Here is a 115,343-nt window from a genome sequence, read left to right as displayed (position 1 = left end):
CGGCAGCGAATAGCCGGTGGTCGGGTGGAACAGGCCGGCGCGCAGGCCGCTGGTGGGCTGGCCGGCCAGGTCGTCCCAGAACCCGTCGAAGTCGCCGGCCAGCACGATCGGCAGCGAGCCCTGCTCTTCGCGCAGCACGTCGGCCACCTGCCAGCCGCGCGCATGCGCATACGCCGCGATGTTGGCGCGCAGGCGTTCCGGCTCCCATGCGGCGCTGTCGACGTAATGCGTGTCCTCGACCAGCACCCGGTCCGGCCCGAAGGGCAGCAGGTAGACGAAACGGTAGCCGCCCTGTTGTTCGACGGTGGCGTCCATGATCACCGGGCCCGCCAGTCCGTGCGGACTGGCCAGGCGCAGTTCCTGTCCGAGGAAGGTCTGGTAGCCGAGCGAAAGCCGCCCGGTGGGCCGCATGCCGCGCCCGTCGATCACGGCGCGGGCGCGGATGGTGCGCCCGCCGGCCAGGCGTACCGTGGTCGGGGTGAGCTCCTCGATGCGCACGCAGGTGAGCAGCGAGGCGCCCAGCGCCGGCTCGATCACGCGCGCGAAGTCGTTCGAGGCGATGCTGGCATAGCCGCCTTCGAGGGTGCGGGCCAGGTCGGGAAAGGCCACGTCGTAGCGCGGCCAGCGCTGCGAGACGAGCGGCGCGATCCATGCCCCCTGTGCCGGGGTGAGGTCGGAGTCATGGAAGGACCAGGTGTGGTTGCCGCCGATGCGGCCGCCTGCCTCCAGCAGCAGGATGCGCAGCTCGGGGCGCAGGCTGCGCAGGCGCCAGGCCAGCAGGCCGTTGGCGAGCCCGCCGCCGGCCAGCACCAGGTCGTACTCGGACGCGGGTTTATCCAAGGGAAGCCACGCTTTCCGGCGCGCGCCGCAGCTGCAGCGCGGTTTCGACGATGTCGGCCGCGCGCAGCGTGCCGCCGGCATCGGCCACGCTGGCGGACAGCGCTTCCAGGCGCGCGGCGAAGCCGCTTTCGCCGATCAGGCGCCGCAGCAGGCCGGCCATGTGCGCGCTGCCGGAGACGCGGGCGGACGCCTGCAGGCCGATGCCGGCGTGAACCACGCGCGCCGCGGTGCCGGGCTGGTCGAAAGCGATCGGCAGGGCCAGGATCGGCGTGCGTGCGGCGATCGCGTCCATGACCGTGTTCGAGCCCGCGTGCGTCACCACCGCATCGGCGCGTTCCAGCACCGCCTGCTGGTGGGCGAATGCGCAGACCCAGGTCGCGCCGGCCTGTTCCAGCTGGCGCTCCTGGCGGGCATCGAGGGCGCCGCAGTGGGCCACCAGCAGCTGCACGTCGAGCGCGCGGCAGGCGCGGGCAATGCGCTTGAACAGGGCGATGCGCCCGCCCTGCATGGTGCCCAGCGAGGCGAATACGAAGGGCCGGCCGGCGGCGACCGCGGGCATGCTGCGCTTGTCCGCCGCACCCGCCTGGCGGGACGTGGGCGAGGTGGAGCGCAGTGGACCCACATGATGGAAATGGGGCGGCAGCGCGCGGCGCGGGAAGTCGAAGGCGGCCACGGTCTGGCTGAGCTGGGCCAGCGGCGACAGGCATTCGTGCAGGCCGTCGCGCACGGGCAGGCCCAGGCGCCGCGCATTGGCCGCGATGCTGCGCCGGTGCGGCCCCATCATCCAGTCGTAGACGCGGGTGCTGCCTTCGACCATGCGGCGCGTACGCTCGTCGTCGGCCCAGGCGAAGGGCATCACCGGCAGTGGAATGCCGGGCTCGCGGTTCACCGGCAGCGCACAGGCCACCGAGACGAAGGGCAGGCCGAGTCCCTCGGCGACCAGGCCGCCGGCCGCTTCCATCTGGTCGGCGACGATGACGTCGATGCCGAGGGTGTCGATGGCGCGCGGCAGCTCGCGGCACAGCATGTCGGTGCCGGCCGCCATGTCGAGGATCACGCGGCGCAGTCCGAAGGGGCTGCCCGGGCTGGCGGCGCGCCGGAGCACGGCGTCGAGCGAACCAGGAGGATGGCTGTCTGCACCGAGGGCGTGGAAGCCCACGCGCGGATCGCTCACGAAGGCGGAGGCATCCGCCTGGTGCAGGAAGGTGACGCGGTGCCCGCGCGTGACCAGTTCGCCCGCGAGCGCGCCCAGTGCGCTGAAGTGGCTGTAGAACGCGGGTGCGACCACCCCGAAGTGCGCCATGCGATGCTTTCTACCGATCAGTTCACCAACGCTTCGCGCCCGCGCGCGGCATCGGTCGCCGGCACGCCGGCGTCGGCGCCGAAACGCAGCCGTGCGCGGCCCTGCGGGAACATGCCGAGCAGGTACTGGCGGGTGCGCGCCCGCGGGCCGAGCGCCGCATCGAGGTGCTGCTGCGCTTCCTGCAGGTGCCTGGCCAGGCGGCGCTGGGCCTCGTCGAGGCCGATGGAGGCCAGCAGGGTGGCCTTGCCGATGTCCTTGCCGGTGTCCTTGCCGCTCTCGAGCCCGGTCAGGGCGATGTCCTTGCCCGGCAGGTCGAGGAAATCGTCGCGGATCTGGAAAGCGTGGCCGGCCGCCAGCGCGAAGGCGCGCAGCGACTGCGCCACGGCCTCGTCGCTCTGGGCGATGATGGCCGCCATGTCGACGGCCAGGCCGAGCAGCACGCCGGTCTTGAGTTCGTTGGTGGTGGCGATGGCGTCGGGCGTATTCGCCGCGCCATGCAGGTCGCGGTACTGGCCGCGCACCAGTCCCTGGACGCCGACGGTTTCGCTGAGGCGCGCGACCAGGCGGGCGCGCGTCACCGGCGGGATGTCGCCGGCCGCGGCCAGCACGCCGAACGCACGGCTCAGCAGCGCCACCGAGGCCAGGATGGTGACGTCCTCGCCATACTGGACGTGGATGGCCGGCTTGCCGCGCCGCAGCTGGGCATTGTCCATGCAGGGCATGTCGTCCAGCATGAGCGAGGCGGCATGCACCATCTCGACCGCGCAGGCCACGTCCGCCAGGGCGGGTGAGGTGCAGCCGAGGTCGCGTGCGACCAGCATCACGAGCAGCGGACGCATGCGCTTGCCGGCGCTGAGCGCCCCCGCGTACATGGCCGCGCACAGCGGGTCGGCGCTGTCGCCGCAATCGGCCAGCAGCTGGACCATGCGGGCTTCGATGGCTGTGCGCAGGGTCTCCAGTTCGGCGCGGTGGGCGTCGCCGCCCCCTGCCAGGTCGATGCTGTTGATGGTCCCGCTACGGGCCCCGTCGAGCCGTGCCGTCGTCGTCATGCGCCACCTCTTGTCGTCAAAAAGCGAATAACAGGAATTGCCAAATTTGCCGACGATCATACCGGAAGCAATATTGAGCAATCGTTAATTAGTTCAATCGTGCGCGCCTTGGAAGGTACGAACGCGGCTCAGCCTGCCGGTGACTGCGGCTGTAGCAAGAGTATTAAACTTGAAAAATTGCCTATGTTCAGTATTTTTCCGATCGTGCGCGGGTCAAGCCTGGGACGATAGGTAGTGGAAGCATGCACCGATCACGGCGGCAGTGGCGCAGCCTTGGTGGGTTTGCCGGGAACGACAATGCCGGCGGAGCCGGCATTGAAAGAAACGCGGCTTGCGCCGCGTCGGGCGTTGAAGCTTTAGAACGAGTGACGGACACCGACGTTGAACACGCGCGGATCGGCGCCCAGTGCGGTTGCCGGCGGAGCGAAGGAGACCGAGGACGAAGTGAGGCCGAACACGCCGCGGCCGTTGTTGCGTACTTGGGCGTAGGTGGTGTAGATGTTGGTACGCTTCGACAGCGCGTAGGTGTAGGCCAGGGTCACGGTGTTGCCCTTGGCGCCGCTCTCGAGCTTCTGCTGCTGGAAGCTGAGGAAGAACTTGTTGGCGCCGGCGGTGTAGGCGCCGCCGAAGGTGGTGTTCTTGTACTCGTTGTTCGGGCCGGTCAGGTCGGCGACCAGGTAGCTGCCCTTCAGTTCGAACGCACCCATGGTGTAGCCGGCGCCGAAGGCGTATTCCTTGTCGTCGCCGGTCGCCAGGCGTTCGATCTGGTGATAACCCGCGCCCAGGTACAGGGCGCCGGCCTTGTACTCCAGCGACACGCCCATCAGGTCGCCCGACGGCTCGACGGCGCGCTCGCCGGTCGAGTAGGCGGCGTTGACGGTGAAACCGCCCGCTGCGTTGCTCTTGTAGTTGACCGAGTTGGCCAGGCGGCGGGTCAGGCGGCCGGTGGTGAAGGCCGACAGGTTGCTGCCGTACAGGCCCTGGCCCAGCGCGTCGCTGGCGGCCGCGACAGCGGCGATCGGGCTGTATTCGCGACCCACGGTCAGGGTGCCGAAGGCGCCCTGCAGGCCGACCACGGCGCGGCGGCCGAACAGCGAGGAATCGGCATTGCCGGTGTCGAGGGCAACGCCGGCTTCAATATTGAACAGCGCCTTCAGGCCATTGCCCAGGTCTTCGGTGCCACGGAAGCCGAGACGGCTGCTCGACTGGTTACCCGAGTTGACCACGGTGCGGCTGTCTTCACCCGGTGCGTCGGTGTCTTCCACGCCGATCGATGCGTCCATCACGCCGTAGATCTGGACGTTGGTCTGGGCGTTGGCGAACAGTGGCAGGGAAGACAGCAGCGCGGCTGCCAGGTACTTGGACTTCATGTAGAGCTCCTTTGGTTTGGACAGGATGTCGAGTTCTCAATAAACTCAGATCGATGCGGATCTTAACTAGCGAATATGTCCAGTTAATGACATGTTGCTATTTGACATCCTGATATGCCCAACACGCGGGAGCTGCTTACATGTCCTGGGCGGCGCCGTCCTCCTGGATGAGCTGACTATGCAGCGGCAGCGCGATGTCGATGCGGGTGCCGGGCGCGTCGTCGTTGCCGATCGTGATTGCTCCGCCCATCCCCCAGACCCGCTCGCGCATGCCGACCAGACCGAGCGACTCCTTCTTTTCCATGTCTTCGGTACGGATGCCGCGGCCGTCGTCGCGGATGGTGAGCAGCAGGTGGCCGTCGACGCGGTCGAGCCTGAGCACGACCTGGGTGGCGCCAGCATGGCGCGCGATGTTGGTCAGGGCTTCCTGCACGATGCGGAAGATGGCGGTGCTGGCGCCGTCGTCCAGGCGCAGCTCGGCTTCCTCGGCCAGCAGCGTGCAGGCGATGCCGTGGCGCTCGACGAAGTCCTCGCGCAGCCCCTGCAGCGCAAAGTACAGGCCGCCTTCATCGAGCGCGCGCGGGCGCAGGTTGGTGGCGATCCGGCGCAGTGAGGTAATCGCCGTCAAGAGGTTGGTTTCCATGCCTTCGATCAGGCGGCGGCTCGGCGCGGGCAACTGCAGGTTGCCCTGCAGCAGGGTGAGGTCCATGCGCAGCGAGGCCAGCAATTGGCCGAGGTCGTCGTGCAGCTCGCGCGCGATGTGGGTGCGCTCTTCTTCGCGGATGGTCTGCAGCGCCGCCGACAGCTGGCGCAGCTGGTCGTGCGAGCGCGCCAGCTTCTGCTGCACCAGGTGGCGTTCGGAGACGTCGCGCAGGATCACGGTGCAGACTTCGCGCCCTTCCTGTTCGACGGTGGAGATCGAGCCTTCGATCGGGAACAACTGGCCATTGGCGCGGATGCCAGTGACGGCGTAGTCGGTCGCCCGGCGCCCGGCGCGGCCGCCCCCGGCGGGGAAGTAGTCGCGCGGCGTGTGCGCATCGCGGACCGGCGCCCGGATGAAGCGCGCCAGCGAGCTGCCCTGCATGCTGGCGACGCTGCTGGCGAACATCTGGGCTGCGGCAGGGTTGGCGAACAGGATGACGGCATCCTCGTCGATCGACAGGATGGCGTCGCTGGCATTGTGGACGATGCGCCGGCTGTCGATGCGGCGCCCCTCGGATGCGCGCCCGCTGCGGCGCACGCTGCGGGCGCGACGCAAGGCAGCGGCGGCCTGGCCGGCGCAATAGCCGCCAAGGAAAGAGAACACGAGAACCGCCGGGCCCGAACTGCGCCGGCGTGGGCGTCGCTGTGGTGTCATGCGGGAATGCTGCAAGCGAAGGCCTGCGGAGGCCGGGAGCTCTACATTACGGCGAGGGTGCGGAACGGGGCTTGATGCGAGACAAGGGAGGGCGGGGCTGGCAGTGCCCCGCAGGATGGTGCGTCCACCGGCGCCGCCCTCGGAGGAGGGCGGAACCGCTCACATCTGCTTGAACAGATGCAGGAAGCTGCGGCTCACCTCGAGCTTTTCCGGCCTTCCCTTGACCAGCACCAGGTGGCGGCCACGGATGTCGCGGGTCACGCCTTCGATGGCGTTGACGTTGACCAGGGTGGCGCGGTGGATCTGCCAGAACAGCGAAGGGTCGAGCTCCTCGGCCAGGTCGCGCACCGGCTTGCGGATCAGCGCCTCGAAGCTGGCCGTCTGCACGCAGGTGTACTTCTCGTCCGAGCGGAAGAACAGGATGTCTTCCACCGGGATCATGCGCAGGTCCTGGCCGATGCTGGCCTGGATCCACTGCAGGTGCTTCGGCTTGGGCGCGGCGATCTTCTCGGCCAGCTGCGACAGCATCGCCTGCACGCTGTCGTTGACCTTTTCGGTGGGGCGCTCCAGGCGTCCCTTCAGGCGGTCCACCGTGACCTTCAGGCGCTCCGGCTCGGTCGGCTTGAGCACATAATCGATCGCGCCGCGTTCGAAGGCTTCCACCGCGTACTGGTCGTAGGCGGTGACGAACACGATCTGGCTGCGGTCGCCGATGTCGCGCGCCGCTTCCATGCCGGTCTTGCCGGGCATGCGGATGTCGAGGAAGGTCAGGTCCGGCTTGAGCTGCTCCACCAGTTCCACCGCTTCCTCGCCGTTCTTCGCTTCGCCCAGGATGTCGAGCTCCGGCCAGACCTCGGACAGTCGCAGGCGCAACTGGTCGCGCATCAGTCTTTCGTCGTCGGCAATGATTGCGGTAGGCATGGTCGTCTCGCGGCAGGAAGGAGGTAATAATTATTCAACGAAACAGCGCGGGAGGCAAGTTGCCAGGCATATCCGTTTCCTTGGAAGCGCGCTTATTTGGAAATGCAGTACGGCACTTCGATCATGGCGATCACGCCGCTGGGGCTGTTGGCCGCGATATGCAGGCCGGCGGCGTCGCCGTGCAGCAGCTTGAGGCGGTCGCGGATCGTCTGCAGGCCCAGGCCCGTGCCGTCGCTCGGCACCACGCCGAAGCCCACGCCGTCGTCGGTGACGGTGACGCGCAGCCGGTTGTCGACCACATCGGCCTGGATCTTGAGGGTGCCGCCTTCCGGCTTGCATTCGAGGCCGTGCTTGATCGCGTTCTCGACCATCGACTGCAGCATCATCGGCGGGAAGGCCGCACTGCGCAGGCCTTCGGGCACGTCCATCACCACCCTCAGGCGTTCTTCCATGCGCATCTTGAGCAGGTTCAGGTAGGCCGTGACCATGTCCACTTCACGCCCCAGGCCGGTGACGACGGCATTGTCGCGCATCTGGGGCAGCACGGCGCGCAGGTACTGGATCAGGCTGCGCTGCATGGCGGAGGCGCGCGGCGGGTCGACCTGGATCAGGTGCTCGACCGAGGCGAGGGTATTGAACAGGAAGTGCGGCTCCACCTGGGCCTGCATCATCTGCATCCTGGTTTCCGACAGCTGGCGCTGCATCGCCTCGCGCTCGGCGGCCGCGTTCGCCATCTGGGACTGGGCTTCGGCGCGCTTCTTGCCGCCGACCAGGGCCTTGGTGCCGAACAGGGCCAGCACGAACAGCAACACGAAATTCATGAACCAGGTCGAGGCCTGCTTGTGGTAGCGCGACACCTTCTGCTCGGCCGCGTCTTCCACCGCCGCCTCGATGGCGTTCGACAGTTCTTCGCCGATCTGCGGCGGCAGTTCGATGTGGACCGATTCGCCGCTGGCGCCCACGTCCGGCACGGCGGGGGTCGTCGGAGGTGCCGGTACGCCCGGAGCCGCCGGCGCGTCGGGCGCCTCCGGCACGCCGCCCGTGTCCGGCGGCAGCGGCGGTTCCGGCGGCGTGGCGCCGGCGTGGCTGCGGGCGCGGTTGCGCGGATGGAAACGGATGCCGCTCTCGTCGATCAGGATGGCGGCGTCGCTGCGCCGTCCGGCGTCACGCTCGGCGCGCGAAATCTCTTCTTCGACCGGGCCCGAAAACAGCTCTTCCTGCAGGATCGCGCCAGCCGTCAGCGTCAGGATCGCAAACAGGAAAAACTTCCACCACGACAGCTGGGTGACCCAGGTCGCGACGGCGTCGAAGCCGCGGTAGAGCCACGACAGGACGCTGGAAAAATAATGCGGGCTTGAGTTCCTTGCTTGCATGTCGGTTCGTTCGTTCTCGGTGCAGGGGGCGAGTGTACCGCGTCGTCGCCCCCGGGTGCCGGAAATACAACATCTCCGGCATCTACAACTGTTGGGATGATGCAACTTTACCCCCGTCGCCTCCATGGAGCCAGCGCCATGCGACAGCCTGCACGATACGGGGAATGGACTGCTCCCTGCCTTGCCAGGATGCGCCACCGCAAAATCTGACAGGCGGAAACATTGCAAGGTATGATCTTTCGGGACCGGTCCAGGCTGTTCCAGCCGGCCGTCCCCGTCCCGCGTCCCGACTCCTGAAAGGAAGTGCAGATGTCAGCCGATCACGACAAATTCCGACTCGTTACCCGCAGCGACTTCGACGGCCTGGTGTGCGCCGTGCTGCTGAAGCACCTCGACCTGATCGACGACATCCTGTTCGTGCACCCGAAAGACATGCAGGACGGCAAAATCGCCATTACCCAGCGCGACATCACCACCAACCTGCCTTACGTGGCGGCGGCCCACCTGGCCTTCGACCACCACCTGTCGGAAACCATCCGCAACACCGGCCAGCGCGAGAATCACATCATCCACCCCGACGCGCCATCGGCGGCGCGCGTGGTGTACGACCACTATGGCGGCGCGCGCAGCTTTCCTGCGGCCTGGAGCGACATGATGGCGGCGGTCGACAAGGGCGATTCGGCCCGCTTCACCCGCGACGAGGTGCTGTTCCCGCAGGGCTGGAATTTGCTGAATTTCTTGATGGACGCGCGCACCGGCCTGGGCCGCTTCCATGATTTCCGCATCTCGAACTACCAGCTGATGATGGCCCTGATCGACTACTGCGCCCGGCACCCGATCGAGCGCATCATGGAGTTGCCGGACGTGCGCGAGCGTACCGCCCTGTACTTCGAGCATAGCGAGCGGTGCAAGGAGCAGATCCGGCGCTGCGCCCGGGTGCATGGCAACCTGGTGGTGCTCGACCTGCGCGGGGAAGAGGTGATCTACGCCGGCAACCGCTTCATCATCTATGCGCTGTTTCCAGAGACTAACATCTCGATCCATGTGCTGTGGGGCGTGAAGCAGCAGAACACGGTGTTCGCCACCGGCAAGTCGATCCTGAACCGCACTTCGCGCACCAATATCGGCGCCCTGATGCTGGAATACGGCGGGGGCGGACACGAGAATGCCGGCACCTGCCAGGTGGACAACGAACTGGCCGAGGACGTGCTGGGGGCGCTCATCAACCGCATCAACAAGGACGGTTGAGCCTCTGTAGGGTGGTCGGCTTGCCGACCGCGCGTTCAACTCACGGCCGCGTTGTGGTAGCGCCTATTCTGATTGGACGCGCGGTCGGCGAAGCCGACCACCCTACAAATGCTGGCGCTGGTCGAGCATCCGGCGCGCCGCGTCGGGCGCCAGCGGCTCGCTGAACCACTGTCCCTGCAGCTGGTCGCAGCCATGCGAGCGCAGGAATTCCACCTGCGCTTCGGTCTCGACCGCTTCGCCCACCACGGCCAGTTCGAGGTTGTGGCCGATGTCGATCAGGGTCTTGGCCAGCGCACTGCCATTGCCCTCGCGGGCAATGTCGTGCACCGCGGCTTTCGACAGCTTCACCTGGCGCACCGACAGCTGGCGCAGGAAGGACAGGTCCGAGATCCCTTTGCCGAACTCGTCGAGCGACAGTCCCACGCCGACCTCGCGCAACTGCGCGGACAGGTCGCGCCCGAGACCGGGGTTGCGGATCAGGTCGGCTTCGGGAATCTCGATTTCCAGGCTGCCCGGCGGCAGGCCGTAGTGCGCCATGCGGGTGGCGACGCCGGATATGAAGCCATGCTGGCTGTACTCGCGGTGCGAGACGTTCACCGAGACCGGCAGCCCCGTGTAGCCGAGCCGGTGCAACTCCTGCAGGAAGGCGCAGGCCTGGTCCAGCACCCAGTTGCCGATCTCGATCATCTTGCCGGACTCTTCGGCCTCGGCCAGGAAGCTTGCGGGGAGCATGATGCCGTGCTTCGGATGGCGCCAGCGCAGCAGGGCTTCGAAGCCGCGCACCTTGCCGCTGCGCGCATCCATGCGCGGCTGGAACAGCAGGAACAGCTCGTCGTGCTCGAGGGCGCTGCGGATGCTGTCGGCGAGCGCGGCGCGCTTTTCGCTGGCCAGGCGCATCTCGGGCGAGAAGAAGTGCACGCCGCCGCCATTGCCCTTGGCGTGGTACATCGCCATGTCGGCCGCGCGCACCAGTTCGGGCGCCGTACCGCCATCCTGCGGGAAAGTCGCTACCCCGAGGCTGGCCCCGACCGGGATCTCGTTGCCGCCGAAGGCCACCGGCATCGTCATGGCGCGGCGCAGGCGCTCGGCCATGCGCAGCGTGAAGCGCACCGAGGGCTGGTCCACCAGCACCAGCACGAACTCGTCGCCCGACATGCGCGCCACCGTGTCGCTGTCGCGTACCACCGCCTGCAGCCGGCGCGCCACGACCTTGAGCACCACGTCACCGGCCTCGTGGCCGAAGCCGTCATTGATGTTCTTGAAGTTGTCCAGGTCGACCAGCACCACCGCGACCATCGAGCCGTGGCGCTGCGCGAGGTGCACGGCATGGTCGAGCCGGTCCCACATGAGGGTGCGGTTGGCCAGGCCGGTGAGGGCGTCGTGATTGACTTCGTGCTCGAGGTGGTCGGTACGCTGCTTGGTGGCGGTGACGTCCTGCAGGATGCCGATGAAATGGGTCACTTCGCCGTAGTCGTCGCGCACCGGGGTGATGCTCAGGTCGTTCCAGAAGATCTCGCCGCTCTTGCGCCGGTTGCGGAACACCACGTTCACCGCGCGCCGCTCGGCGATGGCGATGCGCACCTGGCTGCGTTCGTGGGCATCGAAACCGGGTGCGGCCATGAAGCGCGGGTCGCGGCCGATCACGTCGCTCGCCGGGTAGCCGGCAATGTGCTCGAAGGCCGGATTCACGTACTCGATGACATTGTCGGGCCCGGTGCAGTGGGTGATGACGACGCCGTTGCTGGCCGCATGCAGCGCCCGTTCGCTCAGCAGCAGCCGGCGCTCCTTGTCGCGCCGATTGGCGATGTTGATGCCCATGCCGAACAGGTAGTGGTCGCCGTCGCAGCCCACGCGAGCCCCGCCGACCAGCATCGGTGTCTCGCGCCCGCTGCGCGATACGTAGTTCATTTCCATCGAGACCTCGGCGCCTTCCTCGAACACGCGCCGGATGTTCTCCAGCGCCTCGGCGCGCTCGCGCGGCTCGAACATGTCGATCACCCGGGCGCAGGCGAGTTCGTCCGGCGTCATCTCGGTAAGGCGTTCGAGGTTGTGGTTCCACAGGAGCAGCCGGCCTTCGCGGTTGAGCGCGTAGAAGGTGCCGGGCAACAGGTCCACCACCTCGGCCAGCGGGGTATTGCCGACGCGCTCGGCTTCGGACAGGGAGTCTTCAGGGGCGATGGCGACGCTGGCGCTCCAGCCATGCGGATCGCCGCGGGCGTCGACCTGGCGCAGCAGGGACAGCGAGGCGCGGCCTTCGCGTCCGGCGGCAAAGCGCATGCGCACCCGCGCCCCGCCGGCGGCGGCCAGGGAAGGCCAGGCGGCATCGCCGGCGACGAGATCGGTCAGCATGCGGCCCGGCGCCTGTTCCGGCGTCCAGCCGAACAGCGCGGCGCAGGCCGGATTCCAGGTGACGACCTTGCCCTCGTCATCGGTCAGGAAGCAGACCTGTGCAGACGGTTCAATCGTGGACGACATGCCGGCAGCCTTTATGAGAAGCGCACGTTGAGACGCTCACTTTACACACGTTCGCAGCAGGACGGCGCAAGACAAAAGGGCCACGATGATTCGTGGCCCCCAGGATACTGAACGGCTGTTCCAGCGTTTATGCGGCGACGATTTCCTGTTTCGGCGGCAGCGCGACCCCATTGTCGACGCTGAACTGGTAGTCCTCGAACACGTGCTGGGCCGACAGGATCTGGTAGCTGCCGTCGGCCAGGCGGTGCGTGGTGTCCTTCAGGCGGTAGGTAAAGTGGCCGCAGGTCCAGCAATTGAAGTTGCGCATGTGCGTGCACAGGCAGGTCTTGTCCAGCACCGAGATGTTCTTGCCGTCCGGGCTGGCCTGCACTTCGCGGTTGTACGAGTTGATGTAGGCGCAGTTGCCGGTGGCGTCCAGCAGGTAGCCGTAGGATTCGCAGCCCGGGCGGATGCCGGAACCGATCGCCGGCGTGCTTTTCAGCATGCGCATCGGGTAGCCGGTGGGCGATACGCCGTTGACGATGATGTCTTCCTCGCTGGCTCGGAAATATTCCTGCTTGACGTGGTCCGGCATGCCGCACTCGTGGGTGACGGTGAAGCGGGTTGCCACCTGCACGCCGGCGGCGCCTTTTTCCAGGAAGCCGACCGCGTCCGAGCCGGTGAAGATGCCGCCCGCGGCGATCACCGGGATGTCGAGGTCCTGCGCGCGCATGAAGGCATGGATCTCGTCCATGATGGTGTGCAGGTCGTACTGCTTCCAGTCGTCGATGCCGAAGCCCAGGTGGCCGCCGGCCAGCGGGCCTTCGACGATGATGTAGTCGGGCAGGCGGTCCAGGCGCGATACTTTCTTGAGGAACAGCTGCAGCGCGCGCACCGACGAGACGATGATGCCCAGGAAGGTCGTGCGAAAGCGCGGGTGGTCCTTGATCAGCTCGAAGGAACCCAGGTGCAGGCCGGCCGACATGGTGATGCCGTCGATGCCCGCGTCCATCGCCGCCGACAGGCGGGTGCGCAGGGTTTCCTTGGGCGCGTTCATGGTCAGCTTTTCCATGCAGTTCACGAAGATCAGGCCATCGCCCTTCTTCGCTTCCATGGTCGAGCCCACGTGCAGGCGGGTTGCCTCGGCCAGGCGGTCGAGGTCGAACTGGACCACCGCCTTGTTCATGTTGTTGATGTTGAACTTGTAGAGCTTGGTCTTGTCCTTGACGAAGGTGGTGTCGAACTTGCGGTCCGACACGTCCTGCACCATTGCATCGGAAATGTGGCCGATGCCGCCGAGGCGGGCGGCTTCGAGGGCCAGTTCCGAGGTCGAGATGTCCACGCCCATCCCGCCGATCATGATGGGCACGAATTCCCTGTTGCCCAGTCGCAGGCGGAAATCATCAACACGTTTCATTGCAATCCTTAAACCGCCGTAGTTCCCTACGCGTACATATGCATCGACGACCGCGCAGGCGCACGGCCGTCATTCTACCCCAAGGCGGGGCAGGGTTTGCGCGACAATTGGCCGCGCCAGCCCGGCGACGGGTCAGTCGCGGAAGTTGTTGAAAGCCAGCGGCAGTTCCTGCACGTCCTTGCGCAGCATGGCCATGGCGGCCTGCAGGTCGTCGCGCTTGGCGCCGGTGACGCGCACCGATTCGCCCTGGATGCTGGCCTGCACCTTCATCTTGCTTTCCTTGATGAGCTTGGTGATCTTCTTGGCGTCCTCGGTCTCGATGCCGTTGCGCACCTTGATGACCTGCTTGACCTTGTCGCCGCCGATCTTCTCGACCTTGCCTTCGTCGAGGAAGCGCACGTCGACCTTGCGCTTGGCCATCTTGTTGATCAGGACGTCCTTGACCTGGCCGAGCTGGAAATCGGAATCGGCGAGCAGGGTCAGTTCCTTTTCCTTTTGCTCGACGTTGGCCGAGCTGCCCTTGAAGTCGAAGCGGGTGGTGATTTCCTTGTTCGACTGTTCGACGGCATTCTTCACTTCGACCATGTCTGCTTCGCAGACGACATCAAACGATGGCATGGCGTTTTTCCTTTTTCTTGGTAATGCTAACTAGATGAATCCCTCTATTTTAACGGACAACACCCCTCGCAGGCCACTGGATTCACCGGCCTGGAAACGGACCGACCCGGGCTTGCCACTATAATGGCCAAAAAACACCGCCACCCTATGCTCGCCGACCTGCCCATCCTCCACGACTATTCCCTTGCCGCCCTGAACACCTTCCGCATCCCGGCGCGGGCCCGGCACTTCCTGCGGGTGGACGGCGCGGCGCAACTGGACGCGCTGCGCCGCGACCCGGCGCTGAGCAGGCTGCCGCGCCTGGTGCTGGGCGGCGGCAGCAACATGCTGTTCACCCGCGACTTCGAGGGCATCGTGCTGCATATGAGCGGCCAGGGCAAGGAAGTGCTGGGCGAGCGCGACGGCCGCATCCTGGTGCGGGCGCAGGCAGGCGAGAACTGGCACGCGTTTGTCCAGTGGACGCTGGCCCAGGGGCTGGGCGGCATGGAAAACCTGTCCCTGATACCGGGTACGGTGGGGGCGGCGCCGATCCAGAACGTGGGCGCCTACGGCACCGAAACCAGGGATGTGTTCCATTCGCTGACGGCCTACGACATGGCAACGGGCGAGGTGCGCACGCTGGACGCCGCCGCCTGCCGCTTCGCCTATCGCGACAGCATCTTCAAGCATCCGGAAGGGCGCGAGCTGGTGGTGCTGGATGTCACCTTCGCGCTGCCGGCCGCCTGGACCCCGAACCTGCGCTATGCCGAGCTGGCCAAGGCGGTGGACGAGGCCGGTTTTGCCTCGCCCACGCCTGCGGACATCGGGCGCACGGTGGAGGCGATCCGGCGCCGCAAGCTGCCCGATCCGGCCGAGATCGGCAACGCGGGCAGCTTCTTCAAGAACCCGGTGGTGTCGCGCGAGCATTGCGCGCGCTTGCTGGCGCAGCATCCCGAGCTGGTGCACCACGCCCAGCCGGACGGCAGCGAGAAGCTGGCCGCCGGCTGGCTGATCGACCGCTGCGGCTGGAAGGGGCGGGCGCTGGGCGCGGCCGGCGTGTATCCGAAGCAGGCGCTGGTGCTGGTCAACCTGGGCGGCGCGCAGGGAGCTGACGTGGTGCGCCTGGCGCGCGCGATCCAGGCGGACGTGGCGGCGAAATATGGCGTGGAACTGGAGCCGGAACCGGTGTTCATCTAAGGAACGGAGGCGTGCGATGATCAAGGCAGTCGTGACCGGCCACTCGCGTGGCCTGGGCGCCGCAATCGCGGCGGAACTGGTGGCGCGCGGCATCCCGGTGCTGGGGCTGGCGCGCGGGCATGCGGAAATCGGCGAGGGCATGGAGCAGGCCGTGGTCGACCTGGGGGATGCCCCGGCGCTGGCGGCCTGGCTCGAGGGCCATGCCTTGAGCAGTTTCCTGGCTGGCGCCGACACGGTGCTGCTGGTGAACAATGCAGGCGTGGTCTCGCCCGTGGGGGCCCTGGCCGAGCAGGAGCCGGCGGCGGCGCTGCGCGCGGCCGTCATCAACGTGGCGGCGCCGCTGGCCCTCTCCAGCGCCTTCGTGCGGGCCGCGCCGCAGGCCGAACGGCGCATCCTGCATGTGTCGAGCGGGGCCGGACGCAGCGCCTATCCGGGCTGGAGCGTGTACTGCGCCACCAAGGCAGCGCTCGACCAGCACGCACGGGCGGTGGCGCTCGACGGCGATGCGCGGGTGCGCTGCGTCAGCCTGGCGCCTGGGGTGATCGATACCGACATGCAGGCCGAGATCCGGGCGACGCCGGACGCGCGCTTTCCGCTCAGGCAGCGATTCGTCGACATGAAAGACGGCGGGGTGCTGGTGGCGCCCGATGCCTGCGCGGGGCGGCTGGTGGATTACCTGCTGGCAAAGGGCTTCGGGAAGGAGCCAGTGGACGACTTGCGCGATGGCGCGGCTTAGCCGGTGAGGTGGGGTAGAGGTCGTGCCGGGCGCGCTTGCTGGAATGGATGCGCCTGATTTTCCAATCCCGTGGCGACACTGCCGCGCCAGTGAAGAAAAGCCGCGCGAAGGCGGCTTTCGATGTGGCTGAAGCCCGTTTACTGCATCCGGCGCGCGCGCTTGCGGCGGCTGGCGGCAAGTCCGGCCAGGGCGACGCCCATCAGTGCGATCGAAGCGGGTTCCGGCACGTCGCCAGCGCCGGTCTCGTCGCCGAACACCTGCAGGCCCAGGCTGCCCGGCCAGCTGTGCCAGACATGGTTTTCGTCGGCGAACCAGCGCTGGGTGTTGAGCGGCACTTCGGCAGCACCCATCGAGCCAACGAAACCCCCTGGCGTGGTGAAGGTCATGGCATAGCTGCCAGCATTCAAGTTCCAGGCAAGTCCAGAAACACCGGCCCATGCCTGGTCCATGCCGGCGGCGACGGCGATGTTGCCAGAGTACAGGGTGTTTGCAGGTTTGCCGTCGGCAAGACTGGCGATGTTCACCTGCACTTGGCCGCCTTGCGGCGAACTCATCCAGCCGTTGATACCGGTGATCGTGTAATCCTTATCCAGCGAAAATTCAATACCCAGCCATTGCCAGCTGATTAGACTCGGGTTGCCATAGTAAGAACCGGGTGCTCCGCCGGTATCGATGATGGTGCCTGCCTGGCTGGCGGACATGAAGGCGCATGAAGCGAGCAGCGAAAGGGCGAGGCGGGAAAGGGTGAGCATGATGTCTCCTGGTTGAGTTTCTTTTCACTAAGCAATATTTGTACCAAGAATCATTTATTGAAATTTATCAATGGCTTAACTCATGGCATTATTTTTAGCCCGATCCATATGTAAGGATTTCCGACACAAAAAAACCGCCCGAAGGCGGTTTTTATAAAGAATCGAGAGCTTACTGGCCGCGCTTGGCGCGCGCCTTGGCCGCAATACGCATGCGCAATGCGTTGAGCTTGATGAAGCCACCCGCATCGGCCTGGTTGTAGGCGCCGCCGTCCTCGTCGAAGGTCGCGATGTTCATGTCGAACAGCGAATCGGTCTTCGAATCGCGCGACACCACGATTACGTTGCCCTTGTAGAGCTTCACGCGCACCCAGCCGTTGACGGTCTTCTGGGTGTGGTCGATCAGGGTCTGCAGCGCGACGCGCTCCGGCGCCCACCAGTAGCCGTTATAGATCAGGCTGGCGTAGCGCGGCATCAGGTCGTCCTTCAGGTGCGCCACTTCGCGGTCCAGGGTGATCGATTCGATCGCGCGGTGGGCCTTGAGCATGATGGCGCCACCCGGGGTCTCGTAGCAGCCGCGCGACTTCATGCCGACGTAGCGGTTCTCCACCAGGTCGAGGCGGCCGATGCCATGTTTGCCGCCCAGGCGGTTGAGTTCCGTCAACACTTCGGCCGCGCTCATGCGCTTGCCGTTCAGGGCCACGATGTCGCCCCCTTCGTATTCGATGTCGAGATACTCGGCTTCGTTCGGCGCCTGCTCCGGCGACACGGTCCAGCGCCACATCGATTCCTCGGCTTCCGCACTCGGATTCTCCAGGTGGCGGCCTTCGAAGGAGATGTGCAGCAGGTTGGCGTCCATCGAGTAGGGCGCGCCGCCGTTCTTGTGCTTCATGTCGATCTCGATGCCCGCGTCTTCCGCGTACTTGAGCAGCTTCTCGCGCGACAGCAGGTCCCACTCGCGCCACGGCGCGATGATCTTGACGTCGGGTTTCAGCGCATAGGCGCCCAGCTCGAAGCGCACCTGGTCGTTGCCCTTGCCGGTGGCGCCGTGCGAGATCGCGTCGGCGCCGGTCTGGTTGGCGATCTCGATCAGGCGCTTGGCGATCAGCGGACGGGCGATCGAGGTGCCCAGCAGGTATTCGCCTTCATACACGGTATTGGCGCGGAACATCGGGAACACGAAGTCGCGCACGAATTCCTCGCGCACGTCGTCGATGTAGATGTTCTCCGGCTTGATGCCGAACTTGATCGCCTTGGCGCGCGCCGGCTCCAGCTCTTCGCCCTGGCCGAGGTCGGCGGTGAAGGTGACGATCTCGCAGTTGTAGTGGTCTTGCAGCCACTTCAGGATGACGGAGGTGTCGAGGCCGCCGGAGTAGGCGAGGACTACTTTTTTAATGTCGCTCATGGAAGATTCCAGTGTGGAGGGGAGGTGGGGTCGGGATGGTCAGCCGGCCCGCTGTGAAACACAACGGGGCCGACGATCAAACTAATGGTTGTGGTGGGTGAAAAAATCGTAATGCGGCTTGGTGACTTCGATTATTTGTCTTCGATCCGGCCGAGCAGCAGGTATTCGATCAGGGCCTTCTGCACGTGCAGGCGGTTTTCCGCCTCGTCCCAGACGACCGACTGCGGTCCGTCGATGACCTCGGCGGCGACTTCTTCGCCGCGGTGAGCGGGCAGGCAGTGCATGAACAGGGCATCAGGCGTGGCGCGCGCCATCTTGGCGGCGTCCACGATGAAGCCGTCGAAGGCCTTCAGGCGCTCGGCGTTTTCCTTCTCGTAGCCCATGCTGGTCCAGACGTCGGTGCTGACCAGGTGCGCGCCTTCGCAGGCGTCCGAAGGGTTCTCGAACAGGGTGTAGCGCCCGGTGCTCACCAGTTTCGGATCGATCTCGTAACCCTTCGGGGTGGACACGTTCAGGTGGAAGCCGAACACCTCGGCCGCCTGCAGCCACGAGTACAGCATGTTGTTGGCGTCGCCGATCCATGCCACCGTCTTGCCGGCGATCGGGCCGCGGTGCTCGTAGAAGGTGAAGATGTCGGCCAGCACCTGGCAGGGGTGGTGTTCATTGGTCAGGCCGTTAATCACGGGCACGCGCGAATGCGCGGCGAAACGTTCGATGATCTCCTGGCCGAAGGTGCGCACCATGATGATGTCGCACATGCGCGACATCACCTGGCCGGCGTCTTCCACCGGCTCGCCGCGGCCCAGCTGGCTGTCGCGCGTGTTCAGGTAGATCGCGGCGCCGCCCAGCTGGTGCATGCCGGCCTCGAAACTCAGGCGGGTGCGGGTCGAGCTCTTTTCGAACACCATCACCAGGGTACGGTCGACCAGCGGGTGGTAGACCTCGTAGGCCTTGAACTTGCGCTTGATGACCTTGGCGCGCTCGATGACGTATTCGAATTCGTCCGCCGTGAAATCGGAGAACTGCAGAAAATGCTTGATGGGCTTTGCGACTGGCATATCGTCTGTGCGTGTTTGCTGAACTGTTATCCCTTGAATTATAAGGGGTTTTGCTTGACGGTAGGGTGGTCGTCATTCAGTCCACTGGACTGAATGACCGCCGACCGCGCGTTCAACTGTCGGATGCGTCGCCACGGCACACGCCGGAGTTGAACGCGCGGTCGGCAGAGCCGACCACCCTACGTCAATATAGTGTTTGCGACGACTCGTGCAGCAGCTGCGCATACAGCGCGTGCCGCATCTTCGCGATCCTGCCTTCCCCGACCGCGCCCAGCACCGCGCATTGCGGCTCGGCCAGGTGGCGGCAGTTGTAGTACTTGCAGCCGCCGAGATAGGGCTTGAACTCGACGAAAGCGCGCTCCAGCATCCCTTCCGTCAGGTGGTACAGGCCGAACTCCTGGAAGCCGGGCGAGTCGATGATCGATGACCTGGTCGACGAAACACCGGGCAAGGTGTACAGGCGCGTGAAGGTGGTGGTGTGCTTGCCGGTGTCGAGCGCCTCCGAGATCTCGCGCACGGCGATGTCGGCATCCGGCACCAGCAGGTTGATCAGGGACGACTTGCCCATGCCCGACTGGCCGATGAAGATCGAGGATTGCCCGGCCAGCAGCGGCGTCAGGGTTTCCACCGCGTGCTCGGGCCGGGTGCGCGCCGACAGCTCGTGCACCGGAAAGCCGAGCGAAGCGTACAGGCCGGCGCGCTCGCGCGCCCGCGCCAGCGGTTCCTCGACATCGACCTTGTTCAGGATGATGTGGGCCTCGATGCCGGCCGCCTCGGCCGCCACCAGCGAACGCGAAACCAGGTCGTCGGCGAAGCCCGGCTCGGTGGCCACGACGATGAACAGGCGCGAGATGTTCGCCGCCAGCAGTTTCGACTTGTACTGGTCCGAGCGGTAGAGCAGGGTGCTGCGTTCGGCGATCTTCTCGATCACGGCCTGGTCGTTCGAGGTGCGCTTGAGGAACACGACGTCGCCGACGGCCACGTTGGTCTTCTTGCCGCGCGTGACGCACTGCAGCTTTTCGCCGTCCACATCGGCCAGGTAGTGGCGGCCGTGGGCCGCGATGATGATGCCGGCGAAGTTGTCCATGCGGTCGCTCATGCGCCTTCCTGCTGGGTGTAGATCGCGTCGGCCCGGGCCGCGCAAATGAAATCGTTGTCACTCAGGGCGTTGCCGGCCGAGTGGGTAGTATAGGTGAGCGTGCAGCGGCGGTAGGCGACCAGCATGTCCGGATGGTGGTCCTGCTCCTCGGCCATGGCGGCGACGGCATTCACGAAAGCGATGGTCGCGCGGTAGTCGGCAAAGGCGAACGCCCGGGCGATGCCGCCGCCGGTGGCCTGCCACCCGGGCGCCTCGGCCAGGCGGGCCTGGATCGTGGATGGATCCAGCGCCGGCGCGCCGTGGATGCAGTGCCGGTCGCCCGGTTTCAAGGGAATGCTCATGCCGCCGCCAACAGGTGCTTCACCCGCACCGACGCCGGCGGATGCGAATCGTGGAAGGCCGAATGCAGCGGGTCAGGGGTAAGGGTCGAGGCGTTGTCCTCGTACATCTTGACCAGGGCCGACACCAGGTGGCTGCTATCGGTATGTTTCGCTGCGAAGGCGTCGGCCTCGAATTCGTGCTTGCGCGAAGTAATCGCATTGAGCGGCGCCAGCACGAAGGTAAACACCGGCAGCACCAGCGCGAACAGGATCAGGGCCATGCCGTCGTTGGGCGTGCCCATCATCGGCAGCACGCCCAGGCCGGTATAGAACCAGGCCTGGTTCTTCAGGTAGCCGAGCAGGGCCAGGAAGGCGAGCGACAGCGCGAACAGCACGACGATGCGCTTGATGATGTGGCGCAGCTTGAAGTGGCCCAGTTCATGGGCCAGCACGGCTTCGATCTCGTGCGGATCGAGGCGCGCCAGCAGGGTGTCGAAGAACACGATGCGCTTGTTGGCCCCGAAGCCCGAGAAGTAGGCGTTGCCGTGGGCGCTGCGCTTGCTGCCGTCCATCACGAACAGGCCCTTGGAGGCGAAGCCGACGCGCGCCATCAGGCCTTCGATACGTTCGCGCAAAGCTGCGTCCTCGAGGGGCGTGAATTTGTTGAACAGCGGCGCGATCACGGTCGGGTAGAGCACCATCATCAGGAGCTGGAAGCCGCTCCAGACGCACCAGGCCCACAGCCACCACAAGTCGCCGCTGCTGGCCATCAGGGTCAGGATCACCCACAGCAGCGGCAGGCCGATCGCGGCGCCCACCAGCGCGCCCTTGAGCATGTCGGCGACCCACAGGCCAGGCGTCATCTTGTTGAAGCCGAAGCGCTCTTCCAGCACGAACTGGCGGTACCACTCGAAGGGCAGGTCGAGCAGGCTGGACGCGACCGCGAACGCGACCACGAGCAGCATCTGGTGTAGCATGCCCGGGCCGGTCAGGCCGAGCAGCGAAAAGGACAGCGCCTGCAGGCCGCCCAGCAGGGTGAAGCCGATCAGCACCACGGCGCCCCACAGCAGCGCCACGATGCCGTAGCGGCTCCTGGCCACCGTGTAGTCGGCCGCCTTCTGGTGCGCGGCGAGCGGCACCTTCGGTGCAAACTCGGCGGGCACGCTGGCGCGATGGCGCAGCACGTGGCGGATCTGGCGGTTGGCCAGCCAGAAGCGCACGCCCAGCGAAAGCGCGAGGAAAACCACGAACAAGACCGAAAACCCGAGTGAAGACATGCTGTGCCTGTGAGAAAATGCAGGATTACCAAAAACGAATGCGCTACTGAGAAGGCGAAGAGAGAATTATGTCACAAGCTACACAAACCGAAGGCGCGGGCGCGGCCGTGCGCCCGAATGAATTCAACCTGGTCTGGGTGGACATGGAAATGACCGGCCTGGATCCCGACAACGACCGCATCATCGAAATCGCCGTGATCGTGACCGATCCGGAGCTGAATGTGATCGCCGAAGGCCCGGTGTTCGCCATCCACCAGTCGGACCAGACCCTGGACAAGATGGACAACTGGAACAAGGGCACCCATGGCAAGTCGGGCCTGATCGACCGCGTCAAGGCCTCCACCGTGACCGAAGCCCAGGCCGAGCAGGAATTGATCGCTTTCCTAAAGAAATATGTGCCGGCGAACAAGTCGCCCATGTGCGGCAATTCGATCTGCCAGGACCGCCGCTTCATGGCGCGCGGCATGCCGAAGCTGGAAGCCTTCTTCCACTACCGTAACCTGGACGTGTCGACCCTGAAGGAGTTGTGCCGCCGCTGGAAGCCCGAGCTGGCCTCCGGTTTCAAGAAGCACCAGAAGCATACGGCGCTGGCCGACATCGTCGAGTCGATCGAAGAGCTGCGCTACTACCGGGAACACTTCATCAAGTTGTGATGCGCGCGTGGTAAACCGTTTAACTTTGTTGCTTGCGTGCTAAAACATGGCTTGCAAGCAACAAGGTATGCGACAATCGGCGCCATGGCCCAACTACCGCACATCGGCAGCGATGACACATCGATGCGCGCGCGCATCCGCCGCCACGACTGGAACCGCACGCCCCTCGGTCCGCCCGAGCGCTGGCCGCCAGCCCTGCGCACCGCGGTGGACATGATGCTGCATTCGGCCTTCCCCATGTTCATGGCCTGGGGACCCGACCTGACTTTCCTCTACAACGACGCCTACGTGCCCCTGCTCGGGCAGAAGCACGGCCGCGCCCTCGGCGAGCGCTTCCGCGACCTGTGGTCCGAGGTGTGGACGGACATGGTGCCGCTGATCGACCGCGCCCTGTCGGGCAAGCCGGTCTACTTCGAGGACATGCCGATGACGGTGGCGCGGCGCGGCTATCCGGAGCGCGCCACCTTCACCTTCTCGCATGCCCCCCTGATCGGCGACGATGGCCAGGTGGCGGGCCTGTTCTGCACCGTGATGGAAACCACGCGCCGGGTCGCGGCCGAGCGCCGGGCGGCTTTCGAGCTGACCGTGTCGGACGCGCTGCGCCCGCTCGCTTCGAGCGAAGAGGTGATCGCCACCGCCAGTGCGCTGCTGGGCGGCGAGCTGCATGCGGGCCGGGTCGTGTATGCCGAAATGGACGCCGCGAGCGGGCGCTTTTCGGTGCCGCGCTGGTGGGCGCGCGGCGGCAAGGCCCTGTCGCGGCCCCTGTTCGACCTCGACGATTTTGGTCCGGCCCTGGGTGCGGCGCTGCGGGCGGGCGATGTGGTGCGCATCCACGATGCCGCGCACGACCTGCGGTCCGTGGGCTATCGCGCTGCCTATGCGGCCGAATCGATCGGCGCGCTGCTGGTGGTGCCGCTGGTGAAGTCGAACCAGCTCACGGCCTGCCTCGGCATCGACTGCCCGGAAGCGCGTCACTGGAGCGACGACGATGTGCAGTTGGCGCGCGATGTGGCCGAACGCACCTGGGCCGCGGTCGAAACCGCGCGTGCCCAGGCCGCGCTGCGCGCGGAGCGCGACCGCAGCCGCAGCATCTTCGACACCATCGCCGAAGGCTTCGCCGTGTTCGACGCCGACTGGAACATCGTCGAGATGAATGCCGAAGGCCTGCGCCTGTGCCGGGCCGCCGCCGCCGATGTCATCGGCCGCAATCATTGGGAAGTGTTCCCGCACACGATGGATATGGATTCCGGGCGCATGTACCGCGAAGTGATGCGCACCCGGGTCGCCTCGGCCGCCATCTATGCGCACACCTTCCCGGACGGCCAGCGCATCTGGACCGAAGTGCGCGCCTATCCCATGCAGGACGGCAGCATCGCTTCCTTCTTCCGGGATGTCACCGACCGCAAGCTGGCCGAGGAAAAGCTGGTCGAGGCCGACCGCCGCAAGGACGAGTTCCTGGCCATGCTGGCGCACGAGCTGCGCAATCCGCTGGCGCCGATCAGCGCCGCCGCCGAGCTGCTGCGCATCGGCACCCCCGACGAAGCGCGGGTGCGCCAGAGCAGCAACATCATCGGCCGCCAGGTGCGCCACATGACGCGCCTGGTGGACGACCTGCTGGACGTGTCGCGCGTCACGCGCGGGCTGATCACCCTGGCGCGGGCCGCTGTGGACGCGCGCGTCGTGGTGCAGGAAGCGGTCGAGCAGGTGCGCCCGGCGATCGAAGCGCGCCGCCAGCGCCTGGCGGTGCACCTGCCGCCTTCGTGGGCCACGGTGGAGGGCGACAAGGCGCGCCTGGTGCAGGTGGTGGCCAACGTGCTGGGCAACGCAAGCAAGTACACGCCTGACGCGCGCGGCATCGACCTGCGCGCCGAAGTGCGTGGCGAAGCGCTGGTGGTCAGCGTGCGCGACGAAGGCATCGGCATGGACCGTGAGCTGACCGGCCGCGTGTTCGACCTGTTCACCCAGGCCGAGCGTTCGGTCGACCGCTCGCAGGGCGGCCTCGGACTGGGCCTGGCCCTGGTGCGCAACCTGGTCGAGCTGCACGGCGGCAGCGTGAGCTGTTCGAGCCCGGGGCCGGGCAAGGGCAGTACCTTCGTCATCATGCTGCCGCTGCTGCGCGCGGCCGAGCCTGCGGGCGCCGAAGCGGCACCCCCGGACACCGCGCCGGCGCCGGGAAGGGCGCTGAAGGTGCTGGTGGTGGACGACAATGTGGACGCGGCCGAGACCCTCGGCCTGCTGCTGGCCGCCCATGGCCACGAGGTGGTGATCGAGCACGGGTCGCTGCGCGCGCTGGAGCGGGCGCGCAGCGTGGCGCCGGACGTCTGCCTGCTCGACATCGGCCTGCCCGAGATCGACGGCCGCGAACTGGCGCGCCGCCTGCGCGCCCAGCCGGAAACGGCGGGCACGGTGCTGGTGGCGGTGACCGGCTACGGCCAGCAGCAGGACCGCGACCAGGCCTTTGCGGCCGGTTTCCAGCACCACCTGGTCAAGCCGGTCGACTTCGACGCCCTGGCGCGCCTGCTCGAGGGCTTGCGGGCGGCGCCGCAGGACGCCGCCTGAGCCCTGCCGACCGCCGCCCGCGTCCTTACTTCACACGGTACAAGGCGCACAGCTTGTTGCCGTCCGGGTCGCGCACGTAGGCAAGGTGCATCGGTCCCAGGCTGCCGTTGCGCAGGCCCGGCGGCTCCTCGATCGAGGCGCCGCCGTTCGCCACCGCGACGTCGTGGAAGGCCTGCACCTGCTCGGGCGAGGTGCACTTGAAGCCGATGGTGGCGCCGTTCGCCGGCGTGGCCGCTTCACCGTTGATCGGTTCGCTGATGCAGAAGGTGCTGCCGTCGTGCCGGTAGAACAGGCGCACATGGCCGGTGGGCGCCAGGTTGCGGATGGGCTCGCCCGCACCCAGCACCGCGAGCAAGGCATCGTAGAAGCGCTTGGACCGTTCGATATCGTTCGAGCCGATCATGATGTGGTTGAACATGTGGCGGTCCTTTCTCAGCGCATCTGGGTGTAGTTGACAGGGATGTAGCGGTAGCCCTTGCCCTCCGGCTTCAGGTAGCCCATGCCCGGGAATTGCAGGTGGGCGCCGCCGATCAGGTAACCGCCCTTGGCCGCGGCGTCGAATTCCTTCTTGCGCGCGGCGGCGGCGGCCTTCTGGTCGCTGTCGAACTGGATAGTCACGCCCGGGTTCTCCATCTGGACGGCCGCCACGTGGATCAGGTCGCCGATCACGAGCAGCTTCTGGCCGCCGCTTTCGACCAGGTAAGTAGTGTGGCCCGGGGTGTGAGCGCCGGTCGGGTTGGCGCGGATGCCCGGCGCCAGCTCGACGCTGCCTTCGAAGGGCTTGAAGCGGCCCGCCTTCAGGTAGGGGCCGAGCGCGGCCTGGGCGCCCTGGAACGGGCCCTTGTCCTGGGCCTTGTCCATGTTCGCCTGGCTCAGCCAGTAGTCCGATTCCGCCTTGTTGGCGCGCACGACGGCGTTCGGGAACACGGCTTTCGAGTTGTTGACCAGGCCGCCGATGTGGTCGCCGTGGAAGTGGGTGATGTAGATCTCGTCGACCTGTTCCGGCTTGTAGCCGGCGGCCTTCATGTTGGCGACCAGCTTGCCGAGGGTCGGGCCGAAGAAGCTGCCGGCGCCGCTGTCGATCAGCACCAGCTTGCTGCCGGTGTTGACCAGGTAGGCATTGTCCGAGGTTTCCAGCGGGGTCTTGAGGTGGGCCGCAGCCAGGGCCGCCGCCGTCTTCTTCGCATCCTGGGCCAGCAGCTGGTCGACCGGCAGGTCCACCGTGCCGTCGGACAGCGGGGTGATCTCGAACTGGCCGAGCATGATGCGGCTGTAGCCGGGGGCGGGGGTCTTCGCCATCGGTGCGGCGGACCAGGCGGGGCCGGCCAGGCACACGGCGAGGGCGGCGGCGAGGGCGGACATGCTGCGTCGTGGTAGGGTGTTCATCGCTGTTCCTTGTTGTTGGTTTCCTGCGCGTTGGCGCGCAGTGCATTGCATATGCTACATGATTGCATGGTGGAATTCTCCCCACCGTCGTGGTGTGTTCCAAAATGGTGCAGGCTGTGGTGTAATGGCGGGCACTATTGGTGCAAACGGTTTCCATGTTATCCATGCTGCTTCAAGGCCTGGGGCGTCTGCGCCTGGCCGGACCAACCTCGGGCCCGCACGCGTTTCGCCGCCAGCTTCCCGCCGCACTGGGCGCGCTGCTGGCGCTGCTCTCGACTGCGCTGCTCAGCCGCGTCGCGCTCGGCGCCGCCGCCAGCCATGCGCTGCCCTACCTGATCGCCCCAATGGCGGCCTCGGCCGTGCTCCTGTTCTGCCTGCCTGCTGCGCCGCTGGCCCAGCCCTGGCCTGTGATCGGCGGCAATCTCGTGTCGGCGCTGGTGGGCATGGCCTGCGCCCAGCTTGCCGATCCGCTCATGGCGGCGCCGCTGGCGGGCGCCCTGGCGATCGCCGCGATGGCTGCGCTGCGCTGCCTGCATCCGCCCGGCGGCGCGGTGGCCATGACCGCCGTGCTGGGCGGGGTGGCGCTGCACGAGGCAGGCTTCTGGTTCATGGCGCCGGTGGCGCTCAATTCGGTGCTGATGGTGCTGGTGGCGGTCGCCTGGAACAATCTGACCGGACACCGCTATCCGCACGTGCAGCCGGCAGCGCATCCCCCTGAAGAAAAAGCCGGCTTCGCCAGCCAAGACCTGGACGCGGCGCTGGACAGCTACGGCGAGACGCTCGACGTCAGCCGCGACGACCTGGCCTCGCTCTTCGCCGATACCGAACAGCGCGCCGCGGCCCGGCGCGCCCATGCAAGCAGCTGCGGCGCGCTGGCGCGTCCGGCGCCGGCCACGCTCGGCCCCGGGATGCCGCTGGCGGCGGCGCGGGCCCTGCTGCTGCGCCACGCGCTGCCGGCCCTGCCGGTGGTGGACGCGGACGGGCGCCTGGTGGGGGTGCTCGGGATGAAGTCGCTGGTGGCGGCCGGCGGCAATGCGAGCCGCCCGCTGCCGGCGCGCGCCAGGCGCGCGACCGCGCTGCTGTTCGGGCGCGATGCGGCGCCCACCGTGGCCGGGCTGGCCGAGCCGGTGGCCGCACTCGGACGCGAGGCGCCGGTCACGGCCTTGCTGGCGCGTTTCCGCGACGGGGCGCAACAGGTGTTCGTGGTGGATGCGGCAGGCCGGCTGGCCGGGATGGTGCGGCCGGCGGACCTGCTGGCCGTGCTGGATGGGAAAACGTGGGGCGCGGCCGCCTGAACGGCCGCACCCGGCTCGGGCAGGCGCTATTGCGCAGGATCAGCCGGCCTCGGCGCCGCAGCACTTCTTGTACTTCTTGCCGCTGCCGCAAGGGCAGTCGTCGTTGCGGCCGACCTTCGGTTCCTCGCGCTTGATGGTCTCGACGGCGCCCTTGCGGCGCGGCGCCCAGAAGCGGTAGATGGCCGGGATGTTGGCTTCGATCTGCAGCGCCAGCCCGTGCGCCTTGCGCGGGTCTTCGACCTCGGGCAGTTCCGACTCGTCGATCTCGTCGGCGCCGAGCAGGTAGATCGGACGCATCAGCTCGGCCACTTCGGAATCCCAGACCGGTTCCCAGGAGCCGGGGCGCAGTTCCATCCCCTCCCAGAATCCCCAGCACCAGGCTTCGGCGTCGATCAGGGTCTCGCCCGCGATCTCGTGCTCGCAGAACAGCGGCTCGAATTCCTTGGGCGCGGCCTCGAAGGTGATCAGGACTTCGTTCATGAAGCGCATGATCAGGTTGATGATGCGCTGCTCTTCCTTCGGGTTCTTCCAGTTCGGCGCCTGCTTGCCGTCTTCGCCCCAGACGCGCGGCAGCCACTCGGCCGGCATGATGGTTTCCGGGCCTATCGCGATCGCGGTCAGGTAGCCGTGCAGGGTGTCCATCGTCATCGCGTCCTCGGGGGAGCGGTCGGACAGCAGGAACTGGTCGAGGTCGTCGAATTCTTTATCGGTCAGGGGCTCGTCGAGATGCATGGGTGCTCTTGGTGCGTGTTGAAGGCGCCAGTGTAACGCCTGCGGGCGTCCGGGGCACGGAAAACCTGCGATCGCCACCCCGGCCGGCATGGCGCTTCGATAATGCCTGGCAGGGCAAGCCCCCAGCCGCTTACAATGGGCAGATGCAGAATCCAACCATTGAAGAGGCGGCGCCGGCCCATCCGTTCGCACGGCTCGACCCGCAGGCGGTGCTGGAGGCGCTCGAGAGCGTCGGCCTGTACGGCGACGGCCGCCTGCTCGCGCTGAACAGCTACGAGAACCGCGTCTACCAGGTCGGCATGGAAGAGGGCGCGCCCGTGGTCGTCAAGTTCTACCGGCCGCAGCGCTGGAGCGATGCCGCCATCCTCGAGGAACACGCGTTTGTTTCCGAACTGGTGGAACGGGAAATCCCCGTGGTGCCGGCCAGCGTCATCGACGGGCGCACCCTGCATGCATTCGCGGGCTACCGTTTCGCCGTGTTCCCGCGCCGTGGCGGGCGGGCGCCGGAACTGGGCGATTCCGCCACCCTCGAATGGATCGGCCGTTTCATCGGCCGCATCCACGCGGTCGGCGCCCTGCGGCCCTACGCGGAGCGTCCCGCACTCGATGCGCAGACCTTCGGGCGCGATCCTTACGACTACCTGCGCAGCCACGATTTCGTGCCGCCGGAGCTGGCCGCGACCTGGGCCAGCGTGGTCGAGCAGGCATTGAGCGGCGTGGCGCGCTGCTACGAGCGCGCCGGCGAGCTGGCGCCCTTGCGCCTGCACGGCGATTGTCACGGCGGCAACGTGCTGTGGACCCCGGACGGCCCGCACTTCGTCGACTTCGACGACAGCCGCATGGGCCCGGCGGTGCAGGACCTGTGGATGCTGCTCTCGGGCGAACGCCAGGAGATGGTGGGGCAGATGGCCGATGTGCTGGCCGGCTACGAAGATTTCTGCGAGTTCCACCCGCGCCAGCTCTACCTGGTGGAGGCGCTGCGCACCCTGCGCCTGATCCATTATTCCGCCTGGCTGGCGATGCGCTGGGACGATCCGGCCTTTCCTGCGGCTTTCCCGTGGTTCAACACCCAGCGCTACTGGCAGGACCGCATCCTCGAGCTGCGCGAACAGGTGGCGCTGATGGACGAGCCGCCCCTGTGGCCGGTATAAGCCCGAATTGCCGCCTTTTTGCCGCCCAGTTCGGCGTGACAGGCGCGCGCGAATTCCCGGATAATCGGCAGGACGCACACTGCGTCCGCCACTGAGAGCATCATGGAACCCATCAAGCCCGAGCACGACCAGCACGACCAGAGCGACTTCGCGATCGACCTGTCCCATGCGCCTGGCGCCGCGCCGCCGGCCGCCGGCGGCCGCGCGCCGATGGAGATGCGCGACATCCAGGAAGCCATCGCACGGGTCGAAGCCGAAGCCAAGGCGGGCGTGGCCGCCGAAAGCCGGGCGCACGCCGAGTCGCGCGCCCGCTCGCTGGCCGAGGAGCGCGCGGCGATGGACACCGCCGTCACCGCCGCGGCCCTGGCCAACGCCCAGGCCTCGGAAGAAGCGATTGCCGCCAACCGCGAGCGCCTGGAGTCGCTACGCGCCGCCGCCCAGGCGTCCAGCGCGCGCCTGGAAGCGATCCGTCAGGAGACCGCCGAGCTGCGCGCCCGCGTGCAGCAGGACGCCGAAACCCGCGTGGCGCTCGACACGCGCGCGCGCGTGGAAGAAGAAGCGCGCCGCCGCGCCAGCGCCCAGGTGGAAGCCCAGGCCGAGATGGCGGCCCAGGCCGCGCGCGCGGCCGAGGAGCTGCTGCTGCAGACCGAGCAGGCCCGCCTGCAGGCGGCCGAGCGCATGGCGGCGGTGGAAGCGGCCAAGGAGGAAGTGCTGCACAACGCCAGCGCCGACGCGCGCGTGGCGATCCTGGCGCGCGAGCGCGAGCGGGCCGAGCGCGCCGCCCGCCAGACCGCCGAGAAGCTGGTCGAGGCCGAGGCCGAGGCGCTCGAATTGACCCAGCAGCGCGAGCGTGCCGACCAGGTGGCGCTGGCGGCCGCCTTTGCCCGCGCCGGTGCCGAGGCGCGCGCGCTGGAAGAAGCACGCGCGCTGGCCCACATTGAACAGGAGCGCGAGGCGATCGCGCTGGCCCAGGCCGAATCCGAGCGCGTCGCCGCCCAGTCGCTGCGCATGCGCCTGCAGACCGAGAAGGAATTGCGCGACGCGGCCATCCACCGCGAGCGCCTGGAAGCCATGGCCGCCGCCGGCGTGGAGGCGCGGCGCGAAGCCGAGACCCGCATCCTGGCCGCGACCGAGGCGCGCATCGAGTCCGACCGCAAGCTGCGCGACGTGGCCGGGGAACGCGCGCGCGCCGAAGAGGAAGCCGGCGCGCAGGCGGAGGCCCGGCTCGAGGCCGAGGCCGTCGCCGCCAGGGAAGCACGCGAACGGGCCGCGGCCGACGAGGCGGCAGCTCGGGCGGCCGAGCGCGAAGCGGAAGAGCACGCGCGCGAGCGCGCGTTGCAGGAGGAGCGCGCCGCCTTGCAGCACGCAGCGGCCGAGGCCCAGGCCCGCGAGAACGCGCTCGAGGAAGCAGCGATGGCGGCCGGGCGCGAGCAGGCCGAAGCCGCGCGCCAGGCATTGGCGGCGGCGCGCCTGCGCGCCGACGGGGCCGAACGCCTGCTGCAGGCCGAGCGCGACCGCGTTGCGGCCGAGGGGGCGGCGCTGGCGGAGCAGAAGCAGCGCCTGCAGGCCGAACTGGAACTGGCCGAGGCCGCCGAGGCGCGCGCCCGGGCCGAGGCGCAGGCTGCCGCGCAGCTGCGCGAACAGGCCGAGGCCGAACGCCGTGTCGAGGCGGCCCATCAGGCTGCCGCGGCCGCGCAGCGCGAAGCGGCGCGCGCCGCCGTCGAAGAAGCGCAGCATGCCGAAGCGGCGGCGCGGGCCCAGGAAGCGCAGGCGCGCCGCGCCCTCGATCTGGCCGCGGCCCAGGCCGAGCGTGCCGAGCTGGCGCTGCGCCAGCAGGCGCTGGCGGAAGCCGCGATCGCGGAAGAACGGGCCGCCACCGAGGCCGCGCGCGAATCGCTGGCCCTGGTCGAGCGCAAGCTGGCCGCCCAGCGCCAGCAGGCGGCGGCGGATGCGCGCGCCAACGAAGCGGCCGCGGCGCGCCTGGCCTCGGAGCAGGCGGCCGCGCAGGCCGCGGGCGCACGGGCCGTAGCCGAGGAGGAACAGGTGCGGCTGGCGCGCGAGCGTGAGCTGGTGGAAGCGGCTGCCCTGCAGGCGGCGGTCGAGAAGCGCGACGCGCAGCGCGCCTTGCTCGAACACGCCCAGCGCCACGCCGGGATGCAGCGCAAGGCGGCCGAGGCTACCCGGCGCATGGCCGAGTCGCGCAAGATTCTTGCGGACCTGGAAGCACAGCGCTACGACGAGGGGGCGAGCGAACTGGCCGCCACCGAGGCCGCCATCGGCGAGCGCAAGGCGGAAGCCGAGCACCGGGTAACGTCGGTGAACATCACGCGCGAGGTGCTGGGTCGCTTCAAGAGCGCACCGCCTGCCTCGGCGGCGCAGGCGGCAACCAGGCTGGCGGATGTGATTTTGAATCAGCGCAAGAGTGGGGAGTAAGCGTGCTTGGTGTGTAGGGTGGTCGGCTATGCCGACCGCGCGTTCAACTCCCGGATGCCCAGTGGCGAATTCTCCGTTAGCTGAACAACTCCCGGATGCCCAGTGGCGAATTCTTCGTTAGCTGAACGCGCGGTCGGCCGAGCCGACCACCCTACGGGTGATATGCCGGAAATATCACTGATGCAGTATTAATACGCGCCGCGTATCACTGTGCGACGGGCGCCACGTCGCTCGGCGCCACCGGATTCACCGGCCCCAGCGAGGCCCTGGTCGCAAAGTACTCCGTCTCGCCGAAGCACGAGGTCGGGATCCCCACGTGCTGTTCATAGGTGATCTGCACCCGGCGCCCCATCGCGTTCTGCAGCTGCCGCACCACCGCCTCGTCGCGCACGGTAAACGCGAAGCGCTCCGGAATCGCTCCCGGCATGCTCGACAGCAGCAGCTCGCCTTCCCAGGTCTTGCACAGCCAGCCTTTCTTGGAGAACTTTTGCAGGTAGCCGGCGCGTTCGCCTTCCGAATACGACCAGGTCAGGGTGAACCAGGTGTACAGCGCGAACAGCACGACCAGGGCGGCAAGGGAGGACAGAAGGAGGGCGGTGGCGCGTTTCGGCATCGGCATGGTGGTTGGCAAGCGTAGGTTGGGTTGTCAGGATGGCAGCATTGCAGCCGCGCCCATTCTGCCACGGCTGGACAGAATCGCAAAGTTCAAGGCAGGCCGTGTTGCGCGCGCCCGCCGTGCCCGGCCGCTTCCATGCGGCGCCGGTAGCGCACCGAGGACCACAGCGACACCAGGATGAAGGCCAGCCCCGACAGGCCGGTGAACCATTCCGGGATGTGGTAGTGCACGCTGAGGAACATGATCAGGGCCAGGATGCCGATCGCATAGTGCGCCCCATGTTCCAGGTAGACGAATTCGTCCAGGGTGCCCTTGTAGACCAGGAACACCGTCATCGACCGCACGAACATGGCGCCGATCGCCAGGCCCAGCATGATGATGACGACGTCGTTGGTGATCGCAAAGGCGCCGATCACGCCGTCGAAGCTGAACGAGGCGTCCAGCACCTCCAGGTAGAGGAAGCCGCCGATGCTGCCCTGGGCGATCATCTTGCCGACCGCCGGATCCTGCTCTTCCCGCTCGAGCAGGCCGCTGAGCCATTTCACGCCGATATAGATCAGCACGCCCGTGACGCCGGCGATCAGCACCGGCAGCTTGCGCGCCGGCTCGATCAGGTACATGGCGCCGCACACGGCGGAGAGGGTGAAGAAGATGGCCAGGCCCTCGGTGCCGTACTTGCCGACCTTTTCCTCGATCCAGCCGAGCCAGTGCAGTTGCTTCTGTTCGTCGAACAGGAAATTGAGGAAGACCAGCATCAGGAAGGCGCCACCGAAAGCGGCGACTTCGGCATGCTTCTCGGTGAGATGGCGCGAATATTCCTTCGGGTTGTCGATCGCCATGTGCCACACCTCGACCAGGCCGAGCCCGGTCGCGGCCGAGACGATCACGAGCGGGAAGATCAGGCGCATGCCGAACACGGCCACCAGGATGCCGACCGTGAGGAACAGCTTGCGCCAGAACTCGTTCCAGCCGCGCAGGACGGAGGCATTCACGACCGCGTTGTCGAAAGAAAGCGACACTTCGAGCACGCCGAGGATGGCGGTGATCCAGAGCGCATGCAGCATGCCCCCTATCCCGCCATGCTCGTAGCCCCACCAGCCCGCCAGGGCCATCAGGGCCACCGTGACCGCGATCGACAACCGGAAATGCCGCATGCTGACTCCTTGCCTGTCTCGTCTACTTGGGACAATATTAGCCTTCCAGGTGGTGCGGCGGCGCTACGGATGTCCTTGTTTCACCACGATATTTTTCCCGAGGTATGTCGAGCCATGCTTGCATCTGAGATAATTCCGCCCGGCATTACTTCGTTTGCAACCGCACCTGGATTTCGACATGGATATCCCTTATCTCGTAACACCCGTGCTGACCTGGATGGTGGTCGGTCCGATCAAGTTCCTGATCACCAGCGTGCGCCAGCGCCGCCTGGCCTTCAATCTGGTGGGCAACGGCGGCTTCCCAAGCAACCACAGCGCCGTCGTCACCAGCATGGCGACCCTGATCGCGCTGCGCGAGGGGATGGATCACCCGGCCTTCGGGGTGGCGGTGACGCTGGCCTTCATCGTCATGATCGACGCGAACAGCCTGCGCCAGCACGTCGGCCGCCAGGCGGCCGCCATCAACCGGCTTGCCTGCGAGACGGTGGGCCACGTCGTTCTGCGCGAGCGCATGGGCCATACCATGGTGGAAATTGCCGGTGGCACCCTGACCGGCATCGGCATGGGCTTCCTGATCCACGCGCTGTCCGGCGCCGGCGCCTGAGCCCATCGATACGGCAGGGCGGACAGCCGGACGTCCGGCTGTCCGCAAAATTGCTGCATTTCAGTCCGGCTGGAATGCAGCTCGTCGCGAAATACCGCATTTCATCCCTCGATTTCCGCAATATGCAGCGTCCTCGCTTGAAGTCGGCAGTGCACTGCCCGATACTGCGCGCTGGCTGTTCATATCTGCATTTTTACAAGAATACATACTGAGTCCTTCTCTGGAGAACCACAATGCTGCGCAAAACACTACTCGTCCTTGCCCTGGCCTCGGCGCTCGCCGCCTGCAGCAAGGAGTCCAAGGAGCCGGCCAAGCCGGGCGCCGAAACCGCCCAGGCAGGCGCCAAGGGAGACCCCAAGGACAAGCGTCCTTCGCAGCTGAAGGTGGCGTCGGAAGACGTGCTGACCATCCAGAGCGACACCCTGTCGAGCGGCCCGGTGGTCACCGGTTCGATCCAGCCGGAGCGCAAGGCCGACCTGCGCGCCGAAGTCTCGTCCGTGGTGCTGCAGGTCCTCAAAGAAAACGGCGAGCCGGTCCGGCGCGGCGACGTGCTGGTGCGCCTGGATGAGACCGCGATCCGCGACACCGTCGCCTCGAGCGACGAGGCCGTGCGCGCCGCCAGCCAGGCGCTCGACCAGGCCAACCGCCAGCTCGAGCGCATGAAAACCCTGCGCGCCTCGGGCATGACCTCGGCCGTCGGCCTGGACGAAGCCGAAGTGCGCCGCAACAGCGCCCAGAGCGAACTGTCGGCCGCAAGGAGTCGCGCCGCCACCGCGCGCCAGCAGCTCAACCGCACCGTGGTGCGCGCTCCTTTTGATGGCATCGTCTCCGAGCGCAAGGTCTCGGCCGGCGACACCGCGACCATCGGCAAGGAGCTGGTCAAGGTCATCGACCCGAACAGCATGCGCTTCCAGGCGCGCGTCTCGGCCGACGAGATCGCCAACGTGAAGCTTGGCCAGAAGGTCAACTTCCGCGTCAACGGCTATGGCGAGCAGCAGTTCGCCGGCGTCGTCAAGCGCATCGACCCGGCCGCCAACGCCATTACCCGCCAGGTCGAGGTGGTGGTGGAGTTCGCCGACAAGGCCCAGCCGAAGGTGGCCGGCCTGTACGCCGAAGGCCGCATCGACGCCCAGAGCACCAGCGCCCTGATGCTGCCGGAAGGCGCGATGGTCAAGGCCGGCGACAGCGCCTATACCTGGCGCATCCGGGACAAGACCCTGAACAAGGTCTCGCTGGTGGTCGGCGCGCGCGATCCGCGCACCGGCAACGTCGAAGTCAAGCAGGGCCTGGTGGCCGGCGACATCGTGCTGCGCTCCCCGAGCTCGAACCTGAAGGATGGCCAGAAGGTCGAGATGCCGGCTGCGCTGGTGGCCAGCGCCGCGAGCGCGGCCAACCAGGTCGCGGTGCAGGGCAAGTAACAAGGGAAATAAGGATAATTACAAATGTTCCTCTCCAATTTTAGTGTCAAGAGACCGGTCGCGACCGTCGTCATGATCGTGGCGATGATGTTGATCGGCCTGCTTGCCCTGTCCAAACTGAAGGTCAACCAGAACCCCGACGTCGAGCAGCCGGGCCTCTCGGTCAACATCCCGTATCCGGGTGCCTCGCCCGAGACGGTCGAGCGCGAGATTACCAACCGCCTGGAGAAGCAGCTGCTGGCGATCCAGGGCGTCACCGAGATCAATTCCAACTCGTACGAAGGCGGCGTGTCGATCTGGATGGAATTCGACTTCGGCCGCAACGTCATCGAAGCGTCGGACGACGTGCGCAACGCGATCGCCGCGGTGCGCTACAAGCTGCCGGTCGAGATGCGCGAGCCAGTGCTGCGCCGCTTCGACATGAGCGCCCAGCCGGTGATGCAGCTGGCGCTGTCGTCGAACACGCAGTCGCACGCGGACATCTCGCGCTATGCCGAAGACGTGCTGGCCGACAAGTTCCGCGCCATCGAGGGCGTCTCGACCGTGAACGTGAACGGCGCCCTGCGCCGCGAGCTGTCGGTCTTGCTCCGCGCGGAGAAACTGCGTGAGTTTAATGTCTCGGTGTCGGAAGTCACCAACGCCCTGCGCACCCAGAATACCAATGCCCCGGTGGGCAAGCTGCGCAGCGAATTGGACGAGAAAGGCATCCGCCTGGTCGGCCGCATCGAGCGTCCGGAAGACTTCTCGCAGATCGTCGTCAAGCGCAACGGCGACCAGATCGTGCGCCTGAACCAGGTGGCCGAGATCAAGGACGGCTTCGCCGAGATCAACAGCCTGTCGGTTCGCAGCGGCAAGCCGAACGTCGGCCTGCACATCGCCCGTTCGCCCGATGCCTCGACCGTGTCGCTGGCCAAGAAGGTGCACCAGGTGGTCGAAGAGGCCAACAAGGAAATGCCGCAGGGTACCAAGCTCGACGTGGTCCAGGACGGCGGCGAACAGGCCCAGACCAGCCTCAACAATGTGATCGAATCCCTGGTGCTGGGCGCGATCCTCACCATTTTCGTAGTGTACGTCTTCCTGAATTCCTGGCGCTCGACCCTGATCACAGCGCTGGCGCTGCCGACCTCGGTGCTGGCTGCCTTCATCGCCGTGTGGCTGTGCGGTTTCACGCTGAACTTCATGACCCTGCTGGGCCTGTCGCTGGCGATCGGCGTGCTGATCGACGACGCGATCGTGGTGCGGGAAAACATCGTACGTCACATGGAAATGGGCTCGGACCGCCGTACCGCCGCGCTCGAAGGGACGGCCGAGATCGGCCTGGCCGTGGCCGCGACCACCTTTTCGATCATGGCGGTGTTCGTGCCGGTGGCCTTCATGCCAGGCGTGTCCGGAGAATGGTTCCGTCCGTTCGCACTGACCGTGACCTGCTCGGTGATCGTGTCGCTGCTGATCTCGTTTACGCTCGACCCGATGCTGTCGGCCTACTGGGGCGACCCGCCAGACCACGCCCATGCCCCGAAGAAGGGACTGAGCCGCGTGCTGCAACGCTTCAATACCTGGTTCGACCACCAGGCCGACCGCTACGGCCGCGTGATCGAATGGGCGCTGCACCATCGCAAGTGGATGGGCGCCATCGCCGTCCTCAGCTTCGCCGGCGCCATCGGCCTGCACATGGCCTTCGGCGGCTCGAGCTTCCTGCCGAAGTCCGACCACGGCGCCATCATGGTCGAGATCCGCACGCCGGCCTCGTCGAGCCTGGAATACGCACGCCGCAAGGTGGAAGCCGCTGCCGAAGCGGCCCGTACGATCAAGGAAACCGAAGACACCAACAGCTATGTCAACCTGGACGGCGGCCGCGTCTACGTCGACATCGGCAAGCGCAGCAAGCGCGAGCGCACCAGCGCCGAGATCGGCATGGAACTGCGCGCCAAGATCGCGCCGCTGGTCGGCGCCGAGTACACCGTCATCGACGACCTGGGCGGCAACGGCAAGCCGGTCCAGATCGAGTTCACCGGTCCGGATTCGCGCAAGCTGATGGAACTGACCTCCGCCTACATGGAGAAGTTGCGTGCGGTGCCGGGCGCCGTCGACGTGACCCTGTCGGAACAGGACCCGAAGAATGAGCTGCAGATCGTGCTCGACCGCGGCCTGGCCAACGCCATGGGCATTTCGGTGAACGACGCCGCCCAGGCCCTGCGCGTGGCCTTCGCCGGCATCGAAGTGGGCGACTGGGTCGACCCGACCAGCGAGACCCGCGACGTCGCCGTGCGCCTGCACCCGGACGATCGCGTCAATACCGACAGCATCGAGCGCCTGCCGATCGCGGTGCAGGGCACCGGCATGATGGTGCCGCTCGAGCAGATCGCCACCATCACCATGGGCAAGGGCCCGTCGGGCATCCGGCACAAGGACGGCGAGCGCCTGATCACCGTGTCGGCCAATGCCCAGGGCCGTTCGGCCGGCGAAGTGACCGCCGACGCCATGAAACTGGCCAAGAGCTTCGACTTCCCGCCGGGCTACGGCCTGGCGCTGGGCGGCCAGGGTGAAGACCAGCAGGAACTGTTTACCGAGATGATCATCGCGCTGTTCTCGGGCATCCTGCTGATGTACCTGATCCTGGTGATGCAGTTCGGCTCCTTCACGGCACCGGTGGGCGTGATGCTGTCGCTGCCGTTGTCGCTGATCGGCGTGGTGCTGGCCCTGATCCTCACCAAGAACACGCTCAACCTGATGAGCATGATCGGCGTCCTGATGCTGATGGGCCTGGTGGCGAAGAATGCGATCCTGCTGATCGACGCCGCCCGCGCCCTCGAAAAAGAAGGCATGGACCGTGAGGAAGCGCTGATGCAGGCTGGCCGCAAGCGCCTGCGTCCGATCCTGATGACGACCTTTGCGCTGATCGCAGGTATGTTCCCCGTGGCGATGGCTTTCGGCGATGCCGGCCAGTTCTACCAGCCGCTGGCTATCGCGATCATCGGCGGCGTGATTACGTCGACGCTACTGACCCTGCTGGTCGTCCCCACCTTCTACGACAGCATCGAGATCGCCCGCGACCGCATGGCCGCCAAGTTCAGTCGCCGCGCCAAGCGCCACAACGCGGCGCTGGCCTTCCTGATGACCTTCATCGAGGCGATCCTGACCCTGGTCCTGGTGCGCTTCGTGTTCCGCGTCATCATGATCGTCGGCCGTTTCGTGAGCGGCCGCGGCCGCGGCACGCCACAGCCGGTATAAGCCTCGAGAGCGGGTTCCCCCCCCTGCAAGAGCCAGCCTACGGGCTGGCTTTTTTCTGGGCGCCGACATTGCAGGCGGCCACACCGCGCGACGCGTGGGCCGACGATGCCCGGGACGAGGCGGCGTGGAAGCGGAAGCTCAACAGAAGGAAGCGGAAGCAGAACAGGAGGGCGGAGCGCGGACGCAGACCTGCGGCGCTGGCGCTACGACGACAGGCCAGGGACGGCAAGACGGCTGCCGGGAATGACAAAGCCAGCCCTGCCGGGCTGGCGATCGCTGCTGCAAGTACGGCATGACACCACGCTTCCGGCCGGGCCGGAAGTCACGGAGCCCGCACTGCGGGCTCCGTTCATTGCCTGGCGGATGACGGAGATCAGCCGCCGGTGGTCGGCGGCGTCGTGCCGGTGCCGGTAGTGCCGGTGCCGGTGGTGCCGGTTCCCGTGGTGCCGGTTGCGCCGGTGCCGGTGGTGCCGGTACCCATGGTGCCGGTCGCATCCGTGCCAGTGGTGCCGGTGGTGCCGGTGCCCATGTCGCCGGTGGTCCCGGTTGCGCCGGTACCGGTGCCCATGTCGCCGGTGGTGCCGGTGGTGCCGGTGCCGGTTGCGCCGGTGCCGGTGTCACCGGTGGTGCCAGTGGCGCCCGAGGTGGTGCTCGGGGCGGTGGCCGAGGTGTCCGGCGTGGTGGTCATGGTGTCGGTCGCCGGCTCGTTCTTGCGGCAAGCGCCCAGCAGGGAGGCCAACACGGCAGCAGTCAGCAGGATTTTTGGTGCTTTGGTCAGTGCGTTCATTGTTTAAACTCCTCGTTCACGTCTATCTTGTGCCGCAGCGTCCAGGTGAGAGCCAGGAACGCAGGCGGCGCCATGTCAGGCCCTCTGAGGGTTCGGGAACCCAGCAGAGGAACCATCAGGGAACCGACGCAATACGCGGCCCCGGTCGGTGCACGGGTCCGGTTGCAACGAATGGCAACGCGTTGCCTTCGCCTGGACCGTACACCGTCGTACTCGTTTCCGCGCTAGATTGCGGATGCTGCCGGGGAAAGGATGCCAGGCATCATTCCCCGATCCACCGGCGTCTGCCGGATGGGTCCTGTGTCGCCGGCCTTGCCGGCGATCTGTTCCAACAGCGCGGGTATTTCAAGCGATATTTCCCGCGCCAGATAGCCAAGTGTGCCCATGCGTTCGGCAAGGCGCTCGCCGGCGCGCGCATGCAGCGCCACGCCCCAGCAGGCGGCCTGGTCCAGCGACGCACCGCGCGCCGCCAGTCCGGCGATGATCCCGGCCAGTACGTCGCCGGAACCGGAGATGGCCAGGCCCACATTGCCGCCCTCATGCTGGTACAACGTTCCATCGGGCGTTGCGATGACAGTGCGCGCACCTTTTAATGCGAGCACCGCGTTCCACGCCCGCGCCGCGTCGATGGCGCGCGGATCGGGCGCGGCGGTGATCTCGTCCTTGGCGATGCCGGTCAGGTGCGCCATCTCGCCCGCATGCGGCGTGAGGATCGGCGGGCGTTCGAATCGCCATGGCTTGCCGGCCGGCCAGTGGGCCGGCGGATGCAGCAGCGCTCCCATCGCGCAGGCGTCCAGCACCACCCTGGTGTCGGCAGCATCGAGGCGCGGCAGCAAGGCATGCACCAGGGCGGCGGTGGCCCGCTCGTCGCGCATGCCCGGGCCGATCAGCACGGCGTCCACGCGCTCGGCCAGCGGGTCGAGCTCGGCGACGGCGTCGATGCTGAAGCCGGCGCTTGCTTCCTCGCGCAGGCCGATCACGCGCGCCTCGGGCATGGCCAGCGCGACCAGCTGGGCCACGCTCTGGCCGGTGGCGATGGTGAGCTTGCCGGCGCCCGCGCGCAAGGCCGCGGTGGCCGCGAGGATGATGGCGCCCGGCATCTCGATCGAGCCGCCCAGCACCAGCACGTGGCCGCGCACTTCCTTGTCGCCTTCGACGGCCGGCATCGGCACCGGCCAGCCGCGCAGCAGGGCTGTGTCGATCGCGTGCACGGCGGATGTGCGAACGGAGGTTTCCATGGGATGGGCTCAGGCCTTCGGTGCTGCAGGCAGGTCCTTGCTGGCGGTGACAGGGGTGCCGGTCGCTTCGAGCGGCGCAACGAAATTCAGCAGGCGCAATGCGGGATGCCCGCCCTTGCCGAGGGCAGGATCGAATTCGTAGGAGGTGACGGAGCAGTTGGGCACGTCGCCGGCGCGGTCGAATTCGAGGATGGTCTTCTCGTCAAGGCGTTCAAACAGGTAGCGGAAGCAATTGACGGTGACCTGGTGCGCGACGATCAGCACACGTTCCTTGCAGAACTCGCGGTTCAGGGTGTCGACCACGCTGCGCAGGCGCAGGATGACGTCGCACCAGCTCTCGCCGCCCGGCGGACGGAAGTAGAACTTGCCGACGTGCTGGCGCTGTTCGTACAGTGCGGGGTGGTGGTGCGCGATACCGTAGGTGGTGAGGCGGTCGAGGATGCCGAATTCCTTCTCGCGCAGGCGCTCGTCGGATTCGACCACCAGGCGGGATCGGCGCCCCGGGTCGAGCTGCTGCATCAGGATGTTGGCGGTTTCAAAGGCGCGCACGTAGGGCGAGTGCAGCATCACGGTGGGCTGCTGCTCGGGCGGAAGGGAGGCGAACCAGGAACCGAGCGCCTGCGACTGGCGTTCGCCCAGCTCGGACAGGGGCACGTCGACGTCGCGGTGGGCGATGTCGATGTGATGGCCGGCGGCCGCTTCCGCGAGATCACGCGCGACGTTGCCGGCGCTCTGTCCGTGCCTGACCAGCCAGATTTCCTGCGGCCACTTCTGTTCCATTACCAGCCCGTCCTTGATATTGACATGAGATCATCATAGACGGATTCTACGGGCGCAAAGCGCACGATTGCAGGGCTTCCGGCGTGGCTCGCCGTAGCGTCGGAAGGGTCTTACACAAGCCTCGTGCATCCCCTCGAAGCGGTATTCAGACGGCTTGCGCCTCGCTGTCGAGATTGATTTCCGCATTGCTATTAAACACCCGCATGTCGGTCTGCCCGAGGATGCGGCTGGTGAGCGTGCCGGCCGTGATGGAACCGCTCACGTTGAGGGCGGTGCGGCCCATGTCGATCAGCGGTTCCACCGAAATCAGCAGGCCCGCCAGCGCCACCGGCAGGTCCATCGCCGACAGCACGATCAGGGCGGCAAAGGTGGCGCCGCCGCCGACCCCGGCCACGCCGATCGACCCGAACGCGACGATGGCCAGCAGCGGCAGCAGGAAGCCGGCCGTGAACGGGTCGATGCCCACGGTGGGCGCGATCATCACCGCCAGCATGGCCGGGTAGATGCCGGCGCAGCCGTTCTGGCCGATGGTGGCGCCGAAGGAGGCGGCGAAGTTGGCGATGCCTTCCGGCGTGCCCAGGCGCACCGTCTGGGTCGCCACGTTCATCGGGATGCTGCCTGCGCTGGTGCGCGAGCTGAAGGCGAACGCCAGCACCGGGAAGATCTTCGCCACGTAGCGCACCGGATTCACGCCGCTGCCCGCGACCATCAGCAGGTGCACGCAGAACATCAGCGCCAGCGCGCAATAGGAGGCAGCGACGAAGCTGGCCAGGCTCAGGATGTCCTGCAGGCTCGAGCTTGCAACCATCTTGGTCATCAGGGCGAGTACGCCGAACGGGGTCAGGCGCAGCACCAGGGTGACCATGCGCATCACGATCACGTGGACCACGTGCACGAAGCCGCTGAAGGATTGGAATACCTCGGGTTTCTTGCCGGCGATGCCGGTCGCGGAGATGCCGATGAAGATCGCGAACACCACTACCGCGATGGTCGAGGTCTTGCGCGCCCCGGTCATGTCGAGGAAGGGATTGGCGGGAATGAAGGAGAGGAGCATGCTCGGCAGCGAGATTTCCTGGGCCGCCGCCAGGTTGCCCTGCAAATATTCGCCGCGCGCCACTTCGGCGGTGGAGCTTGTCAAGCCGACGGCGCTCAGCCCGAAGAGCTTGGCCATCAGGATGCCGATGATCGCCGCCACGATCGTGGTGGCGATCAGGATGCCGATTGTCAAGGTACTGATGGCGCCGAGCGACGCGGCATTGCGCAGCTTGAGGATGGCCTGCACGATCGACACCATGATCAGGGGAATGACGATCATCTGCAGCAGCTTCACGTAGCCGCTGCCGACCACGTCGATCCACGCATTGGTGGCGCCGATCTCGGGCGCGCTTGCGCCGTACACGGCCTGCAGCGCCGCACCCAGCACGATGCCCAGGCCAAGGCCGGTGAACACGCGCCTGGTGAAGGAAACGTGCATCGCCTGCAGGCGGTAGAGCAGCACGCACACGGCCAGCGCCACGGTCAGGTTGATCAGGACAGGAATGTTCATCGAAGCCTTTGCAGTGCAGCTAGTTCGCTACGGAAATCAATCGCAGCATTCTATAGGCAAACCGGCATTGACGCCTGGGCTGGTGCTCCCCCGGAGGCCATGCCATCACGCCGCCGAGGGCGATTCGGTGCTTCGCAGCCGTCAGTTCACGGGAATGCAACTCATAGCAACTGCTTATTGTCTCCCCCACATTCGGTATGGGTATCTAGATATTTCCATAATACAATTGTAATTACATCAATCCACATTGTTAACCTCTCCTTTTATGTTCCAACACATCAGTATCAAGGCCCGCCTGGTCTTTGTTATCGCATTCCTGGCCGCGGAACTCGTCGCCGGCGCCGTCGTGGGCCTCTATAGCTTGAGCGTGGCGAACGCCGAGCTGAAGAGCATGCACGACGACCGGGTCGTCGCCCTCGGCCAGCTGGGCCACGTGATGCAGCTGACCACGCTGAACCAGCTGCTGGTCGCCAAGGCGGCGCCGCTCGAAGACAGCGGCAAGCGCGAGGCCATGATGGCCGAGGTCGACGCGAACGTCGCGGCCATGTCGGCCACCTGGAAAGCCTACGAGCAGACCAAGCTGACGGACGAGGAAGCCGTGCTGGTCGCCAGGTTCGTCGAGGCCCGCAAGGCCTTCCTGGCGCAGGCTTTGCAGCCGGCGGTCGCGGCCGTGCGCGCGGGCGACGGCGCACTGGCCACCCAGATCCTGTCGGGTGACATGGCGCGCCTGTTCCAGCCGATGCGCGCGGTCGGCAGCCAGCTGATCGAACTGCAGCAGCGCGTGGCGAAGGCCGAGTACGAGCAGTCGCAGCAGAATTACGCGATGGTGCGCCTGGTATGCCTGTCGGGCCTCGGCTTCGGCCTCTTGATGGCAGCGGTGATCGGCGCGCTGCTGGTGCGCGCTATCGTGCGTCCGATCGAGCAGGCGGTGCGCATTGCCGGCGCCGTGGCCGCCGGCGACCTGACCCAGAAGATCGAGGTGAGCTCGCACGACGAGACCGGCCGCCTGCTGCTGGCGCTGAAGGACATGAATGCGTCGCTGGTGCAGATCGTCACCCGCGTGCGGGGCGGCACCGACACCATCGCCACTGCGTCCGGCCAGATCGCCGCCGGCAACCTCGACCTGTCGAGCCGCACCGAGCAGCAGGCGGGCTCGCTGGAGGAAACCGCCTCGTCGATGGAAGAGCTGACCTCGACCGTGCGCCAGAACGCCGACAACGCGCGCCAGGCCAATGCATTGGCGGCCTCGGCCCAGCAGGTGGCGGGCAAGGGCGGCGAAGTGGTGGAGCAGGTGGTGCGCACCATGGGCGCGATCAATAGTTCGGCGACGCGCATCGTCGACATCATCACCGTCATCGACGGCATCGCCTTCCAGACCAACATCCTGGCGCTGAACGCGGCGGTGGAAGCGGCGCGCGCAGGCGAGCAGGGCCGCGGTTTCGCGGTGGTCGCGGGCGAGGTGCGCAACCTGGCGCAGCGCAGCGCGGCGGCGGCCAAGGAAATCAAGGCCCTGATCGACGATTCGGTGGAGAAGGTGCAGCACGGCTCCGAGCTGGTCGACCAGGCCGGCGCGACCATGGCGGAGATCGTGCAGAGCGTGGGCCGCGTGACCGACATCATGTCGGAAATCACGGCCGCCAGCCAGGAGCAGACCGCCGGCATCGAGCAGATCAACAGCGCGGTGACGCAGATGGACCAGGTGACGCAGCAGAACGCTGCATTGGTGGAGCAGGCTTCGGCCGCCGCCCAGTCGCTGCAGGAAGAAGCGGCGGCGCTGGCGCAGGCGGTCGGGACCTTCAGGCTGGATGCACAGGCTGTCCAGGCGGCGGCGCCCGCCAGGCGTGTCGCGCTGCCGGCAGTGCAGCCGGTGCGGGCGCTGGCACGGGCAACTGCGAAAGCCGGTGCATCGAAGCCGGCCCGCAAGCAGGCCGCGGAGGCTACCGAAGGCTGGGAAGCGTTCTAGGCGTCATGTCGGCGCCGCGTGTCCTGGACAGTGCGCCTGGAGCAGAAGGCCTCGCCGCCGGCGCCACGGAAGTATTATTCTGCAGCAATGACGATCGCAGCCAGGCCCAGGCACAGGCCGATGGCCACGCCCATGCGCTGGCGCACGCGGCGGCTGTTCGATACGACGCTCTTGGCGAAGGTGCGTTTCGGTGCACGTGGATTGCTGCGATCGACCGTTCCCGGATGGACGTGTGCGTGGGTGCGTTCGGTGTTCATGCTGGATTCCTTTCGCCGTCTCCGCCGGAGACTGGCATGAATGTTGTCATGGCGCTCGGGTACGGCGCCGGGGAGAAAACGTGGCTCGGCTGAAGTCGCGATGACCGCGCTCGCCGAGCTCAGGCAAGCCGGGCGGCATTAAGGCCGGACCCGGCAAGGGACGGGGTCCCGATCGGCTGCCTGGCAGAGAGCAGGGCTGACCGGCAGGCAGAACCGGCACGCAGCTCGCGCGCGTCCGGAGTGTGTAGGTAAAGCCTGATCGACATGCTATGCCAGTAACGCTTCATCAGGGATCCGATCCGCAATGCGTGCCCAAAAGTGGCCGCATCGGATGTTGTTGATTTTACATGCACGCCCCGGGAATGCAAGGGTGCACACGATTCCTTCGGATTTCAAGGAGTTTCCCTAAGCCAACACCCTGTATGTCACAATATCCCGCTGCCGCGGCTTAATGTCAAGCAATTGCGGCATGGCGTAGGCCGGAACCAACACTTACTGTCCAGCGCTGCAGAAGCATATGACCGGCGAGGTCGGTGCAAGTTCAGCGCTCGATACAAAAACAGGAGGGTGTGCCTTGTTTTTGCATCATGTCGACGCGGGCGCCGATGGGGCTTGGGAAGTTGCCAAGCCCGATGTGTCGTCTTGGCGTGTGAGGAAGCTGACGCGGCTCGCTGCGCCGCAAGCCGGAATGCGAAAAGCCCATGAACGCAGTTCGTGGGCTTCCTGTGTATTCGTGGTAGGCCGTGCGGGATTCGAACCTGCGACCAACGGATTAAAAGTCGCCGGGTCGAAATGAACATTCTTTATTAATCAATGACTTGCAACGCTTTCCAATTGCGATAACCATTCCTGCGCAAGGGGAGGAATGGTAGCTTATCGGGAGTCACGTTACAAGTACGTCACATGGCGATTCGGCCTCAACTGACCGTCGCAGGAACGTTGCCGATCAGCTTGCACCCGCATTCCGTCGTGCATCCTTCGACCGCAACGGGCACCCCGTCAACTGTCAGTGTGTTGTGGGCGGTGATGATCTTGTTTACGCCATGTGGTTTGCCACCAGGGTAGGGCAGCGGACAATCAACTTTATCACCCAGTCGGGCGATCGCTCTTCCCCTGATGTCGTGGTTGGGCGAACCGCTAATAACTGTGCCGCCATGATCGGTTTCGTCTCCGACTGTAATAATCTTCAATGACATTTGGCTCTCCAGTAAAATCGGTGACATTAGTAGACCGGTGGGCCGTCCAAGGGCGAATGGCTGTGCATTTATACCAAACCTCGATACCGCACCATGTCGACTTCAGATCGGCTCTCGAAACTACTCCACCCCAAGGGAACTCGAACACATCGGCGCCGAGTGATGTCGATGAAGGCATGCATGCCAGATGCTTCGAGAGCATCGTTGTGAGTGTTTTCTTCTCGACCAGTAGGTCGTTCTCCGTGGCGTCATAACCCAGGGCAGCCACCCGGCTCTTTGTAAGCGTCAGCGTGACCCCGTGTACGACGTCTTTGAAGAATCTGATGCCTGCCAAGAACCCCTGCCCCCACAACAGAACTGAATCCGGGCCATACACGACATAATCCGGCGCGGATTTTCCGGCATTCATGTGCTGGCCAAGGCCACGGTCGAATTCCGAGCGTGCAAGTCCGGGAAAGACCAGTACCTGATCAGCGGTGCATAAGACACCGTTGTCTGAAGAAAAGCAGATGTTCAATGTTGTCATTTTTGGGGCAGGTATAGGGGCGCCCACCAGCGCTACCGCGATGCCGTCTACGGTAAAATGTGGCGCGCCGCTGGTGAGCACCTTGCCGCTGTGGCTGGTGAGGTCACTGACGCGGATAACTCGTTTGCTCATGAAGCCCTATGTGCTTCTTCGCTGGCCCAGCGGGTTGTAGCTGAACCAGCTTGGACTCTCCACGGTGATGGGTGTAAGCATGCGTTTGAATCAGTCTGCATGAACGATCTGCAACACTCGAAGCAACTGCTCGTCCGTAGCGCCAGCCCTTCCGGTATCAACATCAACGGAAGCATTTCAGCAGACGCAGTAGTCGTTTTCCGAAGGGTTTGATCGGAGAATGCTCCAGCAGTTAATGCACTGGTAGAACGTCAATCCGAGACTGGTAGCGTCGCTCCGACGGCATGGTTTAAATCTACGATGACCAAGTTGTTCTTCGACATAAATCATCTATCAGTCGTTATGTAGCATGAGCCGTCCGGCTAGTAATACCGATTCCAGTTGTATAGAGCCCTGTCTCCTCATCCTCATGCTGCCCTTTGAACTATCAAATGGATTGCACTTGCTTCTTGGTTGACCTACCAAGTTTTTCAAGTCTTCCCCACCAATCTTTTTGCAATAAATGAGGCAAGTAAAAATCGCCAAGCCACTTCACGTGGCAGCGCATCTCTATCTGCTTCAAAGCATCTTTGCGAGTATCTGCCAACAGAGTTTGGTCTAACGCCAAATTAGCTAGGTGCTGCAACTCATCAGCATCTTTAATAAATCCTCCTCGATGTAAATCGGCGACGATGCTGGTAATTAATTCTGAAAAGGTCGTCATCGTTTAATTGCTCCTGTGTATTTGCCTCCTGCGGTTACGACTTGCCACCCCCCTCCGGTTTTGTCAGGTCCCCACTGTAGCTGAGGAGCCACTTTTCCTTCAAGTAACATTTGATTCCAAGTTAGGGCAACAGGACTTTCAAATTCTGCAGAATTGTTTGGTGGAAGCGCAAGTTTTTGGCGTCTTTCCGCAGGTGTTGTTCCAGCCGAGCATCGTGTCACAAATACCCCTGACGCTGCACCTGCGTCGGATTCAGTAATTGTGAATTGCTCCCCGGCGCGTCCATGAGAAGCATAAATTTGACCATCAAAGCTGCTTACTACCTCCTGCCGCTGCTGTTTTGAAAGTCCTCGTGCTTTCAAAAGGTTTCTCGCAGTGTTATTTTTGATTGGAACTCCTGTGCATGTGGTAAGCCCCAACGGGTCTATCCATCCAGTTGGATTTGGCGCGTACCCATAGAGATTCTCACCACCATTGAGCCCGACCGGGTCTTGGGTGAGGTACCTCGCCGTATCGGGATCGTAATATCGATACCGGTTGTAATGCAGTCCGGTCTCATCATCAAGGTACTGCCCCTGAAACCGTATAGGATTCCGTATCCCCGCCTTGCGCGCCGCTTCGCTGATCGCCTCCTTGGCCTGCCCCCATGCCTTGTACTGCGCCGACCAGGCGACTTGGCCCTCGCAATCCGTCAATTCCTGCGGAGTACCCAGATGATCGCATTGATAGAAGGCGATCTCATCCTTACCGAACGGCTCGGCTTCCTGCTCGTACTCACCATTCCACAGCGGATCAAGCGCAATATCGTACTTGCCGTCGTTGCCCGCCATCAGCGCCTTGACATCGGTGGTCGGCGCCAGCCGAAGTGCCTGGCTTCGGGTGGCCTGCACCAGCGGCACGAAGCTGTTGTGCTCGTACACATAATGCACTGTCCGTTCGCCTGCGGCATGGCCCCGGTGCACGCTGCTTTCCAGCGCCAGCGTGTCGCCGTCCCAGCCGTACATGGTCCGGGCAATCTCCCGGACTGCAGTGCCATCTATCGCCCCGCTGTGCTTGGCAATGCGCCGCCCCAGCGGATCGTAAGCAAAGGTGGTGACGCCATGCCAGGTCGTGGCCCGGGTCATCCGGTTGAACGCATCCCATTCATACTTGGACCGAAGGCCGTCCTGGGTACGTTCAACGACGTTGCCGCGTTCGTCGTAGCGGTAGCTGACGCCGGCATATTCCTTGAGCAGATTGTCCAGAAGCTTTGGCAGCGGGGCGCGGAGGGCAACGGGTTTTTGCTGTGCGGTATCGGCTGCCTGGATGTTGCCGGCCGGGTCGAAGGCGAAGGTTTCGTGGCCCAATGCGCTGTTTGCCGCCAGCAGCCGTCCGACCGGGTCGTAGCGGTATTCGACGCGGCCGCGCCGGTTGTCTTCGACGCTCTTCAGTTGGCCAGACGGGTCGTAGCGGTAGCGTCGTAGGATCGCGGCTTGCATGCCGGCCTGGACGTCGGGGCGGTACGGGGTGGGTTGGAAATTCCGATCTGTCCGGCTGGCCTGCGCGATGGCGCCGATCTGCTGCTCGACCAGGCGACCAAGCGGGTCGTACTTCATCGTTTGCAGCAGGCCGTTGGCTTGGGTGCGGCCGGTTTCCTGGTACAGCGCGTCGCGTTCGAAGGAGAAGAGGTCCTGCCCGTCGAGCAGCAGACCGTGCACGTGGCCGGCGCCGAAGGTCAGCCATTCGATGCGGTGGCCGTCGGGGCGGACCGTGCCGGTGCGCTGGTTGAGTTCGTCGTAGTGGTGGTGCCAGACCGCGGTGCGCCTGTCGGGGTGGAACGGACCCTGGTAGTGCTGGTGCTCGCGCACCAGATTACCGACAGGGTCGTAGAACCATTGCAGCCTGGCGTGCTCGTTCTTCGCTTCTGCTAGTTGTCCGTTGGCGTTGTAGGCGAAGGTTTCGATCTGCTCCGTCTGACCGAGGAGTGCGGCCCGGCGTTGCACGAGTCGGCCCATGGGGTCGAAGTCGAGCCGCGTGGTGACGCCGGCTTCGACGGTTTCCGCCAGCACGCCTCTGGCTTCGTCGTAGCGGTACTCGGTGGACTTGCCGTCGAAGCCCTGTTCCTGCAGTAGGCGCCCAACGGGGTCGTACTGGAAACGGTAGACGCTGTCGTTTTCGTTTTCCAGCGCCGACAGGCGTCCGAGCGCATCCCACTCATAGCGCAGGCTGTGTCCTAGCGCGTCGGTGCGCTTCGCGATCAAGCCTGCCGCGGTGTAGCGGTAGGCGGTGGTGCGCTGCAATGCGTCGGTGTGCGCCAGCAGCCGGCCTTCGGCGTCGTGGCGAAACTGCTCCTGGCTGCCGTCGGGGTGGATGACGGCTTCCAGCTGGCCGGGATGATTGCCGTTCCCCTCGTTGTGTGCTTGCGCCAGCGTTTCGCTACTTAACGGCGTATAGCGGTAGCGGGTCACGTTACCTGCGGCGTCGATGCTCTTGAGCAGGCGCTTGCGCTCGTCGTATTCCCACTGGCTGCTATGCCCGGAACAGTCGGTGTAGCCGGCGAGTTGGCCGTCCCGGGAGTACGCGAGTTTCTTGACGCCGCCCTTGGCGTCAAGGACTTCGATCGGCCGGCCGTCCTTGTCGTATGCGTACTGGGTCTTGTTGCCGAGCGGGTCGGTTTCCTCGATCAGCCGGCCCTGGGCATTGTAGTCGCGCCGCCAGATGCCGCCCTCGGCGTCGCGGATACCGGTGATGCGGTGCTGGCTGTCATACTCGAAGTGGACCTGGCTGCCGTCGGCGCGGGTGTGGGTGAGCAGGTTACCGTGCTCGTCGTAACGGTGATGCTCGCTGCTACCGTCGGTGTGGATGTGACGGACGATGTTCTTGGCGTCGTCGCGGAACAACCATTCCTCGCCCCCGTCCGGATACACGATGCGGTAGGTGTAGCCGGCGATGTCGTAGTAGTAGCGGGTCTCCTGGCCGAGCGCATCAAGGACGTAGGTCAGGCGGATGTTCTTGTCCCACTCGAGCCGGGTGTCGAAGCTGCCGTCATCAAGCCACTCGCGGATTGCCTTGGCGTGAAGCCCGCTGTCGATGCTGGTGTCATAGGCGAGGTTCATGCCGCGCCCGGTGCGGTCGGTGTACCGGGTGACGAGGTGATGGTCGTACCGGTACTGCCAGGCGGCGGCGTTTTCGTCCTGGGCGCCGATCAGGTCGCCGTGCTCGTCGTAGTCGTAGGCAGCGAGCTGGCGCACCAGCTTGGCGTCCCGGATTTCCCAGAGCGCGCGGATGCAGCCAGTATGGAGGTCGACTTGGGTGCCGGCATGGGCGACGATGGTATCGCCCTGCTTGCTGATGATGTCGCTGAGTACTTCCTCGCCGGCGTATGGGCCATCGACGACGACGTGGTCGTAGCGCAGGCCAAGGGCGGCGCCGTCGCGCGCATGCAGCGCGATCAGCCGGAAATGCTCCTTGCCCAGGTCGCCTACCTTGGCGCGCACCGTGTCGACCAGCTCGTAGGTTTCGCGCCAGGGGCTGGGTTCGCCCTCGGACAGCGGCTTGCCGAAGTCGAGCGTGAGCAGGGTGGCGCTCATGCGGGTGAGCGTGATCTGCTCGACCGGGTCGTGGTGACGCTGGCCGACACCCAGGTACGGATAGCGGTGGCTGCGGCCGTCGGCGGAGTGATAGAGCAGGGCGGTTGGCTTGCCTTTGCCGACGAGGTCGATGCGGGTGCTGTACGGGGTGAGCCAGCGCGCGCCGAGGTTGCCGCGGTCATAGGCAGTCAGCTGGCTGCGGTAGGTGCGGCTCCATGTGATGGGGAGCGGCGCGTCCAGCACAAAATCAAGGTGGGTGAAGGTTTCGGCGCCGGTGGCGAAGCTGATCGAGTGCGCGGTTCCTCCTTTGGCGGGGCACAGCTTGCAGGCATTGGCGTCGCCCGTGGCCGGGCGTTGCCGGCTGGTGGCGCCCAGCTCGTGGCCGGGGTTGGTCTTCTTGTGGTCCGCGCCCTTGCTTGATGGGACCAGGGCGGGGTGCCGCCTCTTGTGCTTGGTGGCGGCGTCGCGCAGCCGCGCCAGGATCCACCGGATGCTCATCTGCTTCTGTTCGTCGGCCAGGGCGGCGAGCTTGCCGCGAAAGGCCGGCTTGAAGTCGGTCAAGTGGCCGATGAGCTTGTCTACGCCCGCTGTCGCGCTCGTCGGCAGCTGGCTGGCCGCCGCCGCGACCACGTAGTTCGCGCTCATCTTGTACTGCCGGCCGAGGGCGCCAATCATGCGGCGCCAGCTGCTTTGCGCTTTCGGGTCGTGCAGCTTGGTCTCTACTTCCGCCGGGGTGGCCACGTCGAACAGCGGTTCCTGGCCGATGCAGCGCTTGAGGACTTTAACGAGATCGTCGGCGATGCCGTCGGCAGTATTGGCGCAATCGTCCAGGACACCGGCCAACTTGCCCATCGCGTTGTCGACAAAGGTGTCGATCTCGCCGGCCAGCCTGGCGTTGAGGTGCACGACCAGCACCTCGACCAGCGCGCTGCCGAGATCCTTGGCGCCCGAGGCCAGCTTTTGCCGGACCAGGTGCAGCGCCGGCCGCAGGCTCATGCGCGCGGCGTTGCCTGCCCCCGGGGCTATGCCGATCAGGTTGATGCCAAGGCTTACCCATAGCAGGAAATCGATTTCCTTGGCACCCTTGGCGAGGCCCTTCTGGATGATCGCCACGATATCCATGACGGCGTCAATCAGCGCCATGATGTTGCCGATCACCGGCAGGCTGCCGGCCACAGTGCTCAGGCGCTCCAGCGTGACGTAGTCATGGCTGATGTTGCGCAGCCATTTGTCGAAGGCGGCCGCGCCGGCGCCGACGTCCTGCTGGTCGATGGTGTCGAGCGGGGCGACGGCGACTTCCGGCGCGCGTGCGGCGGGCTTGGGCGGGGCCTGCGTGGGTTCGGTCATGGTGGTTTTTTTATATGACGGATTTTTTCGGGATCGCGGGCGGTACTTCAGCGCTGCGCGGCAGCGCTCCTGGCAAACCGACGATCGACGCGACGGCGGCGGCAGGCTTGCCGGCACTTGACGCGCCAGCCGTCGCGCCGCCCGGGAGCTTGGTCGCGACCTTGCCCGGAGCCGCCTGTCCGGCGGCAGCCAGTAATGCTTGCGCGCCCCCCTTGGGCAGAGACTGCACCGCACTTGCCGCTTGCTGCGCGGTTTGCGCAATCGCGCCGAGCTTGCCGGCAGCACCGCTGGGGCTGCCTGCTGCAGCTACAGCGCCCGCAATCAGTCCGGGCTTGTGCGCCTTTGGCGCAGGCGAAGGCGCAGGCTGGTCAGACGTCGCAGCAGCGGCAGCGGCGCCCGCCTCGGGCCGCGCCGTGGTCGGCCATTCGGTCCCCTGCCCGAGGTAACTGTCTTCATCCCACGGGTCGCGCGGGTCCTTGCCGTAGCTGACTGTTGCCATTCCCATCGGCAGGCCGGCCACGCTAGCAAAACCGTCCTCATCGAGCGTCCCCTGGTGGACGCCACCTTCGGCGTCGACGACGGTGTACTCGCCTTGCCGGATGCCTTGCTTCTTGCCACCTGCCGGATTCACGTACTGGTGATACAAGTCGAGCTGCCCCGGCGCCAGCTGCACCGGCTGCGGCAAGCTCGGCGTGCCTTCGCTCCTGGCGGGTTCGAAGCTGTGGTGTGCCGCGTGTTGGACCCAGTTGCCGCTGGTGCCATGGACGATCCCAGATGCGTTCCAGCGGCTGAAGCTGGTGCCGCCGTTGATCACCACCTCTTCCTTTGCCGTGATCGTGATCCGGTTGGCGGTATGGGTGATGTTGAGCTTGGCCAGGATGTTGACGCTGTCCTTCAAGGCGGTGATGTCGATGTCGGCGCTGGCTGCCACCAGCTTCATGCCGGCCTTATAGGCAAACATGCGCACCGCTTCCTTGACGCTGACGAGAAGGCTCTTGCCCGCGCTCAGGCTGGCATGGCCGCCGCTGCTCAAGGCGGTGTGCTCCACGCTCATCAGGTGGGTGGAACCCTGGGTGCTGGTCTCGATGCCGGCAGGGCTGGCCAGGAGCAGGTGAGGGGCCTGGAATTCCGGGAATTCGCCTTGCACAGGTTGGCCGCCCTGGCCTTTGATGGTGTCGACCTGCGCCTGCAGCGCAGCGACGACCTGGTCCTGGTCGCCCGGCTGGTGCGCCTGCGCCTGCTGCGCGACCTGCGACAGGCTGTCGTGCAGCTCCTTGCCCTGGGCCATGCGTGCCAGCGTCTCCGCCATGTCGGTGATATGGGCACGCGCGTTCGGCCGTCCTTCGGCGCTGAGCAGCAGGCCCTGCTGCGCCCGCACCGCACCAATGCCGTCGGTGCGCAGCTCGAAGCCCTGGCCGCGCGCATCCTTGCGTCCGGCATTGTCTTCGATACGGCTGATGTGGCCGAGGCTGAGCTGGCTGGCGAGATGGTCGCTCTTGAGCTGCGCCTGGATCTGCCCCTGTGTGTCGTCCAGCACCAGATGGTTGCTGCGTCCGCCGGGCGTGTTGCCGCCACCTGCGGTCAGCTCTCGGCTTCTGAGACCCGTCAGCGCCCGCTGTTCGGGCAGCTTCCACGGCGGCATAGTGCGCTGGTTGTACACGGAGCCGGTCACGATCGGATGATCGGGATTGCCGTCGAGCCATTGCACGATCACTTCCGATCCGACCCGCGGATGGCTGGTCAAACCCTTCTCGCCGCCAGCCCAGTTGCTGCTTACTCGTACCCAGCAGCTACCGCTTTCGTCCCGGTCCCAGTGAAACCTGACCTGGATGCGCCCGTACTGGTCCACGTTGAGGCTGCCCTGTCCTTCGGGGCCGACCACGATGGCGGTCTGCAGGGCCAGCAGTCTGGTGTCAAGGCTGTTGAAGCCGCGTCCAGGCCGCCAGGGCACGGCCTTGTCCTGGCAGAGCAGGCGGTTCTTGTACTCGGCGAGCGCGCCCTTGCCTTGCAGGTAATTGTTGCTGGCTTCGTGATGCACTTCCAGGATCAGGAATTCGCTGTCCTCGCTTTGGCTGAAATGGTCGAGGAGCTTGAACCATCTGCCCGGCGCGACCTGCCGGTTATTGCCCTGGGCTTCGACCAGCTGGCCGCGGGCTTCGATTTCTTCCATGCGCAAGCGCGCAAGCTGGTCGGCGCCCGACTGGTCCTTGAAACCGTAATGCCCCTCGTAGCTGTGCACCTCCAGCTGCGGAATATCGCCCTGCTGGTTGATAGTGACGATCTCCGCATGTACCGGGCGCGGGCTCTTGAAGTCGAAGCCGCTCACCGCTGCTTGTCCGGATGCCCAGCGGCGCACCGGGCTCCAGTGGTTGATCGCGTTTTCTTCGGCCGCGCCGCCGGCGCCGTGGAAGCGGATCCCGGGCGACGCCCCGTCGATCGGCGCAGCGGTGCGGGTATCGTCGCAGACCTTCAGCAGGTGACCTTCGTTGGAATGCTCATACCAATAGCTGTAGCCCGCCGCTTCCCAGCGCCGGCACAGGTAGTTGTGGTCGGTCTCGTCCCATTGCGTGGTCATCGTGAACTGCGGCTGTTCGCCAGCGACTTTCCACTCCCAGGCGGGCAGGGCGCCATAGTCGGCGAAGACCGTCTCCGCCTGCTCGCGCAGGCTTTGCGCGTGGAACAACCGGTTGTTCCGGCGCAGGCGCGTGTACGCCAGCCATGGCTTCACGATGGCTTCGTAAAAGGCCACGCCGCCATCCGTCTTGACCAGCTTGAACGACGCGACATAGCCGGTGAACGGACGCAGGCTGCCGTCGTCCAGGACCAGCGATACGCACAGCAGCTTGCCATGCATCGCCTCGAGCTCCATCGCGGCATCGTCGCTCAGCAGTTCCACTTTGAACTCGAAGTCGCGCGACAGGTATTCCGTGCCTGCGAACCGGTTCACCATCAACCTGGATTGCGGGCCGTCGTCCATTGGGAAGGACAAGCGCAACAGGCGGGTGCTTCGGCAGGCTTCCAGCAGTGCTTGCAGGTCAGTCATCGTTTCGCTCATCAGTTGAGTTGAGCTGGCATTGGTGAATTCGGGAAGCACAGAGCGGCTGTTGGAGCGCGTCTGATCGTGCGACGAATCTCATGACTGTAGTAATGAAATTACGATTGACCAGTGACAAAACGCAAGTCCTTGCGAATTCTCGGCGGTTCTTGTGGCAGTGTTGAGTCTTACGGCTTCAGGATCACGACGCAGCACCCGCCGCACATATACGACTCGCTGCTAATGCTGACTTCAAAGGAATGGCGGCATGAAACAGCATGACCGCGTTGGAAGCAAATTGAACCTGGACGCCGTCCTGGCTGGATCGCAGGCGATGGTGAGGCGGTACGCGGGCCTGGCGTGGCATGGATAGCCCATGCGGCGGTAGTCGACGGGCTGGTGCGCGTCACAAGTACGGCGCCGTAGGTAAACAGCGAACTGCTTCGGACACAAAAAAGGCGTCACGATCGCTCGTAACGCCTTGATTTGATGCTGCAAATTCGTGGTAGGCCGTGCGGGATTCGAACCTGCGACCAACGGATTAAAAGTCCGCTGCTCTACCAGCTGAGCTAACGACCCGAAAGAAGCGAGATTATAGGGTGCGCCGCGCTCGCTGTCAAATGCTGTCCGACATCATTTTGAACAGGGCGACGCGGCGCATCCGTGCTTATTTCAGCGATGCCAGGCGGTCTTTCGCGGTGCGCGCGGCGCTCGATTCCGGATACTTCGACACCAGCTGCTGCAGCGTCTTCTTGGCGTTCCTGCTGTCTTTCAGCAGGGCGTAGCTGCTGCCGATGTTCAACATCGCGTCCGGCACCTTCGGGCTGCTGGAATAGGTCGAGGTGAGCACTTCCTGGGCCGCGATCGCCTTCTTGTAGTCGCCCAGGGCGTACCAGGCATTGCCCAGCCAGTACTGCGCATTGGCGGCATAGGCCGAATCCGGGTAGCGGCGCACGAAGTCCTGCAGGGCGGTGGCGGCGGCCGCGTAGTCGGCGGACTGGAACAGGGCGGTCGCGCTCTCGTAGGCGATCTTCTCGGAAGGCATCACCGAGGCGACCTGGCCGTCGACGTTCTCCTGCTGCGGCTCGACCTTCTTGAGGCGTGCGTCGAGGTCGGCGTACAGCTGTTTCTGGCTTTCCTGTGCGCGGGCGATCTGGTTGGCCAGCACTTCGATCTGGCCGCGCAGGCGCGCGATTTCCTGCATGGTCTGCTCGTGCTGGTTCAGCATGTCGAGCTGGACGGTCTTGTCTGACTTGGTTTCGATGCGGGCGTTCAGGTCGCGGGCGATGGCGTCGACCTTGGCGCGCAGGTCGAGGATGGCCTTGCGCGCTTCGTCGTCGTCGAGCAGGCCGGCGGACGCCTGCAGCGGCATCCAGGCTGCCAGGACCAGGCAGGCAAGACGGGACGGGGACAATTTCATCATGGCTTTCTTTCCGGTAGCTGAGTAAAAACAGGGCGGATGCAGTCTGCACTGCCATCCGCCCCGCTGTCAATGCGGCTTGCCTTAAGCCGCATCAGCTCAGTCGATCAAGGATTATTGATAGACGATGTCGGCGCGGCGGTTTTTCGCCCATGCCTCTTCGTCGCTGCCAGTAGCCATCGGCTTTTCTTCGCCCAGGGACACGGCTTCCATCTGGTTGTCCGACACGCCCAGGGTGCCCATTGCACGACGGACGGCTTCGGCGCGCTTCTGGCCCAGGGCCAGGTTGTACTCGGTGCCGCCGCGCTCGTCGGTGTTACCCTGGATCAGGACCTTGCGGCCGGTGTTCTTGGTCAGGTAGCCCGAGTGGTTGGCGACCACCGGCTTGCCGTCTTCGCGCACGACGAAGCTGTCGTAGTCGAAGTAGACGCTGCGGTTGGCCAGCACGCCTTTCGGATCGTTCAGCGGATCGACGCTGCCGGTTTCCACCGGACGGATTTCACGTTGCGGCTCGGCCGGGGCCGGGGCCGGGGTCGGGGTCTTTTCGACGACCGGGGTTTCCTGCAGCTTGGTCGACGAGCAAGCGGTCAGCAGGACAGCCGAAGCGATGAGGGCCAATTTCTGGAAGTTGCGCATGGTTTTTCTCCTTGTCTATTAAAGTTTTACTGCTTTTACTTCATGAAGGGACCCCAGCTGGGCTCCCGAATGTTTCCCGCGTTGGTAGTCAAGCGCTGCTTCACCCGTCCATCCACCGAGACCACGGCCAGCGAGACGCGCCCGCCGCCCTTGGTCGCATACATGATGTACTTGCCGTTAGGCGAAAAACTCGGTTCGGTGGCCCCATCGGCCAGGCGTAGCTCCTGGCCGCTGGCCAGGTCCATCGCGTAAAGGGAAAAACCGCCGCTGCGCTGGGAAATCCAGGCCAGTGTCTTGCCGTCGGAAGACACGCGCGGGCTGATATTGTAATTGCCGTTGAAGGTCACACGGGTCGGGGTGCCGCCCGTGACGCTCATCTTGTACACCTGCGGGCCGCCGCTGCGGTCGCTGGTGAAATAAATGGTCTGGCCGTCCGCCGAGAACTGCGGCTCGGTATCGATCGACGGGCTGTTGGTCAGGCGGCGATGGCCAGTGCCGTCCGAGCTGACCGTGTAGATCTCGGTATTGCCGTCCTTCGAGAGGGCCACGGCCAGCATGCGGCCGTCCGGCGACCAGGAAGGCGCCGAGTTGTTGCCCTTCAGGTTGGAGATGACCTTGCGGTTGCCGGTCATCAGGTCCTGCAGGTAGACGACCGGCTTGCGGTCTTCCATCGAGACGTAGGCGACCTTGGTGCCGTCCGGCGACCAGGCCGGCGAGATGATCGGCTCGCGGCCGCGGGCGGCGATGATTTCGTTCTCGCCGTCGGCATCGGCCACGGCCAGGGTGTAGTTGCGGCCGGCGCGGTCTTCCTTCACGTAGGCGATGCGGGTCGAGAAGACGCCGCGCACGCCGGTCAGCTTTTCGTAGACGTCGTCGGCAATGCGGTGGGCCTGCAGGCGGATGTACTTCGGCTGCACTTCGCCGCCCAGCTGCGAGATCTGCGCGCCCTTGACGGTGTCGTGCAGCTTGTAGCGCACCGCGAAGCGGCCGTCCGCGCCGCGCGTGACGCTGCCGACCACCAGTGCGTCGGCGCCGCTGGCGCGGAAGGCCGCCAGGTCGACGCTGGCGCTGTCGCTGATGACCTGGCGGGCATCGATGACCTTGAACACGCCGCTGCGCTCGAGGTCGGCGCGAATGATGTCGGACACGTCGGCCGGGGCGATGCCTTCGTCGGCGAAAGCGGCGACCGCGACCGGGATCTGGTTGCTGCCGACACCGGCGATTTCGACCTTGATCTGGGCCTGGGCGGCCGTGCCGGCCAGGAGGGTGGCGCTAAACAGCAGGTAATGGAGTTTTTTCATGATCTGTCTTCGAAAACTGAATCAGTCGTAATCTTTCATCGAGAAATTGACGTCGAGGGTGCGTTCCACCGTGCCGTCCTTTTTCTTCGGAAGGGGGGATGCCTTTTTGATACCATTTTCCACTGCTCTGTCAAATTCCGGCACACCGCTGCTTTTTACGAGCCGCACCGACATGATTTCGCCGTTCGGGTACTGCTCGACCTTGAAGATCGCCTTCGGATTGCCCGGCATCGTGGTGCTGCCGCCATAGGCGGTGGCGCTCTTGATCGCGGCTGTGATGGCGGCCACGTAGCCGGAATCGGCCTTCGGCGCTGTCGATTTCTCGGCGGTGCCGCTACTGCCCATCGCGCCAGCAATGCGCTTGAGTTCGTCCTGGCGGATCTTGTCAAGCTTGGCCTGCTCGGCTTTTTCCCTGGCGGCTTTTTCTTTCGCAGATTTCTCGGCGGCCAGCTTCTCTGCCTTCTTCTTCTCGGCGGCTTCCTTTTTGGCGAGTTCTTTCTTCTCGCGCTCAGCGTCTTCCTTCTTTTTCTTTTCGGCGAGCTCTTGCTTGCGTTCTTCTTCTTTACGCTCGCGCTCCTTCTTCTCGGCCAGCGCGCGTTGTTCCTTTTCCTTGCGCGCTTTCTCACGCTCCAGCTTGATGTCCGGCTCGACCGGAGCAGGGCGTTCCACCGGCGGCGGTTCGACCGGGCGCGGCGGCGGCGCCGGCGTGGGTTCCGGTTCCGGCGCGGGAGCGGGCGGCGGTGGCAGAGGCGGCGCGGCGGCGGTTTGCACCGACATGTCCCAGACCTCGGCCTCGACCGCGACCGGTTCCTTGCTCTGCCAGCTGATGCCGAACCACAGGAAGCCGATCAGGACGGCGTGCACCGCGACTGCGAGCAGGAAGGCTGGCAGGCGGCTCGGTTCCGGCGGCACGCGGTAGGGCGCGCCGGCGGTGGCAGGCTGGGGCGTGAGCTTCATCGCGGCAGGGATCGTTTCGTCATTTGGTGGCCAGACCCACCCGGTTGATGCCCATCTTCTTCGCTTCCGAGATCAGCTGGATCACGTCGTCGTATTTGCTGTCGCGATCGCCTTCGATCAAGACCGGATAGTCCGGGTTTTCCTCGTGCAGGGCGCGCAGGCGGGCGAGCAGGGCGGTGCGGTCGGCCACGTCTTCCATGGCGGCCTTCTGCTTGCCGCCGACGCCGATCGACAGCCTGTTGTCCGGCTGGACCGACACCCGGATATAGGTGTCCGGCGGCAGCGCCGATTTTTCGGCTGCCGGCAGGTTCACCACGCTGGGCGCCTGGTTGGCGGGCACCGCCATGAAGATGATGAGCAGCACCAGCATCACGTCGATGTAGGGTACGACGTTGATCTCGGATTTGAAACCGCGTTTGCGTCCGCTGCGCAGGCTGCTGTGTTGGGCCATCCCGTCCTCCGTCGATCAGCGCGCCTGGCGCTGCAGGATGTTCGAGAATTCTTCCACGAAGCTCTCGAAGCGGATCGCAAGGCGATCGATGTCGTGGGTGAAGCGGTTGTACGCGACCACGGCCGGAATCGCCGCGAACAGGCCGATCGCGGTGGCGATCAGCGCCTCGGCGATGCCGGGCGCAACGACTGCGAGGGTCGCCTGCTCCACGCTGGCCAGGCCGCGGAAGGAATTCATGATGCCCCACACGGTGCCGAGCAGGCCGATGTAGGGCGAGACCGAGCCGACCGAGGCCAGGAAATTCAGGTGGATGTCGAGGGCGTCGAGTTCACGCTGGAAGGCGGCGCGCATCGCGCGGCGCGAGCCGTCCAGCACCGGACCCATGTCGGTGGCGTCGCGCGCGGCCTGCTTGCCCTTGATGAATTCGCCCATGCCCGATTCGAAGATGCGTGCCAGCGGGCCGCTCTGGTCGCGCTGGGCGCTGGCGCTCTGGTGCAGGGTATGCAGGTTGCCGCCGGCCCAGAAGCTGCGTTCGAATCCTTCGGTCTGGGCGCGCGCGGCGCGCAGCGCGAAGGCCTTGCGGAAAATATAGGTCCAGCTCACGATCGAGAGGATCAGCAACAGGGCCATGATCAACTGCACCAGGGGGTGGGCGTTGAGGATCAGCGCGGTCAACGAAAGGTCTGGAGTTTCGGTCATCGTGTGGTCTGTTGTCGTATATCTTGTGAAAGTGGCAGGCGCTTATGCGGCGCGCATTTTATCAGCAGCATGATCAGGGAGCGAACGCGGACGCATGGTGACGGTGTCGACGCAGCCGACCTTGACACTGGCCGTGGTCAGGAGCACGTCCCCTTTCCAGGCCTGCTGGGCGAACTGGACCGAAGCGCGGCCGAGCTTTTCGACCGTGGTGCGAATGGTCAGCACGTCATCGAGGCGGGCCGGCGCGTGGTAGTCCAGGGTGGCGCTCTTGACCACGAAGGCCGCGCCTTCGCTGTCGAGCAAGACCTGCTGGCCAATGCCGGCCGCGCGCAGCCATTCGGTGCGGGCACGTTCGAAAAACTTGAGGTAGTTGGCGTAAAACACGATGCCACCGGCGTCGGTGTCTTCGTAATAGACCCTGACTGTCCAGTCGAAAGCTGCGGGCATTTTTCCTGCCATTAAATGAAAATAGGAAACATTTTACGCGATTTTTACCCTCCTTATGTACGCTTGCGAACATAGTGGAGGGAAAAGGTCGGGCCTGCCCTTCGGTGAAGGCGGCTACGGTGCGCAGTAGTAGACGTGAAACATGGTCGAAAGGCCAATTACTGTAACACTTTCTAACAATTGCCGAGCGCGCGATACACAGCCGCAATAACGCAGTTGTAGGGTGGTCGGCTCTGCCGACCGCGCGTTCAAGAAACGTTTAATGCCATGTGGGGTACTTGTTCACGCACTGGCTGAACGCGCGGTCGGCGAAGCCGACCACCCTACGGGGTCAGCTGCGCTTGATCGCGAACGGCGAGAAACCCTGGCAGGTCGGCATCAGTTCGATACTGTTCACGTTCACGTGCGGCGGCAGGGTGGCAATCCAGTAGGCGGTATTCGCGATGTCCTCTGCCGTGAGCGGGGTCGTGCCTTCGTAGACCTTGGCCGCAGCCGCATCGTCGCCCTTGAAGCGCACGTTCGAGAACTCGGTGCCGCCGCACAGGCCCGGCGCCAGGTTGGTCGCGCGCACGCCGGTGCCCACCAGGTCGGCGCGCAGGTTCAGGGTGAACTGTTCCACGAACGCCTTGGTTGCCCCATAGACGTTGCCGCCCGGGTAGGGGTAATGGCCGGCCACCGATCCCAGGTTGATGACCAGGCCGCTACCGCGCGCCACCATGCCCGGCAGGACGGCGCGGGTCATCGTGACCAGGCCCTGGCAATTGGTGGCGATCATCGTGTCCCAGTCTTCCAGCGGCACTTCGTGGGCCGGCCTGGTATTCAGCGCCAGGCCCGCATTATTGACGAGCACGTCGATATCGCGCCAGCCTGCCGGCAGGCCGGCCAGGGCGGCCTCGATCGAGGCGCGGCTGGTGACGTCCAGCGTGACGGGCAGGGCGCTGTCGCCCAGTTCGCGCGCCAGTTCGGCGAGGCGCTCGGTACGGCGGGCGGCGAGGATGGCGCGGTGGCCGTGCTGGACGAAAACGCGCGCCATCGCGGCGCCGAAGCCGGCCGAAGCGCCGGTGATGAAGACGATCATGGTGGATCCCGGGAACGAATGGATGAAGAGGCAGCTGAAAATTGTAGCCGAAATGGCCACAAGTCCGCTGGCGCCCCTCGTGCCCCCTCCAGGCTTGCAAGGAAGACAGCAGTTTCCTTGCCCTAAGGGGCATGGATCACATACAATCGAACGAATTTATGTCTCACGTAACTGGCGAAAGCCCATGCGTCCACGCCGATGTCGGCCGCATGGCAAAGGTGGGCACCCACCGGGGAACGTGAGATGTCACCCGCCGTTCGCCTGGGCAGCCATCAACTGGCATGTGTGAGTCGCGCCGCCGATGCGGAGCCGATCGGGCTGTTCCATACGCCCGCCGGCCCCCGGAGCGCCGGACCGGCCCGTCCCGACGCTGCCCGTTGCCTGGTATTTCTCTCGATTGGAGTTTTACATGTTTGCAAAAGACCATACGCTCGCCAATATCGACCCGGAACTGTGGGATGCCATCCAGAAGGAGAACGTTCGCCAGCAGGATCACATCGAACTGATCGCTTCCGAAAACTACACGTCGCCGGCCGTGATGGAAGCGCAGGGCTCGCAGCTCACCAATAAATACGCCGAAGGCTATCCGGGCAAGCGCTACTATGGCGGCTGCGAATACGTCGACGTCGCCGAGCAGCTGGCGATCGACCGCCTCAAGCAGCTGTTCGGCGCCGAAGCCGCCAACGTGCAGCCGAATTCGGGCTCGCAGGCCAACCAGGGCGTGTTCTTCGCCATGCTCAAGCCCGGCGACACCATCATGGGCATGTCGCTGGCCGAAGGCGGCCACCTGACCCACGGCATGGCGCTGAACATGTCGGGTAAATGGTTCAACGTCGTCTCCTACGGCCTGACCGAGCAGGAAGACATCGACTACGACGCCATGGAAGCCCTGGCGCGCGAGCACAAGCCGAAGATGATCATCGCCGGCGCATCGGCCTTCGCCCTGCGCATCGACTTCGAACGCTTTGCCCGCATCGCCAAGGAAGTCGGCGCCTATTTCATGGTCGACATGGCCCACTATGCCGGCCTGATCGCCGCAGGCGAATACCCGAACCCGGTGCCGCACGCCGACTTCGTCACCTCGACCACCCACAAATCGCTGCGCGGCCCGCGCGGCGGCATCATCCTCATGAAGGCCGAGTACGAAAAGCAGATCAATTCCGCGATCTTCCCGGGCATCCAGGGCGGTCCGCTGATGCACGTGATCGCTGGCAAGGCCGTCGCCTTCAAGGAAGCGCTGTCGCCGGAATTCAAGGAATACCAGAAGCAGGTGGTCAAGAATGCCGCCGCCCTGGCCAACACCCTGACCGAGCGCGGCCTGCGCATCGTCTCGGGCCGTACCGAATCGCACGTGATGCTGGTCGACCTGCGCGCCAAGGGCCTGACCGGCAAGGAAGCGGAAGCGATCCTGGGCCAGGCACACATGACCTGCAACAAGAACGGCATCCCGAACGACCCGCAGAAGCCCTTCGTCACCTCGGGCATCCGCCTGGGCAGCCCGGCCTTCACCACCCGCGGCTTCAAGGAAGAAGACGCGGTCAAGGTGGGGCACCTGATCGCCGACGTGCTGGACAACCCGCACGACGCCGCGACCATCGAGCGCGTCAAGGCGGAAGTGAAGCAGCTGACCGACAAGTACCCGGTCTACGCGAAGTAAGCAACCCGGGGCCGCGCGCTGTTATGCATGCCGCGGCCCTTTCAGGAAGCATCCCGGCGCCATGAAATGTCCGTTCTGCCAGCATGAAGATACCCAGGTCCTCGACACCCGCGTGTCCGAGGAAGGGGACGCCATCCGCCGGCGCCGGCGCTGCGCGAAGTGCGACAAGCGCTTCACCACCTACGAGCGCATCGAGCTGTCGATGCCGATCATCGTCAAGAAGAACGGCAGCCGCACCGAGTTCGCGTCCTCCAAGCTGCGCGGCAGCCTGATGCTGGCCTTGCGCAAGCGCCCGGTCGCCGCCGAAGCCATCGATACGGCCGTGGCCACCATCGAGGAAAAGCTCCTGACCAGCGGCCGCCGCGAGGTCGACACCGGCTACGTCGGCGAGCTGGTGATGCAGGAACTCAAGCGCCTCGACAAGATCGCCTACATCCGCTTCGCCTCCGTCTACAAGAATTTCGAAGACCTGGCCGAATTCCAGGACGCGCTGGCCGAAGTGGGCCATCCGCGCAAGTGAGGCGCGCGGCAAGTGCCATGCATCCAGCCTTGCAGTTCCCCAGCCACGATTGAGCCGGCTCACGGCTGAGCCGTGCACGCCTGATAACTTTGCAGCTCGCCATGGCGGGCCACCAGATTCCGGCGCCGCCGTTAGTTCAAGCTGACGCGGGAGGTCACGTGCGGGGGCAAGGTTTTACGCTGGTCGAGGTGCTGGTAGCGCTTTTCGTGCTGGCAGTGGGCATCGCCGCCGCTGGCGCGACGCAGCTGAGCGCCGAGCGCACCCGCCAGCAGGCGGCCTTGCGGTCCGAAGCGGCCCAGCTGGCGGCGTCGCTGGCAGCGCGCATGGAGGTCAATCTCGCCATGGCGGCGCTGCCCGACGCCGCCAATCCCTACCTTGCACTGTCCTACGATGCGGCCGACGGGCCGCCCGCCGCCCCGCTGAGCTGCTTCGGCAGCACGGCCTGCACGCCGATGCAGCTGGCCGCATTCGACCTGCACGAAGTGCGCCAGGCGGTCCACGATCATTTTCCGAGCGGACGCATCGTTGTCTGCCGCGATGGCTCGCCCTGGGACGGCGCAAGCAAACGCTATCGCTGGAGCTGCGACGGCGACGCCGGCGCGCTGCCGGTCATCAAGCTGGCCTGGCAGGGCACGGGCGATGCGCCCGGCTATGTGGGACTGGCCCGATGAGCCGCAGTGCGCCGTGTTTCCGAGAACAGGGCATGACTGTGGCCGAGCTGCTGGTGGCCATGACAGTCGGCCTGGGCGTGCTGCTGGCCGCGGCCAGCCTGTTCATCTGGGCCAACCGGGCTTTTGCCGGCCAGGTGGAGACGGCCGCGATGGACGATGCCGGCCGCTATGCGCTGGAGGCGCTCGCCCGCGCGGTGCGGCAAGCGGCCGCGGCCGACTGGGAAACCGACAGCGGCGGCCCCGATCCCGCGGCGCCGGCAAGGCTGGCCGGCCTCGATGCGCACAGTGTCAGCCAGGCCGGATTCGGCATCGACAAGCCATTGCCCGGCGCCGTCAACGGCAGCGACGTGCTGGCGGTGCGCTTCCCGGGCGCCGGTGCGCCCCCAGGCGGCGACGGCACCACGCTCGACTGCGCCGGCTTCGGCGTGCACCGCGACGAGGAAGGATGGAGCATCTTCTACGTGGCCCGCAACGCCCAGGGCGACGCCGAGCTGCGCTGCAAGTACCGCGGCGCCAGCAACTGGTCGGCGGACGCCGTGGTGGGCGCGGTTGACGGCTTCCAGGTGCTCTATGGACTCGACGGCGACGGCGACGGCGCGCCGGAGCGCTACGTGAACGCCACGGCGCTGCGCAGCCTGGACGCGGGCCTGGTGCTGGACGGCGCCACGCCGGCCGAGCGCGAGGCCGACCTGCGGCGCCGCACCCACTGGAAGAAGGTGGCAAGCGTGCGCGTGGCCCTGCTGCTGCACGGCCCGGCCAGCCGGCTCGCGTCGGCGCGCGCTGCCGTCCATGACCTGTTCGGCAAGGACTACGCCGACCTGGCGGGCGGCGAGGATCCCGGCACGCGCCTGTTTGAAGCCAGCCTGTCCGGCCAGGACGCGCCGCGCTACCGCAAGGTGTTCGGCGCCACCATCGCGCTGCCGGCGCGCCTGAACCTGCCATGAGCCCATCCACGTCCCGGCCGCGGTACGTCAACCGGCGGAGTGGCCGCCAGCGCGGTGTCGCGCTGCTCACGGCGCTGCTCCTGATGCTGGCGATCCTGATGACCAGTATCGCGGCGGCGCGCTCGGCGCTCAGCGGGTCGCGCGCGGCCGGCCACGAACGCGACCGCCTGCTGGCCCTGCACGGGGCGATGGCGGCCCTGGCCGACGCCGAGCACGATATCGAGGGCGGCCAGGACCCTGCATCGGCGCGCGCGGCGGCGCTGGCAAGCGGCAGCGCGGACGCCTTTGCCGCCGCTTGCGGGGGCGGTGCGCCCTACGACGGCCTGTGCGCCCATGCGCCGGACGCCGGCGACATCTACGCCGCCCTGGCGGACGAGTCGGGGCCGGCGGTAACGTTCGGCAGCTTCACCGGCGCGCGCATTCCGTCGGGCGAGGGCGCGCTGGGCGCGCTGGCGCCGCGCTATCTCATCGAACGCATGCCTGCCGCCGCTGGCACTCTGCTCTACCGGGTGACGGCGCTGGGTTTCGGCAGCGCGCCCGGCACGCAAGTGGCGCTGCAGGCGTACTACCGCAAGCTGATCGCCGCGGGCACGCCGCCGGGGCCGGGGCAGGAGCCCGGCGGCGAGCTCGGCCAGCAGGAGCCGCCGGGGACGGCGCCCGGGAACGTTCCCGCGCCGGACGAAGGACCGGGCGCCGGGAGTGGCGCCGGGACCGGCACCGGGCGGCAGCCTGCACCCGGCACGCCGGGCAGCCCGGGCGGTCCCGGCCTGCGCGTGGGATGGCGCGAGATCGGCAACTGGCACGAGACCGTGGCGGCGGCCGCGGGCGGGGCGGGAGGAGGGGCATGATGCGGGCCGTGCTGCGGGCCGGGATGCGGCGCACGCCTGGGTTCACGCTCGTCGAGACGCTGGTCGTGCTGGCAATCGTCGGCATCCTGGCGGCCGTCGCCTATCCGGGCTACGCGCGCCATGGCGTCAAGCTGCGCCGCGTGGAGGCGCAGCTGGCGCTGATCGACGCCATGCAGCGCCAGGAACAGTACCGCGCCCAGCACCATACCTATGTCGCGTTCTCGTCCACGCCCGGCGCGGACGATGGCGATTTCCGCTGGTGGCTCGGCTCGCGTCCGGAATCCAGCGCCTACGAACTCGACGGCTACGCCTGCGCCGGACAGGACATCAGCCAGTGCGTGGAGCTGCGCGCCCGCCCGGGGACGGACAAGGTCGATGCGCGCTTTTCCGATCCCGACTGCGGCGTGCTCACCTTCGACAGCACCGGGGCGCAAGGCGCGAGCGGCGCCGGGACGCGTTGCTGGCCATGAGACGGATGATTAGCGCGCCAGGCAGGCGGAACACGGGAGCCACGCTGACCGAGCTCGCCGTCGTCCTGGGCATTGCCGCCATCGCCTTCGCGGTGGCGGCGCCCGACCTGCACGCCCTGGTCGCCACCCAGCAGCTCAAGGCCACGTCCAGCGAGCTGCTGGACGCCATCGCCCACACCCGCGCACAGGCGATCGCGCGCAACGAGCGGGTCAAGCTGATGCCGCGCGATCCGCTCGGCGCCGACTGGACCGGGGGCTGGACCGTGTTCATCGACCGCGACGGCGACCGCCGGCCGGGTGCCGGCGACGAGGTGCTGGCCGTGCATGGGCCGCTGCCGCCGGGACTGCAGGTCGACTTTTCCTTCACCGCGTCTGCGCCGCCCCAGTACATCGCCTACAATGGCGCCGGGCGCAGCTGCAGCGACACGAACGGCAACGCATCCCGGCTCGGTACCCTGTCGCTGTTCCACGGCGGACAGGTCCGGCGTATTAAAATCAACATGCTCGGACGCATCCGGCTGTGCAATCCGGCGCGCGACGAGGGCTGCGGCGGCGCCCAGGCGCCGCCCTAGCAGGGACAGGAAACCCACAGCGGAACGGACTACCTTGACACACGACGGCACGAAGATCGACGAGCTGATCCACGACGATGGCGCGGGCATGGCCCTGGCCCTGGCATGGGCGGCCAAAGGCACCTATATCACTGCGCCCAACCCGCGTATCGGCTGCGTGATCGTGCGCGACGGCGTCGTCATCGGCGCCGGCCACACCCAGCCCGCCGGGCAGGCGCACGCCGAGATCCAGGCCTTGCGCGACGCCCAGGCACGCGGCCAGGACGTGCGCGGCGCCACCGCCTACGTCACACTGGAGCCGTGCAGCCACTACGGACGCACGCCGCCGTGCTCGAACGCACTGGTGCAGGCCGGCCTGGGGCGCGTGGTGGCTGCCATGACCGACCCCAACCCGCTGGTCGCCGGGCGCGGCCTGGCCCAGCTGCAGGCGGCCGGCATCGCCGTCACTGCGGGCGTGCTGGCCGACCAGGCCTACGAGCTGAACATCGGATTCTTTTCGCGCATGCGGCGCGGCCTGCCATGGGTACGCCTGAAGGTGGCGGCCAGCCTGGACGGCGCCACCGCGCTGGCCGGCGGCGAGAGCCAGTGGATCACCGGGCCGGCCGCGCGCGCCGACGGCCACGCCTGGCGCGCCCGCGCCCAGGCGATCGTGACCGGCATCGGCACGGTCAAGGCCGACGATCCGCAGCTGACCGTGCGCGGCGTCGACACGCCCCTGCCGCCGCGCCGCGTGATCGTCGACAGCCGCCTCGAGATCGACCCCGGCGCCCGCATCCTGCAGGGCGACCCCTGCTGGATCGTGGCCGCAGCCGAGGACCCGGCAAAGGCGGCCCGCTTGCGCGCCGCCGGCCATGAAGTCATCCTTCTCCCGAATCCCGCCGGCAAGGTCGACCTGCCGGCCCTGGTGCGCGAGCTCGGCCGGCGCGAGATCAACGAAGTACACGTGGAAGCCGGGTCGAAACTGAATGCGTCGATGCTGCGCGAAGGCTGCGTCGACGAACTGCTGGTCTACCTCGCTCCGAGCCTGGTCGGACCGGGGCAGGGCATGTTCGACCTGCCGCCGCTGGCGCGGCTTGGCGAGCAGCGCCGGCTGCGCTTCCACGACGTGGCGCGCGTCGGCGACGACCTGCGCATCCTGGCCAGGTTCGTGGACAGGGAATCCAACATCACTACTGAGGAATAAGTCGTATGTTTACTGGAATCGTCGCCGCCGTCGGCAACATCACATCGGTCACGCCCCTGGTGGGCGGTTCGTTCGCGGGCGTGCGCCTGGAAGTCGACGCCGGCCCGCTGCCGCTGGCCGACGTGGCGCTGGGCGACTCGATCGCCATCAACGGGGCCTGCATGACCGTGGTCGCCAAGACCGGGCGCAGCTTCGCCGTGGACGTCTCGCGCGAGAGCCTGAGCAAGACCGTCGGGCTGGACGGGCCGGGCGAAGTCAACCTGGAAAAGGCCCTGACCCTGGCCGAGCGCCTGGGCGGCCACCTGGTGTCCGGCCACGTGGATGGACTGGGCACGGTGCACAGCTTCGAGCCGGTGGGCGAGTCGCGCGAACTGGTGATCGACGCGCCATGGGAACTGGCGAAGTTCCTGGCCTACAAGGGCTCGATCGTCGTCAACGGTGTGTCGTTGACGGTGAACCGCGTCGAAGACATTGTGGTCGAAGCCGGCAAGCTCTGCCGCTTCTCGATCAACCTGATTCCGCACACGATCGAGGTCACGACCCTCAAGCACCTGGAGGCCGGCTCGCAGGTGAACCTGGAGATCGACCTGATTGCGCGCTACGTCGAGCGCATGCTGTCCGCCAAAGGCTGAGTAATGTGATCTTGCCCCGTGCTCAACCGCCGGGCGCCGCAGTCCCGGCCGTGGACGCCGCCACTGTCGTCGCCGTCGCCACTTCCGGATTGAGCACCACCTGCACGTAGTTCTGGTCGTTGAAATAGCGCCGCGCCGCAGTGCGGATGTCGTCCGCCTTCAACCCCTGCACCTGCTTCTCGACCTCGAGGATCGAGCCCGGATCGGTCCCTTCGCTCAGCGCCGTCTGCAGGTGCCCGAGCCAGTAGCCATTCTCGCGCAGCGAGCTGCGGTGGTTCTGGATCCAGTTGTTCTTCACCTTTTCCAGGTCGGCTGCCTCCGGTCCCTGGGCCTGCAGGCGCCGGATTTCCTCGAAGGTCGCGGCGATCACCTTGTCCACGTGTTCCGGCCCGGTCGGCAGGGTCACGCCGATCGAGTAGTTTCCGTAGGGGATCTTGCTCAGCACGCCGGAAGCGCCGCCCCCGTAGATCAGGGCCATTTTCTCGCGCAGCACGTCGATGATGCGCAGGTTCACCACCTCGAGCAGGGCCGACAGGCGCAACTGCTCTGCTTCGGTAAACTCGGCCGGGCCGGTAAAGGTGAGCGAGATCGTGCTCTTCGGTTCGGAACCGCTCTTTACCTCGCGCTTGACCACGCCCTCGGTGGGGCGCAGGCCGACGTCGCGAAAAGCCACCGTCAGTTCCGGCGTGGGCAGGCTGCCGAGGTAGGAGGCCAGCAGCGGCTTGATCGCGGCCGCATCGAAACTGCCGACCAGGATGAAGGTCAGGTCGCGCGCGCTGGAGAAGCGCTGGCGGAAGATCTCGATGCTGCGGTCGAGGTCGATCTGTTCGTATTCCTCGGCCTTGAGCGTGCGCGGTGCGCGCGGGTGATTGTTGTAGAGCGCGGCCATCACGGCGTCGCCGAAGCGCGCGCCCGGCTGCGCAGTCTGGTTGCGCGCCTGTTCGGCCTGCTTGCCGACGTAGGAACGGAACAGGTCTTCGTCGCGCCGCACGCCGTGGAACTTGAGCCAGGTGAGCTGCAGCATGGTCTCGATGTCGGTCGCGCCCGAGGCGCCCACCACCACGTCGGTGTAGTTGGCCAGGCCCACGCTCACCTGGGCCGCCTTGCCCGCCAGGATCTTGCGCATGTCGAGGGGGGTGAAGTCGCGCACGCCCATGCTGGCCACGATCGCGTTGGCAAAGCGCGCATTCAGGATGTCCTGGTCGCCGAACAGGCTCTGGCCGCCGAAGCGGGCGGCGCTCATCATCACCTGGTCGTTGCGGAAGTCGGTCGGCTTGAGGATCACCTTGACGCCGTTCGACAGGGTCAGGCGGGTCAGGCCCAGCGCCTTGTCCTGCGATTCGGCTATGATCGCGCCGGGCTTGGCCGGGCGTTCCATCAGGCGCGCGGCCAGGGTTTTCTCGTCGCGCGGACGCAACTCGGCGCGTCCTGCCGCAGCCACGGTCGCCAGCAGCTGCTCGCCGCGTGGGGTCTCGGGCCGGGTCACGCCCGTGTACAGCACCAGCTTGCCGGATTCGAGCGGGATGGTGCGGCGCGCGTAGGCGTTGATCTCGTCGAGCGTGATGCCGGGCACCAGTTCCCTGACGTAGCGGTATTCGGTGTCGATACCGGGGATCGCTTCCTGCTGCAGGAAGTTGCGGATGTACTCGGCGGCGTAGGTGGCCGAATCGCTCTTGGCGCGCTCGTTCCAGGCCTGCTCGTAGTTGCGCATCAGGTTTTTCTTGACCCGCTCGAGTTCCTGCGCGCTGAAGCCGAAGCGGCGCGCGCGTTCGTTTTCCTCGACCAGGGCGGTGAGGGCGGCGTCCGCGCCGCGCGGGCCGAGCGCGGCCGACGCGTTGTACGAGCGGTAGCGCGGGGTCAGCTTGCCGAGCGAGCTGCTGGCGCCCATGAAGGGCGGCTCGGGCAGCTGGGCCAGTTCCTGCAGGCGCTGGTTGAGCATGGTGGAGAACAGCGACTGCACCAGGTCGTCGCGGTAGGCGCGGATGGTGCCGGCCTCGGTCACCGGCTGCACCGGGTAGCGGATCAGGACCGCGTTGCCGGTCGCTTCCGCATCCTGGACGACCAGTGCCTCGGTGGCCTGGCGCGCCGGGATTTCCGCGTACGCGCGCGGACGGGCCGGCTGCGGGTTCTTCAGGCGGGCGAAATGGGCTTTCACCAGGGCTTCGGCGCGCGCCGGATCGATGTCGCCCACCACCACCACGGCCATCAGGTCGGGGCGGTACCAGTCGCGGTAAAAGCGGGTCAAGGCTTCGGGCTTGAAGTTGCGCAGCACCTCTTCGGTGCCGATCGGCAGGCGTTCGGCGTATTTCGAGCCGTTGAAGATCGCCGGCATGATCTGCTTGCCCATGCGGTCCGAGGCGCCTTTGCCCAGGCGCAGTTCTTCCAGCACGATGCCGCGCTCCTTCTCAATGTCCTCGGGGTCGAAGCGTAGGCCGTGGGCCCAGTCTTCCAGCACCTGGAAGGCCTTGTCGACGTGCTCCTGCTTGTCGGTCGGGATCGGCAGGATGTAGACGGTTTCGTCGAACGAGGTATAGGCGTTCAGGTCGGCGCCGTAGCCGACGCCGATCGTCTGGAGGTAGGACACCAGCTCATGCTTGCGGAAATTGGTCGAACCATTGAAGGCCATGTGCTCCACGAAGTGGGCCAGGCCGCGCTGGTCCTCGTCTTCGAGGATCGAGCCGGCCTTCACCACCAGGCGCAGCTCGAGCTTGCGCTCGGGGCGGGCATTGCGCTGGATGTAGTAGGTGAGACCGTTGGCGAGCTTGCCCACCTTGACCTGCGGGCCGACCGGAATGGGCGCGTCCAGGCGCAGCCGTGCGGCGTTCGCGGCGGGTGCGGGTGCAGCCGCCTGGGCCAGTGCTTGCACGCACAACACGGCGGCGAGGCAAAGGCCGCGTACGAAATTGTTGCTCATCTATATCCAATTCTGTGGACGAGCACGCATTCTACCGCGCGTACTCGAGCGCACTGTTGCGCCAACTGCAAGCGTGCTCACCGGGCCACCCGTCCCCTGGCCAGCAGCTGGGCCATCTCGTGGGCAGGCAGCGGGCGGCTGTACAGGTAGCCCTGCATCACGTCGCATCCGATCAGGCCCAGGAAATCGCGCTGGCCGGCCGTTTCCACGCCTTCTGCCACCACCGACAACGACAGGCCCTGGGCCAGTGCGATGGTGGCCTGGGCGATGGCGGCGCTGCGCTGCTCGACCGTGATGTTGCGGACAAAGCTCTGGTCGATCTTGAGCTTGTCGAGGGGGAAGCGCGACAGGTAGCCGAGCGAGGCGTAGCCGGTGCCGAAGTCGTCCAGGGACAGCGACACGCCCATGGCGCGCAGCTCGGCCATCTGCGCCTCGGCCGCGGCGCTGTCGCCCAGCATCACGCTTTCGGTCAGCTCCACCTCCAGGTAGCGCGGCGCCAGGCCGCTGTCGACCAGCGCGCGGCGCACCGTCTCGCTCACCGATCCCGCCTTGAACTGGTCGGCCGAGACGTTGACGGCCACCCGCACCGGGGGCAGGCCGGCGTTTTGCCAGGCCTTGTTCTGGAAGCAGGCGGTGCGGATCACCCACTCGCCGATCGGATGGATCAGGCCGGTATCCTCGGCAAGCGGGATGAAGTCGGCCGGCGACACGGTCCCGATTTCTTCGCTGCGCCAGCGCAGCAGCGCTTCCATGCCGACCACGCTGCCGTCGATGCGCGAGACCTGGGGCTGGTAGTGCAGCGCCAGTTCATCGCGCTCGATGGCGCGGCGCAGGCGCGTCTCCAGGGCCAGCCAGCGCAGCGCCTGCGCGTTCATCTCGCCCTTGAAGAAGCGGAATCCGTTGCGTCCCGAGCCTTTCATTTCGGTCAGCGCGGCGTCGGCCGCCTTGAGCAGGTCGCCCGGCGCATTGCCGTCGCGCGGGAAGATGCTGATGCCGACGCTGCCGGTGACCACCACGTCGTGCCCGCCCACCGAATGCGGCCGGGCAATGGCGTCGATCAGGCGGCGCGCGGCCAGGATGATGTCTTCGTTGTCGTGGCAGTTGGTGAGCAGCAGCACGAATTCGTCGCCGGACAGGCGCGCCACGGTATCGGCCGGCCCGGCGATGTCGCCGGCGCGGCGTGCGATTTCGCGCAGCACCGCGTCGCCCGCCGCATGGCCCAGGCTGTCGTTGATGCGCGACAGGCGGTCGACGTTGAACAGCAGCAGCGCAAGCTGGCCGTCGCCCAGGCGCGCGGCCGCCATGGCCTGCTGCAGGCGGTCGTTGAACAGCGAGCGGTTCGGCAGCAGGGTGAGGGCGTCGTGGTTCGAGAGGAAGTCGAGCTGGTGGTGGGCGGCTTTCAGCGCCGACAGGTCGCTCGACACCGAGACGAAGGCGGTCAGCTTGCCGGCCTCGTCGCGCACGGCGCTGATGCTGAGGCGCTCGGGATAGACTTCGCCGTTCTTGCGGCGGTTCCAGATTTCGCCGCGCCACTGGTCTTCGCGTTCCAGGCAGTGCCACATGTCGCGGTAGAAACCGGCGTCGTGGCGACCCGAGCGCAGCAGGCTCGGGCTCCGGCCCAGCACTTCCGATTCGCGGTAGCCGGTGATCTGCTCGAAGGCGGGATTGACCGCGACGATCCTGGCCTCGGCATCGGTCATCAGGATGCCTTCCTGGGTGCTGTCGAACACCTGGCGCGCCAGCTCGAGCCGGTGTTCGCTCTCGCGCAGGGCGGCGTCGGCATCGGCGCGCGCCAGCGCTTCGCGCTCCAGCTGGGCGGCGTGGCGCTGGACCACCTCGTACAGGTTCAGGTTCTCGTAGGCCACCGCCAGCTGGGCGGCGAGCGCCGTGGCCCAGCGTTCTTCTTCGTCGGTGAAGGCGGCGGCGCCCGGGCGGCGCGCGCAGTACAGCCAGCCGTGCGGATGCTGCAGGTCGTGTACTTGCAGGCCGAGGAAACTGCCCATCGGCGGGTGGCAGGACGGCATGCCGCCCAGCAGGGAATCGCCCTGCGCCAGGCGCAGCGGCGCGCGGGCGCGCAGCAGCATGCCGGGCAGCCGGTCCTCGTCCAGTGCATGCGAGGCCAGTAGGCCGGGCGAGAGCGACCAGGTGTCGAGGTGGCGCAGCTTGCGCTCGTCGCGCCCCAGCAGGCACAGGGCGGCGCAGTCCGCGTGCAGCACGCGGCGCGCGGCATCGAGGAAAGAGGCGGCCAGGGTCTCGACGCGGCGCTCGCCGATCAGGGACAGGCACATGCGTTCCAGTTCGGCCAGGCGCGCGCCCAGGTCGAAGGGCAGGGCGCGGTCGTTTTCCGGTGTCGGCGGCGGCAGGGCGGGTGGCGGAGCGCCGCCCGCTACGCCCAGTTCCGCGCGGATGGCGTCGAGGATCTGGTGGGGGGCGGCCGGCTTGGGCAGGACGGTAGCCACGCCGCAGCGCGCCGCCATCGCCTGGGTCTCGCGCTCGGCGTACACGGCCGAAAAGAAGATCACGCGGACGGCGCGCAGGTCGGCATCGCAGCGGATTTGCTGAACCAGCTCGTAACCGTCCATGACGGGCATCAGGAGGTCGGTGACGATCAGGTCGGGACGCTGCGCGCGCGCCATGGCCAGCGCCTGGGCGCCATCCTCCGACTCGAGCAGGCGGTGCCCCGTATGGCCGAGCAGCGCCACCAGGTAGGCGCGGTTGCTCTGCCTGTCGTCGACGATCAGGATGGTGGCCATCAATGCCGCCTTTCCGGAACAAGCGGATAGCGGCTTTGCGGGTGTGGAACTACCGTCATGGCAACTCCAGAAAATGGCCACGTGATACCAGGAAAAGCTTCAGCGGCATGCGTGGCCGAGGATGTCTTCATCATAATCGAGTCATGCGTGAGCACGCTAGTTCGTCGCGTGCAGGACGCCGAGCTTATCGATTCTGCCCGCATACGTGGCCAAGAATTGTTGTTTGTTGCTGTATGGCAACATGGATTGACGGATGAGCAGCGCCATGGCATGCGGCCCTGGCGCCGGCCGGAGGATAGCCGGGTTGAAAGGCAGTAAATCCTTTAAAATAGCGGATTACGCAAAAAACACTCCCGATTCAAGGAATTCGTATGCCTATCTCCAGCACCGAAGAAATCGTTGCCGAATTGCGCGCAGGGCGCATGGTCATTCTTGTCGACGAAGAAGATCGCGAGAACGAGGGCGACCTGGTGCTCGCCGCCGATTTCGTCACCCCGGAAGCGATCAATTTCATGATCCGCCATGCGCGCGGCCTGGTCTGCCTGACCTTGACCGAAGAGCGTTGCGACGCCCTGGCGCTGCCGATGATGACCTCGAAGAACGGCACCTCGTTCGGCACCAACTTCACGGTATCGATCGAAGCGGCCGAGGGCGTGACCACCGGCATTTCTGCGGCCGACCGCGCGCGCACCATCCAGGTGGCCGTGAACAAGGGCACGACGCCGGACGACCTGGTCCAGCCGGGCCACATCTTCCCGCTGCGCGCCCAGAAGGGCGGCGTCCTGATGCGCGCCGGCCATACCGAAGCCGGCTGCGACCTGACCGAGATGGCCGGGCTCACCCCGGCCTCGGTGATCTGCGAGATCATCAAGGAAGACGGGACCATGGCGCGCCTGCCGGACCTGATCGAGTTCGCCCGGGAGCACAACCTGAAGATCGGCACCATCGCCGACCTGATCCATTACCGCAGCCAGAACGAGAGCCTGGTCGAGCGCGTGGCCGAACGCCAGCTGGCCACCCCGTACGGCGAGTTCAAGCTGGTCGCCTTCCGCGACAAGCCGAGCGGCGCGGCCCACCTGGCGCTGGTGCACGGCGAGCTGTCGCGCGACAGGGAAGCGCTGGTGCGCGTGCACCAGCCGGTGTCGATCCTCGACGTGCTCGGCAACTGCGCCTCGACCCACTCCTGGGACCTGGCCTCGGCCCTGAAGACGATCAAGGCGGGCGAGTGCGGCGCGGCGGTGCTGCTGAATTGCGGCGAGACCGCCGACGAGCTGTTCGCGCAGTTCGCCCCGCGCGACACCGGCCCGAGGAGCGCGCGCGCGGCCTCGATGGACCTGCGCACCTACGGCATCGGCGCCCAGATCCTGCGCCACCTCGGTGTCGGCCGGATGCAGCTGCTGGCCAACCCGCGCAAGATGCCGTCGATGACCGGTTTCGACCTGGAAGTCACCGGCTACCTGCCCCAGCCAAGCGCGTGACGGCGCGCGTCGGCCTGCGAATACCCACTAATATATAGATACCATCGAGAAGAAGAGGTCAGCCATGACGGTAGGAACTTTTGAAAGCAATCTGGCAGGCGAAGGCCTGCGTATCGGCATCGTGCAGGCACGATTCAACGCCGACATCGGCCATGGCCTGCTGTCGTCCTGCCTGGCCGAACTGAAGCGCCTGGGCGTGGCCGACGAGGACATCCTCCACATCACGGTGCCGGGCGCGCTGGAAGTGCCGCTGGCGCTGCAGAAGATGGCCGACACCCAGCAGTTCGACGCGCTGGTCGCGCTGGGGGCAGTCATCCGCGGCGAGACCTACCACTTCGAACTGGTGGCGAACGAATCGGGCGCCGGCATCACCCGCATCGGCCTGGACTACGGCATGCCGATCGCCAACGCCATTCTTACCACCGAGAACGACGAGCAGGCCGAGGCCCGCATGGCCGAGAAGGGCGCCGATGCGGCGCGCGTCGCGGTCGAGATGTCGAACCTGCTGTTCGCGCTGGAAGAACTGCAGGCTGAGGAAGAGTAAGAGCGAGAATAAAGAAGGAAAACATATGAATGACAAGACCACGCACGCCAACCCCAGCAAGAACCGCACCCCGCGCCACCGCGCGCGCGAGTTCGCGCTGCAGGGCCTGTACCAATGGCTGCTGAACAATGAACCGGCCCGCACTGTCGTCAACAATATCCGCGGCGCGCACGGCTTCGAGAAGGCCGACGGCGAGTTCTTCGGCGAACTGCTGAACGGCGCCATCGCCACCTCGGTCGAGCTGCGCGAAGTCATCGCGCCGCTGATCGACCGCGGTGTGGCCGAGCTGTCGCCGATCGAGCATGGCGTGCTGTTGCTGGGCGCCTACGAGCTGAAGAACCACCCGGAAGTCCCCTACCGCGTCGTGATCAACGAAGCGGTCGAGCTGACCAAGTCCTTCGGGGGCATCGACGGCCACAAGTACGTCAACGGCGTGCTGGACAAGCTGGCCTCGACCCTGCGTCCGGACGAAGTCGGGGCCGACGCGCGCCGCTGATACGCAACGCGACTGTTCTTATATAGAAGAAGCCACCGCGGCGCTGCCCGGTGGCTTTTTTATGGTGCTGTCAGCGCTATCTATTGATGACCCGGATCGCAATACGCAGCAATTGCTCCGCGGTACTCACCCGCTTGCCATCGAGCGCCCGACGCCAGCCCAGGTAGTTGGGCAGGTAGCGCGAGGCCACGCCCCGAAACCGGCTCAGCCATTGCCGGAAACGCTGGTGGTAGCTGTTCACGTTCTGCACGTGGATGGCGCCGGCAGCGCCCCGGCGCACCCGCACGCCGGCACGCAGGTTGACCGCCTCGTGCGCGATGCCGTGCTTGCGGGCGAAGCTGCGGTACGCCGCATGCGCGTCGCTTACCAGGAGCACTTGCCGATCCAGCCTGGGAAGCAGGTGGCGCTCCAGTTGCGGCGCCGTCAGCGCGCCGCGGCCAGTTACAGCGTCAACGGTCTGTCCGTTACGGTCGCGCGCGACCAGAATGCAGTCGAGCTCTCTTGAGATGCCGCGCCTGCCCGCCTTGCCGCCGCGTTTGCGCGCTGGCCGGTCCAGCTTGCGCGAACCCTTCTGCGATTCCAGCAAGAACATTTCATCGGCCTCGACGATGCCGTTGAGCTGCCGGGGCTGGTCGTCCCGGGGCCGCTGCAGGAAGCGATGGCGCCAGCGAAAGGCGGTGTTGCGGTGCACCCCGACCTGGCGGGCGCTTGCCCGCACCGACTTCGATTCGAGCATGGCGCCCAGGTAATCCAGCCATTTATCGCGCAGCCGCAGCCGCGCCAGCGGTGTGCCGCTCAGGTCGTTGAACGTGCGGCCGCAGGCGCGGCAGCGGTAACGCTGCAGGCCGTTGGCCTGGCCATACCGGTGGTATCGGTCACAGGCGCAACTTGGACAGCGCCGGGCGGTGGCGCCGATCTCGGTGATGAGCGAGACTACCTGGTCGAGCCCGGCGGCCGGTTGCAGGGCCGCGAGCGTCTTGAGGCGCTGGGGGACATTCAGCGCAGGGAGTTTGGCAAACCACTTCGTGAACTGAGGCGATCGCATGCTCGTTTCCCGTCTGTCGTGACCGGTGTTCGACAGCGATTCAGCTCAGCAGTTCCTCTCTCATCCATACATAAGGTTGACAGCGCCTTTTTTATCGCCTGTACGCGCGGCGTGACCAATAAAAAAGCCACCGCAAGCGGTGGCCAGTGAGGAGTGCTTCCGGTTTTGCTTACAGCGTCGCCAGTGCTTCCGAACCGTGGTTCTCGGCCTTGTCCGGTGCGCTCACCGGGATGGTGGCCGGCGCTTCCGTTGGCGCAACAGCAGGAGCTTGCTTCACCACCGTGGTTGGCGGCAGCGGGCGTGGGTTGGTGGTCGGCACCTTGTGACCCCTGGCAACCTGTTTCAGCTTATTGTATTCGGCCAGCACCTTGGCGCCGTAGCCGGAGTCGCTTTCCAGGTCGGCGGCGCCCACGTAGGTCTTCAGGCCGCCTTCGACGGAACCGGTGCGCTTGACGTAATCCTTCAGGATCAGGGCGCCGACCTTGATGTTGGCGACCGGATTCAGGGCTGCCTGCTGGCCGCCCACCTGTTCGAACTTGTCGTGGTGGACCTTGGCCATGACCTGCATCAAGCCCTTCGCGCCCATCGGACTTTCAGCGAAGGGGTTCAGGCCCGATTCGATCGCCATCACGGCCAGGATCAGCAAGGGATCCAGCTTGACCTCGTGCGCCGTCATGTAGGCGGTCGAGACCAGCATGTTGGCGGCGTCGCTGGCGACGCGGTAGCGCTTGCTCAGCCAGGAGGTGACCCATTGCTGTTGCTTGCTGTTGCCGAGGTGCTGGGCGCCGGTATGGGTCGTTTCGACGGCTTCGGCGACTTCGGCAACGGTCGGCGCCGGGGCGGCAGCGGCCACGACGACGATTTCAGGTTCCGGGTGCAGCAGGTTCGAGACGCGCTTGGCGACGTCTTCGTTGGTATAGAGCAGCGCGAGCATCGCGATTGCCGAGAGACCGAAAACGGTCAGGGTGTTGCGTGCGGTGTTCAGGATACCGCGTGCCTTTTCGCTCACGGAAGACAACGTGACTGGCTGACTGGCCAAGGATTGCACGAACCTTGCGTTCGTGATGAAACGATGGATCATCGAATTCCCCTTTGTCGCGGCAAAAAGCTGCCTGTCACGGCGTCTCTAGAAGATTCGCTGTGTCGGGTGACTGAATGCCGTGCATCAGAAATATCGTAGGTCGCCGCGGTGCGGCCGACTAACGCCGTCATTGCTTTGCTACAGCTGGCTGCTTTAAAACCCGTGCGGGTGGAACCAGTGGCTCAACAACTGTCTCGGGGGATTGGGCAGACGCCCAGTGAAAACACTCCTCAAAAATGTCATGTGGGGCCCCGACCCCGTGAATGCATGAGAACAGCTAGAATCATGTCCGAAGGACTGCCTGCCTCATCAAGTAGGACGGATTCTAGTGGCTCCCTTATAACAAGTCAACCCTAGCACGATCCGCTCTTATTACTTTTAGGTCTGATTTTCCTGCTGGAACTTCAAAAAGTCTTGCTAAATCAGCTACTTGGCATGGTGCCTTGAACCAGCTTCTATTGATGAGATAACGATCAAAACTTGATGAAATATTCAGATTTGCGGGATTTTATGGCTCAGCTCGAACGGATGGGCGAGCTCAAGCACGTTGGCGTACCGGTGTCGCCAAACCTCGAAATGACGGAGATCTGCGACCGCACGCTGCGTGCGGAAGGCCCGGCGCTGCTGTTCCAGCAGCCTACCGGTCCGGGCGGCGTTCCGCACACGATTCCGGTGCTGGGCAACCTGTTCGGTACCCCGCGCCGCGTGGCGCTCGGCATGGGCGCGGACGACGTCGGCGAGCTGCGCAAGATCGGGCACGTGCTGGCGCGCCTGAAGGAACCGGAGCCGCCCAAGGGCTTCAAGGACATCATGGGCCTGGGCTCGCTCGTCAAGGCGGTGTGGGACATGGCGCCGAAGGAAGTACGCGGCGCCGCCTGCCAGGAAATCGTCTGGGAAGGGCAGGATGTCGACCTGGGCCGCCTGCCGATCCAGCACTGCTGGCCTGGCGACATCGCGCCCCTCATCACCTGGGGCCTGGTGATCACCAAGGGCCCGCACAAGAAGCGGCAGAACCTCGGCATCTACCGCCAGCAGGTTCTGGGCCGGAACAAGGTGATCATGCGCTGGCTGGCCCACCGCGGCGGCGCGCTCGATTTCCGCGAGCACGCGCTGGCCAATCCGGGCAAGCCGTATCCGGTGGCGGTGGCGCTGGGCGCCGACCCGGCCACCATCCTGGGCGCCGTCACTCCGGTGCCGGATTCGCTGTCCGAATACCAGTTTGCCGGCCTGCTGCGCGGCCAGCGCACCGCGCTCACGAAGGCCATCGGCAGCGAGCTGCGCGTGCCGGCGTCCGCCGAGATCGTGCTGGAAGGGCATATTTACCCGGATGCGAACCACCCGTCCGGCTTCGAGCATGCACTGGAAGGGCCATACGGCGACCACACCGGCTATTACAACGAGCAGGACAGTTTCCCGGTCTTCACGATCGACCGCATCACGATGCGGCGCGACCCCATCTACCACTCGACCTATACGGGCAAGCCGCCCGACGAGCCGGCGGTGCTGGGCGTGGCGCTGAACGAAGTCTTCATCCCGCTGCTGCAGAAGCAGTTCAGCGAGATCACCGACTTCTACCTGCCGCCGGAAGGCTGCAGCTACCGGATGGCGGTGGTGCAGATGAAGAAGCAGTACGCCGGCCACGCCAAGCGCGTGATGTTCGGGGTGTGGAGTTTCCTGCGCCAGTTCATGTATACCAAGTTCATCATCGTCGTGGACGAGGATGTCGACGTACGCGACTGGAAGGAAGTGATCTGGGTCATCACGACCCGGGTCGACCCGACCCGCGACACGGTCATGGTCGACAACACGCCGATCGACTACCTCGACTTCGCCTCGCCGATCAGCGGCCTGGGCAGCAAGATGGGCATCGACGCCACCAACAAATGGCCGGGCGAGACCACGCGCGAGTGGGGCACCCCGATTGCCATGACGCCGGAGGTGAAGGCGCGGGTCGACGACATCTGGGGCCAGCTGGGCCTCTAATCGGGCGGCACGCGTGCGGCGTGGCGATCACGGGCCGGGTAGACTCGGCCCTCGATCCACCACGATTATGGAGCGCTCCGATGAAGATCCTGATGGTGCTGACCTCGCACGACCGCCTCGGCGATACCGGCAAGAAGACCGGTTTCTGGCTGGAAGAGTTCGCTGCTCCCTATTATGTATTCAAGGATGGCGGCGCCACCCTGACGCTGGCCTCGCCGAAAGGCGGTCAGCCGCCGCTCGATCCGAAGAGCGGCGAACCCGATGCGCAGACCTATGCGACCCGGCGCTTTCGCGCCGACCGCGAGGCGCAGGAGGCACTGGCGAACACCGTCACGCTGTCGAGCGTGCGCGCGGACGATGCCGATGCCGTGTTCTATCCCGGCGGCCACGGCCCGCTGTGGGACCTGGCCCAGGATGCCGATTCGATCCGCCTGATCGAAGCCATGATCGCCGGCGGCAAGCCGGTGGCGGCGGTGTGTCACGCCCCGGGCGTGCTGGCGCAGGTCAAGGGGGTGGACGGCGATTTGCTGGTCAAGGGCAAGCGCGTGACCGGTTTCACCAATACGGAGGAGGCGGCCGTCGGCCTCACCGAGGTCGTGCCATTCCTGGTCGAGGATATGCTCGTGAAAAATGGTGGCCAGTACAGCAAGACAGATGACTGGCAGCCCTATGTCGTGACCGACGGCCTGCTCGTCACCGGGCAGAATCCGGCATCCTCCGACGCGGGCGCGCATGCCTTGCTGGCATTGCTCAAGGAGCGCGCTTAGCTCCTTCAAGATCCGGCCCCCAAAAACCTGGGGTCGGGTATAATGCGTGTTGGCGGGCCCCTGCGCATTGCGGCATGGTTTACCTGGTCAGGTCGGGAACGAAGCAGCCAAAGCCGTTCACCGCAAGTGCCGCAGATCAGGCTCGCCTCCTTATCTTCTCCCTGTTTCTTCCCCCCGGTTCGACCCTCCCGCTCCATGCGTTACCGCCAAGGATAGGGCTGTCTTGCCGCGTCCACCGATATTCCATTCTTGCCGAGCATGCCTCCGGAATGTTCGCCCCAAGCGCCAACTGCGGTAAAATCCCGGCATGTCCTATCAAGTCCTCGCCCGCAAATACCGTCCCAAGAACTTCGACACGCTGGTCGGCCAGGAGCATGTCGTCCGTGCCCTGACCCATGCGCTGCGGACCGGCCGCCTGCACCACGCCTACCTGTTCACGGGCACCCGCGGGGTCGGCAAGACGACGCTGTCGCGCATCCTGGCCAAGTCGCTCAACTGCGTGGGCGTGGACGGGCAGGGCGGGATCACGGCGGAACCCTGCGGCGCGTGCGAAGCCTGCCGCGCGATCGACGCTGGGCGTTTCGTCGACTACATCGAGATGGACGCGGCCTCCAATCGCGGCGTGGACGAGATGGCCCAACTGCTGGAACAGGCGGTCTACGCGCCGAGCAATGCGCGCTTCAAGGTCTACATGATCGACGAGGTGCACATGCTCACCAATCACGCGTTCAACGCGATGCTGAAAACGCTCGAGGAACCGCCGCCGCACGTCAAATTCATCCTCGCGACCACCGACCCGCAGAAGATCCCGGTCACGGTGCTGTCGCGCTGCCTCCAGTTCAACCTCAAGCAGATGCCGCCCGGCCACATCGTGGGCCACCTGGAAAACATCCTGGGCCAGGAAGGCGTGGCCTTCGAGCAGCCGGCGCTGCGCCTGCTGGCGCAAGGCGCCCACGGCTCGATGCGCGACGCGCTGTCCCTGACCGACCAGGCGATCGCCTATGCCGCCGGCCAGGTGACCCTGGAAGCCGTGCAGGGCATGCTGGGCGCGCTCGACCAGTCCTACCTGGTGCGCCTGCTGGACGCGCTGCTGGCGCAGGACGGCGCCGACCTGATGGCGGTGGCCGACGAGATGGCCAGCCGCAGCCTGTCGTACAACGGCGCGCTGCAGGACCTCGGCACGCTGCTGCACCGCATCGCGCTGGCCCAGTCGGTGCCGTCGGCGGTGCCGCAAGACTTGCCGGAACTGAACGATATCCTGCGCCTGGCCCAGGCCTTCGATGCGCAGGAAGTGCAGCTGTACTACCAGATCGCGGTGCACGGCCGTAACGAGATCGGCCTGGCGCCGGACGAGTACGCGGGCTTCACCATGACCTTGCTGCGCATGCTGGCTTTCCGTCCCGGGCAGGGCGGCGCCGCGCAGGCCGCAAGCCCGGGCGCGCCTGCGGCTGCCGGCGCCGCGCCGGCCGCACGCGCCGCAGCGGTGGCCGCGGCCAGCCATGCGGCAGTGGCGCCAGCGCGCCAGGCCCCGCCCCCTCCGGCTCCGGCAGCATCCGCGCCTGCAGCGCCCGCGGCTTCCGCGGCAAGCAGCCCGGCCCCGGCCCCGGCCCCGGCCATGACGTCCGCCCGCGCCGCAATCAATGCGGCGCTGGAAGCAGCGCGCGCCGCCTCCGGCCAGAAGGCACCTCCCAAGCCGCGTAGCGAAGCGCCACCGGCGCCTGCCGCACCGGCCGCCGCGCCAGCGCAAGCTGCACCTCCGGCCGCGCCGGGGCCGTCGGCCGCCATGCAGGTCGCTCCGGCCGCTCCGGCCACCCGCCCGGCTCCGGGAGGCACGCCGCCGTGGGAACAGTCGCAGCCGCAAGCCGTCCAGCGGCAGCAGGCCCAGGCGCAGGCAGGGCAGCCGCCTGCGCGCATGCAGCAGGCCCCGGCCGAGGACGAGCCGCCGTCCTGGGTCACCGAATTTTCCGACGACACCGCGCTTGCCGCCGATGCCCCCGCCGTGGTAATGGGCTTGCCGCATGCGGCAAGCGCGCCGGCACAGATGCGCGCCCCGGCCGCGCCGCCGCACGCCTATGTCGTCACCCCGGTCCCGGCGATCGGCTGGGACGGCAACTGGCCGGCCCTGGCCGCCGGCCTGCCGCTGCGCGGCGTGGCCCAGCAGCTGGCGCTGCAGACCGAACTCATCGAATGCGTGGCGCACGAGCAGGCCGCGACCTTCCGCCTGCGCGTGCCGGTGGACACGCTGCGCGCCAGCGGCAACAGCGAGAAATTGACTGCCGCGCTGCAGGAACATTTCCCCGCGGTGCGCGTGACGCTCGATACCGAGATCGGCCCGGTCTGGTACACAGCCGCGGCCGAGGCCAAGGCGGCGCGCGAAGAGCGCCAGCGCCAGGCCGAAGCCCTGGTCGCCGCCGATCCCTTCGTGCAGGCGATGGAACGGACCTTCGGCGCCTTCGTCGTGCCCGGCTCGGTGAAGCCGGCGGCGGCCTGAGCGCGCCCTGAATCAAGATAGACAACCCATCCGGAACTTATTGGAGAAACCGACCATGATGAAAAACCAGCTCGCAGGCCTGATGAAACAGGCGCAGGCCATGCAGGACAACATGAAGAAGGCGCAGGAGCAGCTGGCTCAGATCGAAGTCGAGGGCCAGTCGGGCGCGGGCCTGGTCAAGGTCGTGATGACCTGCAAGAACGACGTCAAGCGCGTTACCATCGACCCGTCGCTGCTGGGCGACGACCGCGACATGCTGGAAGACCTGGTCGCGGCCGCGTTCAACGACGCCGTGCGCAAGGCCGAAGCCACCGCCAGCGAAAAGATGAGCGGCCTGACGGCCGGCATGCCGCTGCCGCCGGGCTTCAAGATGCCGTTCTGAGCGACGCGCCACCATGTCGAAATCGCTCGACTTCCTGACCGAGGCCCTGCGGCGCCTGCCCGGCATCGGTCCGAAGTCGGCGCAACGCATGGCCTTCCACCTGCTGCAGCATGACCGCGAAGGCGCGGCCATGCTGTCGCGCGCGCTCTACCAGGCAGTGGACACCGTGCACCACTGCGCTTCCTGCAATACCTTCTCGGACACCGAGGTGTGCGACCTGTGTGCCGACGACAGCCGCGACCGGGCCTTGCTGTGCATCGTCGAAACGCCCGCCGACCAGATCATGATCGAGCAGACCCTGACCTACAAGGGCCTGTACTTCGTGCTGATGGGACGGCTCTCGCCGCTGGACGGCATCGGTCCGCGCGACCTGCACCTCGACAAGCTGATCGGCCGCGCCACCGATGGCGTGGTCGATGAAGTGGTGCTGGCGACCAATTTCACCAACGAGGGCGAGGCGACCGCCCACTACATCAGCGAGATGCTGAAAGCGCGCGGGATAAGGGTCAGCCGGCTGGCGCGCGGCGTGCCCGTCGGCGGCGAGCTCGAGTATGTCGATGCCGGCACGATAGCGCGCGCCATGCTCGATCGCCGCAGCGCATAATCCCCTGACACGACGACCCGGTAGCAGAACCGCACCAGCCTGCGTGCGCGCAAGCCCGGCCGGCGGCCCGCTGCTATCGTGGCTCCTTTCAGCGGACCCACCATGCATCTTGTCGACATCACGATGTTCTATGCCGCCGAGGGCGGCGGCGTCAGTACCTACCTGAACGCCAAGGCGCGCTGGCTGGCGCGCTTCGGCTGGGCGCGGCATACCATCTTCAGTCCCAACGTGGGAGAGGACGACGCCCCCGGCCTGGTGCGCGTGCCGGCGGTGGCGCTGCCCGGCATCCACGGCTACCGCATGCCGGTGTCGGTGACGGCGGCCGCCCGCCGCCTGCGCGCGGTCCAGCCCGACCTCATCGAGGCGGGCGACGCGGGCCACAGCGCCTGGGCGGCGCTGCGCCTGCGCCAGCAGCTCGGCATCCCGGCCGTCGCCTTCTACCATTCCGACCTGCCGCGCCTGGTGCGGAACCGCTTCGGCGACACCATTTCTCAGGGCGCCTGCAAATACCTGGCCCACCTGTACGGCGAATTCGATACCGTGCTCGCGCCGAGCAGGCTGATGGTGCACCAGCTGGCCGACATGGGTGTCACCCACGCGTTGCACCAGCCGCTCGGCATCGACAGCGAGCTCTTCCATCCGAGCCGCCGGCGCGGCAGCCTGCGCGCCGAGCTCGGCCTGCCGGAGGACACGCGCCTGCTGGTCTACGCCGGCCGCTTCACGGCAGACAAGAAGCTGGCCTGCCTGGTCGAGGCGGTGCGCAAGCTAGGCCCACCCTACCACCTGCTGCTGGTCGGAGGCGGTGCGCCGATGCCCCATCATGCGCGGCTGAGCACCATGCCTTTCCAGCGCGACCAGCGCGCGCTGGCCGGCATATTGGCCAGCTGCGACATGCTGGTGCATCCGGGCGACTGCGAGACCTTCGGCCTCATCGTGCTCGAGGCGATGGCCTGCGGCCTGCCGGTGGTGGGAACGAGCGGCGGCGTGGCCGAGCTGGTGGACGACCAGACCGGCATCCTGGCGCGCCCGAACGATGCCGACAGCCTGGCCGGCGCTATCGAGGCGCTGTACGCGCGCGACCTGGCGCGCCTGGGCGCCAATGCGCGGCGCAAGGCGCAGGAACAATACGACTGGAGCCAGGTTTTCCCGCAGCTGATGCACCGCTACGGCAGCCTGCTCGCGGCAAGCCCCGCCACGCGCCGCGTGGGGGAGCAGGTCTGTGTTTCGGACTGAGCGCGCGACCGACGGCGCGACCAGGGGCAGCCCGGGAGCGCCTCTGGCGTTATGCGTCTCGATCCACGACGTGGCGCCGGTCACCTGGGACGAATGCAGCCGCCTGGCCGAGGCCCTGCGCGAGGTGGCGCAGATACCGCTGACCTGGCTGGTGGTGCCGCAGTATCATCGCACCGGCGGTGATCCGGCCCGGATGGAGGCGGGCCTCGGCGCTGCGCTGGCGCGCGGCGACGAACTGGCGCTGCATGGTTTCACCCACCTCGATACCGCACCGCGCGGGCCCGGCCTGGGCGAGCGCTTCCTGCGCGGCGCGTACAGCCGCGAGGGCGAGTTCGCGGCCTTGCCCGCCGACGAAGCGGCGCGCCGCATCCAGCGCGGGCTCGACTGGTTCGCCGAGCGCGGCTGGCCGGTGCGCGGCTTCGTGCCGCCGGCATGGTTGATGGGGGAGGGCGCCTGGCAGGCGCTGCGCGCCTTCGATTTCGACTACACCACCACCTTCCGGCGCTTCCATCTGCTCCATGGGGCAAGTGCCGGAGCGAGCGCCGGCGTCGACGGCAGCGGCGCGGCGGTCCTGTCGCCGTCGCTGGTGTACGCAGCGCGCAACCGCAGCGGGCGTTTCTTGTCTCCGCTGCTTGCGGACGCGCTGGCGCTGGCGCTCGCGCGCCGGCCTCTCATCCGCCTGAGCCTGCATCCCCCGGACCTCCGCCACCCGCGGCTGCTGCGCCATGCGCAGGCCACCGTGGAGCGGCTGCTGGCAAGCCGCACGGCCATGACCAAGGCCGCGTTCGCACAGGGCCTACTTACCAGTACGGTCCCCAGTAGCCGCCGCCTCGCCAGTAACGCGAGCCCCAGCCGCCGTGATACGACGGCCCGACCTGGCGCAGTTCCTCGCGGGTGCTGAGCTGCAGCACGCAATGGCGCCACTGGTCGCTGTTCTGCGCATAGCCGAGCCGTGAACAGGCCGGACCGTAAATGGTCATCAGCTCGGCCATCTCCGACTGCATGCGCTCGGCGCGCTGCTGCGGGGTGCTGCACGCAGCCAGCGCCACGGTGCTCGCCAACATCACCATTCTCGAGATTCTCATGATGTGCTCCTTCATACGCCTTCCTGGCGTTGCGGTTCCAGTATAGGACGGTAGATGCGGACGCCTGGTGCGTAAATCAATCGTGCATGACCCCGCCCGGGCGCCGAATGCGCATGCTGATTCGCTATTGACTCGCTTTTCTGGCAAGATACCCGCGAAAAAGTACTAGGAGTAACAATGAAGCAGCGCCGTTGGAAGACCTGGACCCTGCGTGGGCTTGCCGGCGTACTGGCGCTCGCCCTGCTGGCGCTGGCGGCCGGGTGGCTGGTCCTGCGCGCCAGCCTGGCCCAGCTCGACGGCGAGCGCCAGGCGCCCGGCCTGGGCGCTGAAGTGACGGTGCTGCGCGACGCCGCCGGCGTGCCCCTGATCAGCGGAAGCAGCCGCGCCGATGTCGCCTATGCCACCGGCTACGTGCACGCCCAGGAGCGTTTCTTCCAGATGGACCTGCTGCGCCGCACCGCGGCCGGTGAACTGGCCGAGCTGTTCGGCGTGCGCGCGCTGCCGCTCGACCGCTCGCGCCGCCTGCACCGCTTCCGCGCCCGCGCCGACGCCGCGCTGGCGCGCCTGCCGGTGCAGGAACGCGCACTGCTGGAGCGCTACGTCGCCGGCGTCAACGACGGCCTGGGGGCGCTGCGCGCCAAACCCTTCGAATACCTGCTCACCGGGACCGAGGCCCGCCCCTGGCGCGCCGCCGATTCGCTGCTGGTGATCTGGGCCATGTACATCGACCTGCAGGGCAACCAGGAGCCGCGCGAACTGGCGCGTGGCTGGCTGCGCGCCAATAGCGACGCGCAGCAACTTGCCTTCCTGCTGCCGGAGGCGAGCCGCTGGGACGCCACGCTCGATGCCGGCGCGGCGGCGGCGCCGGCGCAGGTCCCGGTTCCCGCACGGGCGCCGGCATGGTGGGGACCGGCCCCCGGCAAGCCGGCGCAGCTGGCCGGGTTGACGGGCAGCGCCTTCGTCGACGCGGTCGGCAGCAACAACTACGCCGTGGCCGGCAGCCGCAGCGCCAGCGGTGCGGCGATCGTCTCGGACGACATGCACCTCGGCCTGCAACTGCCCAACATCTGGTACCGCCTGGCCCTGCGCTTTCCCGACCCGAAGGGCGGGCAGCGGCGCCTGGCCGGCGTCAGCCTGCCGGGCGCGCCGCCCTCGATCATCGTCGGCAGCAATGGCCAGGTGGCCTGGGCCTTCACCAACAGCTATGCCGACCTGGTCGACCTGGTGGCGCTCGGCCTCGATCCGGCCCGTCCCGGCCAGGTGCGCACGCCGCAGGGCTGGGAGACGCCGCGCGAATACGTCGAGCTGATCGCGGTGAAGGACGCGCAGCCGGACCGCTTCGTGGTGCGCGAGACCTCGCTCGGTCCGATCCGTGCAGCGGGCGGGCGCCAGTACGCCGTGCACTGGATCGCCCACGATCCGGACGCCATCAACCTGAATCACCTGAAACTCGAGACCGCGGCCAGCGTCGACGAAGCGCTCGCGATCGCCGCCATCGACGGCATCCCGGCGCAGAACTTCGTGGCGGGAGACACGGCCGGCAACATCGGCTGGACCATCGCCGGCCTGCTGCCGCAGCGCACGACGCCGCCGCTGGCCGCCAGCTTCCCGCTGGAAGAAGGCGTGCCTACCTGGACCACCCGCCTCGCCCCGGAGCGCTACCCGCGCGTGCTGAACCCGGCCGGCGGCCAGATCACGACCGCCAACAGCCGCCAGCTGATGGGCGAGGGCGCGGCCCTGATCGGCGACGGCGGCTTCGACCTCGGCGCGCGCAACTGGCAGCTGGCGGAACGCCTGCAGTCGCTCGGGCCGAAGGTGGACGTGCGCCAGGCCTTCGATGTGGCGCTCGACGACCGCGCCCTGTTCATCGGGCGCTGGCGCGAGCGCACGCTGGCCGCGCTCGACCCAGGAGCGCTGGCGGGCCACCCGCAGCGCGCCGAATTCCGCCGCCTGCTGGAGCACAGCTGGACCGGCCGCGCCAGCGTCGATTCGGTCGGCTACCGGCTCGCCCGCAACACCATGTGGGCGCTGAACGAACTGCTGATGGGCCGCGCCAACCGGGCGATCGACGCGCTCGAGCCGAAGGCCACGGTGGCCACCGCGACCAGCCGCTGGCCGGAGCTGGTGGCGCAACTGCTCGATGCGCGGCCGGCCGGCTGGTTGCCGCCGGGCTACGCCGACTGGCGCGCCGTGGAGCTGGCCGCGGTCGACCGCGTGATCCAGGACCTGACGCGCGACGGGCAGAAGCTGGCGGACGCCACCTGGGGCCGCCGCAATACCGCTGCGATCGCGCATCCGATCAGCATGGCGGTGCCGGCCCTCAGGACGGTGCTGGGCGCGCCGCCCGACCAGCTCGCGGGCGACGGCAACATGCCGCGCGTGGCGGGGCCGAAGTTCGGACAGTCGGAGCGCCTGACGGTGTCGCCGGGACGCGAACAGGAGGGGCTGTACAACATGCCGGGCGGGCAGAGCGGGCATCCGCTGTCGCCGTTCTTCCTGTCCGGGCACGCGCAGTGGGTGAAGGCGGAGCCGGTGCCCCTGTTGCCGGGGCCGGCAAAGCACACGCTGCGCTTGGTACCGTGACGATGTGTTTGACCGGGTTCGGTAGGGTGGCCGGCTCTGCCGGCCGCGCGTTCAAACCGAGGTGGCGCTGCCCGTGCGTGCATTCCAATGTGGGTTGAACGCGCGCACGGCATAGCCGTGCACCCTACTTGGACGGCAACAGCAAGGGCGCCTGCAGCATCCCGGCAATCGCCTCCGCGCTGGACGGATGCCCCAGGAAGTAGCCCTGCACCATGTCGCACCCATACTGCTCGAGCAGCAGCAGCTGCTCGCGGGTTTCCACGCCCTCGGCCACCACTACCATCTTGAGCCCGTGCGCCATCGCGATGATGGCGCGCGTGATGGCCGCGTTTTCCGAATCCTGGGGCAGGCCGTTGATGAAGCTGCGGTCGATCTTCAGCGCGCGCACGTCGAAACGTTTTAGATAGTTCATCGACGAGTAGCCGGTGCCGAAGTCGTCGATCGACAGGTAGACGCCGATGCCGCGCAGCTGCTCCAGCGTGACCAGGGTGGCGCGCGCGTCGTCCATCAGCGTGCCCTCGGTCAGTTCCAGCTCCAGCAGGCGCGGTTCCAGTCCGGCGTCGAGCAGGGCCGAGTGCACCATCTGCGACAGGTTCTCGTCCTTGAACTGCTTGGCCGACAGGTTCACCGCCATGCGCAGGTGGCGCTGGGCCTGGCGCTGCCAGCTGCGCGCCTGGCGGCAGGCGGTGCGCAGCACCCATTCGCCGATCGGGACGATCAGGCCGGTCTCCTCGGCCAGCGGGATGAATTCGGTGGGCGGCACCAGCCCGCGTTCCGGGTGGCGCCAGCGCACCAACGCCTCGACCCCGACGATCTCGGAGGTGCGCACGTCGCGCTGCGGCTGGTAGAGCAGGTAGAGTTCGTCGTTCTGCAGCGCCTTGCGCAGCCCGACTTCGAGCTTCACGTGGCTCATGATCTGCATGGTCAGCGAGGAGCTGTACAGCTTGGCGTTGTTCTTGCCGCAGTTCTTGGCGTGGTACATCGCGGTATCGGCGAACTTGAGCAGCGAGCCGCAATCGTCGCCGTCTTCCGGAAACAGCGAGATGCCGATACTGGCGGTCACGAAGATCTCGTGGCCCTCGACGAGGAACGGCCGCCGCATCGCCTCCTTGACGCGGGTAGCGACGTTCAGCGCATGCTCGACGCGCTCCAGGTCGGGAATCAGGATGGTGAATTCGTCGCCGCCCAGGCGCGCCAGGTTGGTGACCCCCTCGGCGCGGGTAGTCGACGGGCTGTCGCCGCGCGACACCAGGTCGCTCGGGCGCGTGGTGTCGCGCAGGCGCTCGGACACCATCTTGAGCAGGGCGTCGCCGGCGTTGTGGCCGAGCGTGTCGTTGATGCGCTTGAAGGCGTCCAGGTCCATGAACAGCACCGCGAACTTCTTGTTGCCGATCTTCGAGCGCTGCAGCTCGCGTTCGAGCGTTTCCAGGAAGGCCTGGCGGTTCGGGATGCCGGTGAGACTGTCGCAGTAGGCCAGGCGCCGGATCTGCTCCTCGGCCCGCTTGCGTTCACTGATGTCGCGTACCAGGCCGAGCACCTGCGAGGCGCCGGTGGCGACCAGGCGCGCCTCGAAGTGCTGCGCTTCGCCGCAGGTCTCCAGCTCGTACTCGACCGAGCGCACCTGCTGGGTCGCCAGCACGCTGCGCATCTGGTCGAGCATGCGCGCTGCGATGTCGGGCGGCAGCACGTCGGTGATGTGCTTGCCGATGCAGGGCTGGGGCCGGATGCCGCCGCGGCCCGGACGGGCGCGGCCGGGACGTTCATGTCCGGGCTCGTAATCCAGGTAGAAGCCGTCGCGGTCGAGCCGGAAGAAGGTGTCGGGAATGGCGGCCAGCACGGCGCGGTTCTGGGCGTCGGCAATGCGCAGGCGGGCGATGGCGTCGCTGGCGCGCAGCACGTACAGCACGCGGTGGCCGAGGATCGGCCAGTTGATCGGCTTCGATACGAAGTCGGTGGCGCCGGCCTCGTAGGCGCGGGTCACGGCTTCCAGGTCGTCGCCCCCGGTGACCATCACGATCGGCACGCCCGCGCCGTCGCCGGAGCGGGCCGCTTCGGCCCGGCGGATCGCTTCGCAGGCAGCGAAGCCGTCCATGCGCGGCATCTCGACGTCCATCAGGACCAGGTCGGGCGCATGGCTGGCCGCCAGGTCGACCGCCTGCACGCCGTCGGCTGCCTCGATCGCATCCAGCCCGACCTGGGCCAGCATCTCGAGCATCAGGAGGCGCATCACCGGGTCGTCGTCGGCGACCAGGACCGTTCCGCGCTTCAAGGGTGAGGAGGGCATCTCAGGTTTCCTTTTCAAGCATGGCGTGGAGCGAATGGCGCACGGTCTGGAATTCGTGTTCCATGTCGGCGAGGATACGGTCGGCGCCATCGATGCTGTCGACGCGCCCCAACTGTTCGAGTTCCTTGCACAGCGTGGCCAGGCGGACCGCGCCGATGTTGGCGCTGGCCGACTTCAGGCTGTGCGCGACGCGCCGCACGCTGCCCGTATCCATGCCGTCGACCGCCTGGCGCAGCGTCGCCAGGTGGCGCGGGGTGTCGCCCACGTAGGCCTGGACCACCTTCTGCACCAGCGCATCGCCGCCGTCGCGGCTGAGTGCGCGGATGTTGTCGAGCGCGCTGCGGTTGACGGCATCGCGCTGGATCACCTCGACCGCTTCCTGCGGCAGGCGCGGCGGCGCGCGCAGGGGGCCGCGCAGGGGCCCATCATCGTGGTGGGAACTGGCGGCCAGCGGCACCGCCACCCAGCGGCCGATGACGGCGGCCAGCTGCTGCTGCGTGAACGGCTTGGACAGGTAGTCGTCCATGCCGGCGGCCAGGCAGGCCTCGCGGTCGCCCTGCAGGGCGTTCGCGGTGATTGCGATGACGGGCAGGGTGCGCGCGCGGCCCGCCTCGCGCTCGTGGCGTCGGATCTCGGCGGTTGCTGCAAAGCCGTCCATCACCGGCATCTGGCAGTCCATCAGCACCGCATCGAAGCCCCCGGAACGCGCCGCCTGCAAGGCTTCCTGGCCGTTGCGGGCGCAATGCGCGTCGATGCCGAGGCTTTCCAGCATCGCCTTGGCGACTTCGACGTTGACCGGGTTGTCCTCGGCCAGCAGCACGCGGCGCGCGCGCGTGCGCGGCGCCGGCCGTGCCGCCGCGGAGCCGCCCGGCGCAGCCCCGGTGGCAGGAAGGGCTGCGGGGCGCGCGGCGGGTGCGTCAATGGCGGCAGGCGAAGCGGCCGCCGGCCGGGCGGCGGCGCCTGCGGGGCCGGGCGCATGCAGCCGGGCCGCGCATGCGGACAGGCAGGCGACCATATCGGCCGCGCGCGCCGGCTTGACCAGCTGGTAGGCCACGCCGGCGGCGCGCCGCTGCACCGGGTCGGCGGCCTGGCGCTCCGGGCTCACCAGCACCAGGTGGGTGGCGCGCGCGGCGGGGTCGGACTTGATCGACGCCGCCAGCGCCAGGCCGCTGGTGTGGGTCAGCTCCATGTCGATGACGGCCGCATCGTAGGGCCGGCCGGCGCGGGCCGCGCTCAGCAGGCGCTCGTAGCCGGCCGCCGCGCTGGCTGCGCTGTCGGCGCTGACGCGCCAGGCCTGCAGCTGCTGGGCCAGGTCCTCGCGGCTGTCTTCCTGCTCGTCCACCACCAGCACGCGCAGGCCCGCCAAGGGATGCTGGCGGCGGCCGGGGGCGTCCGGCGCGTCGGGATCGACGCGGCGCTTGTCGAAGCTGACCGTGAACCAGAAGATCGAGCCGCGCTGCGGGGCGTTGTCGACGCCGATCGCCCCGCCCATCAGTTCCACCAGCTGCTTCGAGATCGCCAGGCCCAGGCCGGTGCCGCCGTAGCGGCGGGTGGTGGAATCGTCGGCCTGCGAGAAGGCCTCGAACAGGCGCGCCCGCGCCTCGCGCGAGATGCCGATGCCGGTGTCGTGCACCTCGAAGCGCAGCATGACGGATTGGGTGTCTTCGCCGGCCACGCGTACGCGCGCCAGGATGCGTCCCTGTTCGGTGAACTTGATGGCGTTGCCCAGCAGGTTGGCCATGATCTGGCGCAGCCGGTTCGGGTCGCCGCAGATCGCCACCGGGATGTCGTTGGCGATGTCGAAGTCGAAGCCGATGCCCTTGGCCGCCGCCTGCGGCGTGTAGACGTTGTGGATGTCGTCCAGCAGGTCCCACAGGTTGAAATTGATGTACTCGATGGTGAGCTTGCCGGCCTCGATCTTGGAAAAGTCCAGGATGTCGTTGATGATCACCAAGAGGTGCTCGCCCGAGCGCTTGACCAGGGTCGTGTAGTTGCGCTGGGCGTCGGTGAGCCCGGTGGCGAGCAGCATCTCGGTCATCCCCAGCACGCCGTTCATCGGGGTGCGGATCTCGTGGCTCATGGTGGCCAGGAAGGCGCTCTTGGCGCGGCTCGCGGCTTCGGCCGCGTTCTTGGCCTTCTCGAGCTGCTCGGTGCGCACCCCGACCTGGCGTTCCAGCTCGTCGCGGTGGTGCAGCAGGGCGGCGCCGCGGTCCTCGATCTGGGCCATCATGGTATTGAAACTGTCGATCAGCTGCCCCAGCTCGTCGGTGCGCTGGTGGGCGATGCGCAGGCTGTAGTTCTGGCTGGCGGACACCTTCTGCGCCGCCCCGATCAGCTTGGTCACCGGCTCGGCGATGCTGCGCTTGAAGCGGCCCGCCATGGCCACGGCCACCACCAGCGAAGCGCACATCGCCAGGCCCATCACCCCCAGGCCGGCGAGGATGTCGATCCAGGTCGCCATCAGGTCGGTTTCGATCATGACCACGCCCACCTGGAGTTCGCCTGCCGTCACCGGCCGGTACAGGCGCATGCGGCGCGACAGCAGCTGCCGGCTTGCCGCGTTGGCGGCGGCGATGGCCTCGGCGTCGATGCCGTCCAGGGCGGCGGGCGCCGGATCGGCTGCCAGCGCGGCCGCCGCACCCGCCGCGCCGCCCGCCGCGCCGCCCGCCGTGTATTGCGCGAAGGGCTGGCCGTGACGGTCGTACAGCACGGCGGTCGAGATATCCCGCTTGGCGGCGAGCGCCGCCAGGGCGGTGCGCGCACGCGGCCGGTCGCGCAGCAGCAGGTAGTCGGCACTGCTGGCCGCGATCACCTGGGCAAAGGTCGACAGCTGGATCGCCTCGTCCTTGCGATGGTTCGCCACCGAGGTCGCGGCGAAGGCCGCGAACACGAATACCAGCGCGGTCGCGGTCGAGAGCAACGAGATGATGGTCAGCTTCTGGTTCAGGCTGGAGCGCTCGAAGTTCGGCATTCTGATCCCGCAGGACACGGCGGAGCGGCCCCACGCCGGACGACGCAGGGCTTCCTTTGCGGAATGCAAATTCCCGCAAGAAAAAAATATACGTTCAAGGGGGAGGGGCAGCGTTGAGCGATGTCAATGTGTGGGGGGAGGGGAGTGGGTCCCGCCCTGTTCCGGGATGAAGGTGTTCCTGACGATGGTGTGAGGACGCGGCGCTGGCGGAAAAAACAAAGGGGCGCCGCAGCGCCCCTCCTTGACCCGACAGCCGGCTACTTGCTAGCAGCAGGTGGCCCGCTTCCCTCCATAGCGCGCCTCCTGCCGTTCACGGAAGAATTCCTCGTAGGTCATCGGCGTCTGGTCCGGATGGGTACGTTCCATATGGGCCAGGTAGGTGTCGTACTCGGGCAGGCCGACCATCAGGCGCATGCTCTGCCCGAGGTACTTGCCCGCCTCCTTGCCTGCCTCCAGCAGCGCGCCGAACATCATGGCACCTGCGGGCTCGGCATGGCCACGTACGGCGTCTCCTTCGCCGTCGGACCGCTGCTTGCGCGTGCGGCCATGACCGTGCGGACGCCGTACACCAGCACCGCCAGCACCACGAACATGAAGAAGCCGGCCAGCGATGCATTGACGTAGTCGTTGAAGATGATGCGCTCCATCTGCTCGATCGTCTTGGCCGGCGCCAGCACCGTGCCGGCGTCGTGCGCGGCCTGGAACTTGTCGGCGTGGGCGATGAAGCCGACCTTCGGATCGCTTGCAAAGATCTTCTGCCAGCCCGCGGTGAGGGTGCAGGCCAGCAGCCACAGGGTGGGCACGATGGTGATCCAGGCGTACTGCGCGCGCTTCATCTTGAACAGCACGCAGGTGCCCAGCATCAGCGCGATCCCGGCCAGCATCTGGTTGGCGATGCCGAACAGCGGCCACAGGGTGTTGATGCCGCCCAGCGGATCGACCACGCCCTGGTACAGGAAGTAGCCCCAGGCGGCCACGCACAGGCCGGTGGCCAGCAGGTTGGCCGGCAGCGACTCGGTGCGCTTGAGCGAAGGGGAAAAGACGCCCAGCAGGTCCTGCAGCATGAAGCGGCCGGCGCGGGTGCCGGCGTCCACCGCCGTCAGGATGAACAGGGCCTCGAACAGGATCGCGAAGTGGTACCAGAAGGCCATCATGGCCGGGCCGCCGACCACGTTCGACAGGATGTGGGCCATGCCCACCGCGAGCGTCGGGGCGCCGCCGGCGCGCGAGATGATGGTGTTCTCGCCGACGTCGCGCGCCATCTGCTCGAGCGACTCGGGCGTGATCACGAAGCCCATCTGCGACACCGCCGCGGCGGCCGACTGGGCGGTGGTGCCGAGCACCGCCGCCGGGCTGTTCATCGCGAAGTACACGCCAGGATCGATGGTGGACGCCGCCACCAGCGCCATGATGGCGACGAAGGATTCCATCAGCATGCCGCCGTAGCCGATGAAGCGGGCGTGGGTCTCGTTCTCGATCATCTTCGGCGTGGTGCCGGAGGAAATCAGGGCGTGGAAGCCCGACACCGCGCCGCAGGCGATGGTGATGAACAGGAAGGGGAACAAGTTGCCCGACCATACCGGGCCGCTGCCGTCGATGAACCTGGTCACGGCCGGCATGCGCAGCTCGGGGGCGACGATCACGATGCCGATCGCCAGCGCCACGATGGTGCCGATCTTGAGGAAGGTGGACAGGTAGTCGCGCGGCGCCAGCAGCAGCCACACGGGAATCACCGAGGCCACGAAGCCGTAGCCGATCAGCATCCAGGTCAGCTGGGTGCCGGTGAAGTCGAACATCGGGCCCCAGGTGGGCGACTCATGCACGGCCTGGCCGCCGATGATGGCCAACATCAGCAGCACGAAGCCGATGATCGACACTTCGCCGATGCGGCCGACGCGCACGTAACGCGAGTACAGGCCCATGAACAGGGCGATCGGGATGGTCGCCAGCACGGTGAAGCTGCCCCAGGGCGAATTGGTGAGCGCCTTTACCACGATCAGCGCCAGCACGGCCAGGATGATCACCATGATCATGAAGGTGCCCAGCAGCGCGATCAGGCCCGGGATCTCGCCCATCTCCGACTTGATCAGGTCGCCCAGCGAGCGGCCGTCGCGGCGGGTGGACATGAACAGCACGATGAAGTCCTGGACGGCGCCGGCGAACACGACGCCGGCCAGGATCCACATCATGCCCGGCAGGTAGCCCATCTGGGCCGCCAGCACCGGACCGACCAGGGGGCCGGCGCCGGCGATCGCGGCGAAATGGTGGCCGTACAAGACATATTTATTGGTCGGCACGTAGTCGAGGCCGTCGTTGTACTTGTAGGCCGGGGTCTGGCGCTTCGGATCGAGCTGCAGCGCCTTGTTGGCGATGAACTTGCTGTAGAAGCGGTAGGCGATCAGGTAGACGCAGACGGCCGCGGCGACGATCCAGATCGCGTTGATGGTTTCCCCGCGCTTGACGGCGATGAACCCGAGCGAAAAGGCGCCGAGGACCGACAGGGCGATCCAGCCGAGCATGCTCGACATTTGTTTCATGGTGCTCCTCCAGGATTGGATGGACTGCTGGTGAAGGTCGGTTTCAGAATACCGGACAATTATGTTGCACGATTGTCAGCACCGCAAGCGCGTGATGATGCTGCTTCCGGATCATGTGTGGCGCCGAAACGGTTACGTGCACGCAGCTACAAAAAGTATCCGTAGAGAAACAAATGTGTTGCTTTCCGATAAGCCGTACAATAAGATTGACTGAATATCATTGAGAGCCCTTTCCAATGGCCGCGCTGGACCCCAACCCATTTCCGTTGGTAGCAATCGACCCGGTCGCCAATGGGCAGAACGAGTGGGTGGCCCTGTGCCTGCGAGTGGAAGGCGGCGCCGGCCTGCCGCAGCACCTGCAGACCTTGTTCGGCACGCCCGACCTGCTGGCCGCCATCGCCCCGCTCGACGGGCTCCTGATGCTCGACGATCCCGCTGCGCTGACGCCGCCGGTGCTGGCCCTGATGCCGGCCAACCGCATCGGCTTCGTGATCGCAGCCGATGCGCTGGCCCGCGAGGGCGTGGCGCGCCGCCTCACCGAACTGCATGAAACCGGCTATCGCCTCTGGCTCGACGGCGCGCCGCCGGAAGGCATCGCAGTCCCGCCGGCGCTGCGCACGATGGCGCGCGACTGCAGCCGGGAGGCCTTGCCCGCCGGGCGGCTCGCCGCGCTGTTCGGGCCGCACCTGGCGCGCCGCGTCGACACCGCCCTGCAGTTCACGCAAAGCGAGATGGCCGGCTTCGACTGGTTCAGCGGCGACTATCCCTACGACCCGGCCCTGGCCGAGGGCAATGCGGGCGACGGCAGCTCGCGCCGGCGCATCCTGACCCTGCTCGGCCTGCTGTCGCGCGACGCCGATTCGCGCGAGATCGAACAGCAGCTCAAGCAGGACCCGGCCCTGTCCTACCACCTGCTCAAGCTGGTCAACTCGGCCGCCTTCGCCGTCAGCACCCAGATCACCAGTTTCAACCAGGCCATCAGCCTGCTCGGCCGGCGCCAGCTGCAGCGCTGGCTGCAACTGCTGCTGTATGCGCGCCAGGAAGCCGACGGCCTGCCGAACCTGCTGCTGCCGCTGGCGGCGCGCCGCGGAGCGCAGCTGGAAGCGCTCTGCAAGCGGGCCGGCGGCGAGCGCGACGACTGCGACCTGGCCTTCATGACCGGCGTGTTCTCGCTGCTCGACCGGCTGCTGCACATGCCGATGACGGAGATCGTCGACGACCTGTGCCTTCCGCGCCACGTGAACGACGCCCTGCTGGCGCGCAGCGGCCGCCTGGGCGGATGGCTGCGCCTCACCGAAATCCATCCATCCCAGGCCGATCTCGACGCCGTGGGGATCGACCCCGTCGAGTGGTGGAACAGCCAGTTGAACGCCTATCACTGGGCCATCCAGGTAGGGCGCAATGTCTGACCTGCACGCCACCGCACTCGTCGATTCGCCGCTGGACGCCTCCCTGGATGTCGTCGGCGCGACGAGTGCGGTGTGCGATGCCGTGTTGCGCCTGCGCGGCGACGCCCTGCACGAAGCCCTGGGCCGGATCGCGGGCCAGCTGCTGGCCAGCCCGCATGGCCGCTTCCTGCCTGGCGACGGCGCGGGTGCCGTCGCCTACGCCGCGCCCGTGCTGCGCCAGAATGTGTTCGGCGCCTCCGAGCAGCTCGGCGCCTACGAAGTGGCCGGACGCAACACCTATACGGCGCGCGATGCGCGCGTGCTGGCCGGCCTGGCCCAGCTGACCGCCTCGCTGATGCAGGTGCACTCGCTGGCGCTGCGCTCGACCCACGCCTACGCGCAGATGGAAGCCCAGCTCGCCCAACAGTCGCAGATCCTCGACCAGATTCACGAATCGGTGCTGACCATGGACCAGATGGGCTACATCACCAGCTGGAACCGCGGCGCCGAACAGCTGTTCGGCTACAGCGCCCTCGAAGCGGTCGGCCGCAACATCCTGTTCCTGTACGCCGACGAGGACGACGGTTTCGAGGACAGCTTCGCGGAGCAGGGCGGGCGCATGATGGAGGTACGGCGCCGCAAGAAGTCGGGCGAAGTGTTCTGGGCCAGCCTGTCGCTCTCGCCGCTGCGCGACCTGGCCGAGCGTCCGGTCGGCCTGATCGCCTACCTGACCGACATCACCGAACGCAAGCAGGCCGAGGAGCAGTTGCACCACCTGGCCTATTACGACGAACTCACCGGCCTGCCGAACCGCACGCTGTTCGCGCGCCTGGTCGACCAGGCCCTGATGGTGGCCCAGCGCAACGAGGCGTCCGGCTGCGTGCTGTTCATGGACCTGAACCGCTTCAAGCGCATTAACGACACCCTGGGCCGGCGCATCGGCGACGAGCTGCTGCGCCAGGTCGCGCAGCGCCTGCGCGACACGCTGCGCGACGAGGACGTGGTGGCGCGCCTGTCCGGCGACGAATTCGCGATTGGCCTGTTCGAGATCCGCCAGCACTTCGAGGCCACCACGGTGGCACAGAAGCTGCAGGCCGCGCTCGACGCGCCTTTCCTGATCGGCGGCCACGACCTGCGCGTGGGCGCCAGCATCGGCATCAGCGTCTATCCGCAGGACGGCAGCGACGCCGAAACCCTGCTCGGCCTGGCCGACATCGCGATGGAACGGGCCAAGAAGGGCGATGCGGATCCGGACCGCAGCGTGGCCTTCTACAGCCAGGACATGAACCAGGGCATGCAGGAGCGCATGCGCATCGAATCCGGGCTGCGCCAGGCGCTGGGCAACGGCGAGCTGACCCTGTACTACCAGCCGAAGTTCGAGATCGGCACCGACCGCATCGTCGGCGCCGAAGCGCTGGTGCGCTGGGTGCACCCGGTGCGCGGCATCGTGCCGCCGGGCGAATTCATCCCGCTGGCCGAAAGCACCGGCCTGATCGTGCAGGTGGGCGAGTGGGTGCTGGAACAGGCCTGCGCCCAGGCCGCGATCTGGCAGCGCGCCGGCCTGGCGCCGTTCCGGCTGGCGGTCAATGTATCGGCGCGCGAGTTCACCCAGGCGCTGCCGGCGCGCGTGGGCGAAACCCTGGCGCGCTACAGCCTGGACGCGTCGTGGCTGGAGCTGGAGATCACCGAGAGCACCCTGATGCACGACTTCGAGCGCGTGACGGCGATCATGGACGACATCCACCGCCTGGGCGTGGCGCTGTCGCTCGACGATTTCGGCACCGGCTATTCGAGCCTCTCGTACCTGAAGCGCTTCCCGATCGACACCCTCAAGATCGACCGCTCGTTCACCACCGGGATCCCGGACGATCCGAGCGACTGCGCGATCGCGGGAACCATCATCAGCATGGCGCAGCAGCTCGGCCTGCGCGTCATCGCGGAGGGCGTGGAAACGGTGGAGCAGCTGGCCTTCCTGCGCGCATCCGGCTGCGACGAGGTGCAGGGCTACCTGTACAGCAAGCCGCTACCGGCCGAGGACTTCGAACGCGGATTGCGCGAGAACTGGCTGCTGCTGGCCTGATTGATTTCGCCGGCAGGGATGATTTATGTATAATGCCGGTTCCTCAGGGAAGCGTGGCCGAGTGGTTGAAGGCAGCAGTCTTGAAAACTGCCGACGGGGGAACCCGTTCGTGAGTTCGAATCTCACCGCTTCCGCCAAGCATACTGAACAAGAGCCCCACATGTTGGGGCTTTTTTTCGTCTCCTCATAGGAGAAATGTCAAAATCGGGGTCCGCCGGCGTCCACTACAATCTCCCTGCATCCAGCCCTGCCGAGTGGGTAAGGCGGTGGGTAGGTTTGAGAGTGAAGAATGTGGTCGAAAGGTGGGTACCTTGATGAGCTACACGATCAACAAGCTTTCTGCGATCAAAGTGCGTGCCGTGACTCGGCCAGGCCTCTATGGCGACGGCGGCGGATTATGGCTGCAGGTGTCGAAGAGCGGATCGAAGAGCTGGATCTTCCGCTACGACCTGGCCGGCAGGCGCCGCGAGATGGGACTTGGTTCCTGCATCACCGTCGACCTGGCGCTGGCGCGTGAGAAGGCGCGAGAATGCCGCCTGCTTTTGCTGGACAAGCGCGACCCGCTGGAAGAACGGGACAAGGTCCGCGCCGAGCATGCGCAGCGCCAGGCCAAGCGCGTGAGCTTCGACGAATGCGCTGCATCGTACATCGACGCGCACCGTGGCAGCTGGAAAAGCGCCAAACACGCGGCGCAGTGGGAGACCACGCTCGCCATGTATGCCAGCCCTGTCATTGGCTCGCTGCCGGTGGCCGACGTGGACACGGACCTGATCGTGAAAGTGCTCAGTCCCATCTGGAAGACGAAGACGGAGACGGCCACGCGCCTGCGCGGACGCATCGAGAGCATCCTGGACTGGGCGGCCACACGCAAATTACGTCATGACGTAAATCCTGCGCGCTGGCGCGGGCACCTGGAAAACCTGCTTGCCAATCCGAACAAGATCGCTCCGGTGAAGAACCATCCGGCGCTGCCATGGCGTGAAGTGGGCAGCTTCATGTCGGACCTCCGGCAGCGCGAAGGCGTCTCCGCCCGCGCAATCGAGTTCGCAATCCTGACGGCCTGCCGATCAGGCGAGGTGCGTGGCGCGACCTGGGATGAATTCGACCTGGAAGCGAAGCTATGGACCATCCCGGCCAAGCGCATGAAAGCAGGGAAGGAGCACCGCGTGCCGCTGTCCACCAGCGCGATAGCGGTCCTGCAGGCGCTAGAGCGCCGTGGAGGCTTTGTTTTTCCGGGGCGTGACGCGAAGACGACGCTGTCCGACATGAGCCTGACGGCCGTCCTGCGGCGCATGGGACGGACCGACATCACCATCCATGGCTTTCGTTCGAGCTTCCGCGACTGGTGTTCGGAGTGGGCCGGCAACGCGTTTTCACGCGAAGTATGCGAGCACGCGCTGGCGCACAGCCTGCCCGACAAGGTGGAGGCTGCGTACCGGCGTGGAGACCTGCTGGACAAGCGGGTGCTGCTAATGCAGGCCTGGGCGGACTACTGCGCAAATGGCGGCGAGTGCGCCGTCATGCCATAGCGCCCCGGAAGGCCGACGTCGGTCAGGCTGCAGCCGCGATGCTCTGCAATCGGCTTCAGTATCTCGAAGAGCTCGGGAAAATATACCGGTTTGATCAGGTAGTGATTGAATCCGGCTTTCAGCGCATCCTTGGCGATGCCGGGCTGGCAGTGGCCGGTCAGTGCGACGAGCCGCGTACTTTCCAGCTGGCGTAGCGACCGAAACCGTCGACCCAAGCCGAGTCCTGCGGTGTCCTCCAATACAAGCTCCGTGAAGATCAGATCGGGCGGCCTCGCCTCGATCCGCTCCAGTGCGTCACTGTAGGTTTTCGCTGTCTCGACGGCGCAACCTGTCAGCCCAAGCAAGGTCTGGAGTAGAAAGCGCAAATCATCGTCAGGCTCAATCAAGAGCACGTGCAAACTAGGGCTTGTAGACATCAGGCGTCTCGTAGTGTCCGTTATATGGTTGTTATCTGCGCTTGAACAAGCTTGGAGTGACTGTACATACGTGATGTGTTGCAACTATTGCATACAGCTTCACTGTGGCGCTCTCTCCAATAAGATGGATTGCGAATGCGTCAATACGTGATCACTCGGTTTAGGAGCAGCGCGCATGCCTGGAACAGGGCCATGAGATGGATTTGCCCGAACGCTGGCGATTGAAAATCCGCGCACCGGCTATCGCCCTGGGAGACGCCGGTGACTTGATGAGGCGAGGTGAATCGGCCGGCAAGGGCGGTATCAGCCGCGCTGTTATGTAGGCTTGTAGCGAGACCAGCACCTTGCTGCACGTAGTGGACTACGTCATGACGTAGTTCCGGGGTCGACTCATGTATCGGTTAGATGAAGCCTGGATCGACTATGAGTCGTTCGCGGCTTGCCGCTGGCTCCCATGAGCGCAGACCCTGATCTTTCGCCAGACGGATACGCTGCACCTTCATCGCATCGATCAACACTGCCGGCGTAGCCGAGGTTTCCAGCATCGGAAGGGTTTGCCCGGCCTCGACGAAGAATCGTTGCCGCGCATCGGTCCCCGTCGACAGGAAGGCATCTTCCCACCACTCCGTGATCCGGTCACTGGCTCGTTCCAGGGCAGTTTGCGTGACCAGGCGGTTCGACTTTTCGCTGTTGATCCGCCTCGATGCAGGCATCAGGTTCCAGGCGTCACCGCAGGGCCAGGCGGCGAAGGGGAAGCAGTGGTCGATGTCGTAGTCATCCCGCAACCGCTGGCCCGACCAGACGCAGTAGATGGACTTGCCCCGCGTGCGGAGCCGTTCGACGGCGGCACGCGCGAAGCTGGTGTCGCGCTCGGGATCTGCCCAGGCAAGCAGCGAATATGCAGTCTGGCCGAGTGCCGGGCCAAGTTGCCCGGCGTAGGACTCCATCAGGCGCACCCATTCCGCAACGAGGACCGGTTCAACCCACACATTGTAGTGGCTGAGCGCATCCCAGATCTGGAGCGGAACGTGGAACTCGCCGATGCTCCACAGGAAAGGATCATCGATTCGCAGGCTTGAGGGTGTCGGTGTACGGCGCTGGTGCCTGATGCGGAAAATGTTCTCGTCGCTCGCCGGCCAGCGCAGGTACTTGACCGGCATTTCACGGATCAAGCGGGAGATCTCCCACAGGCTTCCATGAAGGTGCCGCGCGGTGTCGGCGTCGAACGCCATCCCCGCACGGAGGTCCACCGGGCGAATAGGGCGCAAGGCAGTGAAATTGTTGGTCACGAAGCCCGGTGCGTTCCCGGCCCGGTTGGGCGGCATCTGGGGAAGCCCACCCTCGATGAGCGGCTTGTACATGCGTAGCCAAAAGAGCGCCACCAGGCCCATTGGCAGGACAACGAATTCCGATTCGTGGCGGGCAGCTCCGGCCGCGGTATCGGCGATCCTGGCGAGGATACGCAGCAGCGCAATCTTGTAGGTCGATGATTTCCCGTCGGTGAGGATCAAGTGGCGTAGAAGCGGAAGTGCGCCTAAGCCATCATCGGGTAGGCCAAGGACCGCTGTCGTCCACGAAATGCCCAGCCGACCCAGCCTGTCTGGGCTGTCGTTGGTGCGCACCAGCCTGAGCCCGAACTGCTGGGCCATCGCCGTCAGCTCCGGCAGCGTTACCTCGTACATGGCGCGATCGGTATCGGGTGGGCCGATGCGAAGGCTGATGGCGATGCGTCCATTTGGCGACAGCAGCGTTGCCAGCTTTCGCAGAGCACGCTGGCGTGAGGCTGGCGGCACGTGCATCCAGACTGCAGAGAGCAGGATCAGATCGAAGGTTAGTCCCAGCCGGCGTACCTGGGCGAGGTCCGGCAGGCTGTCAGCCACCCAGTGAATCCGTGGTGAAGGATGGCGCTTGCGCGCCAGCGTACGCATCGCTTCCGAGGGCTCGACGGCGACGACGTCGTATCCTTTGGCTGCAAACCAGGCGGCATCCCTTCCAGAGCCGGCGCCGACGTCCAGAATCGTCGCACCGGGCGGTGGTAGCAGGTCCAGCAGGGCAGGGTGCACATGCTCGAAGCTCAGCGATTCGTATTGGAAGACAAGCTGCTCGGCGTTCTGATCGTAGTGAGGAATGGTCTGCATGACCTTCGGTATGTTTTGTCGACTCATCAATTGTATGCCGAAGCATGCTGTCGTAGAGCAATCGATATGTTTGCAATCGTATGCAAATCCAATGGATTCGATGTCTTCAGTTGGCACCCGTTCAGGCACTTTAGAACAGGAGATATCTAACAAAATGTCGGCAAACGTGGATAAGTGCCGATGTTTTGTGTAGACTTGCTTCATGAGTCAACAAGCTGAACGAATTCTTGAGCTTGCCCGGTCCAAAGGCATACTGCGTACACGAGATGTGGACAGTGCCGGTGCGCCGCGCGCACTGCTGGCCTCGCTGACCGACGAAGGCCGGCTGCTCAAACTCGGCCGAGGCCTGTACACATTGCCCGACCGGTCTGCGTCCGAGTACGAGAGCTTTGCCGAGGTAACGACACGTAGCGGAAGTGGGGTGCTATGCCTGCTCTCCGCGCTGCGTTTTCATGATGTGACCACGCATCAGTCATCCGACGTCTGGCTCGCCATACCGCACAAGGCTCGTGCTCCGCGTTTCGACTATCCGCCGCTACGGGTAGTCCGCATGTCGGGACCGGCGATGACCGAGGGTATCGACATTGCAGACCTTGCTGGCGCCCAGGTGCGCGTGTTCAGCGTGGCGAAGACGGTTGTTGACTGTTTCAAGTTCCGCAACAAGATTGGCCTCGATGTTGCGCTCGAAGCCCTGCGCGAAGCCTGGGACGGTAAGCGGGCGACAATGGACGAACTGTGGCGCTATGCGGAGATCTGCAGGGTCGCAAACGTCATGCGTCCGTATCTGGAAGCTGTGGGGGCGGCATGAAAGCATCGAATCGTGCTGCATCGGTTCGCGCACGGCTTCTGAACCGCGCACGGGCCGACAGGACAGACTTCAACCTGATCCTGACGCGGTATTCGCTCGAGCGGCTGCTATACCGATTAAGCGTGTCGCCCTGGTCCGATCAGTTCCTGCTGAAGGGCGCGCTCCTCTTCGACCTGTGGTTCGACCAGCCGCACCGGCCAACCCGGGACATCGACTTGCTTGGGTTCGGGTCTTCCGAGCTTGACGACCTGATCGGGGTCTTTCAGCAGGTCTGTGTTCAACAATCCGATGACGGGATGGTCTTCGACCAGGGCAGCGTGCAGGCGGCGCGGATTCGCAAGGAAGCCAACTATGAAGGCGTGCGAGTTACACTGCTCGGCACACTGGGTGGTGCGCGCTGCTCGGTGCAGATCGATGTTGGATACGGCGATGCCGTGACGCCTGGCGCAGAACTCGTTCAGTTTCCGGCGCTTTTGGCGGATGTCGCGCCACCATCGTTGCGTGCCTATCCCGTGTACACCGTCATCGCTGAAAAGTACGAAGCGATCGTCAGCTTGGGTATGGCGAACACGCGCCTGAAGGATTACTTCGACCTGTGGTTCCTTGCGACCTATGCCGAGATCGATGAGGCAATTCTCCGTCAGGCGGTCCAAGCCACGTTTGCCCGCCGGAGAACCGAGGTGCCGCAGGCTGCGCCACTCGGGCTGTCTGACGCTTTTGCGGCGAGTCCAATCAAACAGCAGCAGTGGCGAGCGTTTCTCTCGAAGAGCAAACTCATGGCGCCGGACCTAGCGGAAGTGATGGCTGAGCTACGGCGTCTCTTGGGATTGCCCGACAGTGGGGCTACAGGCTAGGAGTTGCAGTCGCTGCGGCTAGCACGAATGCACTGCACCGCCCACTGCTCGACTTCGCTCTTGATCCATGCTGCCGATCGACCCTGGAGCTTTACCGGCCTCGGGAACGCGCCCTTCTTGATTGCGTCGTAGACACTGCTGCGCGACTTTCCGCAGATTGCCATCACTTCCTTCAACCTGATGAACCGAATGTCGGCACGGTTGTTCGATGCGCGACGCTCGATAACGGTACCAATCGCTTGCTGATCCATGTGTGCCTCTAGTCTGAACTGAGAGTCATTGTGTGGGGTTGTATCGACTAGTCTGCTTCAGTCCGTATGGCGCTCGAGCGTTCCGAGAGCACGCTAGCAGGTTCAACTACCGCGGACACTGAACCGCAGTTTGCAGTCCGGTGACTGCTGAGGTATTGCGCAAATGCCGGTGTCGAGACCGCTTTTAATCAGATCGGACGTATCAAAGACTGGGTTTCAGTTTTTAGTTCTTTGGCAGGATAGACTGTCGTCTTAAAACCTTAAGCTTTCCACCCGCCGGTCGCACACGTGGAATGCGCATAGAAGCGATAAAGTGCTAAACACGTGCCCACTTGCTCAGTAAGACTTATGTGACGCTGAGCTAGTGAACAAACGAGTATGAATTAGCAGGGCGCGAACGCATGATCCACTTTTCCAAGGACCGCGGCATTCAAGCCGTGCTATTCTGGAAAAAGAGTCTATCCACGACTCCCTCTGAATCCGTTTTCGATTAATCATGTTCAGAGGTTCACATGGCCCAAGCCACCTCGCTCCAGCCGAGGCAAATCCGTCACCTTCTCCGCGTCACTGCGGCCACCAGCAGGCATCCTGAGCGAGACACCCTTGTTCTGCTGCTGGGCTTAACTGCCGGCATGCGCGTAACCGAGATCGCACAGATCGAAGTGCAAGACGTGCTGCTCACGTTCGGGTGCGCTTCGCGAAGAAATCATTCTGCGCGCCGCGATCACCAAAGGATGCCGGCAACGCTGCATCTACCTGAGCCACGCAAAGGCCATTGACGCAATCGATCAATACCTGAGCTACCGGGTGGTGTGGCGCCTGCGAACGACCAGCGATCCGAGCCGCTACCGAGGTCTTGAGCCAGCGAGCAAGCTGATCCTGACACACAAGGGTACAAGTTCCATCTCAACACGAAGCCCAGGGTGAGCTCGGCCGGCGAGCCAATCGATTATCTGGCGTGCGACAGCTTGCAATCACACGTCACAAAGCTGTACAGAGACGCCGACATACGGGGCGGGTCCTCGCACAGCGGTAGACGCACGATGGCCTCCGGGTTGATCCAGCAAGGGTTGGATGTAGAAACGGTCCAGCTTCTACTGGGACACGCCGAGCTAGACCATGTTTCTCCAAATCTCCAGGTGGCACAAAAGCGTGCGGAAGAGGTCTTCATAAGCATCCAATTGTGGCAGCGTCGGCATCACAACGTCAGCATCGCAATCAACAGCCAAGTAGTTGCGATCGCCAAGTGAAATGTCGTCAACTTCTGATGGACCAGAGGCCCGCAGAGTTATAAAATTGCATATACGAAATCTGCGACAGACGACTTGATCCTGAAGCCAACGGAGATTGACGGCACACTAGACCTACATCACTCAACCTAATGAGAGCGATTCCTCGGACGTTTAAGTCACAGATGCAAATTGAATGATTTCACCGCAAGGTTTGAAAAAATATGCCGGCACTCGAACAAAAGCTTATTGAAGATCTTAAAGAGCGTTTAATTAACCACTTGAACTCTACAGGCGGCTATGATTCCATCAATTTTATTGATGCAGGTGGTTCAGCGACGATATTCAAGGTTTTAAGGAATGGCGAATATAGGGCTATTAAGGTATTCAATCCTGAGCTTTTTTCTGGGGCGCTCGCCGCAGCCAGCAGACGGCGCATTGATGTTCAACGCCGACTCATTGACCAAAAATGTTCCAGCCTCATCCAAACCTATTTTGCTGATGAGTCGCAAGACACTGCAATAATTGAGATGGAATTTAACGATTGGCCGCAACTTTCGAAGCAGCTTGATAAAGTGCCAGATACCGCTATTGGTCGGCTAATGAGGCAACTCGTGGAGGCGGTCAATTACCTCGAAGGGATGAATATCGTCCATCGGGACATAAAACCGGAAAATATTCATGTGTCTCCCGACTTCCAAAAACTAAAGTTGCTTGACCTAGGCGTAGCTAGAGAATTCGCTAACTCTAGTGCAGACGACGCTGCTATAACCGATGCCGGCGTCGGTAGGCCGTTTCTTGCAACGGCACAATACAGTTCGCCGGAATACCTGTTTCGACTCGATGAGCCTACCGATAAACTTTGGCGGGGCTTGAATCTCTACCAGGTTGGCGCGGTGCTCCATGACTTGATAAAAAAAGAAGCGCTATTCCAATATGAAGTACTTCTTGGAAATCGCTGGCTCGTTGCTCGGGCGGTCCTTACCAAACATCCGAGTTTCTCCGATACCGACACAAAGCGTCTTTCTGCAGAAAAAGCACTTGCACTTCGTTGTCTAACTAAAGACCTCGACACTCGGCTTTCATTAGTCGATTGGGGTGATTTTCAATTTGACAAAGCTGAGGATCCACTAGCTGCTTTGAAGAATAAATTGTCGAAAGGGTTAGGTCACTTAGGAGAAGTCGCTAAAGCAACCTCAACAGCGAGACTCGTTCATGAACGGCAGGAATATTGCACTAGAATTTTTGAGAGAGTCCGAACTGAATTAATTGCGGTCTGCGGAACAGAATTGCCAATTACTATGATTACCGAATATACAAACGCTCCTGCCAATGTCGCTTTCACGATTAGTCCAGAAAGATCGATTCGCGTCCGCATCGACTGCGATATTGTTTGGAAATCTGGAATCTATGAGAAATCTGCCTTAGTTGAAGTCGGAGCAATTTATCTTCCCAGTGCAGGTGAATCTCGGAAATCACAAACTCCGAGGACACCTTGCCTGGAAGTATGTATCGGAGCAGCCGAGGACGAGACCGTAACAGCTATAGCCAACAATGTGGCTGAATTTATAGGACTTGCACTTTCGCGTATTGAAGCAACGGGCGGCGACACGAGCGTGCTTCACAGTACTGCGGTTTAAACAAAGGACAGGAAAATGAAATCGAGTTGGTGGCGCAAGAAAAGCGAGTTGGTTCCAGAGCAGATTAACTTTATCGGTTTGCCCCCGCAGGGGCGCTATTCGTTGGTTGGGCCACCTGGTTCTGGGAAGACAAATCTATTACTGTTGCGAGCTCAATTTCTCGCAGGCAATGGCGAAAAGAATGTTCTCATAATCACCTTTACCAATTCTCTTTGCGACTTTATACGATCTGGGATCGGAAAATCCGGGCATATCTCACCAGATCAAGTAATGACATTCCACTCATGGGCCGGAAATTATATAATCGACCAGTTAGGCGTGAGCGGCAAGCCGAAGGGAAGCGTTTTTGACAATCAAACCCGGGCCGAAATTCTTGAGAAGCTGAAGGAGGCAAACTCCAAGCGTCCTTCAGAGAAGATATACAGCGCGGTGTTTGTTGACGAGGCTCAAGACCTTTCATCCGACGAGCTTGAGCAGTTACTTTGTCTGAGCGACAACGTTTGTATCTGCGGCGACGACAAGCAGGGAATTTACCATCAAGATGGATTAGCCATTGCAGAGAAATTGAACTTAGAAAAGCATGAACTTACAAGTCACTTTCGGATCGGCCAAAGAATTGCCCAGGTTGCTGATCGATTAGTCCCACCTCCCATGGGAAGTGCCGGTCTTGCTGCGCGAGCGAACTATAATGAAAAGCTGCATGGCAAGTCGACAGCGGAGCTCCATCCGAAGGACTCTCGTGACGAGCAATTTGCAAAGATGGCAGAGCTAATTCGCGTTCAGCTAATTGCCTTTAACGACGACAATATTGGCGTTTTTGCCGGAACAAATGAGGCTATTGCGGAACTCAAGGAGCGATTTGACAAAACGGAATTGGCCGGCCTCATCGCCTACCATGGCGAGGGGGGAGGCTCATTTTTGTCAGACGCTCGGATCCACGTGATGACGCTCCACAACTCGAAAGGAACGGAATTCCGGGCTGTGCATATCTTCGCTGCGGAAGAACTTCATGCGTTTCCCCTTCGTCGGACCAAGTTGGCCTATACCGGCATAACGCGGGCACGGACAGCATTGAATGTGTTTCGAACAGGTCCGACTAGTGCAGCACTCGAAAATGCTTTTGCTAAACCGGTACTCATGGAAATGGATTCGCTCTTTGAGGAGGACGCATGAATGAAGTAATTCGATGGTTTGCAGTCGGCAGGGAGGATTTGTTGGATGTTCTCCTTGACGAGGCCTCGCCGAACGGTGAATCCGTTAGCGATCCGTCTTTGTTGGATCTCCGTTCTGGGAAGCTTGCGCTTGGATATACGGTCGATAACAGGGATGCGCCGTGGTCAACGTCTGCACCCTCTGTAATAGTCCTTGCAGACGACTCTGCGACGGAAACTATGTCGTGGCTACGGGTGTTCGCCGAGGAGGCATTCCCTTTGAGTCAGTTCGCGCGAGTTGTGAAGTTCAGTGATTGGATCACATTCTCGTCGAAGAAAAAAAACGTTAGCTACCATAGGGAGTTTCTCCTGCAGAGATGGGCATCAGTTTCGGTTGGCGAAGTTCTCGCACAGTCTGAGTCTGATGTCGATTTGCAGAACATGCCGCTTTCCCGAATCGCAAGTTCATTGACACTGCCAGTCGGACGATCAGCACAGATTTTTGGAAGCGACGACGTGACAAAGGAGTGTGTGGACAGACTTCGGATTCTATCGAGCGATCCTAGATTCTCTCGTCGACCGATAACCGTTTCTCAACTAGCTCCTATCTGGGCTTTATGTGAAATGCGAATTGAGAGTTACCTTGAAGCGCACGAGGCCGCTATTATTGTGGCTCAAGCGGCAGGGAAACTTCTTCGTGATCAAGATAGTTTTGCATCTAAAGGAGATCGGTATTCCTTAGGTAGTTATAAAGGTCTAAATAGCGACTCGGCAGAAGAGCGCGTAATAGCGTTCAATGAATTCTGTGAAGAAGTTCTTGGTTCTACCTCATCGGAATCGGCGGCATCTGCTGCGTATTTGCTCGCTGCCGCCGTCTTTATGGTTGGTCGCAGTACGTCTCACGCATTCTTGTTGAATCGTTTTAGAAAGGTAATACCTGAGGCGTTTGCTTGGTTTGGCCTCATAGCTGCTTTTGCTGGGTCGCGTTGCTGGGATGCCGCGTGGCTGCGTGCTGTAAAGGGGGCGGAGCGCCTTCTAAAGCCACGATTCGAATGGGCCGATACCTCCTCCGCAGACATTGGATGGGCTGAATTTGCGTGGCTCTCCGGCTCGCTCAGCGACGTGAGCCAAATTATGGAACTCCCTAAAATGCTGCCACGCACGCTTGGAGTTGAGGTTGTGCCAGGTGTTGCAATGCAGGTTCGCTTTGGCCAGGGCGGTGTAAGCGATGAAAAGCCGAATGTTCCCTTGATCTCGGCAAAAGAACGCTCGTTGACAGACGCGCTCAATCAGATTCTCGAAGTCGCCTTGAAGGTTCAAGGACATAAATTTGAAAACGCCGCTCCTATCCGTACTCGCTATACTAGTAAGAGCCAGCAATCTCAACATGCGCTTAACCTAGAGCTGGCCCCAACCCCCGTCACTAAAAAGGCACCTCGTAGCAAAAAGGGGAGGCGAGACGTAGAAAATACGTGAATAAAGCTATTGGTGGGGCGCAGAGCGCGCCTCACGGAGCCAATGCTCTTTGCATTTATCCGCTTGGAGGCCATAATATTGCCGTGAAAGATAATGTGTTATAGTTACACATTCAAAGCGGGATGGGCAATCAAGTTGACGTGCAAACACGGCATGAATTGGATAGCCCACAGAAAGAATATCAGTGAGTGCAATCATTGACGAAGCGGCTAACGGTAACGGAAGATCGGTGATCCCAAGAACCTGCTAATGGTTGTTTTAGCTGATTTACCTCCACCGCCATTGTTCGCGAAAGCTTCCATTGCTGGACTACGGTAGGGTAGTGGGTACCCAAGTGGGTAGAGGCCTGAAAACGTTTCGTTTTTCATAGACAAACTACTGCTGACACCGCTTCCGCCAAGCATACTGATCAAGAGCCCCACAAATTGGTAATGCCGTTCAGTGAAGCGTAGGGTGGCCGGGTTCTCCCTGATCTTGCCCCGCTTTTCCCAGACACAGCCCGATGCCTATTTAGCGTCAGTTTCCAGAGCCTGACGGCGTCGCTCTTTCCTAAACATGCGCGGCGATTTGTAGCCGAGCGCAGAAT

92 protein-coding genes, 2 tRNA genes, 1 other RNA gene and 1 riboswitch (1 of these 96 running past the window's edge) are annotated in these 115,343 nt (G+C 65.5%); of the genes, 43 read left to right on the top strand and 52 right to left on the bottom strand.

Annotated features, from left to right (window positions below; translation table 11 throughout):
• From crtY to AC56KL_RS17420, 7 genes are all read right to left on the bottom strand, one after another.
• Positions 1-840: the 5' portion of a lycopene beta-cyclase CrtY gene (gene crtY, locus AC56KL_RS17450; protein ID WP_497181434.1), read on the bottom strand. Its footprint begins 342 nt before the window's first position; the window shows 840 of its 1,182 coding nt (coding positions 1-840); it begins with the start codon at positions 838-840; the stop codon falls past the left edge of the window.
• Positions 833-2,143: a glycosyltransferase gene (locus tag AC56KL_RS17445; protein WP_497181433.1), complete on the bottom strand. Its 1,311-nt coding sequence runs from the start codon at positions 2,141-2,143 to the stop codon at positions 833-835. The genes crtY and AC56KL_RS17445 overlap by 8 nt, the downstream gene beginning before the upstream one ends.
• A 17-nt stretch (positions 2,144-2,160) precedes the next feature.
• A complete protein-coding gene (locus tag AC56KL_RS17440; protein ID WP_497181432.1) occupies positions 2,161-3,192 on the bottom strand; it encodes a polyprenyl synthetase family protein in 1,032 nt (343 codons plus the stop codon).
• A gap of 356 nt (positions 3,193-3,548) precedes the next feature.
• Positions 3,549-4,562, bottom strand: coding sequence for a porin (locus tag AC56KL_RS17435; RefSeq protein ID WP_497181431.1), 1,014 nt, complete (start codon positions 4,560-4,562; stop codon positions 3,549-3,551).
• A 136-nt stretch (positions 4,563-4,698) separates the two neighbouring features.
• Positions 4,699-5,868: a PAS domain-containing sensor histidine kinase gene (locus AC56KL_RS17430; protein WP_497181430.1), complete on the bottom strand. Its 1,170-nt coding sequence runs from the start codon at positions 5,866-5,868 to the stop codon at positions 4,699-4,701.
• Between the two features lie 210 nt (positions 5,869-6,078).
• Positions 6,079-6,840 (bottom strand): LytR/AlgR family response regulator transcription factor, encoded by a 762-nt coding sequence (locus AC56KL_RS17425; RefSeq protein ID WP_497181429.1) that lies wholly within the window; start codon positions 6,838-6,840, stop codon positions 6,079-6,081.
• Positions 6,841-6,932: 92 nt separating this feature from the next.
• Positions 6,933-8,213 (bottom strand): sensor histidine kinase, encoded by a 1,281-nt coding sequence (locus AC56KL_RS17420; RefSeq protein WP_497181428.1) that lies wholly within the window; start codon positions 8,211-8,213, stop codon positions 6,933-6,935.
• Positions 8,214-8,522: 309 nt separating this feature from the next.
• Between AC56KL_RS17420 and AC56KL_RS17415 the strand changes: the two genes are divergently transcribed.
• On the top strand, positions 8,523-9,461 hold the full coding sequence (locus AC56KL_RS17415; RefSeq protein WP_497181427.1) for an exopolyphosphatase: 939 nt from the start codon (positions 8,523-8,525) through the stop codon (positions 9,459-9,461).
• A 102-nt stretch (positions 9,462-9,563) separates the two neighbouring features.
• Here AC56KL_RS17415 and AC56KL_RS17410 read toward each other — a convergent pair whose 3' ends face one another.
• The 3 genes from AC56KL_RS17410 to AC56KL_RS17400 form a co-directional block, all read right to left on the bottom strand.
• Positions 9,564-11,936, bottom strand: a complete 2,373-nt coding sequence (locus AC56KL_RS17410) for a sensor domain-containing protein (RefSeq protein ID WP_497181426.1) — start codon at positions 11,934-11,936, stop codon at positions 9,564-9,566.
• Between the two features lie 127 nt (positions 11,937-12,063).
• Positions 12,064-13,332 (bottom strand): nitronate monooxygenase, encoded by a 1,269-nt coding sequence (locus AC56KL_RS17405; protein ID WP_497181425.1) that lies wholly within the window; start codon positions 13,330-13,332, stop codon positions 12,064-12,066.
• Between the two features lie 132 nt (positions 13,333-13,464).
• Positions 13,465-13,950, bottom strand: a complete 486-nt coding sequence (locus AC56KL_RS17400) for a YajQ family cyclic di-GMP-binding protein (RefSeq protein ID WP_497181424.1) — start codon at positions 13,948-13,950, stop codon at positions 13,465-13,467.
• 147 nt (positions 13,951-14,097) lie between these two features.
• Between AC56KL_RS17400 and murB the strand changes: the two genes are divergently transcribed.
• Together murB and AC56KL_RS17390 are read left to right on the top strand one after the other, a co-directional pair.
• A complete protein-coding gene (gene murB / locus AC56KL_RS17395; RefSeq protein WP_497181423.1) occupies positions 14,098-15,126 on the top strand; it encodes a UDP-N-acetylmuramate dehydrogenase in 1,029 nt (342 codons plus the stop codon).
• A 16-nt stretch (positions 15,127-15,142) separates the two neighbouring features.
• Entirely contained in the window at positions 15,143-15,862 is a 720-nt protein-coding gene (locus AC56KL_RS17390; protein WP_497181422.1) for an SDR family oxidoreductase, read from the top strand.
• A 137-nt stretch (positions 15,863-15,999) separates the two neighbouring features.
• Here AC56KL_RS17390 and AC56KL_RS17385 read toward each other — a convergent pair whose 3' ends face one another.
• The 6 genes from AC56KL_RS17385 to AC56KL_RS17360 form a co-directional block, all read right to left on the bottom strand.
• Positions 16,000-16,614 (bottom strand): PEP-CTERM sorting domain-containing protein, encoded by a 615-nt coding sequence (locus AC56KL_RS17385; protein ID WP_497181421.1) that lies wholly within the window; start codon positions 16,612-16,614, stop codon positions 16,000-16,002.
• 169 nt (positions 16,615-16,783) lie between these two features.
• Positions 16,784-18,016 (bottom strand): argininosuccinate synthase, encoded by a 1,233-nt coding sequence (locus AC56KL_RS17380; protein ID WP_497181420.1) that lies wholly within the window; start codon positions 18,014-18,016, stop codon positions 16,784-16,786.
• 131 nt (positions 18,017-18,147) lie between these two features.
• Complete coding sequence (gene argF, locus AC56KL_RS17375) at positions 18,148-19,074, bottom strand: ornithine carbamoyltransferase (protein WP_497181419.1); 927 nt, start codon at positions 19,072-19,074, stop codon at positions 18,148-18,150.
• A 184-nt stretch (positions 19,075-19,258) separates the two neighbouring features.
• A complete protein-coding gene (gene rsgA, locus AC56KL_RS17370; RefSeq protein WP_497181418.1) occupies positions 19,259-20,173 on the bottom strand; it encodes a ribosome small subunit-dependent GTPase A in 915 nt (304 codons plus the stop codon).
• A complete protein-coding gene (locus AC56KL_RS17365) occupies positions 20,170-20,514 on the bottom strand; it encodes a 4a-hydroxytetrahydrobiopterin dehydratase (RefSeq protein ID WP_497181417.1) in 345 nt (114 codons plus the stop codon). Before AC56KL_RS17365 ends, rsgA begins: the two co-directional genes overlap by 4 nt.
• Entirely contained in the window at positions 20,511-21,770 is a 1,260-nt protein-coding gene (locus tag AC56KL_RS17360) for a M48 family metallopeptidase (protein WP_497181416.1), read from the bottom strand. The genes AC56KL_RS17365 and AC56KL_RS17360 overlap by 4 nt, the downstream gene beginning before the upstream one ends.
• A gap of 68 nt (positions 21,771-21,838) precedes the next feature.
• On the opposite strand from AC56KL_RS17360, the gene orn reads away from it, so the two are divergent.
• Together orn and AC56KL_RS17350 are read left to right on the top strand one after the other, a co-directional pair.
• On the top strand, positions 21,839-22,423 hold the full coding sequence (orn, locus tag AC56KL_RS17355) for an oligoribonuclease (protein WP_497181415.1): 585 nt from the start codon (positions 21,839-21,841) through the stop codon (positions 22,421-22,423).
• A gap of 84 nt (positions 22,424-22,507) precedes the next feature.
• Positions 22,508-24,982: a hybrid sensor histidine kinase/response regulator gene (locus tag AC56KL_RS17350; RefSeq protein WP_497181414.1), complete on the top strand. Its 2,475-nt coding sequence runs from the start codon at positions 22,508-22,510 to the stop codon at positions 24,980-24,982.
• Between the two features lie 25 nt (positions 24,983-25,007).
• On the opposite strand, the gene AC56KL_RS17345 is transcribed toward AC56KL_RS17350, so the two are convergent.
• Positions 25,008-25,400, bottom strand: a complete 393-nt coding sequence (locus AC56KL_RS17345; RefSeq protein ID WP_497181413.1) for a VOC family protein — start codon at positions 25,398-25,400, stop codon at positions 25,008-25,010.
• 14 nt (positions 25,401-25,414) lie between these two features.
• Complete coding sequence (locus AC56KL_RS17340) at positions 25,415-26,368, bottom strand: MBL fold metallo-hydrolase (RefSeq protein ID WP_497181412.1); 954 nt, start codon at positions 26,366-26,368, stop codon at positions 25,415-25,417.
• 155 nt (positions 26,369-26,523) lie between these two features.
• Here AC56KL_RS17340 and AC56KL_RS17335 point away from each other — a divergent pair, with 155 nt between their 5' ends.
• On the top strand, positions 26,524-27,663 hold the full coding sequence (locus AC56KL_RS17335; RefSeq protein WP_497181411.1) for an HPP family protein: 1,140 nt from the start codon (positions 26,524-26,526) through the stop codon (positions 27,661-27,663).
• A 39-nt stretch (positions 27,664-27,702) separates the two neighbouring features.
• Here AC56KL_RS17335 and AC56KL_RS17330 read toward each other — a convergent pair whose 3' ends face one another.
• Positions 27,703-28,395, bottom strand: a complete 693-nt coding sequence (locus AC56KL_RS17330) for a UPF0149 family protein (protein ID WP_497181410.1) — start codon at positions 28,393-28,395, stop codon at positions 27,703-27,705.
• Positions 28,396-28,538: 143 nt separating this feature from the next.
• Between AC56KL_RS17330 and AC56KL_RS17325 the strand changes: the two genes are divergently transcribed.
• Both AC56KL_RS17325 and AC56KL_RS17320 read left to right on the top strand, forming a co-directional pair.
• Positions 28,539-29,546: a serine/threonine protein kinase gene (locus AC56KL_RS17325; protein WP_497181409.1), complete on the top strand. Its 1,008-nt coding sequence runs from the start codon at positions 28,539-28,541 to the stop codon at positions 29,544-29,546.
• Between the two features lie 102 nt (positions 29,547-29,648).
• Positions 29,649-31,979, top strand: a complete 2,331-nt coding sequence (locus tag AC56KL_RS17320; protein WP_497181408.1) for a coiled-coil domain-containing protein — start codon at positions 29,649-29,651, stop codon at positions 31,977-31,979.
• Positions 31,980-32,184: 205 nt separating this feature from the next.
• Here AC56KL_RS17320 and AC56KL_RS17315 read toward each other — a convergent pair whose 3' ends face one another.
• Both AC56KL_RS17315 and AC56KL_RS17310 read right to left on the bottom strand, forming a co-directional pair.
• Positions 32,185-32,598 (bottom strand): DUF8785 domain-containing protein, encoded by a 414-nt coding sequence (locus AC56KL_RS17315; protein ID WP_497181407.1) that lies wholly within the window; start codon positions 32,596-32,598, stop codon positions 32,185-32,187.
• Between the two features lie 86 nt (positions 32,599-32,684).
• The gene (locus tag AC56KL_RS17310; protein WP_497181406.1) at positions 32,685-33,749 is read right to left on the bottom strand and encodes a DUF475 domain-containing protein; all 1,065 of its coding nucleotides are present in this window, start codon (positions 33,747-33,749) and stop codon (positions 32,685-32,687) included.
• 178 nt (positions 33,750-33,927) lie between these two features.
• Here AC56KL_RS17310 and AC56KL_RS17305 point away from each other — a divergent pair, with 178 nt between their 5' ends.
• From AC56KL_RS17305 to AC56KL_RS17295, 3 genes are all read left to right on the top strand, one after another.
• On the top strand, positions 33,928-34,353 hold the full coding sequence (locus tag AC56KL_RS17305; protein ID WP_497181405.1) for a divergent PAP2 family protein: 426 nt from the start codon (positions 33,928-33,930) through the stop codon (positions 34,351-34,353).
• Between the two features lie 233 nt (positions 34,354-34,586).
• Positions 34,587-35,771: an efflux RND transporter periplasmic adaptor subunit gene (locus AC56KL_RS17300; RefSeq protein ID WP_497181404.1), complete on the top strand. Its 1,185-nt coding sequence runs from the start codon at positions 34,587-34,589 to the stop codon at positions 35,769-35,771.
• Between the two features lie 24 nt (positions 35,772-35,795).
• Positions 35,796-39,002, top strand: coding sequence for an efflux RND transporter permease subunit (locus AC56KL_RS17295; RefSeq protein ID WP_497181403.1), 3,207 nt, complete (start codon positions 35,796-35,798; stop codon positions 39,000-39,002).
• A 373-nt stretch (positions 39,003-39,375) separates the two neighbouring features.
• Here AC56KL_RS17295 and AC56KL_RS17290 read toward each other — a convergent pair whose 3' ends face one another.
• The 4 genes from AC56KL_RS17290 to AC56KL_RS17275 all read right to left on the bottom strand — a co-directional run bounded on the left by AC56KL_RS17290 (position 39,376) and on the right by AC56KL_RS17275 (position 43,353).
• Complete coding sequence (locus tag AC56KL_RS17290; protein ID WP_497181402.1) at positions 39,376-39,789, bottom strand: hypothetical protein; 414 nt, start codon at positions 39,787-39,789, stop codon at positions 39,376-39,378.
• Positions 39,790-40,013: 224 nt separating this feature from the next.
• Positions 40,014-41,027 (bottom strand): NAD(P)H-hydrate dehydratase, encoded by a 1,014-nt coding sequence (locus tag AC56KL_RS17285; protein WP_497181401.1) that lies wholly within the window; start codon positions 41,025-41,027, stop codon positions 40,014-40,016.
• Positions 41,028-41,036: 9 nt separating this feature from the next.
• On the bottom strand, positions 41,037-41,807 hold the full coding sequence (locus tag AC56KL_RS17280; RefSeq protein ID WP_497181400.1) for a histidine phosphatase family protein: 771 nt from the start codon (positions 41,805-41,807) through the stop codon (positions 41,037-41,039).
• A 145-nt stretch (positions 41,808-41,952) separates the two neighbouring features.
• Complete coding sequence (locus AC56KL_RS17275; protein ID WP_497181399.1) at positions 41,953-43,353, bottom strand: L-cystine transporter; 1,401 nt, start codon at positions 43,351-43,353, stop codon at positions 41,953-41,955.
• 265 nt (positions 43,354-43,618) lie between these two features.
• Here AC56KL_RS17275 and AC56KL_RS17270 point away from each other — a divergent pair, with 265 nt between their 5' ends.
• A complete protein-coding gene (locus AC56KL_RS17270; protein WP_497181398.1) occupies positions 43,619-45,316 on the top strand; it encodes a methyl-accepting chemotaxis protein in 1,698 nt (565 codons plus the stop codon).
• A gap of 74 nt (positions 45,317-45,390) precedes the next feature.
• Here the strand turns inward: AC56KL_RS17270 and AC56KL_RS17265 are convergent, their stop codons facing one another.
• From AC56KL_RS17265 to AC56KL_RS17195, 15 genes are all read right to left on the bottom strand, one after another.
• Positions 45,391-45,573: a hypothetical protein gene (locus AC56KL_RS17265; RefSeq protein ID WP_497181397.1), complete on the bottom strand. Its 183-nt coding sequence runs from the start codon at positions 45,571-45,573 to the stop codon at positions 45,391-45,393.
• 917 nt (positions 45,574-46,490) lie between these two features.
• Positions 46,491-46,769, bottom strand: coding sequence for a PAAR domain-containing protein (locus AC56KL_RS17260; protein ID WP_497181396.1), 279 nt, complete (start codon positions 46,767-46,769; stop codon positions 46,491-46,493).
• Positions 46,711-47,427 (bottom strand): hypothetical protein, encoded by a 717-nt coding sequence (locus AC56KL_RS17255; RefSeq protein ID WP_497181395.1) that lies wholly within the window; start codon positions 47,425-47,427, stop codon positions 46,711-46,713. The genes AC56KL_RS17260 and AC56KL_RS17255 overlap by 59 nt, the downstream gene beginning before the upstream one ends.
• 427 nt (positions 47,428-47,854) lie before the next feature.
• Positions 47,855-48,130 (bottom strand): hypothetical protein, encoded by a 276-nt coding sequence (locus tag AC56KL_RS17250; protein WP_497181394.1) that lies wholly within the window; start codon positions 48,128-48,130, stop codon positions 47,855-47,857.
• Positions 48,127-53,046, bottom strand: coding sequence for an RHS repeat-associated core domain-containing protein (locus tag AC56KL_RS17245; protein ID WP_497181393.1), 4,920 nt, complete (start codon positions 53,044-53,046; stop codon positions 48,127-48,129). The genes AC56KL_RS17250 and AC56KL_RS17245 overlap by 4 nt, the downstream gene beginning before the upstream one ends.
• 10 nt (positions 53,047-53,056) lie before the next feature.
• Positions 53,057-56,089 carry a type VI secretion system Vgr family protein gene (locus tag AC56KL_RS17240; protein ID WP_497181392.1) on the bottom strand — a complete coding sequence of 1,011 codons (3,033 nt, stop codon included), beginning with the start codon at positions 56,087-56,089 and terminating at the stop codon, positions 53,057-53,059.
• Positions 56,090-56,583: 494 nt separating this feature from the next.
• Positions 56,584-56,659: transfer RNA gene (locus tag AC56KL_RS17235), tRNA-Lys, on the bottom strand.
• Positions 56,660-56,747: 88 nt separating this feature from the next.
• On the bottom strand, positions 56,748-57,503 hold the full coding sequence (gene ybgF / locus AC56KL_RS17230) for a tol-pal system protein YbgF (RefSeq protein ID WP_497181391.1): 756 nt from the start codon (positions 57,501-57,503) through the stop codon (positions 56,748-56,750).
• 111 nt (positions 57,504-57,614) lie between these two features.
• Positions 57,615-58,136, bottom strand: coding sequence for a peptidoglycan-associated lipoprotein Pal (gene pal / locus AC56KL_RS17225; RefSeq protein ID WP_497181390.1), 522 nt, complete (start codon positions 58,134-58,136; stop codon positions 57,615-57,617).
• Between the two features lie 35 nt (positions 58,137-58,171).
• Positions 58,172-59,437 (bottom strand): Tol-Pal system beta propeller repeat protein TolB, encoded by a 1,266-nt coding sequence (tolB, locus tag AC56KL_RS17220; RefSeq protein ID WP_497181389.1) that lies wholly within the window; start codon positions 59,435-59,437, stop codon positions 58,172-58,174.
• A gap of 21 nt (positions 59,438-59,458) precedes the next feature.
• Positions 59,459-60,394, bottom strand: coding sequence for a cell envelope integrity protein TolA (gene tolA, locus AC56KL_RS17215; RefSeq protein ID WP_497181388.1), 936 nt, complete (start codon positions 60,392-60,394; stop codon positions 59,459-59,461).
• A 19-nt stretch (positions 60,395-60,413) separates the two neighbouring features.
• Positions 60,414-60,845: a biopolymer transporter ExbD gene (locus AC56KL_RS17210; RefSeq protein ID WP_497181387.1), complete on the bottom strand. Its 432-nt coding sequence runs from the start codon at positions 60,843-60,845 to the stop codon at positions 60,414-60,416.
• A 15-nt stretch (positions 60,846-60,860) separates the two neighbouring features.
• A complete protein-coding gene (tolQ, locus tag AC56KL_RS17205; RefSeq protein ID WP_497181386.1) occupies positions 60,861-61,544 on the bottom strand; it encodes a protein TolQ in 684 nt (227 codons plus the stop codon).
• A 42-nt stretch (positions 61,545-61,586) separates the two neighbouring features.
• The gene (gene ybgC / locus AC56KL_RS17200; RefSeq protein ID WP_497181385.1) at positions 61,587-61,991 is read right to left on the bottom strand and encodes a tol-pal system-associated acyl-CoA thioesterase; all 405 of its coding nucleotides are present in this window, start codon (positions 61,989-61,991) and stop codon (positions 61,587-61,589) included.
• A gap of 331 nt (positions 61,992-62,322) precedes the next feature.
• Positions 62,323-63,069, bottom strand: coding sequence for an SDR family oxidoreductase (locus AC56KL_RS17195; protein ID WP_497181384.1), 747 nt, complete (start codon positions 63,067-63,069; stop codon positions 62,323-62,325).
• 157 nt (positions 63,070-63,226) lie between these two features.
• Positions 63,227-63,343: riboswitch (ZMP/ZTP riboswitch) on the top strand.
• A gap of 135 nt (positions 63,344-63,478) precedes the next feature.
• Between AC56KL_RS17195 and glyA the strand changes: the two genes are divergently transcribed.
• The 9 genes from glyA (at position 63,479) to AC56KL_RS17150 (ending at position 70,566) form a co-directional block, all read left to right on the top strand.
• On the top strand, positions 63,479-64,726 hold the full coding sequence (gene glyA / locus AC56KL_RS17190; RefSeq protein ID WP_497181383.1) for a serine hydroxymethyltransferase: 1,248 nt from the start codon (positions 63,479-63,481) through the stop codon (positions 64,724-64,726).
• Between the two features lie 61 nt (positions 64,727-64,787).
• Positions 64,788-65,246 carry a transcriptional regulator NrdR gene (gene nrdR / locus AC56KL_RS17185; protein ID WP_497181382.1) on the top strand — a complete coding sequence of 153 codons (459 nt, stop codon included), beginning with the start codon at positions 64,788-64,790 and terminating at the stop codon, positions 65,244-65,246.
• 158 nt (positions 65,247-65,404) lie between these two features.
• The gene (pilV, locus tag AC56KL_RS17180; protein WP_497181381.1) at positions 65,405-65,917 is read left to right on the top strand and encodes a type IV pilus modification protein PilV; all 513 of its coding nucleotides are present in this window, start codon (positions 65,405-65,407) and stop codon (positions 65,915-65,917) included.
• A 32-nt stretch (positions 65,918-65,949) separates the two neighbouring features.
• Entirely contained in the window at positions 65,950-66,861 is a 912-nt protein-coding gene (locus AC56KL_RS17175) for a PilW family protein (protein ID WP_497181380.1), read from the top strand.
• Positions 66,858-67,709 carry a pilus assembly PilX family protein gene (locus AC56KL_RS17170; RefSeq protein WP_497181379.1) on the top strand — a complete coding sequence of 284 codons (852 nt, stop codon included), beginning with the start codon at positions 66,858-66,860 and terminating at the stop codon, positions 67,707-67,709. The genes AC56KL_RS17175 and AC56KL_RS17170 overlap by 4 nt, the downstream gene beginning before the upstream one ends.
• On the top strand, positions 67,706-68,179 hold the full coding sequence (locus AC56KL_RS17165) for a type IV pilin protein (RefSeq protein ID WP_497181378.1): 474 nt from the start codon (positions 67,706-67,708) through the stop codon (positions 68,177-68,179). The genes AC56KL_RS17170 and AC56KL_RS17165 overlap by 4 nt, the downstream gene beginning before the upstream one ends.
• Positions 68,176-68,751 (top strand): GspH/FimT family pseudopilin, encoded by a 576-nt coding sequence (locus AC56KL_RS17160; protein ID WP_497181377.1) that lies wholly within the window; start codon positions 68,176-68,178, stop codon positions 68,749-68,751. The genes AC56KL_RS17165 and AC56KL_RS17160 overlap by 4 nt, the downstream gene beginning before the upstream one ends.
• Positions 68,752-68,839: 88 nt before the next feature.
• Positions 68,840-69,934: a bifunctional diaminohydroxyphosphoribosylaminopyrimidine deaminase/5-amino-6-(5-phosphoribosylamino)uracil reductase RibD gene (gene ribD, locus AC56KL_RS17155; protein WP_497181459.1), complete on the top strand. Its 1,095-nt coding sequence runs from the start codon at positions 68,840-68,842 to the stop codon at positions 69,932-69,934.
• 5 nt (positions 69,935-69,939) lie between these two features.
• The gene (locus AC56KL_RS17150; protein ID WP_497181376.1) at positions 69,940-70,566 is read left to right on the top strand and encodes a riboflavin synthase; all 627 of its coding nucleotides are present in this window, start codon (positions 69,940-69,942) and stop codon (positions 70,564-70,566) included.
• Positions 70,567-70,588: 22 nt separating this feature from the next.
• Here AC56KL_RS17150 and AC56KL_RS17145 read toward each other — a convergent pair whose 3' ends face one another.
• Positions 70,589-73,480: a M16 family metallopeptidase gene (locus AC56KL_RS17145; RefSeq protein ID WP_497181375.1), complete on the bottom strand. Its 2,892-nt coding sequence runs from the start codon at positions 73,478-73,480 to the stop codon at positions 70,589-70,591.
• Positions 73,481-73,557: 77 nt separating this feature from the next.
• Positions 73,558-76,233, bottom strand: coding sequence for a two-component system response regulator (locus AC56KL_RS17140; protein WP_497181374.1), 2,676 nt, complete (start codon positions 76,231-76,233; stop codon positions 73,558-73,560).
• Positions 76,234-76,604: 371 nt separating this feature from the next.
• Here AC56KL_RS17140 and ribBA point away from each other — a divergent pair, with 371 nt between their 5' ends.
• From ribBA to nusB, 3 genes are all read left to right on the top strand, one after another.
• Positions 76,605-77,711 (top strand): bifunctional 3,4-dihydroxy-2-butanone-4-phosphate synthase/GTP cyclohydrolase II, encoded by a 1,107-nt coding sequence (ribBA, locus tag AC56KL_RS17135; RefSeq protein ID WP_497181373.1) that lies wholly within the window; start codon positions 76,605-76,607, stop codon positions 77,709-77,711.
• A 64-nt stretch (positions 77,712-77,775) separates the two neighbouring features.
• Positions 77,776-78,255 (top strand): 6,7-dimethyl-8-ribityllumazine synthase, encoded by a 480-nt coding sequence (ribH, locus tag AC56KL_RS17130; protein WP_497181372.1) that lies wholly within the window; start codon positions 77,776-77,778, stop codon positions 78,253-78,255.
• A gap of 25 nt (positions 78,256-78,280) precedes the next feature.
• On the top strand, positions 78,281-78,751 hold the full coding sequence (gene nusB / locus AC56KL_RS17125; RefSeq protein WP_497181371.1) for a transcription antitermination factor NusB: 471 nt from the start codon (positions 78,281-78,283) through the stop codon (positions 78,749-78,751).
• A 76-nt stretch (positions 78,752-78,827) separates the two neighbouring features.
• On the opposite strand, the gene AC56KL_RS17120 is transcribed toward nusB, so the two are convergent.
• Both AC56KL_RS17120 and AC56KL_RS17115 read right to left on the bottom strand, forming a co-directional pair.
• On the bottom strand, positions 78,828-79,796 hold the full coding sequence (locus AC56KL_RS17120; protein ID WP_497181370.1) for an IS1595 family transposase: 969 nt from the start codon (positions 79,794-79,796) through the stop codon (positions 78,828-78,830).
• Positions 79,797-79,965: 169 nt separating this feature from the next.
• Positions 79,966-80,877 carry a transglycosylase SLT domain-containing protein gene (locus AC56KL_RS17115; protein WP_497181369.1) on the bottom strand — a complete coding sequence of 304 codons (912 nt, stop codon included), beginning with the start codon at positions 80,875-80,877 and terminating at the stop codon, positions 79,966-79,968.
• A 483-nt stretch (positions 80,878-81,360) separates the two neighbouring features.
• Here AC56KL_RS17115 and ubiD point away from each other — a divergent pair, with 483 nt between their 5' ends.
• The 8 genes from ubiD (at position 81,361) to AC56KL_RS17075 (ending at position 89,238) form a co-directional block, all read left to right on the top strand.
• Positions 81,361-82,860: a 4-hydroxy-3-polyprenylbenzoate decarboxylase gene (gene ubiD, locus AC56KL_RS17110; RefSeq protein ID WP_497181368.1), complete on the top strand. Its 1,500-nt coding sequence runs from the start codon at positions 81,361-81,363 to the stop codon at positions 82,858-82,860.
• An 80-nt stretch (positions 82,861-82,940) separates the two neighbouring features.
• On the top strand, positions 82,941-83,627 hold the full coding sequence (locus tag AC56KL_RS17105) for a type 1 glutamine amidotransferase domain-containing protein (protein WP_497181367.1): 687 nt from the start codon (positions 82,941-82,943) through the stop codon (positions 83,625-83,627).
• A 51-nt stretch (positions 83,628-83,678) separates the two neighbouring features.
• Positions 83,679-83,777, top strand: an RNA gene (gene ffs, locus AC56KL_RS17100) — signal recognition particle sRNA small type.
• Positions 83,778-83,934: 157 nt separating this feature from the next.
• A complete protein-coding gene (locus AC56KL_RS17095; protein WP_497181366.1) occupies positions 83,935-86,118 on the top strand; it encodes a DNA polymerase III subunit gamma/tau in 2,184 nt (727 codons plus the stop codon).
• A 55-nt stretch (positions 86,119-86,173) separates the two neighbouring features.
• Positions 86,174-86,500 carry a YbaB/EbfC family nucleoid-associated protein gene (locus AC56KL_RS17090; RefSeq protein WP_121561271.1) on the top strand — a complete coding sequence of 109 codons (327 nt, stop codon included), beginning with the start codon at positions 86,174-86,176 and terminating at the stop codon, positions 86,498-86,500.
• Positions 86,501-86,513: 13 nt separating this feature from the next.
• Entirely contained in the window at positions 86,514-87,104 is a 591-nt protein-coding gene (gene recR / locus AC56KL_RS17085; RefSeq protein WP_497181365.1) for a recombination mediator RecR, read from the top strand.
• Positions 87,105-87,206: 102 nt separating this feature from the next.
• A complete protein-coding gene (locus tag AC56KL_RS17080) occupies positions 87,207-88,337 on the top strand; it encodes a glycosyltransferase family 4 protein (RefSeq protein WP_497181364.1) in 1,131 nt (376 codons plus the stop codon).
• The gene (locus tag AC56KL_RS17075; protein WP_497181363.1) at positions 88,324-89,238 is read left to right on the top strand and encodes a DUF2334 domain-containing protein; all 915 of its coding nucleotides are present in this window, start codon (positions 88,324-88,326) and stop codon (positions 89,236-89,238) included. Before AC56KL_RS17080 ends, AC56KL_RS17075 begins: the two co-directional genes overlap by 14 nt.
• On the opposite strand, the gene AC56KL_RS17070 is transcribed toward AC56KL_RS17075, so the two are convergent.
• Entirely contained in the window at positions 89,138-89,422 is a 285-nt protein-coding gene (locus AC56KL_RS17070) for a hypothetical protein (RefSeq protein WP_497181362.1), read from the bottom strand. The genes AC56KL_RS17075 and AC56KL_RS17070 overlap by 101 nt on opposite strands.
• 177 nt (positions 89,423-89,599) lie before the next feature.
• On the opposite strand from AC56KL_RS17070, the gene AC56KL_RS17065 reads away from it, so the two are divergent.
• On the top strand, positions 89,600-92,005 hold the full coding sequence (locus AC56KL_RS17065; RefSeq protein ID WP_497181361.1) for a penicillin acylase family protein: 2,406 nt from the start codon (positions 89,600-89,602) through the stop codon (positions 92,003-92,005).
• Between the two features lie 124 nt (positions 92,006-92,129).
• Here the strand turns inward: AC56KL_RS17065 and AC56KL_RS17060 are convergent, their stop codons facing one another.
• The 4 genes from AC56KL_RS17060 to AC56KL_RS17045 form a co-directional block, all read right to left on the bottom strand.
• Complete coding sequence (locus tag AC56KL_RS17060; RefSeq protein ID WP_497181360.1) at positions 92,130-94,289, bottom strand: putative bifunctional diguanylate cyclase/phosphodiesterase; 2,160 nt, start codon at positions 94,287-94,289, stop codon at positions 92,130-92,132.
• A gap of 1 nt (position 94,290) precedes the next feature.
• A complete protein-coding gene (locus AC56KL_RS17055; RefSeq protein WP_497181359.1) occupies positions 94,291-97,260 on the bottom strand; it encodes a hybrid sensor histidine kinase/response regulator in 2,970 nt (989 codons plus the stop codon).
• Positions 97,261-97,524: 264 nt separating this feature from the next.
• Positions 97,525-97,731, bottom strand: a complete 207-nt coding sequence (locus AC56KL_RS17050; RefSeq protein ID WP_152571087.1) for a YbdD/YjiX family protein — start codon at positions 97,729-97,731, stop codon at positions 97,525-97,527.
• Positions 97,731-99,797 carry a carbon starvation CstA family protein gene (locus AC56KL_RS17045; protein WP_497181358.1) on the bottom strand — a complete coding sequence of 689 codons (2,067 nt, stop codon included), beginning with the start codon at positions 99,795-99,797 and terminating at the stop codon, positions 97,731-97,733. Before AC56KL_RS17045 ends, AC56KL_RS17050 begins: the two co-directional genes overlap by 1 nt.
• A 236-nt stretch (positions 99,798-100,033) precedes the next feature.
• On the opposite strand from AC56KL_RS17045, the gene AC56KL_RS17040 reads away from it, so the two are divergent.
• The 4 genes from AC56KL_RS17040 to AC56KL_RS17025 all read left to right on the top strand — a co-directional run bounded on the left by AC56KL_RS17040 (position 100,034) and on the right by AC56KL_RS17025 (position 104,794).
• Positions 100,034-101,206, top strand: a complete 1,173-nt coding sequence (locus tag AC56KL_RS17040; protein WP_497181357.1) for an EAL and HDOD domain-containing protein — start codon at positions 100,034-100,036, stop codon at positions 101,204-101,206.
• The gene (locus tag AC56KL_RS17035) at positions 101,199-103,265 is read left to right on the top strand and encodes a putative bifunctional diguanylate cyclase/phosphodiesterase (protein ID WP_497181356.1); all 2,067 of its coding nucleotides are present in this window, start codon (positions 101,199-101,201) and stop codon (positions 103,263-103,265) included. Before AC56KL_RS17040 ends, AC56KL_RS17035 begins: the two co-directional genes overlap by 8 nt.
• A gap of 47 nt (positions 103,266-103,312) precedes the next feature.
• Positions 103,313-103,402: transfer RNA gene (locus AC56KL_RS17030), tRNA-Ser, on the top strand.
• Between the two features lie 177 nt (positions 103,403-103,579).
• Complete coding sequence (locus AC56KL_RS17025) at positions 103,580-104,794, top strand: tyrosine-type recombinase/integrase (RefSeq protein WP_497181355.1); 1,215 nt, start codon at positions 103,580-103,582, stop codon at positions 104,792-104,794.
• Here the strand turns inward: AC56KL_RS17025 and AC56KL_RS17020 are convergent.
• Positions 104,755-105,186, bottom strand: a complete 432-nt coding sequence (locus AC56KL_RS17020; RefSeq protein ID WP_497181354.1) for a response regulator — start codon at positions 105,184-105,186, stop codon at positions 104,755-104,757. The genes AC56KL_RS17025 and AC56KL_RS17020 overlap by 40 nt on opposite strands.
• 425 nt (positions 105,187-105,611) lie before the next feature.
• Complete coding sequence (locus tag AC56KL_RS17015) at positions 105,612-107,552, bottom strand: class I SAM-dependent methyltransferase (protein WP_497181353.1); 1,941 nt, start codon at positions 107,550-107,552, stop codon at positions 105,612-105,614.
• Between AC56KL_RS17015 and AC56KL_RS17010 the strand changes: the two genes are divergently transcribed.
• Entirely contained in the window at positions 107,551-108,156 is a 606-nt protein-coding gene (locus AC56KL_RS17010; RefSeq protein ID WP_497181352.1) for a type IV toxin-antitoxin system AbiEi family antitoxin domain-containing protein, read from the top strand. The genes AC56KL_RS17015 and AC56KL_RS17010 overlap by 2 nt on opposite strands.
• Positions 108,153-109,010, top strand: a complete 858-nt coding sequence (locus tag AC56KL_RS17005; RefSeq protein ID WP_497181351.1) for a nucleotidyl transferase AbiEii/AbiGii toxin family protein — start codon at positions 108,153-108,155, stop codon at positions 109,008-109,010. The genes AC56KL_RS17010 and AC56KL_RS17005 overlap by 4 nt, the downstream gene beginning before the upstream one ends.
• On the opposite strand, the gene AC56KL_RS17000 is transcribed toward AC56KL_RS17005, so the two are convergent.
• Positions 109,007-109,261, bottom strand: coding sequence for a helix-turn-helix transcriptional regulator (locus AC56KL_RS17000; protein ID WP_497181350.1), 255 nt, complete (start codon positions 109,259-109,261; stop codon positions 109,007-109,009). The genes AC56KL_RS17005 and AC56KL_RS17000 overlap by 4 nt on opposite strands.
• A gap of 923 nt (positions 109,262-110,184) precedes the next feature.
• On the opposite strand from AC56KL_RS17000, the gene AC56KL_RS16995 reads away from it, so the two are divergent.
• The 4 genes from AC56KL_RS16995 (at position 110,185) to AC56KL_RS16980 (ending at position 114,757) form a co-directional block, all read left to right on the top strand.
• Positions 110,185-110,511, top strand: coding sequence for a tyrosine-type recombinase/integrase (locus AC56KL_RS16995; RefSeq protein ID WP_497181349.1), 327 nt, complete (start codon positions 110,185-110,187; stop codon positions 110,509-110,511).
• 203 nt (positions 110,512-110,714) lie between these two features.
• Entirely contained in the window at positions 110,715-112,130 is a 1,416-nt protein-coding gene (locus AC56KL_RS16990) for a protein kinase domain-containing protein (protein ID WP_497181348.1), read from the top strand.
• Between the two features lie 15 nt (positions 112,131-112,145).
• Positions 112,146-113,303: a UvrD-helicase domain-containing protein gene (locus tag AC56KL_RS16985; RefSeq protein WP_497181347.1), complete on the top strand. Its 1,158-nt coding sequence runs from the start codon at positions 112,146-112,148 to the stop codon at positions 113,301-113,303.
• Positions 113,300-114,757 (top strand): hypothetical protein, encoded by a 1,458-nt coding sequence (locus tag AC56KL_RS16980; protein WP_497181346.1) that lies wholly within the window; start codon positions 113,300-113,302, stop codon positions 114,755-114,757. Before AC56KL_RS16985 ends, AC56KL_RS16980 begins: the two co-directional genes overlap by 4 nt.
• Positions 114,758-115,343 lie beyond the last annotated feature (586 nt).

This window comes from Telluria sp. ZB4P34 (assembly GCF_059686055.1).
This window is presented reverse-complemented; position numbering and strand designations above follow the sequence as displayed.

Coding starts and splice junctions, on each gene's coding strand:
- AC56KL_RS17445 (WP_497181433.1), bottom strand. CDS start 2,143: ATGGCGCACTTCGGGGTGGTCGCACCCGCGTTCTACAGCCACTTCAGC.
- AC56KL_RS17440 (WP_497181432.1), bottom strand. CDS start 3,192: ATGACGACGACGGCACGGCTCGACGGGGCCCGTAGCGGGACCATCAAC.
- AC56KL_RS17435 (WP_497181431.1), bottom strand. CDS start 4,562: ATGAAGTCCAAGTACCTGGCAGCCGCGCTGCTGTCTTCCCTGCCACTG.
- AC56KL_RS17425 (WP_497181429.1), bottom strand. CDS start 6,840: ATGCCTACCGCAATCATTGCCGACGACGAAAGACTGATGCGCGACCAG.
- AC56KL_RS17420 (WP_497181428.1), bottom strand. CDS start 8,213: ATGCAAGCAAGGAACTCAAGCCCGCATTATTTTTCCAGCGTCCTGTCG.
- AC56KL_RS17415 (WP_497181427.1), top strand. CDS start 8,523: ATGTCAGCCGATCACGACAAATTCCGACTCGTTACCCGCAGCGACTTC.
- AC56KL_RS17410 (WP_497181426.1), bottom strand. CDS start 11,936: ATGTCGTCCACGATTGAACCGTCTGCACAGGTCTGCTTCCTGACCGAT.
- AC56KL_RS17405 (WP_497181425.1), bottom strand. CDS start 13,332: ATGAAACGTGTTGATGATTTCCGCCTGCGACTGGGCAACAGGGAATTC.
- AC56KL_RS17400 (WP_497181424.1), bottom strand. CDS start 13,950: ATGCCATCGTTTGATGTCGTCTGCGAAGCAGACATGGTCGAAGTGAAG.
- murB (WP_497181423.1), top strand. CDS start 14,098: ATGCTCGCCGACCTGCCCATCCTCCACGACTATTCCCTTGCCGCCCTG.
- AC56KL_RS17390 (WP_497181422.1), top strand. CDS start 15,143: ATGATCAAGGCAGTCGTGACCGGCCACTCGCGTGGCCTGGGCGCCGCA.
- AC56KL_RS17385 (WP_497181421.1), bottom strand. CDS start 16,614: ATGCTCACCCTTTCCCGCCTCGCCCTTTCGCTGCTCGCTTCATGCGCC.
- AC56KL_RS17380 (WP_497181420.1), bottom strand. CDS start 18,016: ATGAGCGACATTAAAAAAGTAGTCCTCGCCTACTCCGGCGGCCTCGAC.
- argF (WP_497181419.1), bottom strand. CDS start 19,074: ATGCCAGTCGCAAAGCCCATCAAGCATTTTCTGCAGTTCTCCGATTTC.
- rsgA (WP_497181418.1), bottom strand. CDS start 20,173: ATGAGCGACCGCATGGACAACTTCGCCGGCATCATCATCGCGGCCCAC.
- AC56KL_RS17365 (WP_497181417.1), bottom strand. CDS start 20,514: ATGAGCATTCCCTTGAAACCGGGCGACCGGCACTGCATCCACGGCGCG.
- AC56KL_RS17360 (WP_497181416.1), bottom strand. CDS start 21,770: ATGTCTTCACTCGGGTTTTCGGTCTTGTTCGTGGTTTTCCTCGCGCTT.
- orn (WP_497181415.1), top strand. CDS start 21,839: ATGTCACAAGCTACACAAACCGAAGGCGCGGGCGCGGCCGTGCGCCCG.
- AC56KL_RS17350 (WP_497181414.1), top strand. CDS start 22,508: ATGGCCCAACTACCGCACATCGGCAGCGATGACACATCGATGCGCGCG.
- AC56KL_RS17345 (WP_497181413.1), bottom strand. CDS start 25,400: ATGTTCAACCACATCATGATCGGCTCGAACGATATCGAACGGTCCAAG.
- AC56KL_RS17340 (WP_497181412.1), bottom strand. CDS start 26,368: ATGAACACCCTACCACGACGCAGCATGTCCGCCCTCGCCGCCGCCCTC.
- AC56KL_RS17335 (WP_497181411.1), top strand. CDS start 26,524: ATGTTATCCATGCTGCTTCAAGGCCTGGGGCGTCTGCGCCTGGCCGGA.
- AC56KL_RS17330 (WP_497181410.1), bottom strand. CDS start 28,395: ATGCATCTCGACGAGCCCCTGACCGATAAAGAATTCGACGACCTCGAC.
- AC56KL_RS17325 (WP_497181409.1), top strand. CDS start 28,539: ATGCAGAATCCAACCATTGAAGAGGCGGCGCCGGCCCATCCGTTCGCA.
- AC56KL_RS17320 (WP_497181408.1), top strand. CDS start 29,649: ATGGAACCCATCAAGCCCGAGCACGACCAGCACGACCAGAGCGACTTC.
- AC56KL_RS17315 (WP_497181407.1), bottom strand. CDS start 32,598: ATGCCGATGCCGAAACGCGCCACCGCCCTCCTTCTGTCCTCCCTTGCC.
- AC56KL_RS17310 (WP_497181406.1), bottom strand. CDS start 33,749: ATGCGGCATTTCCGGTTGTCGATCGCGGTCACGGTGGCCCTGATGGCC.
- AC56KL_RS17305 (WP_497181405.1), top strand. CDS start 33,928: ATGGATATCCCTTATCTCGTAACACCCGTGCTGACCTGGATGGTGGTC.
- AC56KL_RS17300 (WP_497181404.1), top strand. CDS start 34,587: ATGCTGCGCAAAACACTACTCGTCCTTGCCCTGGCCTCGGCGCTCGCC.
- AC56KL_RS17295 (WP_497181403.1), top strand. CDS start 35,796: ATGTTCCTCTCCAATTTTAGTGTCAAGAGACCGGTCGCGACCGTCGTC.
- AC56KL_RS17290 (WP_497181402.1), bottom strand. CDS start 39,789: ATGAACGCACTGACCAAAGCACCAAAAATCCTGCTGACTGCTGCCGTG.
- AC56KL_RS17285 (WP_497181401.1), bottom strand. CDS start 41,027: ATGGAAACCTCCGTTCGCACATCCGCCGTGCACGCGATCGACACAGCC.
- AC56KL_RS17280 (WP_497181400.1), bottom strand. CDS start 41,807: ATGGAACAGAAGTGGCCGCAGGAAATCTGGCTGGTCAGGCACGGACAG.
- AC56KL_RS17275 (WP_497181399.1), bottom strand. CDS start 43,353: ATGAACATTCCTGTCCTGATCAACCTGACCGTGGCGCTGGCCGTGTGC.
- AC56KL_RS17270 (WP_497181398.1), top strand. CDS start 43,619: ATGTTCCAACACATCAGTATCAAGGCCCGCCTGGTCTTTGTTATCGCA.
- AC56KL_RS17265 (WP_497181397.1), bottom strand. CDS start 45,573: ATGAACACCGAACGCACCCACGCACACGTCCATCCGGGAACGGTCGAT.
- AC56KL_RS17260 (WP_497181396.1), bottom strand. CDS start 46,769: ATGTCATTGAAGATTATTACAGTCGGAGACGAAACCGATCATGGCGGC.
- AC56KL_RS17255 (WP_497181395.1), bottom strand. CDS start 47,427: ATGAGCAAACGAGTTATCCGCGTCAGTGACCTCACCAGCCACAGCGGC.
- AC56KL_RS17250 (WP_497181394.1), bottom strand. CDS start 48,130: ATGACGACCTTTTCAGAATTAATTACCAGCATCGTCGCCGATTTACAT.
- AC56KL_RS17245 (WP_497181393.1), bottom strand. CDS start 53,046: ATGACCGAACCCACGCAGGCCCCGCCCAAGCCCGCCGCACGCGCGCCG.
- AC56KL_RS17240 (WP_497181392.1), bottom strand. CDS start 56,089: ATGACTGACCTGCAAGCACTGCTGGAAGCCTGCCGAAGCACCCGCCTG.
- ybgF (WP_497181391.1), bottom strand. CDS start 57,503: ATGATGAAATTGTCCCCGTCCCGTCTTGCCTGCCTGGTCCTGGCAGCC.
- pal (WP_497181390.1), bottom strand. CDS start 58,136: ATGCGCAACTTCCAGAAATTGGCCCTCATCGCTTCGGCTGTCCTGCTG.
- tolB (WP_497181389.1), bottom strand. CDS start 59,437: ATGAAAAAACTCCATTACCTGCTGTTTAGCGCCACCCTCCTGGCCGGC.
- tolA (WP_497181388.1), bottom strand. CDS start 60,394: ATGAAGCTCACGCCCCAGCCTGCCACCGCCGGCGCGCCCTACCGCGTG.
- AC56KL_RS17210 (WP_497181387.1), bottom strand. CDS start 60,845: ATGGCCCAACACAGCAGCCTGCGCAGCGGACGCAAACGCGGTTTCAAA.
- tolQ (WP_497181386.1), bottom strand. CDS start 61,544: ATGACCGAAACTCCAGACCTTTCGTTGACCGCGCTGATCCTCAACGCC.
- ybgC (WP_497181385.1), bottom strand. CDS start 61,991: ATGCCCGCAGCTTTCGACTGGACAGTCAGGGTCTATTACGAAGACACC.
- AC56KL_RS17195 (WP_497181384.1), bottom strand. CDS start 63,069: ATGATCGTCTTCATCACCGGCGCTTCGGCCGGCTTCGGCGCCGCGATG.
- glyA (WP_497181383.1), top strand. CDS start 63,479: ATGTTTGCAAAAGACCATACGCTCGCCAATATCGACCCGGAACTGTGG.
- nrdR (WP_497181382.1), top strand. CDS start 64,788: ATGAAATGTCCGTTCTGCCAGCATGAAGATACCCAGGTCCTCGACACC.
- AC56KL_RS17175 (WP_497181380.1), top strand. CDS start 65,950: ATGACTGTGGCCGAGCTGCTGGTGGCCATGACAGTCGGCCTGGGCGTG.
- AC56KL_RS17170 (WP_497181379.1), top strand. CDS start 66,858: ATGAGCCCATCCACGTCCCGGCCGCGGTACGTCAACCGGCGGAGTGGC.
- AC56KL_RS17165 (WP_497181378.1), top strand. CDS start 67,706: ATGATGCGGGCCGTGCTGCGGGCCGGGATGCGGCGCACGCCTGGGTTC.
- AC56KL_RS17160 (WP_497181377.1), top strand. CDS start 68,176: ATGAGACGGATGATTAGCGCGCCAGGCAGGCGGAACACGGGAGCCACG.
- ribD (WP_497181459.1), top strand. CDS start 68,840: ATGGCCCTGGCCCTGGCATGGGCGGCCAAAGGCACCTATATCACTGCG.
- AC56KL_RS17150 (WP_497181376.1), top strand. CDS start 69,940: ATGTTTACTGGAATCGTCGCCGCCGTCGGCAACATCACATCGGTCACG.
- AC56KL_RS17145 (WP_497181375.1), bottom strand. CDS start 73,480: ATGAGCAACAATTTCGTACGCGGCCTTTGCCTCGCCGCCGTGTTGTGC.
- AC56KL_RS17140 (WP_497181374.1), bottom strand. CDS start 76,233: ATGGCCACCATCCTGATCGTCGACGACAGGCAGAGCAACCGCGCCTAC.
- ribBA (WP_497181373.1), top strand. CDS start 76,605: ATGCCTATCTCCAGCACCGAAGAAATCGTTGCCGAATTGCGCGCAGGG.
- ribH (WP_497181372.1), top strand. CDS start 77,776: ATGACGGTAGGAACTTTTGAAAGCAATCTGGCAGGCGAAGGCCTGCGT.
- nusB (WP_497181371.1), top strand. CDS start 78,281: ATGAATGACAAGACCACGCACGCCAACCCCAGCAAGAACCGCACCCCG.
- AC56KL_RS17120 (WP_497181370.1), bottom strand. CDS start 79,796: ATGCGATCGCCTCAGTTCACGAAGTGGTTTGCCAAACTCCCTGCGCTG.
- AC56KL_RS17115 (WP_497181369.1), bottom strand. CDS start 80,877: ATGATCCATCGTTTCATCACGAACGCAAGGTTCGTGCAATCCTTGGCC.
- ubiD (WP_497181368.1), top strand. CDS start 81,361: ATGAAATATTCAGATTTGCGGGATTTTATGGCTCAGCTCGAACGGATG.
- AC56KL_RS17105 (WP_497181367.1), top strand. CDS start 82,941: ATGAAGATCCTGATGGTGCTGACCTCGCACGACCGCCTCGGCGATACC.
- AC56KL_RS17095 (WP_497181366.1), top strand. CDS start 83,935: ATGTCCTATCAAGTCCTCGCCCGCAAATACCGTCCCAAGAACTTCGAC.
- AC56KL_RS17090 (WP_121561271.1), top strand. CDS start 86,174: ATGATGAAAAACCAGCTCGCAGGCCTGATGAAACAGGCGCAGGCCATG.
- recR (WP_497181365.1), top strand. CDS start 86,514: ATGTCGAAATCGCTCGACTTCCTGACCGAGGCCCTGCGGCGCCTGCCC.
- AC56KL_RS17080 (WP_497181364.1), top strand. CDS start 87,207: ATGCATCTTGTCGACATCACGATGTTCTATGCCGCCGAGGGCGGCGGC.
- AC56KL_RS17070 (WP_497181362.1), bottom strand. CDS start 89,422: ATGAGAATCTCGAGAATGGTGATGTTGGCGAGCACCGTGGCGCTGGCT.
- AC56KL_RS17065 (WP_497181361.1), top strand. CDS start 89,600: ATGAAGCAGCGCCGTTGGAAGACCTGGACCCTGCGTGGGCTTGCCGGC.
- AC56KL_RS17060 (WP_497181360.1), bottom strand. CDS start 94,289: ATGCCCTCCTCACCCTTGAAGCGCGGAACGGTCCTGGTCGCCGACGAC.
- AC56KL_RS17055 (WP_497181359.1), bottom strand. CDS start 97,260: ATGCCGAACTTCGAGCGCTCCAGCCTGAACCAGAAGCTGACCATCATC.
- AC56KL_RS17050 (WP_152571087.1), bottom strand. CDS start 97,731: ATGTTCGGCGCGCTGCTGGAGGCAGGCAAGGAGGCGGGCAAGTACCTC.
- AC56KL_RS17045 (WP_497181358.1), bottom strand. CDS start 99,797: ATGAAACAAATGTCGAGCATGCTCGGCTGGATCGCCCTGTCGGTCCTC.
- AC56KL_RS17040 (WP_497181357.1), top strand. CDS start 100,034: ATGGCCGCGCTGGACCCCAACCCATTTCCGTTGGTAGCAATCGACCCG.
- AC56KL_RS17035 (WP_497181356.1), top strand. CDS start 101,199: ATGTCTGACCTGCACGCCACCGCACTCGTCGATTCGCCGCTGGACGCC.
- AC56KL_RS17025 (WP_497181355.1), top strand. CDS start 103,580: ATGAGCTACACGATCAACAAGCTTTCTGCGATCAAAGTGCGTGCCGTG.
- AC56KL_RS17010 (WP_497181352.1), top strand. CDS start 107,551: ATGAGTCAACAAGCTGAACGAATTCTTGAGCTTGCCCGGTCCAAAGGC.
- AC56KL_RS17015 (WP_497181353.1), bottom strand. CDS start 107,552: ATGAAGCAAGTCTACACAAAACATCGGCACTTATCCACGTTTGCCGAC.
- AC56KL_RS17005 (WP_497181351.1), top strand. CDS start 108,153: ATGAAAGCATCGAATCGTGCTGCATCGGTTCGCGCACGGCTTCTGAAC.
- AC56KL_RS17000 (WP_497181350.1), bottom strand. CDS start 109,261: ATGGATCAGCAAGCGATTGGTACCGTTATCGAGCGTCGCGCATCGAAC.
- AC56KL_RS16990 (WP_497181348.1), top strand. CDS start 110,715: ATGCCGGCACTCGAACAAAAGCTTATTGAAGATCTTAAAGAGCGTTTA.
- AC56KL_RS16985 (WP_497181347.1), top strand. CDS start 112,146: ATGAAATCGAGTTGGTGGCGCAAGAAAAGCGAGTTGGTTCCAGAGCAG.
- AC56KL_RS16980 (WP_497181346.1), top strand. CDS start 113,300: ATGAATGAAGTAATTCGATGGTTTGCAGTCGGCAGGGAGGATTTGTTG.